Annotated in this window: 130 protein-coding genes and 2 pseudogenes (2 of these 132 cut by a window edge); 46 read left to right on the top strand and 86 right to left on the bottom strand. The window is 43.7% G+C overall.

Annotation, left to right across the window (positions count from 1 at the left end; all coding sequences use genetic code 11):
- The 3 genes from MSG34_RS14425 to MSG34_RS14415 form a co-directional block, all read right to left on the bottom strand.
- Positions 1 to 738: the 5' portion of a methyl-accepting chemotaxis protein gene (locus MSG34_RS14425; RefSeq protein WP_248338088.1), read on the bottom strand. Its footprint begins 882 nt before the window's first position; only the first 738 of its 1,620 coding nucleotides appear in the window; its start codon is at positions 736 to 738; the stop codon falls past the left edge of the window.
- Between the two features lie 272 nt (positions 739 to 1,010).
- Positions 1,011 to 3,038: a cache domain-containing protein gene (locus MSG34_RS14420; protein WP_248338086.1), complete on the bottom strand. Its 2,028-nt coding sequence runs from the start codon at positions 3,036 to 3,038 to the stop codon at positions 1,011 to 1,013.
- Entirely contained in the window at positions 3,028 to 4,491 is a 1,464-nt protein-coding gene (locus tag MSG34_RS14415) for a sigma-54 dependent transcriptional regulator (RefSeq protein ID WP_048612064.1), read from the bottom strand. The genes MSG34_RS14420 and MSG34_RS14415 overlap by 11 nt, the downstream gene beginning before the upstream one ends.
- A gap of 303 nt (positions 4,492 to 4,794) precedes the next feature.
- On the opposite strand from MSG34_RS14415, the gene MSG34_RS14410 reads away from it, so the two are divergent.
- From MSG34_RS14410 to MSG34_RS14385, 6 genes are all read left to right on the top strand, one after another.
- Positions 4,795 to 5,601, top strand: a complete 807-nt coding sequence (locus MSG34_RS14410) for a substrate-binding domain-containing protein (RefSeq protein WP_017059611.1) — start codon at positions 4,795 to 4,797, stop codon at positions 5,599 to 5,601.
- A 322-nt stretch (positions 5,602 to 5,923) separates the two neighbouring features.
- The gene (locus MSG34_RS14405) at positions 5,924 to 6,622 is read left to right on the top strand and encodes an ABC transporter permease (RefSeq protein WP_017067174.1); all 699 of its coding nucleotides are present in this window, start codon (positions 5,924 to 5,926) and stop codon (positions 6,620 to 6,622) included.
- Positions 6,623 to 6,632: 10 nt separating this feature from the next.
- On the top strand, positions 6,633 to 7,352 hold the full coding sequence (locus MSG34_RS14400) for an energy-coupling factor ABC transporter ATP-binding protein (protein WP_248338084.1): 720 nt from the start codon (positions 6,633 to 6,635) through the stop codon (positions 7,350 to 7,352).
- On the top strand, positions 7,330 to 7,914 hold the full coding sequence (mobA, locus tag MSG34_RS14395) for a molybdenum cofactor guanylyltransferase MobA (protein WP_004733776.1): 585 nt from the start codon (positions 7,330 to 7,332) through the stop codon (positions 7,912 to 7,914). Before MSG34_RS14400 ends, mobA begins: the two co-directional genes overlap by 23 nt.
- The gene (locus MSG34_RS14390) at positions 7,914 to 9,731 is read left to right on the top strand and encodes a bifunctional molybdopterin-guanine dinucleotide biosynthesis adaptor protein MobB/molybdopterin molybdotransferase MoeA (RefSeq protein ID WP_248338083.1); all 1,818 of its coding nucleotides are present in this window, start codon (positions 7,914 to 7,916) and stop codon (positions 9,729 to 9,731) included. Before mobA ends, MSG34_RS14390 begins: the two co-directional genes overlap by 1 nt.
- Positions 9,732 to 10,030: 299 nt before the next feature.
- On the top strand, positions 10,031 to 10,297 hold the full coding sequence (locus MSG34_RS14385; RefSeq protein WP_017063882.1) for a DUF2960 family protein: 267 nt from the start codon (positions 10,031 to 10,033) through the stop codon (positions 10,295 to 10,297).
- Between the two features lie 177 nt (positions 10,298 to 10,474).
- Here MSG34_RS14385 and nagK read toward each other — a convergent pair whose 3' ends face one another.
- Complete coding sequence (gene nagK, locus MSG34_RS14380) at positions 10,475 to 11,383, bottom strand: N-acetylglucosamine kinase (RefSeq protein ID WP_050621335.1); 909 nt, start codon at positions 11,381 to 11,383, stop codon at positions 10,475 to 10,477.
- 163 nt (positions 11,384 to 11,546) lie between these two features.
- Complete coding sequence (locus MSG34_RS14375) at positions 11,547 to 12,293, bottom strand: tRNA-uridine aminocarboxypropyltransferase (RefSeq protein WP_248338082.1); 747 nt, start codon at positions 12,291 to 12,293, stop codon at positions 11,547 to 11,549.
- Positions 12,294 to 12,361: 68 nt separating this feature from the next.
- Between MSG34_RS14375 and MSG34_RS14370 the strand changes: the two genes are divergently transcribed.
- Positions 12,362 to 13,165 (top strand): sterol desaturase family protein, encoded by an 804-nt coding sequence (locus MSG34_RS14370; protein ID WP_248338081.1) that lies wholly within the window; start codon positions 12,362 to 12,364, stop codon positions 13,163 to 13,165.
- A gap of 187 nt (positions 13,166 to 13,352) precedes the next feature.
- Here MSG34_RS14370 and MSG34_RS14365 read toward each other — a convergent pair whose 3' ends face one another.
- Positions 13,353 to 15,398, bottom strand: coding sequence for a methyl-accepting chemotaxis protein (locus MSG34_RS14365; RefSeq protein ID WP_248338079.1), 2,046 nt, complete (start codon positions 15,396 to 15,398; stop codon positions 13,353 to 13,355).
- A gap of 104 nt (positions 15,399 to 15,502) precedes the next feature.
- On the opposite strand from MSG34_RS14365, the gene MSG34_RS14360 reads away from it, so the two are divergent.
- Positions 15,503 to 15,988: an NlpC/P60 family protein gene (locus tag MSG34_RS14360; protein ID WP_017059602.1), complete on the top strand. Its 486-nt coding sequence runs from the start codon at positions 15,503 to 15,505 to the stop codon at positions 15,986 to 15,988.
- A 108-nt stretch (positions 15,989 to 16,096) separates the two neighbouring features.
- Here the strand turns inward: MSG34_RS14360 and MSG34_RS14355 are convergent, their stop codons facing one another.
- Positions 16,097 to 16,441 (bottom strand): DUF3802 family protein, encoded by a 345-nt coding sequence (locus tag MSG34_RS14355; RefSeq protein WP_010440912.1) that lies wholly within the window; start codon positions 16,439 to 16,441, stop codon positions 16,097 to 16,099.
- A 585-nt stretch (positions 16,442 to 17,026) separates the two neighbouring features.
- Between MSG34_RS14355 and MSG34_RS14350 the strand changes: the two genes are divergently transcribed.
- The gene (locus tag MSG34_RS14350) at positions 17,027 to 17,893 is read left to right on the top strand and encodes a fructosamine kinase family protein (protein WP_019823083.1); all 867 of its coding nucleotides are present in this window, start codon (positions 17,027 to 17,029) and stop codon (positions 17,891 to 17,893) included.
- 111 nt (positions 17,894 to 18,004) lie between these two features.
- Entirely contained in the window at positions 18,005 to 18,208 is a 204-nt protein-coding gene (locus MSG34_RS14345) for a CPXCG motif-containing cysteine-rich protein (protein WP_004733789.1), read from the top strand.
- A 184-nt stretch (positions 18,209 to 18,392) separates the two neighbouring features.
- Here the strand turns inward: MSG34_RS14345 and MSG34_RS14340 are convergent, their stop codons facing one another.
- Positions 18,393 to 19,001: a riboflavin synthase gene (locus MSG34_RS14340; protein WP_048612058.1), complete on the bottom strand. Its 609-nt coding sequence runs from the start codon at positions 18,999 to 19,001 to the stop codon at positions 18,393 to 18,395.
- A 453-nt stretch (positions 19,002 to 19,454) separates the two neighbouring features.
- Here MSG34_RS14340 and MSG34_RS14335 point away from each other — a divergent pair, with 453 nt between their 5' ends.
- Positions 19,455 to 20,825: an MATE family efflux transporter gene (locus MSG34_RS14335; protein ID WP_048611045.1), complete on the top strand. Its 1,371-nt coding sequence runs from the start codon at positions 19,455 to 19,457 to the stop codon at positions 20,823 to 20,825.
- Between the two features lie 100 nt (positions 20,826 to 20,925).
- Here the strand turns inward: MSG34_RS14335 and MSG34_RS14330 are convergent, their stop codons facing one another.
- Positions 20,926 to 21,768: a DNA ligase gene (locus MSG34_RS14330; protein WP_048611046.1), complete on the bottom strand. Its 843-nt coding sequence runs from the start codon at positions 21,766 to 21,768 to the stop codon at positions 20,926 to 20,928.
- A gap of 310 nt (positions 21,769 to 22,078) precedes the next feature.
- Here MSG34_RS14330 and MSG34_RS14325 point away from each other — a divergent pair, with 310 nt between their 5' ends.
- The 21 genes from MSG34_RS14325 (at position 22,079) to MSG34_RS14225 (ending at position 48,861) form a co-directional block, all read left to right on the top strand.
- A complete protein-coding gene (locus MSG34_RS14325; RefSeq protein WP_050621341.1) occupies positions 22,079 to 22,408 on the top strand; it encodes an STAS domain-containing protein in 330 nt (109 codons plus the stop codon).
- A gap of 62 nt (positions 22,409 to 22,470) precedes the next feature.
- Positions 22,471 to 23,307: an OmpA family protein gene (locus tag MSG34_RS14320; protein ID WP_248338077.1), complete on the top strand. Its 837-nt coding sequence runs from the start codon at positions 22,471 to 22,473 to the stop codon at positions 23,305 to 23,307.
- The gene (locus MSG34_RS14315) at positions 23,304 to 25,403 is read left to right on the top strand and encodes an SLBB domain-containing protein (protein WP_248338075.1); all 2,100 of its coding nucleotides are present in this window, start codon (positions 23,304 to 23,306) and stop codon (positions 25,401 to 25,403) included. Before MSG34_RS14320 ends, MSG34_RS14315 begins: the two co-directional genes overlap by 4 nt.
- Positions 25,403 to 26,092, top strand: coding sequence for a chromosome partitioning protein ParA (locus MSG34_RS14310; protein ID WP_248338074.1), 690 nt, complete (start codon positions 25,403 to 25,405; stop codon positions 26,090 to 26,092). The genes MSG34_RS14315 and MSG34_RS14310 overlap by 1 nt, the downstream gene beginning before the upstream one ends.
- A 554-nt stretch (positions 26,093 to 26,646) precedes the next feature.
- Positions 26,647 to 27,639, top strand: coding sequence for an ABC transporter substrate-binding protein (locus tag MSG34_RS14305; protein ID WP_017063893.1), 993 nt, complete (start codon positions 26,647 to 26,649; stop codon positions 27,637 to 27,639).
- 147 nt (positions 27,640 to 27,786) lie between these two features.
- Positions 27,787 to 28,686 carry a proline/glycine betaine ABC transporter permease gene (locus MSG34_RS14300; protein ID WP_019823103.1) on the top strand — a complete coding sequence of 300 codons (900 nt, stop codon included), beginning with the start codon at positions 27,787 to 27,789 and terminating at the stop codon, positions 28,684 to 28,686.
- On the top strand, positions 28,679 to 29,911 hold the full coding sequence (locus MSG34_RS14295; protein ID WP_017059590.1) for a glycine betaine/L-proline ABC transporter ATP-binding protein: 1,233 nt from the start codon (positions 28,679 to 28,681) through the stop codon (positions 29,909 to 29,911). Before MSG34_RS14300 ends, MSG34_RS14295 begins: the two co-directional genes overlap by 8 nt.
- A 394-nt stretch (positions 29,912 to 30,305) precedes the next feature.
- Positions 30,306 to 30,710: an Hpt domain-containing protein gene (locus MSG34_RS14290; protein WP_248338073.1), complete on the top strand. Its 405-nt coding sequence runs from the start codon at positions 30,306 to 30,308 to the stop codon at positions 30,708 to 30,710.
- A gap of 223 nt (positions 30,711 to 30,933) precedes the next feature.
- Complete coding sequence (locus MSG34_RS14285; protein ID WP_048611077.1) at positions 30,934 to 32,445, top strand: sigma-54 dependent transcriptional regulator; 1,512 nt, start codon at positions 30,934 to 30,936, stop codon at positions 32,443 to 32,445.
- Positions 32,426 to 33,532 (top strand): glycosyltransferase family 4 protein, encoded by a 1,107-nt coding sequence (locus MSG34_RS14280; RefSeq protein ID WP_048611079.1) that lies wholly within the window; start codon positions 32,426 to 32,428, stop codon positions 33,530 to 33,532. The genes MSG34_RS14285 and MSG34_RS14280 overlap by 20 nt, the downstream gene beginning before the upstream one ends.
- A gap of 251 nt (positions 33,533 to 33,783) precedes the next feature.
- A complete protein-coding gene (locus MSG34_RS14275; RefSeq protein WP_048611080.1) occupies positions 33,784 to 35,160 on the top strand; it encodes an O-antigen ligase family protein in 1,377 nt (458 codons plus the stop codon).
- A 92-nt stretch (positions 35,161 to 35,252) separates the two neighbouring features.
- On the top strand, positions 35,253 to 36,038 hold the full coding sequence (locus MSG34_RS14270) for an acyltransferase (RefSeq protein WP_122081546.1): 786 nt from the start codon (positions 35,253 to 35,255) through the stop codon (positions 36,036 to 36,038).
- Positions 36,031 to 37,149: a glycosyltransferase gene (locus tag MSG34_RS14265; protein WP_248338072.1), complete on the top strand. Its 1,119-nt coding sequence runs from the start codon at positions 36,031 to 36,033 to the stop codon at positions 37,147 to 37,149. The genes MSG34_RS14270 and MSG34_RS14265 overlap by 8 nt, the downstream gene beginning before the upstream one ends.
- Positions 37,146 to 38,570 carry a Wzz/FepE/Etk N-terminal domain-containing protein gene (locus MSG34_RS14260; RefSeq protein WP_248338069.1) on the top strand — a complete coding sequence of 475 codons (1,425 nt, stop codon included), beginning with the start codon at positions 37,146 to 37,148 and terminating at the stop codon, positions 38,568 to 38,570. Before MSG34_RS14265 ends, MSG34_RS14260 begins: the two co-directional genes overlap by 4 nt.
- 367 nt (positions 38,571 to 38,937) lie before the next feature.
- Positions 38,938 to 40,038 carry a glycosyltransferase gene (locus tag MSG34_RS14255; protein ID WP_248338067.1) on the top strand — a complete coding sequence of 367 codons (1,101 nt, stop codon included), beginning with the start codon at positions 38,938 to 38,940 and terminating at the stop codon, positions 40,036 to 40,038.
- Positions 40,035 to 41,222 carry a glycosyltransferase family 2 protein gene (locus MSG34_RS14250; RefSeq protein WP_248338065.1) on the top strand — a complete coding sequence of 396 codons (1,188 nt, stop codon included), beginning with the start codon at positions 40,035 to 40,037 and terminating at the stop codon, positions 41,220 to 41,222. Before MSG34_RS14255 ends, MSG34_RS14250 begins: the two co-directional genes overlap by 4 nt.
- 9 nt (positions 41,223 to 41,231) lie before the next feature.
- Entirely contained in the window at positions 41,232 to 41,891 is a 660-nt protein-coding gene (locus MSG34_RS14245; protein WP_248338063.1) for a sugar transferase, read from the top strand.
- Between the two features lie 217 nt (positions 41,892 to 42,108).
- Positions 42,109 to 42,987: a LysR family transcriptional regulator gene (locus tag MSG34_RS14240; protein WP_048611092.1), complete on the top strand. Its 879-nt coding sequence runs from the start codon at positions 42,109 to 42,111 to the stop codon at positions 42,985 to 42,987.
- Positions 42,988 to 43,086: 99 nt separating this feature from the next.
- Positions 43,087 to 44,220, top strand: coding sequence for an efflux RND transporter periplasmic adaptor subunit (locus tag MSG34_RS14235; RefSeq protein ID WP_248338061.1), 1,134 nt, complete (start codon positions 43,087 to 43,089; stop codon positions 44,218 to 44,220).
- A 10-nt stretch (positions 44,221 to 44,230) separates the two neighbouring features.
- Positions 44,231 to 47,350 carry an efflux RND transporter permease subunit gene (locus tag MSG34_RS14230; protein ID WP_248338196.1) on the top strand — a complete coding sequence of 1,040 codons (3,120 nt, stop codon included), beginning with the start codon at positions 44,231 to 44,233 and terminating at the stop codon, positions 47,348 to 47,350.
- Between the two features lie 2 nt (positions 47,351 to 47,352).
- The gene (locus MSG34_RS14225; protein ID WP_248338059.1) at positions 47,353 to 48,861 is read left to right on the top strand and encodes an efflux transporter outer membrane subunit; all 1,509 of its coding nucleotides are present in this window, start codon (positions 47,353 to 47,355) and stop codon (positions 48,859 to 48,861) included.
- Between the two features lie 124 nt (positions 48,862 to 48,985).
- Here the strand turns inward: MSG34_RS14225 and MSG34_RS14220 are convergent, their stop codons facing one another.
- Positions 48,986 to 49,201: a DUF6434 domain-containing protein gene (locus MSG34_RS14220; RefSeq protein WP_048612037.1), complete on the bottom strand. Its 216-nt coding sequence runs from the start codon at positions 49,199 to 49,201 to the stop codon at positions 48,986 to 48,988.
- Positions 49,202 to 49,235: 34 nt separating this feature from the next.
- Positions 49,236 to 49,568: a YnfA family protein gene (locus MSG34_RS14215; protein WP_004733816.1), complete on the bottom strand. Its 333-nt coding sequence runs from the start codon at positions 49,566 to 49,568 to the stop codon at positions 49,236 to 49,238.
- A gap of 220 nt (positions 49,569 to 49,788) precedes the next feature.
- Between MSG34_RS14215 and MSG34_RS14210 the strand changes: the two genes are divergently transcribed.
- The gene (locus MSG34_RS14210; RefSeq protein ID WP_248338057.1) at positions 49,789 to 50,112 is read left to right on the top strand and encodes a hypothetical protein; all 324 of its coding nucleotides are present in this window, start codon (positions 49,789 to 49,791) and stop codon (positions 50,110 to 50,112) included.
- A 33-nt stretch (positions 50,113 to 50,145) separates the two neighbouring features.
- Here the strand turns inward: MSG34_RS14210 and MSG34_RS14205 are convergent, their stop codons facing one another.
- From MSG34_RS14205 to MSG34_RS14155, 11 genes are all read right to left on the bottom strand, one after another.
- Entirely contained in the window at positions 50,146 to 50,595 is a 450-nt protein-coding gene (locus tag MSG34_RS14205) for a DUF3291 domain-containing protein (RefSeq protein WP_017080506.1), read from the bottom strand.
- Positions 50,596 to 50,639: 44 nt separating this feature from the next.
- Positions 50,640 to 51,098, bottom strand: coding sequence for a GNAT family N-acetyltransferase (locus tag MSG34_RS14200; RefSeq protein WP_050645146.1), 459 nt, complete (start codon positions 51,096 to 51,098; stop codon positions 50,640 to 50,642).
- Between the two features lie 191 nt (positions 51,099 to 51,289).
- Positions 51,290 to 51,805, bottom strand: coding sequence for a GNAT family N-acetyltransferase (locus MSG34_RS14195; RefSeq protein ID WP_248338055.1), 516 nt, complete (start codon positions 51,803 to 51,805; stop codon positions 51,290 to 51,292).
- 78 nt (positions 51,806 to 51,883) lie between these two features.
- Positions 51,884 to 52,165, bottom strand: coding sequence for a hypothetical protein (locus tag MSG34_RS14190; protein WP_061017995.1), 282 nt, complete (start codon positions 52,163 to 52,165; stop codon positions 51,884 to 51,886).
- Between the two features lie 194 nt (positions 52,166 to 52,359).
- Complete coding sequence (locus tag MSG34_RS14185; RefSeq protein ID WP_248338053.1) at positions 52,360 to 52,764, bottom strand: DUF1801 domain-containing protein; 405 nt, start codon at positions 52,762 to 52,764, stop codon at positions 52,360 to 52,362.
- Between the two features lie 103 nt (positions 52,765 to 52,867).
- Entirely contained in the window at positions 52,868 to 53,299 is a 432-nt protein-coding gene (locus MSG34_RS14180; protein WP_248338050.1) for a hypothetical protein, read from the bottom strand.
- Between the two features lie 47 nt (positions 53,300 to 53,346).
- On the bottom strand, positions 53,347 to 53,769 hold the full coding sequence (locus tag MSG34_RS14175; RefSeq protein WP_248338048.1) for a hypothetical protein: 423 nt from the start codon (positions 53,767 to 53,769) through the stop codon (positions 53,347 to 53,349).
- A 207-nt stretch (positions 53,770 to 53,976) separates the two neighbouring features.
- Positions 53,977 to 54,459, bottom strand: a complete 483-nt coding sequence (locus MSG34_RS14170; protein WP_248338045.1) for an ATP-binding protein — start codon at positions 54,457 to 54,459, stop codon at positions 53,977 to 53,979.
- Complete coding sequence (locus tag MSG34_RS14165; RefSeq protein ID WP_248338043.1) at positions 54,456 to 54,662, bottom strand: hypothetical protein; 207 nt, start codon at positions 54,660 to 54,662, stop codon at positions 54,456 to 54,458. Before MSG34_RS14165 ends, MSG34_RS14170 begins: the two co-directional genes overlap by 4 nt.
- A gap of 133 nt (positions 54,663 to 54,795) precedes the next feature.
- Positions 54,796 to 55,350, bottom strand: coding sequence for a GNAT family N-acetyltransferase (locus tag MSG34_RS14160; RefSeq protein ID WP_248338041.1), 555 nt, complete (start codon positions 55,348 to 55,350; stop codon positions 54,796 to 54,798).
- Positions 55,351 to 55,483: 133 nt separating this feature from the next.
- The gene (locus MSG34_RS14155) at positions 55,484 to 55,867 is read right to left on the bottom strand and encodes a nuclear transport factor 2 family protein (protein ID WP_059019760.1); all 384 of its coding nucleotides are present in this window, start codon (positions 55,865 to 55,867) and stop codon (positions 55,484 to 55,486) included.
- A 155-nt stretch (positions 55,868 to 56,022) separates the two neighbouring features.
- Here MSG34_RS14155 and MSG34_RS14150 point away from each other — a divergent pair.
- Both MSG34_RS14150 and MSG34_RS14145 read left to right on the top strand, forming a co-directional pair.
- Positions 56,023 to 56,163, top strand: a pseudogene (locus tag MSG34_RS14150) (IS110 family transposase); the annotation flags it as partial.
- A gap of 5 nt (positions 56,164 to 56,168) precedes the next feature.
- Positions 56,169 to 56,367, top strand: a pseudogene (locus MSG34_RS14145) (IS110 family transposase); the annotation flags it as partial.
- 22 nt (positions 56,368 to 56,389) lie between these two features.
- Here MSG34_RS14145 and MSG34_RS14140 read toward each other — a convergent pair.
- The 10 genes from MSG34_RS14140 to artP form a co-directional block, all read right to left on the bottom strand.
- Positions 56,390 to 56,887: a hypothetical protein gene (locus MSG34_RS14140; RefSeq protein WP_248338039.1), complete on the bottom strand. Its 498-nt coding sequence runs from the start codon at positions 56,885 to 56,887 to the stop codon at positions 56,390 to 56,392.
- A 175-nt stretch (positions 56,888 to 57,062) separates the two neighbouring features.
- Positions 57,063 to 57,452, bottom strand: a complete 390-nt coding sequence (locus MSG34_RS14135) for a hypothetical protein (protein ID WP_248338037.1) — start codon at positions 57,450 to 57,452, stop codon at positions 57,063 to 57,065.
- A gap of 189 nt (positions 57,453 to 57,641) precedes the next feature.
- Positions 57,642 to 58,169: a hypothetical protein gene (locus tag MSG34_RS14125; protein WP_248338035.1), complete on the bottom strand. Its 528-nt coding sequence runs from the start codon at positions 58,167 to 58,169 to the stop codon at positions 57,642 to 57,644.
- A 271-nt stretch (positions 58,170 to 58,440) separates the two neighbouring features.
- On the bottom strand, positions 58,441 to 58,824 hold the full coding sequence (locus MSG34_RS14115; RefSeq protein WP_248338033.1) for a hypothetical protein: 384 nt from the start codon (positions 58,822 to 58,824) through the stop codon (positions 58,441 to 58,443).
- On the bottom strand, positions 58,824 to 59,168 hold the full coding sequence (locus MSG34_RS14110) for an HU family DNA-binding protein (RefSeq protein WP_248338031.1): 345 nt from the start codon (positions 59,166 to 59,168) through the stop codon (positions 58,824 to 58,826). The genes MSG34_RS14115 and MSG34_RS14110 overlap by 1 nt, the downstream gene beginning before the upstream one ends.
- Before the next feature lie 136 nt (positions 59,169 to 59,304).
- The gene (locus MSG34_RS14105) at positions 59,305 to 60,360 is read right to left on the bottom strand and encodes a PIN domain-containing protein (protein WP_248338029.1); all 1,056 of its coding nucleotides are present in this window, start codon (positions 60,358 to 60,360) and stop codon (positions 59,305 to 59,307) included.
- 330 nt (positions 60,361 to 60,690) lie between these two features.
- Entirely contained in the window at positions 60,691 to 61,359 is a 669-nt protein-coding gene (gene artM / locus MSG34_RS14100) for an arginine ABC transporter permease ArtM (protein ID WP_102450899.1), read from the bottom strand.
- Positions 61,356 to 62,042 (bottom strand): arginine ABC transporter permease ArtQ, encoded by a 687-nt coding sequence (gene artQ / locus MSG34_RS14095; RefSeq protein WP_017061822.1) that lies wholly within the window; start codon positions 62,040 to 62,042, stop codon positions 61,356 to 61,358. Before artQ ends, artM begins: the two co-directional genes overlap by 4 nt.
- A 3-nt stretch (positions 62,043 to 62,045) precedes the next feature.
- On the bottom strand, positions 62,046 to 62,777 hold the full coding sequence (locus tag MSG34_RS14090; RefSeq protein ID WP_016795731.1) for a lysine/arginine/ornithine ABC transporter substrate-binding protein: 732 nt from the start codon (positions 62,775 to 62,777) through the stop codon (positions 62,046 to 62,048).
- Positions 62,778 to 62,893: 116 nt separating this feature from the next.
- A complete protein-coding gene (gene artP, locus MSG34_RS14085) occupies positions 62,894 to 63,622 on the bottom strand; it encodes an arginine ABC transporter ATP-binding protein ArtP (protein WP_282449707.1) in 729 nt (242 codons plus the stop codon).
- A 569-nt stretch (positions 63,623 to 64,191) separates the two neighbouring features.
- Here artP and MSG34_RS14080 point away from each other — a divergent pair.
- Positions 64,192 to 66,015, top strand: a complete 1,824-nt coding sequence (locus MSG34_RS14080; protein WP_048611124.1) for an ABC transporter ATP-binding protein/permease — start codon at positions 64,192 to 64,194, stop codon at positions 66,013 to 66,015.
- Between the two features lie 180 nt (positions 66,016 to 66,195).
- Positions 66,196 to 66,660 carry an acyl-CoA thioesterase gene (locus tag MSG34_RS14075; protein ID WP_048615837.1) on the top strand — a complete coding sequence of 155 codons (465 nt, stop codon included), beginning with the start codon at positions 66,196 to 66,198 and terminating at the stop codon, positions 66,658 to 66,660.
- A 139-nt stretch (positions 66,661 to 66,799) separates the two neighbouring features.
- On the opposite strand, the gene MSG34_RS14070 is transcribed toward MSG34_RS14075, so the two are convergent.
- A complete protein-coding gene (locus tag MSG34_RS14070; protein ID WP_248338025.1) occupies positions 66,800 to 69,055 on the bottom strand; it encodes a peptidase U32 family protein in 2,256 nt (751 codons plus the stop codon).
- Positions 69,056 to 69,228: 173 nt separating this feature from the next.
- Here MSG34_RS14070 and MSG34_RS14065 point away from each other — a divergent pair, with 173 nt between their 5' ends.
- Positions 69,229 to 69,819 (top strand): glutathione S-transferase, encoded by a 591-nt coding sequence (locus tag MSG34_RS14065; RefSeq protein ID WP_248338194.1) that lies wholly within the window; start codon positions 69,229 to 69,231, stop codon positions 69,817 to 69,819.
- 193 nt (positions 69,820 to 70,012) lie between these two features.
- Here MSG34_RS14065 and MSG34_RS14060 read toward each other — a convergent pair whose 3' ends face one another.
- From MSG34_RS14060 to MSG34_RS14050, 3 genes are read right to left on the bottom strand one after another with little or no spacing between them, the layout of a single operon-like run.
- Positions 70,013 to 70,462 carry a GyrI-like domain-containing protein gene (locus tag MSG34_RS14060; protein WP_248338023.1) on the bottom strand — a complete coding sequence of 150 codons (450 nt, stop codon included), beginning with the start codon at positions 70,460 to 70,462 and terminating at the stop codon, positions 70,013 to 70,015.
- A gap of 59 nt (positions 70,463 to 70,521) precedes the next feature.
- Positions 70,522 to 70,755: a hypothetical protein gene (locus MSG34_RS14055; RefSeq protein WP_050052510.1), complete on the bottom strand. Its 234-nt coding sequence runs from the start codon at positions 70,753 to 70,755 to the stop codon at positions 70,522 to 70,524.
- A gap of 8 nt (positions 70,756 to 70,763) precedes the next feature.
- On the bottom strand, positions 70,764 to 71,015 hold the full coding sequence (locus MSG34_RS14050) for a Rho-binding antiterminator (protein ID WP_048611134.1): 252 nt from the start codon (positions 71,013 to 71,015) through the stop codon (positions 70,764 to 70,766).
- A gap of 207 nt (positions 71,016 to 71,222) precedes the next feature.
- On the opposite strand from MSG34_RS14050, the gene MSG34_RS14045 reads away from it, so the two are divergent.
- Complete coding sequence (locus MSG34_RS14045) at positions 71,223 to 71,588, top strand: cytochrome c (RefSeq protein ID WP_248338021.1); 366 nt, start codon at positions 71,223 to 71,225, stop codon at positions 71,586 to 71,588.
- A gap of 118 nt (positions 71,589 to 71,706) precedes the next feature.
- Positions 71,707 to 72,885, top strand: coding sequence for a BamA/TamA family outer membrane protein (locus tag MSG34_RS14040; RefSeq protein ID WP_248338019.1), 1,179 nt, complete (start codon positions 71,707 to 71,709; stop codon positions 72,883 to 72,885).
- A 69-nt stretch (positions 72,886 to 72,954) separates the two neighbouring features.
- On the opposite strand, the gene catB is transcribed toward MSG34_RS14040, so the two are convergent.
- From catB to MSG34_RS14020, 4 genes are all read right to left on the bottom strand, one after another.
- A complete protein-coding gene (gene catB, locus MSG34_RS14035) occupies positions 72,955 to 73,581 on the bottom strand; it encodes a type B chloramphenicol O-acetyltransferase (protein ID WP_019823525.1) in 627 nt (208 codons plus the stop codon).
- 93 nt (positions 73,582 to 73,674) lie between these two features.
- The gene (locus tag MSG34_RS14030; RefSeq protein ID WP_050646665.1) at positions 73,675 to 74,406 is read right to left on the bottom strand and encodes a glucose 1-dehydrogenase; all 732 of its coding nucleotides are present in this window, start codon (positions 74,404 to 74,406) and stop codon (positions 73,675 to 73,677) included.
- 89 nt (positions 74,407 to 74,495) lie between these two features.
- Positions 74,496 to 74,879 (bottom strand): nuclear transport factor 2 family protein, encoded by a 384-nt coding sequence (locus MSG34_RS14025; protein ID WP_248338017.1) that lies wholly within the window; start codon positions 74,877 to 74,879, stop codon positions 74,496 to 74,498.
- A gap of 105 nt (positions 74,880 to 74,984) precedes the next feature.
- Positions 74,985 to 75,701 carry an HAD family hydrolase gene (locus tag MSG34_RS14020; RefSeq protein WP_248338015.1) on the bottom strand — a complete coding sequence of 239 codons (717 nt, stop codon included), beginning with the start codon at positions 75,699 to 75,701 and terminating at the stop codon, positions 74,985 to 74,987.
- A 255-nt stretch (positions 75,702 to 75,956) separates the two neighbouring features.
- Here MSG34_RS14020 and MSG34_RS14015 point away from each other — a divergent pair, with 255 nt between their 5' ends.
- Positions 75,957 to 76,289, top strand: a complete 333-nt coding sequence (locus MSG34_RS14015) for a PBPRA1643 family SWIM/SEC-C metal-binding motif protein (RefSeq protein ID WP_248338013.1) — start codon at positions 75,957 to 75,959, stop codon at positions 76,287 to 76,289.
- Positions 76,290 to 76,383: 94 nt separating this feature from the next.
- On the opposite strand, the gene MSG34_RS14010 is transcribed toward MSG34_RS14015, so the two are convergent.
- The 30 genes from MSG34_RS14010 to MSG34_RS13865 all read right to left on the bottom strand — a co-directional run bounded on the left by MSG34_RS14010 (position 76,384) and on the right by MSG34_RS13865 (position 95,431).
- Positions 76,384 to 76,935: a DUF1349 domain-containing protein gene (locus tag MSG34_RS14010; protein WP_248338011.1), complete on the bottom strand. Its 552-nt coding sequence runs from the start codon at positions 76,933 to 76,935 to the stop codon at positions 76,384 to 76,386.
- Between the two features lie 17 nt (positions 76,936 to 76,952).
- A complete protein-coding gene (locus MSG34_RS14005) occupies positions 76,953 to 77,981 on the bottom strand; it encodes a radical SAM protein (RefSeq protein ID WP_248338009.1) in 1,029 nt (342 codons plus the stop codon).
- Between the two features lie 138 nt (positions 77,982 to 78,119).
- Positions 78,120 to 78,344: a hypothetical protein gene (locus MSG34_RS14000; RefSeq protein ID WP_248338007.1), complete on the bottom strand. Its 225-nt coding sequence runs from the start codon at positions 78,342 to 78,344 to the stop codon at positions 78,120 to 78,122.
- Between the two features lie 131 nt (positions 78,345 to 78,475).
- Positions 78,476 to 78,991, bottom strand: a complete 516-nt coding sequence (locus MSG34_RS13995; protein WP_248338006.1) for an adenylate kinase — start codon at positions 78,989 to 78,991, stop codon at positions 78,476 to 78,478.
- Between the two features lie 259 nt (positions 78,992 to 79,250).
- Positions 79,251 to 79,715 (bottom strand): DUF302 domain-containing protein, encoded by a 465-nt coding sequence (locus MSG34_RS13990; RefSeq protein ID WP_017066540.1) that lies wholly within the window; start codon positions 79,713 to 79,715, stop codon positions 79,251 to 79,253.
- Positions 79,716 to 79,866: 151 nt separating this feature from the next.
- The gene (locus tag MSG34_RS13985; RefSeq protein ID WP_248338004.1) at positions 79,867 to 80,871 is read right to left on the bottom strand and encodes a S66 peptidase family protein; all 1,005 of its coding nucleotides are present in this window, start codon (positions 80,869 to 80,871) and stop codon (positions 79,867 to 79,869) included.
- Positions 80,872 to 81,011: 140 nt separating this feature from the next.
- Complete coding sequence (locus tag MSG34_RS13980) at positions 81,012 to 81,269, bottom strand: hypothetical protein (RefSeq protein ID WP_248338002.1); 258 nt, start codon at positions 81,267 to 81,269, stop codon at positions 81,012 to 81,014.
- Between the two features lie 175 nt (positions 81,270 to 81,444).
- Positions 81,445 to 81,837, bottom strand: coding sequence for a hypothetical protein (locus MSG34_RS13975; protein ID WP_248338001.1), 393 nt, complete (start codon positions 81,835 to 81,837; stop codon positions 81,445 to 81,447).
- A 121-nt stretch (positions 81,838 to 81,958) separates the two neighbouring features.
- Positions 81,959 to 82,540: an HD domain-containing protein gene (locus MSG34_RS13970; protein ID WP_017104340.1), complete on the bottom strand. Its 582-nt coding sequence runs from the start codon at positions 82,538 to 82,540 to the stop codon at positions 81,959 to 81,961.
- Between the two features lie 67 nt (positions 82,541 to 82,607).
- Complete coding sequence (locus MSG34_RS13965; protein WP_248337999.1) at positions 82,608 to 83,015, bottom strand: GNAT family N-acetyltransferase; 408 nt, start codon at positions 83,013 to 83,015, stop codon at positions 82,608 to 82,610.
- Positions 83,016 to 83,104: 89 nt separating this feature from the next.
- The gene (locus tag MSG34_RS13960; RefSeq protein WP_248337997.1) at positions 83,105 to 83,524 is read right to left on the bottom strand and encodes a GNAT family N-acetyltransferase; all 420 of its coding nucleotides are present in this window, start codon (positions 83,522 to 83,524) and stop codon (positions 83,105 to 83,107) included.
- A 52-nt stretch (positions 83,525 to 83,576) separates the two neighbouring features.
- Positions 83,577 to 83,993, bottom strand: coding sequence for a VOC family protein (locus MSG34_RS13955; protein WP_009846821.1), 417 nt, complete (start codon positions 83,991 to 83,993; stop codon positions 83,577 to 83,579).
- A 119-nt stretch (positions 83,994 to 84,112) separates the two neighbouring features.
- Positions 84,113 to 84,457 carry a hydroxylase gene (locus tag MSG34_RS13950; RefSeq protein WP_237290474.1) on the bottom strand — a complete coding sequence of 115 codons (345 nt, stop codon included), beginning with the start codon at positions 84,455 to 84,457 and terminating at the stop codon, positions 84,113 to 84,115.
- Positions 84,458 to 84,545: 88 nt separating this feature from the next.
- Entirely contained in the window at positions 84,546 to 85,016 is a 471-nt protein-coding gene (locus tag MSG34_RS13945) for a GNAT family N-acetyltransferase (RefSeq protein ID WP_248337995.1), read from the bottom strand.
- 36 nt (positions 85,017 to 85,052) lie between these two features.
- Positions 85,053 to 85,409 carry a hypothetical protein gene (locus tag MSG34_RS13940; protein WP_050649971.1) on the bottom strand — a complete coding sequence of 119 codons (357 nt, stop codon included), beginning with the start codon at positions 85,407 to 85,409 and terminating at the stop codon, positions 85,053 to 85,055.
- Between the two features lie 89 nt (positions 85,410 to 85,498).
- Positions 85,499 to 85,933, bottom strand: a complete 435-nt coding sequence (locus MSG34_RS13935; RefSeq protein WP_248337992.1) for a GNAT family N-acetyltransferase — start codon at positions 85,931 to 85,933, stop codon at positions 85,499 to 85,501.
- A 34-nt stretch (positions 85,934 to 85,967) separates the two neighbouring features.
- Positions 85,968 to 86,387, bottom strand: coding sequence for a GNAT family N-acetyltransferase (locus tag MSG34_RS13930; protein WP_248337989.1), 420 nt, complete (start codon positions 86,385 to 86,387; stop codon positions 85,968 to 85,970).
- A 101-nt stretch (positions 86,388 to 86,488) separates the two neighbouring features.
- Positions 86,489 to 87,409, bottom strand: coding sequence for an alpha/beta hydrolase (locus MSG34_RS13925; protein WP_248337987.1), 921 nt, complete (start codon positions 87,407 to 87,409; stop codon positions 86,489 to 86,491).
- Positions 87,410 to 87,497: 88 nt separating this feature from the next.
- Positions 87,498 to 87,929 carry a DUF2000 domain-containing protein gene (locus tag MSG34_RS13920; RefSeq protein WP_060981973.1) on the bottom strand — a complete coding sequence of 144 codons (432 nt, stop codon included), beginning with the start codon at positions 87,927 to 87,929 and terminating at the stop codon, positions 87,498 to 87,500.
- 151 nt (positions 87,930 to 88,080) lie between these two features.
- Positions 88,081 to 88,488 carry a VOC family protein gene (locus MSG34_RS13915; RefSeq protein WP_248337985.1) on the bottom strand — a complete coding sequence of 136 codons (408 nt, stop codon included), beginning with the start codon at positions 88,486 to 88,488 and terminating at the stop codon, positions 88,081 to 88,083.
- A 42-nt stretch (positions 88,489 to 88,530) separates the two neighbouring features.
- Positions 88,531 to 88,908, bottom strand: a complete 378-nt coding sequence (locus tag MSG34_RS13910) for a VOC family protein (protein WP_248337983.1) — start codon at positions 88,906 to 88,908, stop codon at positions 88,531 to 88,533.
- A 161-nt stretch (positions 88,909 to 89,069) separates the two neighbouring features.
- On the bottom strand, positions 89,070 to 89,945 hold the full coding sequence (locus MSG34_RS13905; protein WP_248337981.1) for a class I SAM-dependent methyltransferase: 876 nt from the start codon (positions 89,943 to 89,945) through the stop codon (positions 89,070 to 89,072).
- A 525-nt stretch (positions 89,946 to 90,470) separates the two neighbouring features.
- Positions 90,471 to 90,809: an aldehyde-activating protein gene (locus MSG34_RS13900; protein WP_122081503.1), complete on the bottom strand. Its 339-nt coding sequence runs from the start codon at positions 90,807 to 90,809 to the stop codon at positions 90,471 to 90,473.
- A 45-nt stretch (positions 90,810 to 90,854) separates the two neighbouring features.
- Positions 90,855 to 91,286, bottom strand: coding sequence for an NUDIX hydrolase (locus tag MSG34_RS13895; RefSeq protein WP_248337979.1), 432 nt, complete (start codon positions 91,284 to 91,286; stop codon positions 90,855 to 90,857).
- A 245-nt stretch (positions 91,287 to 91,531) separates the two neighbouring features.
- Complete coding sequence (locus tag MSG34_RS13890) at positions 91,532 to 92,119, bottom strand: cold shock and DUF1294 domain-containing protein (protein WP_048611194.1); 588 nt, start codon at positions 92,117 to 92,119, stop codon at positions 91,532 to 91,534.
- A gap of 112 nt (positions 92,120 to 92,231) precedes the next feature.
- Positions 92,232 to 92,573 (bottom strand): hypothetical protein, encoded by a 342-nt coding sequence (locus tag MSG34_RS13885; RefSeq protein ID WP_017078746.1) that lies wholly within the window; start codon positions 92,571 to 92,573, stop codon positions 92,232 to 92,234.
- Between the two features lie 123 nt (positions 92,574 to 92,696).
- Positions 92,697 to 93,542, bottom strand: a complete 846-nt coding sequence (locus MSG34_RS13880; RefSeq protein WP_193841373.1) for an MBL fold metallo-hydrolase — start codon at positions 93,540 to 93,542, stop codon at positions 92,697 to 92,699.
- A 126-nt stretch (positions 93,543 to 93,668) separates the two neighbouring features.
- Complete coding sequence (locus tag MSG34_RS13875; RefSeq protein ID WP_248337977.1) at positions 93,669 to 94,271, bottom strand: glutathione S-transferase family protein; 603 nt, start codon at positions 94,269 to 94,271, stop codon at positions 93,669 to 93,671.
- Positions 94,272 to 94,382: 111 nt separating this feature from the next.
- Entirely contained in the window at positions 94,383 to 95,015 is a 633-nt protein-coding gene (locus MSG34_RS13870; RefSeq protein ID WP_248337975.1) for an RraA family protein, read from the bottom strand.
- Positions 95,016 to 95,017: 2 nt separating this feature from the next.
- A complete protein-coding gene (locus tag MSG34_RS13865; RefSeq protein ID WP_248337973.1) occupies positions 95,018 to 95,431 on the bottom strand; it encodes a GFA family protein in 414 nt (137 codons plus the stop codon).
- 470 nt (positions 95,432 to 95,901) lie between these two features.
- On the opposite strand from MSG34_RS13865, the gene MSG34_RS13860 reads away from it, so the two are divergent.
- Positions 95,902 to 96,414: a hypothetical protein gene (locus MSG34_RS13860; protein WP_248337970.1), complete on the top strand. Its 513-nt coding sequence runs from the start codon at positions 95,902 to 95,904 to the stop codon at positions 96,412 to 96,414.
- A gap of 148 nt (positions 96,415 to 96,562) precedes the next feature.
- Here MSG34_RS13860 and MSG34_RS13855 read toward each other — a convergent pair whose 3' ends face one another.
- The 4 genes from MSG34_RS13855 to MSG34_RS13840 all read right to left on the bottom strand — a co-directional run bounded on the left by MSG34_RS13855 (position 96,563) and on the right by MSG34_RS13840 (position 98,593).
- Positions 96,563 to 97,171, bottom strand: coding sequence for a sugar O-acetyltransferase (locus MSG34_RS13855; protein WP_248337969.1), 609 nt, complete (start codon positions 97,169 to 97,171; stop codon positions 96,563 to 96,565).
- A gap of 96 nt (positions 97,172 to 97,267) precedes the next feature.
- The gene (locus MSG34_RS13850; protein WP_248337967.1) at positions 97,268 to 97,642 is read right to left on the bottom strand and encodes a VOC family protein; all 375 of its coding nucleotides are present in this window, start codon (positions 97,640 to 97,642) and stop codon (positions 97,268 to 97,270) included.
- A gap of 91 nt (positions 97,643 to 97,733) precedes the next feature.
- Positions 97,734 to 98,432, bottom strand: a complete 699-nt coding sequence (locus MSG34_RS13845) for a pseudouridine synthase (protein ID WP_248337965.1) — start codon at positions 98,430 to 98,432, stop codon at positions 97,734 to 97,736.
- Positions 98,432 to 98,593 carry a hypothetical protein gene (locus MSG34_RS13840; RefSeq protein ID WP_017059212.1) on the bottom strand — a complete coding sequence of 54 codons (162 nt, stop codon included), beginning with the start codon at positions 98,591 to 98,593 and terminating at the stop codon, positions 98,432 to 98,434. The genes MSG34_RS13845 and MSG34_RS13840 overlap by 1 nt, the downstream gene beginning before the upstream one ends.
- 209 nt (positions 98,594 to 98,802) lie before the next feature.
- On the opposite strand from MSG34_RS13840, the gene MSG34_RS13835 reads away from it, so the two are divergent.
- Positions 98,803 to 99,204, top strand: coding sequence for a YkgJ family cysteine cluster protein (locus MSG34_RS13835; RefSeq protein ID WP_017065706.1), 402 nt, complete (start codon positions 98,803 to 98,805; stop codon positions 99,202 to 99,204).
- Positions 99,205 to 99,257: 53 nt separating this feature from the next.
- Here the strand turns inward: MSG34_RS13835 and MSG34_RS13830 are convergent, their stop codons facing one another.
- The 12 genes from MSG34_RS13830 to MSG34_RS13780 all read right to left on the bottom strand — a co-directional run bounded on the left by MSG34_RS13830 (position 99,258) and on the right by MSG34_RS13780 (position 108,540).
- Positions 99,258 to 99,659: an NUDIX domain-containing protein gene (locus MSG34_RS13830; RefSeq protein WP_048611983.1), complete on the bottom strand. Its 402-nt coding sequence runs from the start codon at positions 99,657 to 99,659 to the stop codon at positions 99,258 to 99,260.
- A 227-nt stretch (positions 99,660 to 99,886) separates the two neighbouring features.
- A complete protein-coding gene (locus MSG34_RS13825; RefSeq protein ID WP_248337963.1) occupies positions 99,887 to 100,267 on the bottom strand; it encodes an STAS/SEC14 domain-containing protein in 381 nt (126 codons plus the stop codon).
- A gap of 112 nt (positions 100,268 to 100,379) precedes the next feature.
- On the bottom strand, positions 100,380 to 100,883 hold the full coding sequence (locus MSG34_RS13820; protein ID WP_248337961.1) for an HAD family hydrolase: 504 nt from the start codon (positions 100,881 to 100,883) through the stop codon (positions 100,380 to 100,382).
- Between the two features lie 43 nt (positions 100,884 to 100,926).
- On the bottom strand, positions 100,927 to 101,427 hold the full coding sequence (locus MSG34_RS13815; RefSeq protein WP_248337960.1) for a GNAT family N-acetyltransferase: 501 nt from the start codon (positions 101,425 to 101,427) through the stop codon (positions 100,927 to 100,929).
- A gap of 39 nt (positions 101,428 to 101,466) precedes the next feature.
- Positions 101,467 to 102,411 carry a D-2-hydroxyacid dehydrogenase family protein gene (locus tag MSG34_RS13810; RefSeq protein ID WP_248337958.1) on the bottom strand — a complete coding sequence of 315 codons (945 nt, stop codon included), beginning with the start codon at positions 102,409 to 102,411 and terminating at the stop codon, positions 101,467 to 101,469.
- 96 nt (positions 102,412 to 102,507) lie between these two features.
- Positions 102,508 to 102,972, bottom strand: a complete 465-nt coding sequence (locus tag MSG34_RS13805; protein ID WP_050653422.1) for an ASCH domain-containing protein — start codon at positions 102,970 to 102,972, stop codon at positions 102,508 to 102,510.
- 262 nt (positions 102,973 to 103,234) lie between these two features.
- Positions 103,235 to 104,290, bottom strand: coding sequence for a glycerophosphodiester phosphodiesterase (gene glpQ / locus MSG34_RS13800; protein ID WP_248337956.1), 1,056 nt, complete (start codon positions 104,288 to 104,290; stop codon positions 103,235 to 103,237).
- 77 nt (positions 104,291 to 104,367) lie between these two features.
- A complete protein-coding gene (gene glpT / locus MSG34_RS13795; RefSeq protein ID WP_029235174.1) occupies positions 104,368 to 105,741 on the bottom strand; it encodes a glycerol-3-phosphate transporter in 1,374 nt (457 codons plus the stop codon).
- 504 nt (positions 105,742 to 106,245) lie between these two features.
- Positions 106,246 to 106,500 carry a DUF3297 family protein gene (locus tag MSG34_RS13790; protein WP_248337954.1) on the bottom strand — a complete coding sequence of 85 codons (255 nt, stop codon included), beginning with the start codon at positions 106,498 to 106,500 and terminating at the stop codon, positions 106,246 to 106,248.
- Positions 106,501 to 106,734: 234 nt separating this feature from the next.
- Positions 106,735 to 107,169: a GNAT family N-acetyltransferase gene (locus MSG34_RS13785; protein ID WP_248337953.1), complete on the bottom strand. Its 435-nt coding sequence runs from the start codon at positions 107,167 to 107,169 to the stop codon at positions 106,735 to 106,737.
- Between the two features lie 66 nt (positions 107,170 to 107,235).
- Complete coding sequence (locus MSG34_RS24200) at positions 107,236 to 107,370, bottom strand: hypothetical protein (protein ID WP_017059202.1); 135 nt, start codon at positions 107,368 to 107,370, stop codon at positions 107,236 to 107,238.
- A 39-nt stretch (positions 107,371 to 107,409) separates the two neighbouring features.
- The gene (locus MSG34_RS13780; RefSeq protein ID WP_060981957.1) at positions 107,410 to 108,540 is read right to left on the bottom strand and encodes a PcfJ domain-containing protein; all 1,131 of its coding nucleotides are present in this window, start codon (positions 108,538 to 108,540) and stop codon (positions 107,410 to 107,412) included.
- A 235-nt stretch (positions 108,541 to 108,775) separates the two neighbouring features.
- Between MSG34_RS13780 and MSG34_RS13775 the strand changes: the two genes are divergently transcribed.
- The 3 genes from MSG34_RS13775 to MSG34_RS13765 all read left to right on the top strand — a co-directional run.
- The gene (locus MSG34_RS13775; RefSeq protein WP_248337951.1) at positions 108,776 to 109,198 is read left to right on the top strand and encodes a universal stress protein; all 423 of its coding nucleotides are present in this window, start codon (positions 108,776 to 108,778) and stop codon (positions 109,196 to 109,198) included.
- A 193-nt stretch (positions 109,199 to 109,391) separates the two neighbouring features.
- Complete coding sequence (locus MSG34_RS13770) at positions 109,392 to 110,768, top strand: DASH family cryptochrome (RefSeq protein WP_248337949.1); 1,377 nt, start codon at positions 109,392 to 109,394, stop codon at positions 110,766 to 110,768.
- Positions 110,765 to 111,927, top strand: partial view of a cryptochrome/photolyase family protein gene (locus MSG34_RS13765; protein WP_248337947.1) — the 5' portion only. It continues 409 nt past the right edge of the window; the window shows 1,163 of its 1,572 coding nt (coding positions 1-1,163); its start codon is at positions 110,765 to 110,767; the stop codon falls past the right edge of the window. The genes MSG34_RS13770 and MSG34_RS13765 overlap by 4 nt, the downstream gene beginning before the upstream one ends.

The following is a 111,927-nucleotide window of genomic DNA, read 5'->3' as shown; positions in this document are numbered from 1 at the left end:
CATATCGCCCAATTCATCTTTGCGTGTCATGTTCATGCGTACACGAAGATCGCCATCGGCAATTTTGTGGGTGTTGTCGATAAGCTTGTTAAGAGGCACGAGGATGTTATTGGAAATCGCGTAGCCCATCGCAAACAACAGGCCTGATAATACGACCGCGACCAATCCCTCTTTCAACGCCAATGCATAGAACGCGTCTTGAATGTCCGCAACCAGGATGCCCGAGCCAACAATCCAATTCCACTCAGGGAACAGTTGTACGTAGGAGATCTTGTCTTTGAGTTCACCTTGCGGGCTCATCCATTGGTAATCAAGAAAGCCTTTCTCTTCTGGAGTACGAGAAATGGTGACCATCTCACGCCAGTGGTGTTTCCCCCCACCATCTTTAAAGTTACCCGCGTTCTTGCCATTGAGTTCAGGCTTTAATGGATGGATAACAACGTTGAGTTGCTGGTTTAAGATCCAGAAGTAATTGGTGGTGTCATAACGAAGGGTTTCGATGACTTGAAGTGCTTGTTTCTTTGCGACCTCTTCACCGAGCACATTACGTTGGTTGTAATAGTAGCTCGCTAAGCTGACCGCAGTTTCGACTTGAGCACTGAGCTTATCTTGACGTTCTTGCATGGAACTCGCACGCTGCTGCATTAGATTAAAAGTGGATGCCATTACCAATAGAACAACCGATAAAATGACGATGGAGACGAGTTTTGATTTGATAGATAAGTTACTTAATTTCATAGCTGACTGACTTTATTATTTGTTTTGATTATGGATTTTCGGCCAAGGTATCAAAATTTCGTACAGTTCAGATGATATGCATCAAGATCAAAAGATATACACTGTGTTACATAGCCAAAAAGAGGTGCTCGTCAAACCGGCAGAGGTTGAGATTTGTTTGAGATAGATTAGTAGTGCGGGATTTTCGTGCTTGGGCTAAAACGTTCGTGTAATAGCCCAAGCGCGTTAGAAATATTATCAGATGATAATATTGGTGAATGAGTTCTTAGAACTTATAGGTTTGATACTAGCAATTGAGGTGTCGCTTTCTGTTGAAGATAGATACTAAAGCAACTTCCCTTACCTACCACCGATTCAACTCGGATCTCGCCGCCAGTTTGGCTCAAGATACTTTGAGAGACTGACAACCCTAACCCCGTACCATCACGTTTAGTGGTATAGAAAGGCGAGAAAATGCGTTTCAGTTGTTCTTCCTTAATACCGCAGCCTTCATCTTGAACATGAACGATAGCGCCATGGGACACACCATTTTCAACCCAGTCTTCACTCGAAATGGTTAACGTGCCCTGACCGTCCATTGCATGAATCGCGTTCATTTGTAGGTTAACCAGAATCTGCAGTAATTGGTTTCGGTTCACTTCGACTGAGGTTTTAGCGTTCAGCTGTGATACGTACACAATGCCTTTCTTCTTCGCGCCTGTTTTTACGAGCGTAATACTTTCATCCACTATTGGGTTGATATGTTGCCACGTAATTTCGTCTTGTACGCCACCGTGACGGCTGTATTGAAGCAGGCTTCGTGTAATATTTCGAATTCGGTCAATCTGCTCCATGATCGCGTGAACTTCCTCGTCTACACGGCTCACTTCATCGCCCAGTTCAAACTTCATCAATTCAACGTTGCCAAGAATCACGGCGGTTGGGTTATTGATCTCATGAGCAATACCCGCCGTTAATTCACCTAACGCGGCCAGTTTTTCATTGACCACCAGCTTGTCTCTGGCTTGATTGAGCAGTTTGATGTGCAGTTCGAGCTCTTCGGTTTTCTCTTTCAAACTCGCAGTACGAGAATGCACTTTGCACTCAAGTTCAGACGCCGCTTGTTGAATCTCTTGATTACGCTCGTGCAGTAGATCCAACATCTTGTCGAACTGTTTAGCGAGTAACGTTAGTTCGTGTTGATCATCCAAACCTAACGTACCAATTCGCTTGTCTTGGCCCATCTGTACTAGCTTGACGACCTTATGGATGCGTTCAATTGGGTTGAAAAGATCACGCGCGCCACGGTGAACGATCAAACCGGATGCCAACAGCAGCAACACAATGGTAATGCTGATTTCGCCAAGGTTGGTCAAGTAGGTTTCTATCAGCGGCCAAATCAAATAACCGGTGTAAAGCATGCCAATCACATTATTAAACTGGTCATGGATTGGCTGGTAAGCTGTGATATACCATGCATCGTAAACATAAGCTCGATCTAGCCACTCTTTACCTTCATTTAAGACTTTTGAGTGAACCTCATGAGAAACACGCGTACCAATGGCGCGCCCTACACTGTCTTCACTGCTCAAAGGCACGTTTGTGCTGACACGAAGATCATCAAGGAAAACCGTGACCGTCCCTATATGACGATTAAACCCTTCTCGTTGGGGATAGATAAGGTTGCTGATTTGGTCAACAAGTTGAGTACTGTTATTCAGTAAGATCCCACCATCCAGAAAACCAATCACATGATCATGTTCATCTTTGATGGATACAACGGTTCGGCTTACCAATCCGCGAGTCTCAACTTCTTGCCCATTGAGCATCGGAACTTCCGCTTTTTTAGCGAGGTCACGATCGAGATAATTGAGTTCATTACGGCTTAAGACACTGAAAAAAGAAGACTTGTGAGTTAAGTTTAGATACTCGAGTTTCTTCTCCATACTCTCGACACTGCGCCAACGCAGAAAATCGAGCTCATAGCGAGATTTGTTCTCAGACACCCAGCGAGTTAGCTCTTCGTGTGAAAGATCACTCGCGAGTTTGGTTCGAAAGTTATAAGACTCGGCAAACGCACGAACGTTGTATGCTTGCTGATTTTGGATCAGGTGAATACTGTTATCGGCAACATCCAAGCGTTCATCAACATCAATCAGAGCGCCCTGCCACGTGTAATGTATTGACCAATACAGTGTGATAGCCACAAGTGCACACAAGGTAAGAATGATCGGTGCAGATGTTAGAAATAATAGGCGGTAACGAACCATGGTTTTGAATCGGAACGCCCACTTTGACCACCAACGACGTCTAATCGGCATATTCAGAGCCTTCTGTGTTCCAATCTTTGTACTTACGCTCTAGCGTTTTACGTGCCACGCCAAGATCTCTCGCAGCTGCCGATTTATTACCATCATGGAAACTAACAAGCTGTTCTATGTGAGATTTTTCCACTTCTTTGAGTGTCCAAGTGTTTGGATAACCCTCGGCAGCGTCTGCATTATTCAAGTTTGGCATTTCTGCACCATGTGACACCGTCACTGAAATGCTAGCAGGAACAGGGTCGCCATTAATCTCGCGCCAATAGTGTGCTGGTGGCTTGTCTAAAAGAATGCATCGTTCGACTAAGTTTTTAAGCTCACGAATATTTCCCGGCCATTCGTATTCGTTCATCGCCAAGATATCTTCATGTGCCCAATTTGGAACAGGCATGCCAAGCTCGCTCGATAAAAGACGAGTAAAGTATGGAACAAGTTCAATCAGATCTGACGGGCGCTCTCTCAATGGCACCACATCAATCTTAAGTACATTGAGTCGGTAGAACAGATCACGGCGGAAGTGCCCTTTATCGACCTCTTCTTGAAGATTTCGGTTGGTCGCCGCCACTACTCGTACGTCAACGGAAATTTCCTTCTCGCTACCGACTGGACGAATGGTTCTTTGCTCTAACACGCGTAATAACGCAGCTTGCATTGGCAGTGGCATTTCACCGATCTCATCAAGGAACAAGGTGCCACCACTTGCGACTCGGAAAAGACCTTCACGGTTTTTCTTCGCACCAGTAAATGCGCCCGAGGTATGTCCAAACAGTTCACTTTCTAGAAGTTCTGGAGCAATCGCGCCACAGTTGATTGGCACAAATGGACCTGTGCGTTTACTGGCTTCATGTACACCACGAGCAACCAGCTCTTTACCTGTCCCCGACTCACCTTCTATCAGAACGGAAGCTCGAGACGGTGCAAATTGACTGATCAGCAATTTAAGCTGTTTGGTCTTGTCTGAATTCCCGATCAATTCGGTCTTGATATGACGACTAACATCACGCTTCAACGCGTACTGCATTCTTTGGTCGAGTCGCTTATCCATACAACGCAGAACCGCTTGTATCATCTGTTCGAGGTTGAACGGCTTAAGAATAAAATCTGAAGCACCAAGCTTAAGCGCAGATATGGTCATCTCTAGATCGGCATAACCCGTCATAAAAATCACATCGGCGCGTTTGTCGGTGTCGTTAAAGGCCTCTTCCCACTCAATACCAGAACGGCCTGGTAGGTTGATATCAAGGACAATCAGATCAAAATGTTCGCTCGAACGCAGCGTTTCTGCCTCTTCAACCGACCCTGCGCTCGACACCTTGCCAAAGAACTTACCCAGTGCTTTCTTTAAGATAGCCTGCATACCCAATTCATCATCGACCACCAAAACGGAAAACGCCTGATACTGAGTCAATGTGTTCGGGTTGAGATTGGATGCAGATGAACTAGGTAAAGACATAATGATTAGCCGGTGAGAAAAGTTGGGACAGAGTGTACCAATTAACCTTTTGTCCAACAGGGACAATGTGCGACATTTTGTCCTAGCTCATGTTTTGATTCATTTTAACGGGGTAAATGACGCAATTTTGTCCGAAATAACAGCAATTTAATGAAATCTGATGCATGATTTGTTGGCATTAAGATTGCTTATAAGGTGTAGATTTCTAATTACAACAATTAGCGTCTTATGCACATGCCCTTCTTTGAGCCCTTTAAAACTGAAGGCATGTCATTCATTTATAACAGAATGGACATAATAATAATGAAAGCAATTCCCCTAACTATTGCAGCTCTATCTATCGTCAGTTACACGGCTAGCAGCGCGGAAGACACCACTCATATTAAGTTGGCGACAACCACAAGTACTTATCACTCTGGTCTACTGGACTATTTATTGCCTGAGTTCGAAAAGGATTCTGGTATCAAGGTTGATGTTCTTGCCGCTGGTACAGGTAAATCACTTCGCATGGGTGAAAATGGTGACGTTGATTTGGTGATGACTCACGCACCAAAAGCTGAAGCGAATTTCGTAGAAAAAGGTTACGGCGTTTTACCTCGTAAGCTAATGTACAACGACTTTGTCATCGTTGGCCCACAAAGCGACCCTGCAAAAATTGAATCTCAAAAAGCAGTGGCAGATGTGTTCAAAGCGATCGCGACTAATAACGTGACATTTGTGTCTCGCGGCGACGACTCTGGTACTCATAAGAAAGAGATGGGTATTTGGGCGCAAACTAAAATTGAACCAAACTTTGGTGGCTACCGCAGTGTTGGTCAAGGCATGGGCCCTACTCTGAACATGGCGTCAGAGATGCAAGGCTACACCATGACAGACCGTGGTACTTGGTTGGCTTACCAAAACAAACTGGATCTAAAAATCCTTTTCCAAGGTGACAAGAACCTCTTCAACCCTTACCAAGTGATTCTGGTTAACCCTGAGCGCTACCCAAGCATTAACTACCAAGCTGCGAAAGTATTCAGTGATTGGTTGGTTAACCCTAAAGGTCAGAAACTGATTAACGACTTTAAACTGCATGGCAAACAACTGTTTGTTGCAAGCGCAGAATAGTTTGTTGTAAGTGAACCGTCGTTTTCTGTAAGTAAAAGTAGCGCTAAGGGTTCAACCCGAATCAATTAGCGCTACGCTTAACTAAGCAGTTAACGAAGCACCTAAGCGATATCGCTTTAAAAACTATCTTGTTTTTACAGCAACTCGCTATAAAGCTGTCTCACTTTAATAACGTTCACGCTTAACAACACATTCAAGCTTAGAAACACAATCATGCTTAAGAACAATAGCTGACCAATACACACTCAAATAGTTTGGGTCAGCTATGATTAACATCAGTCATTACCGATAAAACCTATTATCGATTTACACGAGATACTTCATGACCCTATGGCAAACAACGATTGATGCAATGAATCTACTTGTGAGTTTTGACCACGAATTGTGGAAAATCGTCGCGGTATCCTTCAGCGTATCTTTGTCCGCCATCTCATTGGTGATTGTTCCTGCAATCCTTATGGCTTTCTTATTGGCTTACACCGAGTTCCCCGGGAAATGGGCTCTGCTTTCAGTAATCAACACCCTGCAAGCGATCCCTACCGTGGTTATCGGTTTGTTGATGTACATGATGCTCTCTCGCTCTGGCCCGTTAGGTGATTGGCAATTGCTGTTCACCCAAAAGGCGATGATTCTAGGTCAGATGGTGATCTGTTTTCCTATCTTAGTTGCGATGATGCATGGCGCTCTGCAGGCCAGTGACCGCCGAGCGGTAGAAACAGCGCGCACACTTGGCGTATCAACAACACGCGTGGCGTGTACCTTGATTTGGGAAACACGTTTTCCTCTGTTGGCTGCAACCATTGCTGCCTTCTCTCGTATCGTGACAGAGGTAGGTTGTTCAATGATGGTTGGTGGCAACATTATGGGAATGACAAGAAACATCCCAACAGCTATCGCCATGGAAAGCCACAAGGGCGCATTCGCTCAAGGTGTCGCCCTCGGTATGGTGTTATTAGCATTGGCATTAGCCCTTAACTTTTTCCTTTCCAGTGTGAGAGGAAAAGGCTATTTAAGAACTTAGGAACGCTGTCATGAGTATAAAAATAACAACGCAGCAAATTTCAATGCGCTACAAAGAACGTGTTTTGTTCCACATTCCCGAATTGTCGATCGGCCCCAACGATGCCATTTATCTCAAAGGAGACAATGGTGTTGGTAAAACGACCCTACTTAAAATCTTGTCTGGATTAATTCAGCCGAGCTCTGGCCGCATTCAGTCTCCAACACAGAACTGGCAGCAGAAGTTATTCCCTCGACTCAAGTTCAAAGACATCATCTACCTGCATCAAACCCCCTACCTTTTTGATGGCTCGGTGTACCAAAATGTCGCTTATGGCATTCGCTTTAACAAAGAGAGCCAAAAAGATAAGCGAGCTCAAATAATTAATGCATTGAGAATGGTAGGTTTAGAAACCCTGGCAGATGAGCACATTTCTGTGTTGTCTGGCGGTGAGCGTCAACGCGTAGCAATGGCTCGAGCTTGGATTCTTAAGCCTTCAATCTTGCTTATGGATGAACCAAGTGCTTCTTTAGACAAAGAATCTATTGAAAGATTGGTGATTATGGCCGAAGATCTTCTTCAGAGAGGCGCGAGTTTAGTCATCACCAGTCACCAAACTAACGCGTTAACCGATTTATGTAAGAAGCAGTGGTGGATCAAAGACAATACTTTGACCGAATCCCCGCTTCTGCAAGTTATTCAGAAAGATAAAGCACAAGAGAATATTTATGCTGCTTCCAACGCAAACTAGTTGGGTTATTTTGGCTGGCGGACAGGCCAGCCGTATGGGCGGAAAAGATAAAGGACTCGTTGAGCTCAACGGTTCTCCGCTTATTCAATACGTTATAAACAAGCTGTCACAACAAGATGTCAGCATCACTATCAATGCTAATCGTAACTTAGACAGTTACCAAGCATTTGCTCCGGTTGTTTCCGATTCTTTCCCTGACTACCCAGGTCCGTTGGGTGGCATTCATGCTGGCCTTAAAAACGCGAGCACAGACTGGGTTGGTTTTGTCCCATGCGACAGCCCACAAATCAGTGACGACCTTGTTGAGCGTTTTTGTTCTGCAGTTAAAGAAGACAGCGACATTCTTGTCGCGCATGATGGCGAATTTAAGCAACCTGTATTCACCCTATTCCACAAACGTGTTCTGCCAAAGTTAGAAGCGTTTTTGGAACGTGGTGATCGTAAAATCATCTTGCTATACAAAGAGTGTGTTACCGAATACGTTGATTTCAGCGATTCTCCTAACTGCTTTGTTAATCTCAACACGCCAGAAGAACTCACCCAATTCGGAACGCTTCAATAATGAAAGATTCTAAACAACGCCCTAACCTTCCTTTATTGGGCTTTGCTGCTTATAGCGGTACAGGCAAAACGACCGTACTTGAAGCCCTACTTCCCCTGTTGACTGACGCGGGGTTAAAAGTTGGCGTGTTAAAACATGCTCACCACGATTTTGATGTCGATAAGCCGGGTAAAGACAGTTACCGCTTACGTAAAGCGGGCGCGAACCAAATGTTGATCGCTTCTCGTAATCGTCACGTGATGATGACAGAAACACCAGAAGCCGAAGCAGATTTTGATTACCTGCTAACTCGCTTTGATACCAACACGCTTGATCTAATTTTGGTGGAAGGCTGTAAGAACATCGCTTTCCCTAAAATTGAATTGCACAGAGATGAAGTGGGTAAACCTTGGTTATACCCGAACGATAACAACATTATTGCTATCGCGGCAGACAGCCAAGTTGAATCAGAGCTGCCACAAATGGCGATCAGCGACTTAGAAGCGATTCGTGATTTCATCATCGATTACGCGCAGTCCTTTGACCCTTCTTCGACAACAAGCAAAACAGCGTCGTGTTCATCTTCAAAAGACACTGCGCCCGCAGTATGTTGTGATTCGTTCTCTCCTGCAGGTTTAACCGTTACTCAAGGTCAGCAAAAGATTGTTGATAGCATTGACGCGCTTGATCTCACAGAAAGTGTTGAATTACTGCAAGGCTACGGCCGTGTGCTGGCTGAAGATGTCATTTCACCAATCAACGTTCCTCAGAATACCAACTCTGCAATGGACGGCTACGCCATTCGTAGTGAAGATTTAGATCTGGATAGCTACCATGTTGTTGCTGAAGTTATGGCAGGACACAGCTACGAGCAAATCGTTCAACAAGGTGAAGCGGTTAAGATCATGACCGGCGCACCAATGCCAGAAGGCGTTGATGTTGTCGTGATGCGTGAACAAGCCGTCCAAGATGGCGATAAAGTTAGCTTCCCTGATGCTAAAATCTCGGTTGGACAAAATGTCCGTATGGCAGGTGAAGATTTAGAAATCGGCCAACCTGTCTTTACACGTGGCACACGCATCGAAGCGCCAGAAATGGGCATGATGGCGTCGTTAGGTTTTGGTACCTGCCCTGTTCTGCGTAAAGTGAAAGTGGGTGTGTTCTCTACGGGTGATGAAGTTCAAGCACCGGGTAGCGAGCAAAAACCAAACTCTATCTATGACTCAAATCGTTTTACTATTATCGGCATGCTTCAAAAGCTTGGCTGTGACATCGTCGATTACGGCATCATAGAAGATGACGAACAAAAGATGATGGATGTGCTCCACTCTGCATCGCTTGAAACCGATATGGTGCTGACTTCTGGTGGTGTGTCTGTTGGTGATGCGGATTACATCAAGCTTGCGTTGGATAAGCTGGGTGAAATCAACTTCTGGCGTATCAACATGCGTCCAGGTCGCCCACTGGCTTACGGTAAAATTGAAAACAAACCGTTCTTTGGTTTGCCGGGTAACCCTGTTGCTGTAATGGTGTCGTTTATTAACTTTGTTGAGCCTGCTATCCGCAAGCTTCAAGGTCAAACGAACTGGACGCCAGTGAAAGCAAATGCTGTAGCGACGGAACAACTGCGCTCACGCCAAGGCCGTACTGAGTTCAGCCGTGGTGTGTTCTCGATGAATGAATCTGGCGTTCTTGAAGTGAAAACAACGGGCAAGCAAGGTTCAGGTATTCTGCGTTCAATGAGCGAAGCGAACTGCTTAATCGAGATCTCACCTGCGGTTGATACCGTGAAAGTTGGAGAGACAGTGACGATCATTCCTCTGCAAGGTCGCGTTTAACTCAAAGCAAACACTTAAATTGACTTGGCTGCTTTTTAATTGATTTAGAAGCTTTTAAGTGATTTGGAAGATCTTCGCCAAGACATAGACGAAGCCCCTTCTATCGAGCTTTCGATGTTAAGGGGCTTTTTGTTCTTTTCGTTTCGTGAAAAACAACCTGTTCGTTTCCTATAAGACAAATAGCTTAAATTACGCTAAACGTTTAGAACGATAATCTTAAGATTTCTTACCATTACCTTGAGCCACGTACGGTTTTTATGTAGAGTGCGCGCAAAGTAATAATTCTATTGGAGAGCACCATGGCTCGTACCATTCTGTACACTTACAAAGACGAAGACAAAGAGTTACTGTTTTCAAAACAAGAACACCGCACGATCCAAGAAGCTGTTGCTGCAGCTGAAGGCATCGACATCTCTGAGTATCTAAAAACTGAGCAACAGCTTGAGTTGATTTCTGATACTAAAGCGGTTCGCAACTACCAAGACAACTACTTCCGCAAGCTTGGCTTTACTAAGCTTACGTTGAAGCAAAAAGACAATCTTGGTGTTGGTAAAAAGAAGAAGTAAGCCCTCTGGCTCTTTTCTTGATATGTCGTTTCTAGCTTTTCGTTTGTAGTTAGAGCTAATAGCTAAAGAAACGAAAACACCGAACAATAAAAAATGCCGCAACCTCTTTCGAGATTGCGGCATTTTTATTTGTACTTTTTAACTATCTAGCCTTAGCTAGCTTAACTTAAGTCACAACTACTTAATGTTAAGGAATGCAGCGCCACGAACGCCGCCTGAATCACCGTGCTTCGCTTTGATGATCTTTGGACATTTCGCTACAGACAGTAGGTATTTAGGGATACGTTTTGGCATCTCTTCGTAGATAAGTTCGAAGTTTGAAAGACCGCCACCCAATGCAACTACGTGAGGATCAAGACCGGTAAACAGGTTCGCGAAACAGATAGCCAATAGTTCCATGAAACGATCAACGTGCTCAGCCGCTTTTGCTTCACCTTCATTGTACGCTTGGATGATTTCAATCGCTTTCTTCTTCTCACCGAAGTAGTGCTCGTAAATCAATTCAAAGCCACGACCTGATAGGTAGCTGTCTAGACAACCTTTCTTGCCACAACCACAACCCAGTAGCGGTGCGTTGTCGCCAAGGTGGAACCAAGCATCAATAGGAAGACGCATATGGCCCAGCTCACCAGCAACGTGGTTACGACCAGAGAACACTTTGCCTTCGTAAACTAAACCGCCACCAAAACCAGTACCTAGAATTAGGCCCGCTACTGATGGTTCGTCTTTAAGTTCGTCATCCCACGCTTCTGAAAGCGCAAAACAGTTCGCATCATTTTCAATTTTCACACTACGACCAATAAGCGCTTCTAGGTCTTTACGTAGTGGTTTCCCCGTTGAAGCTGGCACGTTAACAACCAGCATTGTGCCGTCGTCAGCATCTTCCATACCAGGAAGACCAAGACCAATTTTACCTTCGCAAGAAAATTCGTTGTCGTACTTCTTCACCAAACCGGCAATCGTATCAAGTAGCAGTTGATAATCTTCAGTAGGCGTTGGTACGCGTTCTGTTGCTACTCGCTCAAGTTTTTCATTGAATGCACCAAACTCTATTTTTGTGCCGCCAACATCGAAGCCGTAATACATGAAATCTCTCCAATTTTTCCCTAAATTCGGGCAAATAAATTTTTCAAATTAAACATCTAGGAAGCATTATCCATAACACTCCCCCTACAAACCGTGATAGATAACAAACTTATCTCGTGTTCGAATCTGTTTGAACAACAAGTCAGCACAAAGCGGTTAAAGGTTAGAGTGACGTCTCATTTTTAGTGTGCTCTATGAAAGCGTTCAGGCTTGGTTTGGTTGGATCGGACTTATAACGCGTCTTACTTAGCATGTAGCTTTCGCGAAATGTCTCAAACCACAGCTGTAAAGTCTGAGCGCCCTGCTCTTCACCTGCCTGTTTCAAAACCAAGCTCGCCACTTCTGCAGTCGAAAGATGTTGTTCGTTGTCTGACTTACGCATCATGTATTGCGAAACCGATTCTGGTTCAATCGACAACACGGGTAAATCTTGCAGATACTCTGAACGACGGAAGATACGTCGCGCTTCTCGCCAACTGCCATCAATAAAAATCAGCAGCAACGTCTTGTTCGAATCTCGCATCTCACCAAGGTCTGCAACCACTCGCGATTTGTCATCGGTATAATCTTCAGGAAAGACCACGACTGGCTGATATTTATCGTCTTTCAGCACATCAAGCATCTCTTGATTCGGTTCAGTGCGGTGCCAAAGGTAAGCATAGCTGTCTTTAACGGTATCAAGGATTAAACGGCCGGTATTACTTGGCTTAAGTATTTCATTGTCCGATAAGATCAACATGGTCGCGACGTTCGTATTTACGTCTGGTTGATGTTCACAGATACAGCTGTCTTGTTTGATTTTGCAGAACTCACATCGAACCACTTTACACCCGCGCGCGTTAAACGACTTGGTAGAAAGAGACAAACGATGTTGATATAAACGGTGAAAAGCGTGGATTCTCATGGACAATAACGATAACTCTAGAAAAGTGGCACGATTGTACTTACAGTGTCCTTAGAATGATAGAAGGAATTCTCATGCAAGACCCATCACTGCTTCGCCTTGTTTGTTTTATTGTCGTTTTTGGATTGTGTGCGCTTTGGGAATACCGTTTTCCGCGTAAAGCACTGACTCAAAACAAGTGGTTTCGTTGGGGAAACAACTTTGCGCTGGTCGCTTTGAACAGCTTTCTATTGGCCACTCTAATTCCTATTGCAGCATTCCAAGCGGCGGTTATCGCACAAAACAACCAATGGGGTTTGTTCAATACCCTGTCACTTCCGAAAGAACTCACCCTTCTGACCTGTGTATTGCTCTTGGATTGTGCCATTTACCTACAGCACTTGGTGTTTCACCGTGTTCCTTGGTTGTGGAAGCTACATCGAGTTCACCATGCGGACCTCGATATTGATGTCACAACCGGAACACGTTTTCACCCTATTGAGATGATTCTTTCAATGCTCATCAAGGTGAGTTTGGTGATCGCACTTGGTGTGCCTGTCATTGCTGTCGTGATCTTTGAAATTGTTCTTAATGCCAGCGCGATGTTTAGCCATAGCAATGCACGTCTTCCGATATGGTTCGATAAGCGATTGAGAAAAGTGATTGTGACACCAGACATGCACCGCGTTCATCACTCGGTCATTGTGAAAGAAACCCATTCAAACTTTGGTTTCTTTTTATCTGTGTGGGACATCTGGTTTAAGACTTATCGCGCCCAACCCAAGCTTGGCCATGATAAGGTGCATATTGGTGTTCCCGAGATTCAAGATGGTAAAGAGCAACGGCTAGATTTAATGTTGCGTCAGCCATTTGCACGATTCCCGACAACGAAAGACTAAGTTCGAATTCGGTTGAGTCTCAAGCTTGTATTGAGATGAACTTATCTTAATAACAAACTGATCTTAATCCGAAAACAAAACGCCCTTAGATTCTTGTGAGAATTTAAGGGCGTTTCTGTATCGATAGAATTATAAGAGCAGCTAGGCTTCAACTCTTGTGCTGTTTGGCTTAACTCAGCACGCTCGTTTATTTCAGCACGTACTTGTGAAGCATGGCTTGTTGGTGCCCTGCTATCTCTCCGACTTGCTCTGAACTCTCGATCATAGATTCAAGTTGCAGCTTAGTATTCTCGCCCTGCTCAGATACTCGGGTGATTGAATGGGTTACATCGACAGTCGCACGAGCTTGTTCTTCGGTAGCCACCATGATTTGCTCAACACGACCTTTGATCTGGCTCACCGCGAATTCGATTTTCTCGAAGGCCTGTCTTACATCGCCACTGGTTTGCAGTGCATTGGCCATCTCACTTCTTGATTCTGTTACAGAAGCACGTGAGCGATCTGCTGCCGCTACTAGCTCGTTCATCATGCTACGAATATTGGTGGTTTGCTGGGACGTGCCGCTCGCCAATTTACGCACTTCGTCTGCAACTACCGCAAAACCTCGACCTTGTTCACCTGCTCGCGCCGCTTCTATCGCAGCGTTCAGTGCCAATAAGTTGGTGTTTTCAGCGATACCACTGATCATGTCGACCATTTCACGAATCTGCTTAACTCGACCATCCAAGTCAGCCATCGACTCTTCACTCATGCTAAGAGATTGCTCAAGCGCTTGTAATCGTTGTTGGTTAAGGCCAACCACTTGGCTTCCATTCACTGACTCATCTTCTGCTATTTGCGCATCGTCGTTCGATGCGTTAGAGATACGAGCAATCTCACCAATCGATGCTTCTAGTTCAGTAATGGTGGTGATCATATTCTGAAGTGATTCGTTCTGCTCGTTCAAGCTCGAATTGGTTTGCTCTGCAGCGTCATGGCTTACTTCAGCCGTTTGATAAAGCGTCTCACAGTTGCGCGTTACCAAACGAACCGAGTCCGCAGTGGAATCAACGACCGTATTGAGTTTTGAAGTGATAACTTGCAGCTCTAGCGGCCCCATCAGTTCACACTGTTTAGAGAAGTCATGATCTGCAAGTGAACTCAATTGTTGAGTAATGTTTTTAAGCCCTTTGTTCATCCAACGACGTAACACGAACCATGAAATCACAATGATTACGGCAATCACTAGTCCGCTGATAAACAACACACGGTCAATATTGGTGATGGTTTGATTTACAACCAGTTCACTTTCATCAATCAGGTGGGAAGCGGTAGAAGACAGCTGATTCAATGTGCTGATGACGGTATTCGCTAAGGTGATGACTTGCGTTAAGTTCTGCTCTTGCTGCTGAACCAGTTCGAGTTTCAAGAGGATTTGTTTGATTACACCTTCTTCGGTAAAGCCTTCTTTCACCATCTGGTAAGGCGCCGTCAAGCTCGCGAACTCAGCGATGTCTGGGTGCCAATCGGCAAAATCGCTGTAAGCCAAGTTAAGGCCTGCGATTCGGTTTCTCAATTGACGGTATTCGTCTTGTGCTTTATCAATGTCAGATTGCATCATCAACATCAAGAAGGTGTTCGCCATAGCAGACGCACTGGATGTAAATCGGTTCGCTGCATCGCTCGCTTCTGGGTTGTCTTCAACCAAGAATGAGCTGATTCGATTCATTTCTGGTCCTATAGATCCAACGCCATAACGGAACTCGCCCATTTTACTGTCGATCAGATTTTGCTTACTTTGAATCTCAATCTGCGCCAGCAGTACCGTGTTGGTCATAGCTTGCAGTTGCGCCATGTCATCGACAAGGATTTGTTGCTGCTCTAAAGAGATCGCATCAGGAAAAGATTGGGAGATAAAAAGAAGTTCCTCTAGCGTGGTATTACTCTCTGTCGCGAGTTGGTCAATTGAGCCTCTTGTGGCATTCAGTGTATCTAAGTCGGTTGATTGGGTGCTGTAAGTGAGAAGTTTTACTTGTTCTAATACGCTTTGCGTTAATTCGGCGTTATTTAGAGCAAGGGGTAATGCTTGTTCCGAGAGTGCATCAAAATGTCCCCCGACACGTTCAACGCCCCGAATGCTAACCATTGATAAAAAACTAACAAGTAAAAGAATGGAAATAAATACAGCAGTGACGGTTTGAATGAGCGAGAATGTATAACGTGAGGGTTTTATTGATAAATTTGTGTCGGGCATGTGAAATCCAGTTTGACTACGAAAAGAGATATCCTTAAGTTAGGTCGTATACTAGAAGTCCTTGATGACGTTTTTATTTCAGTTTTTTGTCAGAAGAGTTACATATGAAAATCAGAAAAATGGCTGTAGTTACAATAACTTTAGCAACATTGGCTGCTTGTAGCTCGTCACCATCGCCTTCTCAGCTTAGTCAAACCGCACAGAAACCCCTATCAAAGTCAGAACAATTGACTACAAACGCTTATATGAGCGTGTATGAACAGTGGAAAGGCGTGCCATACCATTTCGGTGGGACCTCATTTAGAGGTATAGATTGCTCTGCTTTTGTACAGATAGCCGTTCAAAATGCGACTCAACAAGCCCTGCCAAGAACCACAAAAGACCAGAGTAAAAAGGGAAAAGAAATAGCGTATGGGCAGGCAACGAGTGGCGACTTGGTGTTTTTTAAGACATCGATGACAGTGCGACACGTTGGAGTTTACTTAGGAAATAATCAATTCCTACATGCTTCGACATCGAAAGGTGTCATTATTTCTAGGTTAGATAACCCTTACTGGGCATCCAAGTTTTGGCACTTTAGGCGTTTATAGCGGTTCGAAAGATAAACCGCTGAGCGAGGTAACTCTAGAAAGATACGACTTAAACGCCCGTTGTTATTTATGCTGAACAATTACGACGATAAATGAGCAAACAAACCGTTAATCGTATTTAGCAACAGCAGTATCAAACAGGTTCTTTACTAACGCGATGTACTCATCAAGGAATACAATTTGTTCGTTAGTCGCTTTCTTAGCCCACACACCCGCTAATACTTCACCAAGATCCGCTACTACGGCATCTGCTTCTTTCAAAAGTTGAAAACGAACGCTCGAATGCAACTCTGGGTTTTGCTCGAAAATAGCCATGATGTTCGTTGAAATCATGTCGGTAACAATGTCTTCGACACTTTCGTTTCCAGTATCACCATTACTATTGGTAAACACATCAAGGTTGAATGATAGGTGCTCGATTAAAGCCAAATAGCCATCGGTTTCTACAACCACAATAATTCTCCGTTTTAAGCTCTAGAGCAGATTAATACGTACTTGCCTAATACTATGTAAATGAAGCTATTTGTCATCACTTTATTGCCCAAAACCGCATTAAAATGATCCTAGTTAGTATTTCAGCTTAAAATTAAATCGATATAGCTTTATGTGGTATACCTGCCTACTCGAACCACAAGTCAATTCACGCCAACAAAGTGTAAGACAAACTTTGAAGCAAAGTATTGCGCCAGTTAACAATAGCCCTTTCAACTAACTCTAAAAGCTCATTTAATTTAGTCGCTAGACAATAACAAGCTCAAATCACTTTTCCAGTTTGTTGCGTTCAAAATCGTTTCGATTGTGAGACCAGTTCCAAACCATTTCATCACGTCAGGTTTTCAATTTATGTTTGTATTTCAAAGAGCTTGAATCAGTTCGAGTTCACAATTCGGCCAATTGATTCTGCGTAAGATGAAGAAGAGCTAAGAACATTGACGAGTGCGTCTATAAATTGTTCAGATTTATCCTAAACTATTGCTATTAAACAAACAGTATTTCTAACCTTCAATCTTTTTAACTTTCAGTCTTTGAGGATTTCCTATGTGGCAGGCCATTTCTCAACAACTTTCAGATACTCTTCTATTTAACTTTCAGATTACTGAACGTACCAAGGTTTCTGGTGGCGACATTAACGATTGCTATATGATCAGCGATGGTAATGAACGCTACTTTGTGAAAGTGAATCAGCGAGAATTTTTACCTAAGTTTGAAATTGAAGCTGAGAACTTACGCTTGTTAAGAGAAACCTCCACCGTTTACGTTCCTGAGTTGGTGCTTATTGGCAAAACCAAAGAGTGCTCGTTCATTATTCTCAATTACTTGCCGACCAAACCGCTCGAGACGGGCAACAACAGCTTCGATTTCGGCGTTCAGCTTGCGCAGCTTCATCAATGGGGCGAGCAAAAAGAGTTTGGTTGCGACCAAGACAACTATATCGGCAGCACACTTCAACCCAACCCTTGGCATAAGAAATGGGGTCGCTTTTTCTCCGAGCAACGCATTGGTTTCCAACTGCAACTGCTCAAAGAGAAAGGCATCGAGTTTGGTGATATTGATGACATCGTTGATGTGGTGAATATGCGTCTTGCTGGCCACAACCCTCGCCCTTCTTTGCTTCATGGGGATCTTTGGAATGGCAATGTAGCAAATTCAGCCTTTGGGCCAATCTGTTACGACCCGGCTTGTTACTGGGGTGATCACGAATGCGATTTGGCATTAACGGAATTGTTTGAAGGGTTTCCAAAAGAGTTTTATGAAGGTTACCAGAGCGTCAATCCACTCGACGTTGGCTATACTGATCGGAAAGACATTTACAACTTGTATCATCTTCTTAACCACTGCAATCAATTTGGCGGCGAATATTTAGCACAAACTGAAGCATGCATTCAGAAGATACAGGCCGTTTAATACCAATCACAGCGAGCTAAGTCGACCTATAAAGCTACTACGATCTATACAAGCTACAGCGATCTATAAACCGACTACGATTGGAACAAGTTACAGTGAGGAGAATTCGCGATGCATAAATACACAGAGAAACATGTCTCCTGCCCCCACTGTGGGCATGCCATCAGCATAACGCTTGATGCTTCTAATGGGAGCCAAGATTTTTATGACGATTGCCCAGCATGTTGCAATGCCATTCACCTCGACATGCAGGTAGATGAAGTAAGAGACAGGATTAATCTCTCGATTGATGCAGACGACGAACAAGTCTTCTAACACCTACTCTCTTGTCGAGTTTGACCTACACCTCGATTTAAAGCTACCTTCGATTTTGAGGCTAGCCTAGAAAAACACAAATACACAAAATAGAAAAAGAGCACTTAATGTGCTCTTTTTTAATGTCTTCGACTTTTACTTAGTCAGCGCTTTTTAGGCAAGTGCTATTGATAAACCGCTACTACTATTTTTGGTTTGCTAGTACGCGTTCAACAGTATCAACAATTGCTTGTGTTTGAGGGTCAAACTCAATGTTTACTTGGTCGCCTACTTCACGGCTGCCAAACAGAGTACGATTCAGCGTTTCTGGGATCAGGTGAACAGAGAAACGGTTCTCTTCCACTTCACCAATCGTCAATGAACAACCATCAACGCCGATGTAACCCTTGCTCAACACATACTTCATTGATTCTTGAGGCAGCTCAAACCAAAGCGTGCGGTTGTTTTCTGTCTTAATCACATCAACGAGATTAGCCATCAGAGTAATGTGGCCAGACATGCTATGCCCGCCAATTTCGTCACCAAACTTTGCTGCACGCTCAACATTTACTTTGTCACCAACATTCAGCTGGCCTAAGTTCGTCAATCGCAATGTCGCTTGCATTAAATCAAAAGCAATCTGGTTGCCAGAAATTTCCGTTACCGTTAAGCAACAACCGTTATGAGCTACTGAAGCGCCAATTGCTAACCCCTCAACCATTTCGTCACTTAACTCAATGGTATGAGTTTGAAACAACTCTTTTTTGTTTATCGCAACCAGTGTTGCCATGCCTTGAACGATACCTGTAAACATAAGATTCCTATTTAGCATTCTAGGGCGTGTTGACCTTTCGCGGTTAAATTTTGTTCGGATGGGGACGCCTAGTCAAAAGCGTTTTAATCGCGGCGAGGGGGAAGTAGCCTAGCATCCTAAGCAAATCTCCCTCAACAAAGAGTAAAACGCTTTTTGCGGGGGCGCCCAGCTCGAACCCTTCGGGCAGCGTTTGCTGGTCATTTTTACTACGTTATCGGCTTCTCATGTAGGCTAGCTACACATCGACGCCTCTGCCTTGCATAAATACCCAGCAACTCGCTGCAAAAATCAGCTCGAAAGATCAATACGCCCTAATAACAGTTTTTCATAGCAGTTATTGTGACATTTCTTTATGATTCGTCCAGTGGAAGCTTAAGATCATTGTCTCTGATTCCTTCAGAATGTCCTTTCCTACACTATTATTCTAATTTTCCCTCTTATTTGGAGTTGTTTGTGCATCGTTACAAAGAAGAATCCTCGAATCTAATCAAACTTGCGACCCCAGTATTGATCGCATCTGTTGCACAAACTGGAATGGGGTTTGTTGATACCGTAATGGCCGGTGGCGTAAGTGCTATCGATATGGCGGCGGTTTCTATTGCAGCAAGTATCTGGCTACCATCAATCTTATTTGGTGTCGGTCTATTGATGGCGTTGGTTCCTGTCGTTGCACAGCTGAATGGTTCTGGTCGACAAGTTAAAATTCCATTTGAGATTCAACAAGGTGCGTTTTTAGCGCTCGTTATCTCTCTTCCTATCATTGGCGTACTGTTCCAGACACAATTGATATTGGAGTGGATGGACATTGAACAACTCATGGCAGAAAAGACCATCGGCTATATGAATGCGGTGATGTTTGCTGTACCTGCGTTTTTGTTGTTCCAAACATTGCGAAGCTTTACGGATGGAATGTCTTTAACTAAGCCTGCAATGGTGATTGGTTTTATTGGCTTGCTATTAAACATCCCGCTTAACTGGATGTTCGTATACGGAAAACTTGGTGCTCCTGCTCTGGGTGGTGTTGGCTGTGGCGTGGCAACGGCTATTGTCTATTGGGTTATGTTTGCATTGCTGTTCGCTTACGTTTTAACATCAAAACGTTTGGCGAAAATCAACATCTTCGGTACGTTCCACAAGCCTCAACTTAAAGCTCAAATCCGTCTGTTTAGACTTGGTTTCCCAGTAGCTGCCGCTATCTTCTTCGAGGTAACTCTGTTTGCGGTGGTTTCTCTGTTAGTTGCACCATTAGGTTCATTGATTGTTGCCGCGCACCAAGTCGCGATCAACTTCTCTTCGCTAGTCTTCATGATTCCAATGAGTATCGGTGCAGCAGTGAGTATTCGTGTTGGGCATAAGTTGGGCGAAAACAACACCGAAGGCGCTAAGATCGCGACACACGTGGGTATCATTGTTGGTTTAGTTACAGCCTTAATGACAGCGGCGTTAACGGTTCTGTTTAGAGAGCAGGTTGCATTACTTTACACAGAGAACACTGCGGTAATTACCGTTGCAATGCAGTTGCTGTTGTTCGCGGCGGTTTATCAATGCACTGACGCCATCCAAGTTATCGCTGCAGGTGCTCTACGTGGCTACAAAGACATGCGTTCAATCTTCAATATTACGTTCGTTGCTTACTGGTTGCTTGGTCTTCCTATCGGCTACATCTTAGGAATGAAAGATTGGATTGTTGAACCTATGGGCGCGCACGGTTTCTGGATTGGTTTCATTGTCGGTCTAACATCAGCAGCGATTATGTTGGGTATGCGCCTACACTGGATGCATAAACAAGACGACGACGTACAGCTAGAGTTTAGTTCGCGCTAGATTCGCACTCACTAAGTCGGTCTATCTGATTTCGAATACAAAAAAGAGCTCTGATTTTCAGGGCTCTTTTCGTTTAATGGTCAGGTAGATCGTATCTGCCTTAATATTCACTCTTCTCTCGAACAAAGCGCGCAAACTTGGGTTTTCCGTTTTGAGTAAAACCATTGTAGCGAAAGGTAATACGGCTACCGATCTCTGGCGGTGCGAGTCTCATTTGGTCACTGAATCCGCTGCCGATATAAAATTCCACCCCCTCTTCTGTGTGAACCAAAATTGAACCCATCATCCCTTTATACTTCCCTGTCCCACCCTTATAGCCAATAACCGTGGCTTCGGCATCGTGGTGCCTTTTAAGCTTTAACAAATCATTACTTCGGCCTGCTTGATAACGACTGGTGATCTTTCTAAGCATCAAACCTTCGCCATTACGCTCATCGACATTATCAAGTTGATGAAATAAAGCCTCTTCACTGTGAATTGGTACATGTTCTATGTAGCCGACATGAGATTCTCCAATCACGCTTACCCAATGCAAAATGTTGTAATAGCGCTTTTGATAATCTCCTGCGGCGCCGGGCATATCAAACAGCATGAAATCTATTTGCCGCCATGCTGTGTCACTCGGCGTATGGTCGAGAACGGTAGATTGAACGAGATGGAACTTGCCTCTTCCTGCCCACAACTCTCCTTCGAGATGGACCTTAGGCAAGTTTTCAGTAAACCACTTGGGTGAGTAAATGCGATTGCCATTACGTGTATAAAGGTGTTGTCCATCCCATAGAGCGCGAATCCCATCAAGTTTTTCACTCTTCCAGTATTCAGAAACATCTATGCCTTGCTGGTAGGAGTTTGCTAGCACCAAATGGTCAGGAGGCAAATAGGATGAATGAGATGAAAGCGAACACGCCCATAGAGTGGCTAAAGCCAGTTTGGTTAATCTCATCATCTGCTCCATATTAATATCTGTAGTGGTCAACAAATGTCTTTAATCCTAAGCGCTCTAACACCCAGTTAGACAATCTTTGCCAGAAGATGCGATCCACTCATCAACCTTATCTAACTCTTGCATTAATTCGCTAAACTAATGATTCATAGCTCTCATATGTTCCGCCGTTTTTAGTTCTCAAATTGAGAAACGCCTTTTCTCAATTTGAGATGGGAATTCTCACTAAACATAAATCATTGAAAAATAACAACATAAAAGTTGGCACATTCAGTGCAATTGTCAATACATACTTAAAGGAGATATCGCTATGGAACTACGTAAGATTGATTTGAATACAACGACACTGACGCTTTCTATCTTCGGTGATTTGGATGCAGCAGGCAGTCGTGATGCACAAACAGACATTGATGATGTGATTTCTAACGATGGTCACCCTGAAATCGAAGTTGATTTTAGCCAGGTTGAGTTTTTAGATTCATCTGGGGTTGGCGCGATTGTTTATATGTTCAAACGTCTGACTGAACGCGAGCGCAACATGCGACTTGAAAATGTGACGGGTCAGCCTCTTGAAATTATGAACTTGCTGCGTATTGGCCACGCTATCCCAGTAAATTCAAAAAATCCTGCAAATTCATGAAGACCCACTAAGCTAGAAGTAACAAAAAATAATAAGAAAAATTAGAAACATAGGACGTTGGCATGAAAAAACTGAAAAACTACATAGCCCTTTCTCTGTCCGTTCTCGTTCTGGGTGGCTGTACTAGCTATCCTGAACAAGGCACAGGGGGTTTGGCTGAAAGTTACGATTCTATTAACTATCAAAACTCAGACTTCTCTCCTGTCATGCCAGACGAGCCTCTTGGTCCAGAACATGGATTACGCTTTGATTGGCAGCTCGCTAAATTGCACCTTGATGCCTTGATCCAAGAAGGCGCTCGTTGGTGTTTCCCCGCTGCTGTTGTTCAAGCAATCGAAAAGCAAAATCGTATTGCTCGTGAACTTCAAGGCGGTCTACTACTGGATGCAGCCAACGACTTAGTGATACAAAGAAAACGTCTAAATGAACTTGAAGTCCAACTGGATTACGTAACCTCTCAAGCCCGCTGTGAGCCACCAAAAAATGAAACCCAATTTAGAATGCAACTGTCAGTTATCGAACAGTTGTATGACCTGCTTAATGTTGATAACCAATTCGCGGAAGATTCGATTGAAGTAAACCCGAAGTACATGGGAAGACTTGCGGAAGCAACCAGCCTACTGAAAGAACACAAATCTCTAGACCTTGTTGTTACCGGCCATGCTGATGCGACAGGTACCGAAGAATACAACGATAAGTTAGCACTTGGACGAGCGAAACAAGTCGAACGCTACCTGACTATTTTTGGCTTAGGCGCTCAACGAATCAAAGCCGTCTCTGTTGGCGAAACCGTCCCTCTTTTTGAAGGTGAATCCGACGGCACGCGTTTAACGAACCGCCGAGTAAGTATCGAAGTTATCTCGCCTAAGAATGCCGAGAAAATGGGAGGTGGACTATGAAATCCTTGATCGCTTTTATCATCACCCTATCGTTATGCTTTGCGAATGTCGTCAATGCTAACGATGAGTTTTCAGACGCAGTTCAAGTCGGTGACCTTATCCAAGTTAACGTGCCCGGTGAAAGTACCTTAAACACGGGGTTCCAAGTGGATAAGCGTGGCCGTATTACCCTTCCTGAAGTAGGCGCTGTGTTTGTTGCAGGTTACGACAGTGAGCAGCTTAACAAAGTGGTTCTAGAGTCGCTGGCAACCGCTTATAAAGATCTTTCGAACGCTTCAGTGTATGTAAAAGAGCAGCAAATCATCATCTACGTGCAAGGTTATGTAGAACAGCCTGGCGAATACACGCTCGCATTAGGTTCTAGCATCCAAATGGCACTTTACGCTGCGGGTGGTTTACGCCCGGGCGCGCAATTGGATAAGCTGATTCTAAAGCGAGGCGCAGATAAGAAAGAGTTTAACTACAAACGATTCCTTGATTCAGGAGACGAGTCAACATTACCTACTCTGCAATCACTGGATTCATTGTTCGTTCCGGCTTCTCCATTAGTCGGTAACATAGAACAAGAGTTCGATGCAGCAAAGCTTGCTAACTCAGGCGACAGTGCAGATTCTCGTAACTCCATCAAAGTGTTTGGTGAGGTAAACGCGCCGGGTTCGTTCACTTACAAAGAGAACACCGACCTTGTCGACGTACTTATGCGTTCGGGCGGCGTAACTCGCTATGCCAGTGTTGAGCAAATCCGAGTGATTTCGAACAACACCCCAACGCTATTCAACCTAAAACGTTACTTAGATTCTGGTGACGAAAGTCTGCTTCCAATTTTACGCCCGGGTGCGACCATTTTCGTTCCCAAGCAAGAAGAAGAGATCAAATCCGGCGCCAACATGGTTTACGTAATGGGCGAAGTCGCAGCCCCTGGTGCTTTTGAAGGCAAAAGAGACGCGACCTTTATGGATATCTTGGCTAATGCGGGCGGCCCAACTCGATTTGCAGAGTCACGACAAATCCGTGTCATCAAAGCAAATGGCAGAGTGCTTAAATTCGATTTAGCGGCTTACACTGAAGGCTTACCTAACTCTAACCCTCCTAGCATCAAAGCTGGTGACGCGATTTTCGTTCCCGAGAAAACCGACATGAACGAGAAGTCTTGGCTGAAAATTACGCCAGACAGAGCAGTTAACGTGATTGGTGAGGTGAATCGACCTGGTCGTATTGAATGGTCAGATGAAATGAACTTCATGGGGCTATTGGCACACGTCGGCGGCCCTACGCTACGCGCTGACACATCGAAAATCGAGGTTGTTACTGGTAGAAAGCTAGTTGTGTTTAACCTTGATGATTTTATTCGAAATGGTGCGCCACGTGACCAAATGCCACAAATTCGAGCGGGCTCTATCGTGCGCGTTCACGACTTGCCACAAGATCCTTCAGACAATAAATCACAATGGGTTCGTCAAAGCTCTGATGCTTCGATCTACATCTTTGGACAAGTGAATGCGCCTGGTCGTTACCGCTTCACCAAAGACATGCACTTCCTTGATATCTTGTCTGCGGCTGACGGTCCAACAAAGGATGCTGACATCCACAACGTTCGAGTAACGCATCGTGACAAAACCTATTCGCAAGTAAGCAAACTTAACTTATCACTGTACTTCGAAACCGGTGACGAATCGTTACTGCCAAACGTAACCACTGGCGACACGATTTACATCCCAGAGAAAGGCAAAAACTGGCTAGATACACCGAAAGAAGAAACCGTTCGTGTGCTTGGTGCGATTAACAACCCAGGGCGTTATGTATTCAACGACAACATGACCATTCTAGATATTCTGGCAGAAGCGGCAGGCCCTACCGACAATGCTTACGTCGAGAAAATTACCATTGTGAATATGTCTTGCTGCCAAGGTCAGGCTCGTACTTTTGACCTTGTAGAGTTCAGTAAAACGGCGAACATTTACAACCTGCCGGTGCTACGCGCTGGTGACACGATTTACATTCCAGACCGTCGCGAAAGCTTTATTGAAAAAGCACGTGTCGGACTTGATGACATACTGCGTATTACGACCACCATCGTATTAATAGGAGCTTTATAATGACTATTTCAGCGACCCATGCCGAAGTCGAGCAACTGTATTTAGCTTCTGAACTTAACGGCCAAAAATCAATATGCGTCACCGCCTGTCATTCAGGTGACGGCGTAACATCTATTGCAACCGCACTAGCTGAGCGTTTTCTTCTTGCGGGTCATTCAACACTTTATGTTGATCTCAACTTATTCAACCCTGCTTTCAAAGATTTGAATATGCTAGAAGATAATCAGCAAGGTCAATTGATTGAACATGTTGAATCTCAGCGTACCTTTATCGGTGTACCTGCTCCACAAGTTGCTTCAACGCAATTGGCTTATAAAGATCCGACAACGTTACAAAAAGTGGTCAACAAATGGTTAGAGAAATACGACAGAGTCATCATTGATACCTCACCGCTTCTCAACATAAACAAAGGCAATATTCCGGCGCAGTCTGTGGCGAGTGCTTGTGAAAGCACACTGATGGTTGTCGCTTATGGTGAAACGTCGAGTCACCACCTAGAACAAGCGAAAAAGCTGCTTGATGCACAAGGTATCAATCTAATGGGCTGCGTGATGAACATGAAACAAAAACCTAGCTTTGCACAAGAGTTGGTCAGACAAATCAATCGAATGAAATTCATCCCCGCTAAGTTTCGCGATAGCTTGGCAAACAAGCTGTATCAAAATGAGTTTTTGAACCTTCCGATGTAACTTTCTTTTGCTACTTTCTGGCTGTCATTAAACCATGACAGCCACCTATCTTATTAGACTTCAAGCTCCAACTTCTCTGAATGATTCAAAACCAAATTGGGTGTTTTTGGCGAAATTATTGTTAAAAATAAGATTTTAAAAACCATTCAACGCATTTCACACACGTCAATCATGGTCTTACCACCTTTAAATCCCTTCAAAAATCAACAGCCCCACACCTAACTTTAGCGGTAATGTGACACAGACGGTTAAAGTGCCATGTAAATCGAATCAAAGATGGAATTCGTACGATTATTCCCTAAGATTATAAATAGAGGTGGTTTTTGACGAATTTGTAATAGTTTGACAAAGTTATCCGATGGCTGTTGAAACACAGTGGATGAATTGGCAAATCACACTTCACTGACTTTGCACGTTTATCTATTCAAACTTCACCCATCCCTCCTTCTGCTCAAATGGTTCAAATACACGGAAAGGATCACCATCGAGCAATTTAGATAATCAATTTACCTTGGTTACCTTAGTTGTATTATTAAAGAGAAAGGAAACTCAATATGAAATACAAGTTAAGCTCCGTATTTTTGTTAGTAGCAGCAGCCAGCGGTAATGCTAACGCTGGAGAATGTGGCAGCGTAACAATCGCAGATATGAACTGGAACTCTGCAACACTGATCGCCAATATCGACCAATTCATCCTTGAACATGGTTATGGGTGTGATGCTGAACTTATCCCTGGCGACACTATGCCAACAGGCACGTCTATGATCGAAAAAGGCCAGCCTGATGTTGCACCTGAACTTTGGAGCAACAGCTTAAAAGACGCATTAGATAAAGGTGTTGAAGAGAAACGTCTTCGCTACGCAGGTAAAGCACTTGTGAACGGCGGCGAAGAAGGCTTTTGGGTTCCAGCTTACCTAGTTAAACAGTACCCTGAAATGGCAACCATCGAAGGCGTACGCAAAAACGCAAGCTTATTCAAACACCCTGAAGACCCAGATACATCTGCATTCTACAGCTGCCCTGCAGGCTGGAACTGTCAGATCAGCGCCGGAAACTTGTTTAATGCTCTTGAGCTAGAAAACAGCGGTTTCACGATTGTTGATCCAGGCTCGAGTGCCGGCTTATCTGGCTCTATCGCAAAAGCTTATGAACGTGAAGAAGCTTGGTTTGGTTACTACTGGGCACCGACCGCTGTGCTAGGTAAATACGACATGGTTAAAGTCGACTTTGGCAGTGGCGTTAATGAGGAAGAGTTCCTTAACTGTACCACTAAAGAAGATTGTGAATCGCCAAAAGCGACCATGTACCCGCCTTCACCTGTTCACACGATTACCACTGAAAGTTTTGCGTCACGTGCTCCTGAAGCGTACGACTACTTTACTAAACGTGGTTTCACAAACGACAAAATGAACTCGCTACTTGCTTGGATGGAAGACAACCAAGCTGATGGCGAAGAAGCGAGTCTGCATTTCTTAAGTGAATTCCCAGAAGTATGGCACCCATGGGTTTCTGAAGAAGTGGCTAAGAAAGTTGAAGCAGAGCTGTAAGATCTTGATTTAATAACAAGTAATTACGCTTCAACAATAAAACAGAAATAACGTCGCTATACTTGATGTTATTCATGATTCGGAGCCCTTTTCATTAGCGATTTTCTTATCGCATGGACAAGTGGCTCCGAACTATAAGGATATAAAATGGCTGACAGCAATTGGTTATCAAGCTTTCCAGAGATGGAACGCGGTGATTTACGAACCATAAAAAAGACGCTAGATGGCGCATACCGTGAATTTTCCCGTGAATACGGCGAAATGATTGAATCTCTCTTTGACCCCCTTCTTTCATTCCTTGTTTGGTTTGAAAAACTCCTTATCTCAACACCTTGGATTATTGTCCTTGCCGTGTGTACCAGTCTTGTCTACGCGGCAAGTCGTTCTTGGAAACTGGCTTTAGGTTGTGTTGTTTCTCTACTTCTCATTGGTTACTTTGGAATGTGGGAAGACACCATGCGGACGCTCAGTATCATTACTGTGTGTACCTTGGTTTCAATATTCTTAGGCATTCCGATTGGCATTGCGATGGCTCGTTCAAATCGAGCGCAATCTATCGTTACGCCGATGCTCGATATCATGCAAACCATGCCTGCATTCGTTTACTTGATTCCAGTGGTAATGCTACTCGGCATCGGTAAGATTCCAGGGCTAATCGCCGTGGTTATCTACGCGATTCCACCTGTGATTCGTTTAACTAACCTAGGCATACGCCTAGTCGATAAAGAAGTCCTTGAAGCCGCTACCGCTTTTGGTGCGAGCAAAAAGCAACGCTTATGGGGTGTTCAACTTCCTTTAGCAATGCCAACGATCATGGCGGGTATCAACCAAACCATCATGATGGCACTGTCTATGGTTGTTATCGCATCCATGATTGGTGTTAAAGGCCTAGGACAACCGGTTCTTAAATCGATTACTAACCAGTACTTCACATTAGGTTTGATGAATGGTTTCGCCATCGTTGCCCTCGCAATCCTTTTTGACCGCGCTTCACAAGCGTACGCAAGAAGAACTAATGCGCATTTAGGAGGATTCAAGCATGACTAAACCATTGATTGAAATTAGTGGTCTGTACAAGGTGTTTGGACCTAAACCAATGTCTGTTATGAACCGAGTTCAAAACGGCGAACACAAAGATCAGATTCTTGCGGATACGGGTCATACCGTTGGTTTAAAAGAGATTAACCTTGAAATTAACCGTGGCGAAATCTTCGTAATCATGGGGCTTTCTGGCTCGGGTAAATCGACGCTGATTCGCCACTTCAACCGTTTGATTGACCCGACTCAAGGTAAAATCATGGTTGAAGGCATTGATGTGATGAGCCTCAACACTAAACAGCTAGAAGAGTTCCGTCGTCATAAAATGTCGATGGTATTCCAACGCTTTGGCTTAATGCCTCATCGCACTGTGGTTGAAAACGTTGCGTACGGGTTGGAAGTACAAGGCATCAAAAAAGAAGACCGTTTAGCGAAAGCCAACGAATGGTTAGAAACGGTGGGCTTAAAAGGTTATGGCAAGCAATACCCAGCGCAACTTTCAGGTGGTCAGCAACAACGTGTTGGCCTTTCTCGCGCTCTGTGTACTAACGCTGAAATCTTGTTAATGGATGAAGCCTTTTCGGCACTCGACCCTTTGATTCGAAGTGAAATGCAAGACCAGCTTATTGAACTTCAAGAGAAGCTTCATAAGACGATTGTTTTCATCACTCATGATCTGGACGAAGCACTCCGCCTAGGCGATAGAATCGCAATTTTGAAAGACGGCGAGTTAGTACAACAAGGCACACCACATGAGATTCTGCTAAATCCAGCCGATGATTACGTGGAAGCGTTCGTGAAAGACGTAAACCGCGCTCGTGCATTGACCGTTGAAACCGTTATGCAACCTCCTCTTTATCGAATCACATCAGAAACGATTGAAGGTGCTCTGGCACAAATGAAGATGCTTAAAAACGATTACGCTTATCACGTAACGGATGACGGCTATCAAGGCCTAGTCACACAAGAGAGCCTACAAGACGCTGTTGAAGATTCATCGGTACATGACTTTAGTGATGAGATATACGAAGAAGTCCCTGCCATCTTACCTGATGCGGTGATTGAAGAAGTGCTACCAGATACTATGTCTTGTGACTACTCTCTTCCAGTTGTTGATGAAGACGGTAATCTAAAAGGTGAACTAGAGAGAAGCGCTGTTGCTGATATCTTCTCAGAAAGTAGCGAGGAAGAAGTAGAAGCCGACCCAAAGCCAAAGATTGATAAAGCTTCGTAGTCCTACTTTTCGTAATTTAAAGTACGGCTGTTTGAATTATCATTGTTTGGGTTATCGTTATTTGAGTTATTGCTATTTAGATTAACCTAAACTACATAAACCGCTCTAAGACCACTGCTGTTAATTCACTGCAGTGGTCTTTTTTATTTGTATTGGCCTCGTTTTATCCTGAGCAATATCTCTACCTTAGGCCCTATAGGCACCTAAGTTTATATTTCATAAGAGAAAACAAAATTAAATCAGTCCGTTAGGTTTGTCACAAAGCCAGTAGCAAGATGAACGAGATGCCAAATAAATGCGCTATTTGTACGGCAACCAGTTGAAATTATTCTAGAAAATGACTAGAACTTAATAGTACTCACGGATATTAAGCTCAACAAAAGGACTTAGTTTGATGAATTCTACTTTAGCGGCAGACGCAGCTACCCATCAAAACTCACAACAAGTGAGCGAGCTTGTCGATGAAAGCGTTCTGGAGCAAATGATTCGCGATACCAGTGCGGACATTATCCCTATCTTGATCGACCATTATGTCGAAGAATCACAAACACGCTTGGTAGCCATAAAAGAGGCTGTCACTCAGAAAGACGCTCAAATGCTTGAGTTCGAGGTCCACACTCTCGGCAGCACAGCGCTTTCGTTAGGTAATCGCCCTTTGGGTGAATTAGCTCGCGCTTTAGAAAAACAATGCTTAGAACAGAGTCATGATGCTGCATTTCGACAAGTTGATGTATTACTAGAGCTCGCAGAGCGTTCAATAAAAGCCTTGCTTGAAAGGAAAGAGGCAGGCTTCAGCTAGCTTTGCATACTCATTATCGGTAGCAGATTAAAAACTCAAAACAGTCGTTATTAATATAGTCGCCATTAGATGTGCTCCATAATGAACAGCAATGTCAGAAGTTATACAGGCCGCATCTTAAAAGATTGCATGCGGTAGATAACAAATACACAAGACTCGTATTGATGGTTGCATATCACTATGTTATTGATTGGTTAGGATAAAGTTTCAAAAGGAATACACAATGCGCCCTAAGGTATTGTTAGTTGAAGACTCCACCTCACTCGCCGTACTCTACAAGCAGTACGTTAAAGACGAGCCCTACGACATATTTCATGTCGAGACAGGTGCGGAAGCTAAGACCTTCATTGAAAGGCACTCTCCACAGCTTGTTATTCTCGACCTTAAGCTGCCCGACATGCCAGGCGAAGAAGTCTTAGATTGGATTAGTGCGAATGAAATACCGACCGCAGTCATTATCGCGACAGCGCATGGTTCAGTAAACATCGCGGTAGACCTTATCCAGCGCGGTGCAGAAGACTTCTTAGAGAAACCCATTCAAGCCGATCGACTCAAGACTTCTGTTCGCTTACATCTAAAAAGAGCGAAACTCGAAAACCTTGTCGATAACATGCAAAGCAAGTTCGATCGTGACCGCTTTCATAATTTCATCGGCTCTTGCCTACCTATGCAGGCGGTTTACAAGATCATTGATTCGGTAGCACCAACCACTGCCAGCGTGTTTATTAACGGCGAAAGTGGTACCGGTAAAGAAGTATGTGCGGAAGCGATTCACCAAGAGAGCCAACGTAATGACAAACCCTTCGTGGCTATTAACTGTGGCGCTATCCCGCGAGACCTAATGGAGAGTGAAATCTTCGGCCACGTTAAAGGTGCGTTTACCGGTGCGACAACCGACCGTAAAGGTGCAGCGATGCAAGCGCATGGCGGCACCCTATTTCTCGATGAGCTTTGTGAAATGGAACTGGAGATGCAGAAGAAGCTCCTACGATTTTTGCAAACCGGTACATTTACCCCACTTGGTGGCAACCGCGAGATTAAAGTGGATGTCAGAATTATCTGTGCAACCAACCGCGATCCACTGGTTGAGGTAGAAGAAGGACGCTTCAGAGAAGACCTTTACTATCGTGTTCACGTTGTGCCTATCGAAATGCCACCGCTTCGTGAACGAGGAAGTGACATCGTCACCCTGTCTAATCACTTCTTGAAGCTGTACGCGAAGCAAGACAAGAAGAAGTTTAAATCAATAGACAAAGAAACGCAGAAACTACTTAAACGTTACGTTTGGCCAGGCAACGTGCGTCAGTTGCAAAACATCATCCGTAACATCGTGGTGTTGAACAATGAAACGAGCGTGACTAAAGACATGTTACCGCCTCCGATTAATAAAGTAGATGCAGCTCCATCATCTAAATCAGTGACACCAATTCGAGTAACTGCGCCCCAACCTGCTGTTGTTGAAGCACCAGAAGCTAAGTTGCCACCGATTACTCCGGAAGAGTTGGAGCAATCGTCAGTTGCTCAAACTCACAACGAGCCGATGACGCCTGCATTTACCACAAGCGAAGGTGCTATTCGTCCAATGTGGCAAATAGAACGTGAAGCCATTCAACATGCCATCAATCATTGCGATGGGAATGTGTTAAACGCTGCTGTGCTGTTAGAACTTAGCCCTTCTACTGTTTATCGTAAGAAACAGGCTTGGGAATCGGAAGATGAGTACAATCAAGCCTAACCAAGGTGTACTCGACGTAAACCTTCATGAGATTTGGCTGTTGATCGACAGCCAAACTTTTGGAGGTATAGAAACGCATGTTTTAGAATTAGCACAAGGCTTGATATCTGAAAGCGTTCAGTATGCAGAGGCTGTTCGAATCGTTCTTTTAACTAAGTTTAGTCCTGAAGCGATCATCGTAGAAAAGTTGAATGCGCTGAACATCCCTTTTAGTTACCTCTCCGATTTAGCCTCATGTTCTGCAGATTCAAGTGGCAATAGTGCGACACAGCTTAAACGTGCAGTTCAACATTATCAGCCAAGGCTTATCCATGCTCATGGTTACAAAGCCAGCTTGGTCAGCAAGTTAATCAAGCTCCCACCTCGTTTCAACAACACAAAGCAAATCACCACTTATCACGCTGGTGAAACCCCAACAGGTAAAGTGTGGCTTTATGACTGGCTCGACCGTTACAGCAGTTTTCTTTCTGATCAGTCGCTCGTGGTCAGTGAGAAGATTAAAGCGAAAGTGCCGAGTAAAACCTATCAATTGAATAACTTTGTTAAAGTCCCAACTGGGTTAACAAACTCCCGTTCATCAAGTCCATTCCATGTTGGTTTTGTGGGGCGATTGAGCCATGAGAAAGCGCCTGATCGATTTGTTGCATTAGCCAAACAGTTTCCTGATGTTCGGTTTGAGCTTTTTGGTGACGGACCAGAAATGGACGTCTTAGTTAAATCGCAGCCTGATAATGTGACCTTTCATGGGCATCAGACCAATATGGACTCCGTCTGGGGCCAAATCGATCTGTTAATCATCCCTTCTCGCTTCGAAGGCTTACCTATGGCGGCATTAGAAGCCATGATTCGCGGCATTCCCGTTCTCGCCACCTCAGTTGGTAACTTGCCTAAGCTCATTGAGCAGCAAGTTAATGGTTACCTCGCTAACACCGAAGCCGAGCTAGAACAGTTTTTATCTTTGTGGATGTCATTGACGAGCGAACAACGTGACTCTCTCAAGAGTAACGCGATAGAAACCGTGAAAAACCAATACTCGCCACAAGCCGTTGTCCCGCAGTTGTTGGAAATCTATCAACTCGACCGTTAATACTCGTCTTAGTAGTTAACTGGTCATTTGGGCTTGATGATTTAAGTACTTTAGTCAGTTTTATACTGATTCTCAAAATGACAAAACTCACCTCAAGACTAAGCCCTCACTTAATAATCCAACATTAAATCAGTCAGTTAAACAAAATGCATAACTGGCACTCACTTTGCAATCTTTAACATCAGGTGTAACTACGTCTAAAAAGGTAGCGAGCCGAGTCATAAAGAGTTTATTTGCCAATAGAGGTCACAATGGTCAACCCTGAAGCTAATAGATTGCCAGTCATCATCACGATCAGCACCTTGTGTGTTGGGCTTGGTGTTGTTTGGTACTTTGTGCCTCATCCCGCTGTCATTGTGGCGCTCGCTCTTGTGCCATTGGCCGGGTTATTCGTGTTAAACAAAACATTCTGGTTAGTTCTATTGTTCGTAGTCTTTTCATTTTTCCGAATTCACGAAGCCATACCTCAGCTCTATTCGTTAAAAATACCGTTGATGCTTTCATTAGGCGCTCTGTCGGCTCTTCTCTGGCATGCATTAATCAGTAAAGAACTTAAAATCTTCTGGCACCCTTGTTTAAATTGGCTCGCAATATTCTGGGTGTTGGTTTTCATTGGTATTATCTTCGCGTCTAACAGACCGATTGCTCTAGCGGAATTCAAAGGTGTTTACTGGAAAATCATCGTGATGACGCTTGCGATTACTTGGTTAGTAAACACCACGGAAAATCTCGCAAAAACCGCGATGACGATTATCTACGCTGGCGCTTTAGTCAGCTCTATTGCCGTGTACAACTCAGTAAATGGTATCGGGCTTGTTGAGGGCTCACGCGTGACTATTGGCCGCGACTTTGGCTCTATGTTAGGTGACCCGAACGACCTAGCTCTGGTACTGATGTTTCCACTTGCCTTTACGATAAGCCAAGCCACTACGTCTGGTATCTCAAGGTCTAAACGTTTAATCAGTGCCTTAGTTTGTCTGTTACTGCTCGCCGCCATTATTGCCACTCAAAGCCGTGGCGGATTGCTGGGTTGTATTGCGGTGATTGGTATTTTTGCGTGGAAACTAGTGCGCTCTAAAGTCCTGTTAATCTCGGTAGGAACTGTCGCGGCCGTGGTGCTCTACTTGGTTGCTGGGATCTCAGACAGGTCTTCTGGTGGTGCAGCTGAACAAGGTATCGATGAATCTGCAATGGGGCGAATCTATGCGTGGGAAGCAGCAGTAAAAATGGCAGTTGAGAATCCTCTGACTGGCGTAGGGTTGAACAACTTCTTCTCGAACTACTTCTTTTATAGTTCGCACTGGGACGGACTGAATCACGCCGTTCACAGTACTTGGTTTGGTGTGTTAGCAGAAACAGGCTTTATTGGTCTGATCATTTTTGTTTGTCTTATCGTTTCTTTGATCAAAACCTCTCGCTCTACGCTCGCGAGATTAAAAAACTCGACCACAGAAATCGCACCCGAACTCAATGCGGTCGCCTATGCGATCTATGCAGGTCTGATTGGAACAATCGTGTCGGGTACATTTTTGACTCAAGGCTTCAACTGGCCGATTTATATCCTCGCAGCACTCACAGTTTGCGTCTCAAACGTATCTCAAACTGCCTGTCAAAATGAGAAAACCTAAAAGCCACATTTTAACCTATTGAAAGTATTGTATTTATTAAATGGCACAATATATGAAAGTACTTCTATATAACAAAAAAGAGGATTTTCATTATGACGTCAGTATCTATACATCAATTCAAACATTGGCTTAAGTTTCATCCTAATTCTCGAATTAGAAATGTGTTTTTCATTTTGAAAGACATCAGAAGCGCAGAGCTACCTACCCCTCAAATACTTAATCGTTGCCTATATCAAGCGCACAAGTTAGTGGTGAGTTTGGTTTCCGGCTTTACTCGATTCTTCTACTGGACACCTGCTTTCAAAGGTCGTGTGGCTCAATGTGGCAAGCGCCTGTATTTGTATGGTGGACTGCCTTTCGTCAGTGGTCCGGTGCAAATTACGATTGGCGACAACTGCCGTATCTCTGGCCACACGACATTCTCTGGTTGTACTCAGCCACTTGAAGGCTTGGAGCACCCACTATTGTCGATTGGTAACAACGTCGACATCGGTTGGCAGTCTACTATCGCTGTTGGAGGTAAAGTGGTTATCTCTGACAACGTACGAATCGCAGGCGGCGCTTTCCTATTTGGATACTCCGGACACCCGCTTGATGCAAAACGTCGAGCACTAGGTGAAGGCGATGATCCTCAGCAAATCGGCGACATCATTCTTGAACCCGATGTTTGGCTGGGCACTAATGTGACGGTTAAAGGTGGCGTAACCATCGGCGAAGGTGCCGTTATAGCGGCAGGCAGCGTAGTAACAAAGAATATCCCGGCCTTTTCAATCGCAGGCGGCAACCCAGCTCGAGTTGTCGGTCACATTAAACCCGTTGAAGTGACAGAATCCGATATGTTCGATTCGTTAGAGACTCATGGAGGTGACCATGCGTGATTTAATCGTATTTGGTGAAGACTTTGGTGGCCTACCTTCATCGACTCAACATTTAGTTCGTCACCTTGCTAAGCAACACAAAGTCTTATGGGTCAACTCTATTGGCTTAAGACAACCGAAGCTGTCCGCCAAAGATGTAAGCCGAGCGTTCAACAAGTTGTTTGGTAAAACCAAAGCCGTTACTCAAAACATGCTCGACTCTGAGGGGCACGACAACATTACTATCGTTAACTTAAAGACAATCCCTGCGCCTGCTTCTAAATTTTCTAGAAAGTTGGCTCAGCAAATGATGTTGCACCAACTAAAACCAGTTATTGCAGAGCTTAATCTTAACGCGCCTATCCTATGGACTTCTCTTCCGACCGCTGTTGATTTGTGCGGACACTTAGGCGAGTCATCTGTGGTTTATTACTGCGGTGATGATTTTAGTGCGCTGGCTGGTGTTGATCATGACACCGTTGCACAGCACGAATCAGAGCTAATCGAAAAATCTACGCTTATATTCGCGGCTAGCAAAAAATTGATGGATAAATTTCCAAAGCATAAAGCGCACTTGCTACCACATGGTGTCGACGTAGACCTATTTTCAACACCCGCACCCAGAGCAAAAGATTTACCAAGCAACCACCGCCCTATTGCTGGTTTTTATGGCAGCCTTTCTAAATGGCTTGATTATGAAATTATTGATCATGTTGCGAATGCGATGCCGGAATGGGACTTTGTTTTCATTGGCCCAAACGAGCTTGATACGCTCATGCTGCCTAAGTTGAGTAACGTACATTATCTTGGCCCTCGTCCACACCACACGCTACCAAGCTATTCTCAACACTGGGATGTGAGCTTGTTGCCGTTTGTTGATAACGAGCAGATCCGAGCTTGTAGCCCACTCAAACTAATGGAATACCTTGCGGCTGGCACACCCATTATCACAACACCGTTCCCTGCTTTGGTTCCATATCAAGAGCACGTAACCACGGTTGGTAGTGCCAACCAAATGATTTGGGCGCTTGATCATGCACGCCAACTGAGCAATTCACCTATCTCTGTCGTCGAACAAGAGAGCTGGCAAAACCGTGGTAACTTCGTACATTGGATGTTGGAGCTATTATGAATAATCTGAAATTGCGGTTATTAGTTATCATCAATGCGATGTGGCGCCAACGCTACGTTATCGTTCTGCCAATGCTTATTTTGCCATTTGTAGGCTTTGGTGTGAGCAAGTTGGCTCCAACTAAATATGACGCGCATACCAGTATGTTGATTCAAGAAACGGCCAAGATGAATCCATTCTTGGAAGACATCGCCGTTTCTACCATGCTCAAAGACCGCCTTAACGCGTTGAGAACACTACTTCACAGTCGACATGTGCTTTACTCGGTCTCTGATGAACTGCAATTAACCACACCAGATATGCCTGAAATTGAGAAACAAGAGATCATTACTGACCTGTCTCAGCGTTTATCGGTAACTCAGCTTGGGAAAGACTTTCTAAAGATAAGCTTAACCTCCAACACACCAACAGGAATGGAAGCGACGCTGCGCTCGGTGAGTGAACATTTCATTGAACAGTTGCTCGCGCCGGAACGTTCATCGATTGAAGACTCAAGTAACTTCTTAAAAATTCATATCGACAAACGGAGTGTGGAACTAGAAGAAGCGGAAGAAGCTTTGGCCTTGTACATGAACGAAAACGTCCAGTCGACACCTGAGGTACAAAGCCAAAGTTTGAATCGCTTAGCTTCACTCAAACAAACACTGGCGGAAAAAGAGGCAGAGTTATCGGGTGTCGAAAAAAGTTTAGGGTCAATCGACCAACAACTTTCACGAACCAACCCTGTGATCGGTAAATTAGAAGACCAGATCATCGACATTCGAAGCGACCTAACCTTGTTACAAGCAAAATACACGGACAAACACAGTGCTGTGCAAGCTAAAGTGCGTGAGTTAGACAGACTAGAGAATGAACGTAAGAGTTTGCTCGAGGTAACCCAGCCAACGATGAACAGCGACCAGCTTTGGGACATCGCAAGTAGTACGACACTGAACAAACTTTCTGATACCCAACCTCTTTTGGTCACTCAATTACACAGCCTACAACTGGTCCGTGCTCGCTTTGAGTCTTTAACCGAAGAGACCAAAAGCCTTCGTACTATGATTTTCGAATTAGAACATAAGGCCAATAACTTCGGCGAAAATGCAAAAGAGATGTACCGCCTTAAACGTCAAGTTGAAATCAAACGTCAACTATATGATGAACTGACAGAACGTTATGAAATGGCTCAGCTAACGGGTTCGCTTGGTGTATTCGAGCAAAACAAACGTGTGAAGATTATTGATTTGCCTTTCACACCGAGTATCAAATCTAACATGCCGACTTTTGTCTTTATTCTGGCTGGATTCGTTGCAGGTATCGGATTGGGTGTTGGCTTAGCTGTGTTGTTTGAACTGTTTGACTCTTCAATCAAACGTAAAGACGAAATCGAAGAGATCTTAGGCGTCCCAGTGATTACGGTGATCCCTAAAATGAGCTAGTCAGCCTCAAAGCCATAATTTGACTTGCTAGCTTCTTAGCTTTTTAATTTCCTAGCTTCGTGCTTCCTAGAGCAAAACGCCAACACTCGCTTGGCGTTGTGTTTGTTTAAGGCCCCAATTATTAATCCCACTTTCGATTTACCCAAGCCCTATGTTTCAAACTGCATTCAATCGTATTTTGTTTTGACTCCCATTTTGAGAAATGAAAACCGCCCTAGAATTGAACAATCTAAACGCATGAAAAATATAGGTTATTTAATTGGCACAACTCCTGCAATCTCCTTGTGTAGTTAAACGTTTTAAAGAATTTACTTCACGAGAAACGTCAGAAAGGCGAAACAAGAATTATAAAGGCAGGGTCCAAACTATGAATACGCATTTAACGAAGCATGGCAAAAAGATCATACACGTTGTTCAGCACCTTGCACCGGGTGGATTAGAAACCCTAACTCTGGATTTGCTGCGCCTTGCTAAACCAACAGACCAAGTGTTGATTGTCAGTTTAGAGGGTACAAAACAAGAGTCTATAAACAACTGGCCGAAGCTAGAGCCATACAAAGAGCAAATCGTCTTTTTGGATAAAGCGCCAGGCGTACAATTCAATATCATTATTAAGCTAATTAAAGCCTTCAATGCGATTCGCCCTGATGTTGTTCATACCCATCATATAGGCCCACTGTTATACGCTGGTTATGCCGCTCGCGTAACAGGGGTTCCAACTCGAATTCATACCGAACATGACGCTTGGCATCTGAACAACAACAAACGTCGTCGATTACAAGCGCTTGCTTTAAAAGCTGCTCAGCCAACATTAGTTGCCGACGCAACACGTGTTTATAACCAACTACGCACCGCTTTTTCTTATGAGAACATCATTACCATCAAAAACGGCGTGGATTGCGAGAAGTTTAAGCCAATGTCGAAAGAACATGCGAGAGTAAGTCTAAACCTGCCGACAGACAAACACATCATCGGTTGTGCAGGTCGACTAGAACATGTGAAAGGCCAAGACCAACTTATTAAGGCACTGACTCTTTTACCTGAAAACATGGTTGTCGTATTGGCTGGCGGCGGTACTAAACGCAATCAATTAGAGCAACTGACTAGCCGCTTGAATCTGGGTGACCGAGTGATCTTTCTTGGCCTAGTTGAGGATATGACCACGTTTTACGGAGCGTTGGACACCTTCTGCCTACCTTCACGCCACGAAGGTCTGCCGCTTTCTACACTCGAAGCTCAAGCATGCAATATTCCAACCGTCGCTATGGACGTTGGTGCTGTCGATGAAACCTTGTGCCCTATAAGCGGAACACTCGTTAAAAAAGGCAGCATTACAGGGTTAGCCAATGCCTTGTTAGAGAATCAAAATGAACGCTTTTTATCACCTAGACACTACGTTCTTGAGAACTTCGACATCATCAAAATGGTTTCGTCTTACAATGATATCTCAGAAGGAGCTTACGCATGATCGATTGGCTACTTGCGGGACTTTGTTTGTTTTCAGGCGCGTTGATTGTCTATCATCACGCAGCCTACCCTTTGCTACTGCGCTGGTACGCGAAAAGCCACCCTGCACGTCAAGTTGAAGAGAGTCATCGTTGTTACAAAGAGGGACAGCAAGATTGTACGTTACCGACCATCACCGTTCTTGTTCCTGCATTTAACGAAGAACAGTGGATCGCAGACAAGATTCGTAACCTTGCTTCACTCGATTACCCAAAAAAGAAGCTACAAGTGATTATTGCTTGTGATGGTTGTACCGATAACACAGTCGCCATTGCACAAATGACTATACAAGAAGCGATGTGTAGTGATGTCTATTTTGAGATACATGACCATCAAGTAAACCGAGGTAAAGTCGCGGTTGTTAATGAAGAAGTGACACGTATAACTAGTGATATCACAGCGATGAGTGATGTTTCTGCCCTTATTTCATTGGATGCGTTGCTTATAGCCGCCGCTCATTTTGAAAGTGACAAGGTTGGAGTGGTAAACGCAACCTATCAACTTTGTCCAACAGGCAATGAAGGCGAAAACACGTATTGGCAGTACCAAACCGCGGTTAAAGAGTCAGAGGCTTCGTTAGGTTCTAGCTTGGGCTCTCATGGCGCTTTCTACTTGTTTAGAACAAACCTGTTTGAACTACTTCCACTCAACACGATTAATGATGATTTCATTTTACCAATGCAAATCGTTAAACAAGGTTACATCGCAGAATACGAAACCCAAATGGTGGCATTAGAGCTAGAAGAATCGAACCTAGAAACAGACTTCAAAAGAAGGCTTCGTATCTCAGCGGGCAACATGCAACAAGCGATTCGATTATTTGGCTTGTTCAGCCCGAAGTTCAAAGGCATCGCGTTTGCGTTCTTCTCAGGAAAAGGACTTCGCCTGATCACGCCCTATTTAATGATTGTGTGCTTAGTGTGCTCAATCTTACTTAGAAACTACTTGGTATTTGAAGCGCTGTTATGGGCTCAAGTTGCCGTTTATACCATTGGCGTCCTTGGCTGCATCTTGCCAAAGCGTCTAGTAAACAAACCTATTTCATTAATCTCTTATTTGATAGTTGGACACTATGCCAACTTCATTGGTGGCATTCGTTACCTAATCGGACTAGAAAACTCACCTTGGACACGAGCGAATCATTAAGGACTTATTATGATGAACATTGAACAGCTATCTACCCAAAACCTATACCAATACAAAATCTCACGTGCTAAACGTACTTTCGATTTCGTAAGCTCACTGATTGCTTTGATTTTGCTAGCGCCCGTATTTCCGTTGATTGCGATGGCGATTGCACTCACTTCTCGTGGCCCTATTTTCTACCGTCAACTGCGTGTTGGTAAATCGACACCAGAGAAAATGGAAATCTTTGAGATCATGAAATTCCGTAGCATGTACGAAGATGCAGAAACTCGCTCTGGTGCAGTTTGGGCTACCGAAAATGACCCACGAATCACACCCGTTGGCCGCTTTTTGAGAAAGACACGTCTTGATGAGCTCCCACAACTGATCAATGTATTGAAAGGTGAAATGTCTCTAATTGGCCCACGCCCTGAACGCCCTACTTTTTACACCAAACTAGAGAACGAAATCCCTTACTTTGCCGACCGTACATACGGTGTAATGCCGGGTATTACAGGGCTTGCTCAAGTGAATCAAGGTTACGACACCTGTATTGATGATGTACGTCGTAAAGTGGGTTTTGACCACAGTTACGCACTAAGCCTATGTTCTGTTAAGTCTTGGATTGCCGCTGATCTAAGCATCATTTCTAAAACCATCATCGTAATGGTAGATGGTCGAGGTCGCTAAACCAGTATGGTCTAAGGTGAAAGAACAAGCTGCTTAGTCCAAGGTGGTAAATAGAGCAGTCTTGTCCGATGTGAACACCAAGCCAGCTTTGATAATGATTTATCGGCTGGCTTTTTACTGCCTCAAAACAAGCCAACTTAAAGAACGCTTCGATTTTAAAATCCAATTGGTATACGATGCCAACATACTGTTCTAAAAACGATTAAATGCCGTTGTTATGAAAATCGAAGATCTTAAGCTGTTTACCACCGTTGTCGAACTGGGTAGTTTTACTGCTGCTGCCAATGCACTTGACCTTCCCCGCGCTAATGTTAGCCGCAGAATTAACGACCTTGAGAAATCTCTTGGCATCCAATTGTTCTTTAGAACCACACGCAGCCTTTCCTTAACGAAATCTGGCGAGCTTTATTATAAAGAGCTACTCAATGCGTTAAGTGCGCTCGACAAAGCGAACCATATCGCCTCCAACCTATCAGAAGTTGCACACGGGCAAGTTAAGATTGGGCTGCTGCCAGAAACCAGCGACATCATGCAATCGACGCTGTTTAAATTCCAAGATATGTACCCAAAGATCGAGCTTGATATTCGAACGATCAGCAATGGTTTTGTCGATATGTACCGACAAGGGTTAGATCTCGCAATGCACGGTGGTACGTTGAGTGATGCTAATGTAGTGGCGCGCAAGGTTATGATTTTACAGCGTGTTTTTGTCGCCAGCCCTGAATTTCTAGAGAAAGAAGGCACGCCTTCAAGCTTAAGAGAGCTCACCAACTACCCCTTTGTGTGTTTTCGATGGCCAAGTGGTGACATCGACAAGCAATGGGACATCAAAGACCACATCATCAAGGTCGAGCCTTCGGTGGTGAGTGACAGTATCGGCTTCGTGATCGGTGGTGCGACACGTCACAGAGGCATCGCATTACTGCCGGAACTCTTGGTACGACAACAACTCAAAGACGGAACCTTGATTAACCTGTTCCCTGACCAGAACCTTCAACAAGAAGAAGCATGGCTACTCTACCCGCAACGCAAAGCGCTGAGTCATTCTGCTCAACTTTTGATTGATTTTCTATTACAAGAACTTCCAAATCTTTAGTTATTGTAACGAATATCATGACAGTGTTTCGCGAATAGACTAGATTATCTAAACAAAACTGAAAGATAGAATTACTCCATAAATTGACAGGAGTAATCCATGAAGCCTATATCTCAACATTCATCTGTTTTGCAGCGTTCTTCTATCTTTCAGCAGACACCTATCTTCAAATACACAGTCATTGCGCTAAGCCTAACGGCTCTGTTTGGCTGTAATGACTCTGAGGCGACGATAGCTCAAAAACAAACGCGCCCGATTCAAGTTATCCAACTTAAGCCTCTCTCTCATCAGGTTGAAAAATCGTTCACAGGCAAATTGCAGTCATCAGAAACGGCTGGCGTCGCGTTTCGTGTACCCGGCACTATTCAAAACATGATGGTCTCTGTTGGCGATTCAGTTAAGAAAGGCCAACCATTGGCACAACTCGACCCGCACGATTACCAAGTGGCATTGGAAGAATTGCAAGCCCGTTCTCTTGAAGCAAAATCCGCACACAAGCTAGCTAAAACTGAACTTGCTCGAGTGAAACAAGCCATTGCTGACAACGCGATTGCTGATGTTAATCTGGACCGCGCAATCAGCGGCTACGAAAGAAGTGAAGCGGCGGTTAAAGTGGTTGAACAAAACATACGCCGCGCAAAAGATTCGATTCGTTACACCCAACTGCTTGCGCCATTTGACGGCGTGGTCGCGGCATCTAACTTCGATCAATTTGAACAAGTTCTGCCGGGCATTCCAGTTTTCACCATCCACAACCCTGATCAGCTTGAAGTTAAAATCCAAGTACCAGAAAACTTAATTCATGAATTCCAACCGAATCAAACCGCTGGTATCAACTGGTATGGCTCAGAGGAAAAACTGATTGGGTACGCCACTGAAATTGCCACGTCTCCCCACCCTATTAAGCAGACCTACGCGGTGACTTACCATGTAGAGTCAGCCGACAAATCTGTATTACCGGGCAAAGCCGTCACACTGACGACTCAACTTGGCGAACCAACCCATAATTTCTGCTTACCGTATTCAGCGATCGTCAACCAATCGGGTATCGAGCAAGTATTCACCGTTCAAAACGAACAAGCGCATGGCGTGACTGTGGACGTGGTTTCGATGTCCCAAAATACCGTGTGTGTTGAATCTACGCTTAGCGATGGCGACTTCGTTGTGGTAAGTGGTGCTCAGTACGTCATGGAAGGCCAACACTTCTCTGATATTCAAGTTAAGAGCCTGTAGGTAAATCATGATGAATCTAGCTGATTTTGCGATCAAACAACGCACCTTCATCCTGTTTTTCACTGCATTGAGTGTTATCGCAGGCCTGTTTTCTTACTTTGATCTTGGCAAGCTCGAAGATCCAAGTTTCACCATCAAGACGGCCGTTGTAGTGACACTCTACCCCGGCGCTTCTGCAGAAGAAGTGGAGCAACAAGTCACCGATACCGTCGAAACTAAACTGCAAGAGATGGGGTCATTGAACCGACTGCGTTCACTGTCTCGTCCGGGCATGTCGATGGTGTTTGTTGACCTTAAAGAGTCTCTAAATTCAAAAGCACTACCACAAGAGTGGGACTTGTTGCGCCGTAAAGTGTCTGACATGAAGCTGTTATTGCCTTCGACGGCGCAGATCAGTGTTGTACAAGACGAATTCTCTGAAGTCTACGGCATGCTTTTCTCTATCCACAGCAGAGATGCTTCGCCTGCTGAGGTAAGACGTTACGCAGAAGAACTCCAACGTAGAATTAAAACCGTCGATGGTATTAAGAAGATTGAGTTACACGGTGTTCAGCCACGTGTTGTTCATATCGATATTCCAGACGAAAGATTGGCGCAATACGGTTTATCCATCACACAAGTTTGGTCACAGCTTAATACTCAGAACATGACCTTTGATGCGGGCAAATTTTCAGCAGGAACGGAACGAATCCGAGTTCAACAGTCGAGTGAGTTTGGTTCATTAGAAGACATCAAAAACCTGATGCTCAAAGGCGGCGTGAGTGAATTAGGAACCAGCTTAATCCGCTTAGGCGATATTGCAGACGTCACAATGGGCTACCAAGAGCCAATGATAACGGAGAACCGCTACAACGGCGTACCTGCAGTCACATTAGCGATGAGCCCAGTCACCGGCGTAAACGTGGTATCACTTGGTGATGAAATCAATCAAATCGTCAGCGATTTTCAAGCAACCCTGCCGTTAGGCGTTGATATCTCGACGGTTGCAAACCAGCCTGAAGAAGTTCAGAAATCGATCGATAACTTCGTACAAAACTTACTTGAAAGTGTCGCGATTGTGTTCATCGTCCTATCGATATTCATGGGACTAAAAAGCGCTACCATCGTCGGCTCAAGCTTACTGCTGACTATCTTGTTGACGCTTATCTACATGAACATCGCGTCAATTGATTTACACCGAGTTTCGCTAGGTACGTTCATTCTTGCGCTCGGCATGTTGGTGGATAACGCGATTGTCATCACCGATATGATGATTGTGAAAATCAACAAAGGCGTCGACCGTACTAAAGCCGCAATTGATTCTGTTAAAGAGACAGCAACACCACTCTTTGGCGCAACAGTTATCGCTATCATGGGTGCAAGCCCTGTTATCTTTTCAAAAACCGATGCCGCTGAGTTCGCAAGCTCGGTATTCCTTATCATCGCCTCTTCGTTGTTATTGTCTTGGCTCGTCGCGATGACCTTCACGGCTTTAATGTGTTGGTTCTTTATCAAGCCAAGCAAACAAGCTGACAACACCAAAGTGAGCTTATACCGTAAGAGTGTAAACTGGACGGTAGATAACCCACTCAAAGCACTAACGGGGATTATTCCGCTGATATTAGTGACGGCATTAGCTGTGCCGAGCATCGCGGTTAACTTCATTCCACAAGCTGACAGGCCCATCCTATTCCTAGACTACTGGCTACCAAATGGCGCCAAGGTTGAACAAACCTCAGAGGACATGAAGCGCATCGAACAGTGGTTGTTAGAACAGCCAGAAGTCGAGAGTATTTCAACGTACGTTGGTGCTGGTGCTCCTCGCTTCTCAGTAACCATTGAGCCAGAACCGTTTGACCCTGCTTACGGTCAGATCTTGATTAACGCGACGGATTTCCCATCACTCAGCCCGCTGATTGCGCGTGGTGACAAATGGTTAATGGAAGAGTTTCCAAACGCCGATCCTCGTTTTAGAAGCTTAAAACTTGCGACTGCCGATAAGTTCAGTGTTGAAGCGCGTTTCTCCGGCCCAGATGTCGAGGTGCTGCACGGCTTATCAGAGCAAGCAAAAGCGATCTTTGCTCGTCATCCAGACACCAAATACGTTCGTGACGACTGGCGACAAAAGAGCAAGGTATTAGAACCCGTAATCAACCAAGACAAGATGCGCCTTGCGGGTATTAACCGTGCCGACATTGCATTCGCGATGAAACGTGCGTCAGAAGGCATGCCACTGGGTCGTATGAACTTGAACGACGAGTTAGTCACGATTCAACTGCGTGGTACAGAGAGCTCAATTCAATCGCTTGAAACGCTGCCGGTTCGCTCTCTGTTGGGCATCCACAGCGTTCCACTTGGTCAAGTCATTGATGGCTTTGAGTTGACCAGTGAAGAGACCATGATTTGGCGTCGTGACCGTGTAAAAACCATCACTGCACAAGCTGGCGTTGGTCGTTACACCACTCCTGCAGCGGTAAGAAACTCGGTTAAAGAGCAAATTGAATCCATCCACCTTCCAGATGGTTACCACTTGGAATGGGGCGGCGAATATTACGACGAGCACAAAGCCGTCAGCGATATTCTTAAGCAGCTACCTAAAGCAATGCTGTTGATGGTGATTATCTTAGTGGCGATGTTTAACGGCTTCAAACAGCCAGTGATCATCTTTACCACCCTACCGCTTGCGGCGACGGGTGCAACATTCAGCTTATTGCTGTTGGATAAACCATTCGGATTCATGGCATTGATTGGCGCTGTAACCTTGACCGGTATGATCATCAAGAACGGCATTGTATTGATGGACCAAATCGAGCTTGAACGTAAAAACGGTCGCTCACTGTCTGATGCAATCAAAGAAGCAACCGTGAACCGCACAATGGCGATCTCAATGGGCGCGCTCACCACAGCACTTGGCATGATCCCGCTGCTTAGTGACCTGCTATTTGACCAGATGGCGGCAACCATTATCGGTGGTTTGGCTGCAGCAACCGTGTTGTCTCTGTTTGTAATGCCTGCGCTGTACAAACTTTTCTATCGAACTGAAGAAAAAAAGACGGTAGCGGAAGCCATTAAAGACGCCGTGATCGTGCTTGATGCAACACCTCAGTCTACAAACAGCGGCACTACAACCTCATTCAACAAGGAGCAATAAACATGTATCCATTAACGAAGTTTAAAGTGGCTCCTATTGCTCTTGCCTTGTTGCTGACAGGTTGTGCGGTTGGCCCCGATGACGAAGAACCACAAACGACCATGGCTGAGACCTTCTTATATAGCCAAGGTGATGTGAACCAAGACGGCGTGAGCCAAAACGAACAGCACAATCATTGGTGGACACAGTTCAATGACCCTACGCTCAATCAGTTAGTGGCCGATGTTCAAAACCAGAACATCCCACTTAAACTGGCCGCCGAGCGAATCAACATGGCGACCTCATACAAAAGCGTTGTTGAATCATTCAAAGTCCCGACCATCAATGTCGGTGGCGGATATTACAACTACCAACTGAGTGAAAACGACTCCCTACTCGGCCCGGTATTTGGCGCCTCTGATGCGGTTGAATCAGCAACGGGGATGTCGTTGCTGGAAGCGCAACACGATGGCGGGTTCTTAGGTGCAAGCATCGCATGGGAAATGGACTTGTTTGGACGTATCGATAAGCAATCCAACGCGGCGACGATTCGAGTTGAACAAGCCGAGATATTCCAATCGGGTTTGAATACCTTGATCACCGCCGATGTCATTCACAACTACCTGCAATATCGTGGCGCTCAAGAGCGAAAAACGATCGCACTAGAGAACATTGCCGACCAAAAGCAGACTTTAGAATTGGTCACCAAAGTGGTTCGCAGCGGCTACGGCTCTGAGTTAGATCTTGCTCAAGCCAAAGCCATGCTTGCCGCGACTGAATCCATTGTTCCTCAACTTGAAATCGCAGAGCAAGTACACAAACAACGCATGGCAGTCTTATTAGGCGAGTCGCTTAAGAACGTAAACCAACGTTTAGCGGGTGAATTTACCTTGCCGCGAATGAACGATGTGATCCCGACAGGCTTACCTTCTGACTTGTTAGAACAACGCCCAGACATCCGAATTGCAGAGCGTGAAATGGCAGCCATTAACGAAGAACTCGGCGCAAGCATTGCCAATCGCTACCCAAAGTTCTTCCTAACAGGCTCACCAGGTGTGACTGCGGGAAGTTTTGATGACCTATTCAGTAGCGACTCGTTCGGTTGGGCGGCCTCTGCAGGCATCAGTTGGAATGTATTCGATGGTGGCCGAGGTGAAGCCTTGGTGGAAATGAACGAAGCAAGGTTCCGTTCTGCTGCGCTTAACTACCAACACTCGGTAGACAGCGCCTTTGCAGAAGTCGATTCAAGCTTGTTTGCCTATGGCCGCAGCCAAGAAAACCAAAAGCGCATCGATGAAGCCACCCTCGCCGTCGATAACGCAGTGAGCAAGGCAAAGTCACTCTATAAAGCGGGCCTAGTCGATTACTTATCGGTGTTAGATGCACAAAGACAACAAAAATCGATGCAAGATCGCCAAGTAGCCGCCAAGCTTCAAACCGCCAACACCACGATTGCCGTGTATAAAGCCTTAGGTGGCGATTGGAAAGTCGCGAATGAAACGCAGAGTGTTGAATTAGCTCACGCTAACTAGGCTCTCTGCTTTATGTTCTCAGCTGAATAATGCAATAAGCATAATAAAAAATACCGCCGTTGATTACGGCGGTATTTTTATGAACTGGTTAGCTGGTAGATGAGTTTACCAACGAGATAATCCGTTACTTTATATCGTTACGCTTCGCCCACTCTTGTAAGGCATCACCCATAGTCAATCCTGTCGCATTGTTCATCCACTGCATAAAATCACGGTCAAATTTAAACTCTTCGCCAAGCTTGGACTTAAAATATCGACGCACGTTCTGAGTCGTTTTGTAGCTTTCCGTTATGACGGTACTGTCATCAATCTGATTCTTGTGCCAATCAACCTTTTCCATGGTTTATTCTCTTCCTGTCATATCAATGCATGCACTACGCGTTTCGAGGGCCAAACATAATAATCGCCATACCGAGTAGTGCTACTGAACCACCGACCAGATCCCACGTTGTCGGCTTTTCGCCATCAACAAGCCACAGCCATATCAGGGCAACAGAAATATACACACCGCCATAGGCCGCATAAACACGCCCTGTCGCGGTAGGATGAAGCGTCAATAACCAAGCAAACAACGCGAGACTTATCGCAGCAGGAATCAATAACCAAATGCTCTTGTCTTCTCTCAACCAAAGATAAGGTAGATAACACCCTACAATCTCGGCGACCGCCGTCAGTACAAAAAGACCGACCGTTTTAAATTCAATCACAACTTACCTTTATCTGTTTAAATGAGAATACACTGTTAATACTTAAGCTTTGCTAATACCTTGGCTTTGTTAACCCCTAAGCTCTGTTAACGCTTAACCCCGTCACCACTTACGCCCAACAGACCAAGCCTTCACTAAACGCATGTTCAGTATTTTTTGATATTTCCGAAGCTTATCTGTTTGATAACCTTGTCTCATTCACTACAAGAGTGAGCGACAAATGATTCATATATCCCAAGTACTAACGTTAGTCGAAAAGCAGCTTAAGTGCTTACAACCTAAGGAAGCCGTGCACTTTAAAACGTACAAAAGAGACCGTGGCTTTCTGCTTTATTGCCTTGGTGACACACAGTTTCAGATCATTGAAACTGGTTATCACAACCATACATTTACTGGTGATGTAGCAAGCACTCGAAAACACGTTAAGAAAGTTTTGAAACGAGAGTTTCCTAGAAGCAATAAGGTTTGGGTTGAGTACTATCAAGCTGTCGATGATCCATCCAACATCAACAGCTCACACACACCACAGATGCCCCTATTTTAGTTTCAATGGAACATAACGTTGGTTAGACAAATGCTACTTTGGCGCTTCTGACTCTGTAAAATTGGTTTTAAAAGTGAAGGCATACGGCGTATCACCGATTTCTCTGAGGTGTTCAAGTCGCTCAATCGCTTCTTCGAGTGTGGGAATATGGTCTTCTTCGATCCACCAAAGAACATAAGTATCTTCAGGTAAACGATGAAACCAATCCCCCTTTCGGCGCATGAAATCACGGTGATGTGTGCGGAACATGAAGTTCTTTAACGAATCCACAGAGTCCCACACCGACATGTTCACGATCATATTAGGATCATCGAAAGCTTGGATGTTGGTGGCGTCACCAGATTCATCTTTCAGACGCCAAACGAACCCTTCACTGCTTTCTGCAATTCCATTAACCAACTCTAAGTTATCGACAAACTCTTTGATTTCTGGCGCATCTAACGGGTATTTTGCCAGAGCGATATTCAACTGAGCTAATTTCATAACGTTTCTTCCTTGATAAATCATGAGTAATAAGCGACGTTTTGTTAGGCGTTCTTACTCAAGTAAACCCTAACAAATCCAAACTCTTCGTCGGTTTCTTCCCTATCAATCGACCAACCATTTTTCAGATAAAACTGAATCGCTTGCTCATTTCCTTTGAATGTTTCAAGACGATAATGTTGATGGCCTAATGTGCTCATCTCGTTCTCAACATGCTTGAGAAGAGCCGCACCGAAGCCTGAACGTTGAATGTTCGGGGAAACCATTAAGATATGTACGAAGTCATTTTCAAACGCACAATAACCTTGAATCTGATTATTTGATTCAAGCACGACACAATTTGAGAGTTGTTTCTCAACTTCTTTATCAGACTCACCACTGTTGATGAACCAATCCACACCTTCGTCGCCCAAAAACGAACGGTAACAAGCGTTGATTGTGTCTCTCGCTAGCTCTTGGATTGACGCTAAATCAGATGCTTGGGCTTTTCTAATATTTTCCATATAAGCTTCTTGTTCTCACGAATAACGCTTCACTCAATAGTGAGCAACGCGACTACTTTACCTAAAATATGGTGCCGTAAACACTAAAGTTGAATCAAACTGGTGAGCTTAAGCATTGGGGATGAATGTAAACGCAGATATGGCTTGAGTTAGGGATTAGAAATTAAGCACTGAGAGCTCAGAGTTAATAATTAAGAGTTAAGACGAGAAAGCTTATATTTATAGAAAACCACGGGACTTTCATCAGAGGCTTGCTCAACAAAACCTAGCTTATTAAGTAAGTGTGTAGAGGCTATGTTTGAACGGTCGACACCGCCAATCAGTGTTAACCATGACTCCGTTTTTGCGACTTCTGTGATGAAACTCTGCAATAACTCACTTGCTAAACCTTTGCCCCAAAACTCTTCTGCAAGCAAGTAGCCAATATTAGCATCACTTTCCTCTTCCACATAAGCAAACAGAAAACCAATCAATTGATTATCGTGGGTTTTCACTTGAAGTAAGCGGCTCTCCGACAACATTCGGTCGAGCCAAATTTCAGCCAGTTCACCTGACACAATACCGTGAAAGTATGGTGGAAGGTTTTCAACTACTGATGGTGTTAGAATGTCAGGTACTCGCTCAAGCAGAGCCGAACGTTCAGGAACAGCAAGTTCACCTGCAACTTCTTCTACTTTTAGTCTTTGAGTTTCAAACGAGATCGCCATGTGTCCTGCCTAATTCGATAAAAATGTGGATTATACACCTGAGTTCTCGTATTGGCTTCGTTTCCAAACCAAAGCAAACTAAAGAACAGCCACGCCTTCAACTTCAATCACAGAGTTCACATTAGCGCGTTCGATTATCTTGAGTAACGTCGTTTGGATTAGTTCATTATCTCGGATTTCGGTTTCACAAGAAAAACGTTCTTCTTGGACACCATCGCCCTCACCCAGCATAAATTGAACTGCGACTTCCGTTGCGAGATCTTTGGTCGTTCCGTAGTACGCTAACGTGATTTTTGGGTATCCGTGGTCGCCTTTTTTAACCTGCTTTGCGATACGTTTCTTGGCTTTATCTAAATTCATACAACTTCCTTTTAAGTTTGAAATACAAGGTGACTAGAACACCTTTTTAAACGGTAAGCAATACAATCAGCGTTGGTTATAGAGATTCCCTAGCCTCTTGATACTAATCAAGATGGTACAGTCTTAGCACTTTAAAGAGTGCTAGCTAGAACACAGAAAACCTGTTTAAGAAATATAATGACAGCGCGTAAGAGTTACGCGCCAAGAAGCGGTAGATGTTTTCGTTGTTGATAAGTTAAGGCTAACTCTAAGCACTGCTTGATTGGTGCTTTGGGAAGTGGTTCTGTTAGGTTCAAGACGATTGCCCGATTACCTTGAAATACCAATGTGCCATCGTGCAATTCTCTGAATGTGTCGATTAGCTTCGTTTGACAGTTAAAGAACAAGAAATAGTTGTTTGGCGATTTTAATTTCCAATCGATTCGAATTGGACTGCCCGTCTTAACGTTGTAACTTGGTTCGCCCCATTTCAGAGACTCTTCGACTTCACCTAGTTCCAAATCAGAGCAAAGCTCAAAGATTAATGAACGCAACTCTTCAAGCCGAGTTCGAACATCATCAGGATACTCGTCAAAATGTGTTTTGATTGCTTTGTCCATTGAACCTCCGATTTACTTGTTGCGATATTAAAGTGTACTCACTTAAAGCATAGAACCTTAAACATTAGCCCAACTCAGAACAAAAAATGCCATGCCTAATAAATCATTTTTCGGTTATCTGTTCGTTAGCGGTTTTCAAGGCCAGCTTTAAACCGTCCGTATCCTTACAACCAATGTAAACATGCTTTCCATTGTTTAGGCTTAACTTCAGCGCTGAACCTATAGATGCATTATACAACCAGCCATCGCTCAGCATTCGGATACCAATACCTTGATACCACTTGCTTTGATAGAACGATGTCTCTGTAATGTCTGACACTTCTACATTCTTACGCCAAACACCAAAGCCGAAATACCAGCTTAGTACATTGTGTTTGACCTCAATGGTCATGGAGAAAAAGAGCAAAGCAATTAAACCATTGATGGCATGAGCAATTAATGTCCCGAAGTTATTATCAGAGGTAACGACAATGAAAGCACTTATCGCAACAAGGATGAGCAGCAATCCCTTGTTGAATTCCTTACTATAAAACACAGCGACAACTCCTATAGACAACGAACAACCCACTAACTAGCCAACAGTTATCTTACTGCAGCCTTTCTAAATAATCGTAGCAAGTAATGCAGGCATACTCCCACAACCAAACCAAGTAGCATCGCCTTGATACTACCAACCCAAAGTATCAAACCAGAATAACCTTGTCCCGGACCTAAGCCTTGTTTATTAATCACATCGACGAACATAAATCCGTTCCACAGCACATGCAGTGACGCGGTAAATCCATGCACACAAATTGCAACGGTTCCAAGTAACTTGTGCCTGTTAATGACAGGTGCGCCACAAAAGATGACAACAAGCGCAAAGGTCAAAATCAGAGGGCCAGACAGTACTAAAGTGAGTGTGATTACTTCAACGTGGCTCTCTGTTCCATAACTGTATGTACAAAATACCATTGTCATTGAAAACAAAAGCGAAATGAGTGCGAACCATAGCGTTCTATTCATTGGGGTTCCCTGCCTTAATAGTGGGTTTAGGACAAATTCGATAATCGACAGGAAGAACTAATTACCAAAAATACGGCATGAGAAATGCCCTTGCTACACTACTATTCGATGGACGACTCAGACTTTCATAAACCCAATGTAACGTAAGACTTAGAACACAAGCTAGATAACAAAAACACTTCTCACTTGCGCGCCTGACTGCATACCTTATTGAGCTTCCTGTTGAACCCAAATAACATTTTCGTTTGAAGTTGGAACCTCAAACCAAGACCAAAACAGATCTAACATTTCAGGTGTCATTTCATAAGACTTACCATTGAGTTCCGAGTTACGATTAAATGCTCTCTGCTTGCAAGTCTCAAAGGGAACATCAAGGTAGTGAACTTCGCTGTCCACACCTAGGTTTGATGCCCAGCTTGTAAAAGAATCCCGATCAGACTTACGCCAAAAACCAAAGTCAAAAATCACCGGAACACCCAAGGAAAAGAGCTGAATTGCAGACTCCTTGAATAAACCTTGTAACGTAGCCAGCCGGCGATCAAAAACTTCACGCTCCATATGCTCGCCATACAAAGGAATCATCCACTCATCAATCGAGAAACGAAAGGCCCCATGCTTTTCTGCAAGTGCTTTAGAGTAAGTCGTTTTACCCGAACCGATAAAGCCACACACGAAATAGATTTTAGTCATGATGCCCCATTAGTCTGCTTGTTACGCATGATTCTTTCTTTTAGAAGTGTACCAATACTGCTCACTACAAACGTAAAAGCAAACGCCACAAGTGGTCGATAGAAATCAAACGCACCATCCGTCATAAAAAAGTACTGATGAATGGCAACACCAAAGCCAACCCCTAATGCCAGCTTCAAGTTCTTGAAAAGTCGTTGTTTCATGTTCATTCCCTCGTAGAAAGCAACACTATGTATAGGTGTGAGTGACGTTATGGCCGAACCCTCTGTGACATAAACGCTTTAAAGCCAAGTAAGTCGAAACTGCAAAGCGTTGGGAATTCATCTTGAGCGGTTGTTAGGCAAATTTCGTTTCGCGCGCCATTTCCTGAAAAGTTTGCCCATTGAGATCGAAATCTTTTGTATATTTAAAGCCTGCTTTATTGGTATGAGCAGCAAAAGAACGAGCATTGTCTTTATGCACGTACGTGTAAACGTAAGAAAATTTAGAACTTCTTACTTCACAACTAAACCGAAACAACTTCTCAAACACACCTTGACCACGACAAGCCTTACCCACACAGACAGGTCCCCAAAAGTATGAATTAGAAGAGCTTAGTTGGGTACACCCAACTACCACTGAACCAAGCTTGTTCGCCACAGAAGTGAGTCCTTCTGAACATTCCCAGAACTTCCATGAAGCACAAGCAGCCATCGCTACTATCGTATTGTTGAGTTCAGCAACATATATAGCCTGCTCTTGCTCGATAACTTGAGTTAGAAGCACTTCGTCCATCACTGTATTTAAGAAACCATCGCATTTATCAGATTCATCCAAGTTAGATACATGACAAGATTTCTGTAGTTCTACGATTTGACTGATGTCCTCAAGTTTTGCAGCTCTTATTTCCATGACTTCCTCTGTTGAATATTTCTTCTTTTTGCCTAACGCGAAGTTAATCCGCCACAACGCTGATGGCACTACAATTCGCGAAGCGAGAGTGCCATGCGTTAGAGGTCGGCTTGAACGCCTTGTTATGTGACTATTAAAACATCGAGTTATTATTGGCTGACTCTTTCGGGACCACTTGAATTGAATCCCAATGCTCGACTATTTTTCCATTTGAATCGAAACGGAAAAAGTCCATCGTTACGTACTCTTCACCAGCAGGCCATGTTTGCCTTGTATGCAAAGCTACCTGATCACCTTCAGCAATAATTCTCAAAAACTCTATATCCTTTTTTGGATAGTCCCGAGACATTTCTTCAAAGTAATCTATAAAGCCCTGCTTACCATCAGCAACAACTGGGTTGTGCTGGATATAATCATCACCAACATACAACTCTACTGCTTTAGCTGGATCACCCATGTAAGCAGTTCTATAAAAAGCTATAGCATTGTCTTTGTTTTGTCTAAGTTGATTCGTCATAGCAGCCTCATGAAGGGAAGTTTCACACTAACAATATGAGATATCGAGTGCTTTCGCCAGCGATGGATTAACGCTTGTCACATAATGAATGACACGGATTCCCCCTACCGAGGATCTGCCACACTTATGTGGTACTTAAATGCATCGGAGGCACCATGTCTGATTATTCTTATTTCTGCGGTATCGATCTAGCTAAAAACCACTTCAGTCTTCATGCCGAAGACCCAAATGGTAAGGTCATACTCACTCACAAGTCGGTAACCCGTTCTAAACTACTGACTACAATAGCAAATATGAATTCATTGGTGTCGCTCTAATAACACGCGAAAGTGGGCGCCACAAAGGTAAGCGCGTAATCCAAAGCGACTTATGCTCGACTTTGCGTTGCAGGGGAGCCTAAGAAAGTCGCAACAATCGCGTGGGTACGAAAGATAGTTGTGGCACTTAATTCTATGCTGAGAGATGGCGCCATGTGGGATGAAAACACAACCAAAAATTAATCAATGACGCCATAGTCGTTTGTTATATGCAAATATCACCGGTGTCTTCTTCGACATATGGAAACATACCCGGTAATACAATAACAGCGTAATCATATAAGTTCCTATGAACAGGTCGCCCTTTAAGTTCATCAAGATCAAACAAGTTATCGACATACAATTGATGCAACATTTCATTTGTAAATTCAAAGTCAAAGCTATGTGCCAGCTTATTTCGAAAGTTGTTTAGCTTTTTCAGCGACCCTCGAATATCCGGCATTAGAACAGGCACGTCTTTCTCAAGTTCAAAAGCTGATACTAACTCTAATTTCTTGGCGTAATTCAGCCTCATTTTCAAGATGGCGTCCGCTTTCTCCTCAAATATTAACCGAATCAGCTCATCAAGCATATTTTCAGATAGTAGATGAATACTTAAGACTAAACTCAATGGATCCGATAACTGAGATAGCTTTTGAATTGCAGGACGAAAATGTTTGTACCTTAGCTGAACAATCTCTTTTTCTTTGAAGTTTTGTAGCATTATTACCCCTTGCATATAACGCCAAGCTAAGCTGTGAGCGAAAGTGTGCCAAAATTAGAGCGAAGCGAAAATGGCACGCGTTCGCGAATCAGACTTAAGCGCCTTGTTATGTGTGTTTTATTATATGCTTAAATTACGGACTTTGATTCGTTTACGTGACTAGTCAGGCTTGAAATTATCGCTTGCTCATTTGGTGAGCAAAATCGGCTAATATTTCATCATCAAACCCTTCATCATACAGGGATTCCATACCAGATCTGACTTCAGGCTCAAGCGCTTGAGTCATACCTTCCAATACAGAGTCTTCATTTCCCATAACTGCACTTTCTAACCAAGCATCAAAATAGGTTTCTATAACTTCTTCTTTGACCCTTTCCCACCACTTGTCACCTGAGGCAGGGTGAATACCCTTAAATAAATAACCAACTCGATCACCGTTGTCATAGGTAATTAAGTGTATGTTCCCTACAATTGGGTTTGGGTAGTTTTGCTCCATAAAAGACTTCCAAGCTTCTAAGTCACCTTTTATTCCTAAAGGAGCACTAATCCATTTTATTTTACTCATATGTATCCATATTTAAATGCTACACGTAATTCAACCGAGTAGTTTAAGTTTTACCTAAGCACATAACGCCCTGTTAAGGTGTGAGCAACGCAATACAAGAGCCTCCGCAAGACCAAAATCAACGCACAACAAAAATGCCACGCGTTGCGAATCACTCTTAAAAAGTTTGTTAGGCGAAGTTTTCTACAATTACATATGGTCTGGCAATTGATATTTTCCCCTCAAACTGTCGACTATAAAACGAGCGTTGTACGAGAAACCATCTGGCTTTTGGAGAAAACAGGCAATTGTTTTCGATACTCTCGGCTTAGATGTTTTAATCGTATCTCCTCCTGTTACTGTAGATGAAGTAGTACCGAATGTATTGGCATTAAACTCGCCATAATTCCCATAGTCGTATAAAGAGCCTTGGGTTGTAGAAAAAGTATTAGTCGTAACATAAGTTGGCGTAGTAAAACTACCGGTTTGTGAATATTGCTGGCCATCTAAAATTACAAAGTATTTACAACCATTTTCTAAACTAATTTCTGCACTACGAAGTAAAGCAAAGTCATTAGCTGTCTCCCTACTCGTGAAGGCGTTCCCTTTAAATGTTATCGCAAAAACATTGTTATCTAGCTGTGTAGAAGAGAAGCCACCGCTTAATCCTTGGGGCTGGTATGCTGTTGCACACCCACTAAGCGCGACAACAATGGCAAGAGCTATTATTTTTTTCACATGAACTCCTTGAAAAGACAAAATAACTGCAAGTGTAGTTGGGAGTATGCAGATACTTGCACTTGATAAGTTTAATAAAGATAATTAACTCTTGAATACTAAGGCAAACGTTACAAAAAACTCTACGTAGCAATTTAATATTGCATATTTCGCCTAACGCCCTGTTAAGGTGTGAGCGATGCAATACCGATGCTTCCGCATGACACCTTAAACACAGAACGCAACGCATATCAAAAATGCCAAGCATTGCGAATCACTCTTAAACAGATTGTTATGCAACTAGAGTTAAGATCATCGCTGTACCAACAACGATAACGCCTGCTATCACAACAATTTGTTTAGCAACAAAAAATGGCTTAATCATTCTGTAAGACCACCACTTTCTACTATATTGAAAGTCGCTCTCTGCCAGCGCTTTTTGAGCAGCAAAATAGCCTGCAACATATTGGAGATAGTGAAGAAGTATCGAAACCACACCGCAAATTGACGCAATAAGAAATAGTGACTTATGTTCCAATAACAACTTTGCGAAATCGGACTTAGAACTAAACAATGTGTAAGTTAAAGCTACTAAGCCAAATGCGACATACAGTGTAAGTTCGCTGATTTTCTCCGAACGCTTTACTTTGTCCTCGATCCTTTTTTCTTCAGTCATTATTTACGTATGCCTTTAATAAACTCGCCAGGATCATTTGTTTTATCTGGATCAGATGAGTCTTTCCCAACACGCCGAACATTCGATCTTAGCTTTTCACTAGCTTTAAAGGTTGGTCTAGCTCCGAAATATCCCTTTGCAGAAGCCTGAGTATGTCTGTGAACTTTACCCGCTTGTGCCGTTCCTTTCGCAGAAAAATGACCGAAACCTTTTAGTTTTACATCATCACCAGATTTAAGTTGGTCTGAGATTACGCCAAGCGTAATTTCAACTATTCTTCTTGCTTCTGCTTGAGAAATCCCCGCTTTTCTCGCAACTTCTCTTATTACTTCGTTTTTATTCACGGACTTACCTTTTCCTTAGTTGCATAACGCCCAATGAAGGGGTGAACAACGCCTCCACCCAACCTAAAGCATTGTGCTATAAACACTATATTTGAAGTAGAAGCAAAAATGCCAAGCGTTGTGAATCCCTCTTAAATTACTTGTACGGGAACTCATCAGCTTCATATAGAGTTAAATCACTACCGTCTTCAATACTGACTTCGGTGAATTCAATAATAGCCTTCTTAGTTTGATCGTAAGAAAACGCAATGGAAGTATTATAAGTTTCATCAAAAGTCATTTCTGCTGTGAAGGCAGGAATATAAGCATACTCTTTATCTACACCATCCCAAATTGCATGCTCATAGTCTTCTCCTGATATATCTGCCGAGATATTGAACGATACTTGGAGAGAAACATATGCATTATGATCATCCACTTCTATTACGTGAATATCATCGATGTTGATTCGATTTATCCCAACCCTTGTAACTTCAGCATAATTTCTTCCCTCAAAGACAAAGCCAGAGTTCATGAACTCTTCAGATACAACCTCCTCTATCCACGATAGGTCTTTGTCGATACACTCATGAACTACAGAGGTTAGTAGCTGTTCCGCTTGGTTGTATATTTCGAGAAACTCAGAGATAGTTTTAAGGCTATGGCACTGCTCTGATATCTCGCAGTAACCGATCAAATCACCATCACCGCTGATGACGTAAACCTGCTGCTCATTGGCATCAAGCCAAGCTTGTAGGCTCAATAACGATATTGCATCAGGAAACTCATCTTTTTTCTTCCCTTCACTAAATGGGAACTTAGCGCCAAAGTACCTTGAAACTAGCTCTTTTACACTGCATTGGTCTGCATCCAATACCGTTACGTTACTTTGAAACAAAAACAAGTTCCAACCAGCGTGGACTTGATCCTGTATTAACTTGTCATTGAAATCTTTCAGGGCTTCAGCAAGTTCATTAGGTACACCGCTTTCAATAAATGCCAGATCCTTAGTAAATCGATTTTTCGAAATGATGATCTGGTCACTTTTGTCATTCAGCTTACTTTCAACTTCACCTTTAACTATCTCGGAGATATAGATATTGATTAAGGAGTACTCTCCTAGCTTCGATAGTTTTTTCAGCACACCCGAATCAAAGCGAAAGCCCTGCTGCATGAATGACTGTGTGTCTATGAATACGTTCCTAGTTTGCATAATATCCTTACTTATTCGTAGGAGCCTGAAAGTAATTTAACAGCTATTAGACCGAAAATTCTGCATTTAAATACAGAATCATTCTATCTAGTTTCATATGGGCGGAACTCTACCACGATTAATCACAGCATTTCAGTGACTTAAAACATAGATAAACTCATTGAATGATAAATGCAGAATATTTCCATATAGTATGAATTTTGTAAAAACCCCGACTGACTGGATATAAACACAGCGTTCCACAGATACCCCAAAACACAAAAAAGCCTGCCATTTATGCGAACATAAATGGCAGGCTTTATACGTTAGTTAAGCTTGTGAATGGCTAGCTTATGCGGCTTCGAATGCCAGGGCTTTCTTCTCTACCTGACGGAAGATCAGCGTTAATACGCCGTTTACTGCTAGGTAGAATGCACCTGCAATACCGAACACGGTGAGCGTGTCGTAGGTTTGGCCGTTAATACGCTGTGCGTAGCCCATCAAGTCCATAATGGTGATGGTGCTTGCCAATGACGTGCCTTTGAAGACTAGAATCACTTCGTTCGAGTAAGCTGGAACGGCGCGACGTAGTGCGTATGGCAGTAACACTTTAAGCGTTGCTACTTTGTCCATGCCAAGTGCGCGACACGCTTCCCACTGCCCTGCTGGAATCGCGTTGAATGCGCCTCTGAACAGTAGCGTGCTGTATGCGGCGGTGTTCAAAGCTAATGCTAACATTGCACAGAACCAAGGTTGGCTTAACCAAGTCCACATGAAGCTTTCACGAATCCAATCGAACTGACCCGGGCCGTAATACACCAAGAAGATTTGCACCAATAATGGTGTGCCAGTGAACAACGTGATGATGCCACGTGTTAACCAGTGAATCGCCGGTATTCTTAGGATTAGCGTTACCGTCATCAGCAGTGACAAGATACAACCAACCAGCAATGAAGCGCCTGTAAGTTGAAGACTGGTCACTAAGCCTTCAAGCATTTGAGAGAGGTATTGTTGATTCATGCCATTGCCCCTTTGTTACCCAAACCTTGAATAGAGAACTTACCATCAATCACTTTTACCAATCTTTGTGTGATTAAAGTGATGACCAAGTAGATTGCTGCTGCTGTCGCGTACCAAGTAAATGCTTCGTGCGTTGCCGCTGATGTTAGTTGTGCTTGTTTCAGCAAATCTGTTACGCCAATCAGCGATACTAATGCAGTGTCTTTCAGTAACACTAACCATTGGTTGGTTAGCCCTGGTAGTGCGTGTCTTACCGCTTGAGGTAACACGATACGAAAGAATGCACGAGACTGAGAAATACCAAGCGCGCTTGCTGCTTCTCTCTGCCCTTTGCTTACTGCTTTTAATGCACCACGCAAGGTTTGCGAAGCGTAAGAAGCAAAGATAAGTGACAGTGCAACAACACCAGATAAGAACGGGCTCACTTCTATGAAGTCGCCAGTGATCATAAACAGAACTTGTGTCGAACCAAAGTAGATAAACAGTACGACCAGAATTTCTGGTAAACCACGAACAATCGTCACAAATGCAGTCGTTGGCCATTTGATTGCAATACGACGAGACATCTCACCACTTGCAAACAAAACTGCTAGAACCAATCCAACCAATAGGCTTACGAACGCAAGCTGAACAGTCATCCAGCTTGCTTCGACGAGCCCTAAAGAGTAACCCGTTAATTCCATAAATTACTTACCGAAGTACTTGTTGAAGATCTTGTCGTATTCGCCGTTTGCTTTTACTGCTGCAAGTGCAACGTTAAGCTGGTCTACAAGTTCTTGGTTGCTCTTGTTTACTGCGATGCCAAAGCCGTTACCGAAGTACTCTTGGTTTGTTACTTGGTCGCCAACGTACGTTAGGTTGTCTTCTTTCTTGAACCATTCTGCTACAACGGCTGTGTCACCGAATACAGAATCAATACGACCGTTTTTCATGTCGATGAATGCATCTTGGTAGCTTGAGTAAGGTACCGCTGTTACGCCAGTCATTTGCTCAAGCAGGAAGCTCTGGTGAGTAGAACCGTTTTGAACACCAACACGCTTACCTTCTAGTGCTGCTTGGTCTGCTACTTTGCCTTCGAAAGAGATGAATGCTGCAGAGTTATCGTAGTAAGCGTTAGAGAAGTTCACTTGTTGAAGACGCGCTTCAGTGATGTCCATTGCCGAGATAGCGGCATCGTAACGTTTGAATTTAAGTGCAGGGATCAAGCTATCGAATGCTTGGTTGTGGAAAGTACATGTCGCTTTCATCTCTTCACAAAGTGCGTTTGCTAGGTCTACATCAAAACCTTGAATTTGGTTGTTCTCATCCATGTATTCGAATGGTGCGTAAGTTGCTTCCATTGCGAATTTGATTTCTTCTTGAGCTGCTGCGTTGAAAGAAGCAAGGCCGATAAGTGAAGCTAGTAGAATCTTTTTCATTTTGTTACTCCGAATACGTGTAATAGTGGCCTGCGGCCATTCTTATAATTTGATTGTTTTAATTGATGTTGTGTTTAGCTAAATCCAGTGAGTTAACTTTTTAATCAGTAACTTACTTAATGAGTCAAATACTCGGCAAACTCAGGTGTCTGCGGATTAACGAATGAATCGCTGGTGCCGTGTTCAACGATGTACCCTTTCTCTAGGTACAGAACGTGGCTAGCAATCTTCTTCGCGAAATCGACTTCGTGCGTCACGACCACTTGGGTAATGCCCGTTCCGCTCAATTCTTTAATAATGCTCACGACTTGGTTGGTGATCTCAGGATCAAGCGCCGCTGTTGGTTCATCAAACAACAACACATCCGGTTTCATCATCAGCGCACGTGCAATCGCAACACGCTGTTGTTGACCGCCAGACAGTTGAAGTGGCCAAGCGTCTGCTTTGTCGGCAAGTTGAAGTGTCTTTAGGACTTCTTGAGCTTGCTTAATCGCTTCTTGCTTATCCAAACCCGCAACTTTGGTTGGCGCTTCAATCAAGTTGTCCATCACCGTCATGTGTGGCCATAAGTTGTATTGCTGGAACACCATGCCGACTTTACGACGAAGTTTAAGCCCCTGCTTCTCTTGGATTTGGCTTGAGAAATCGAATTGCTCGTTCGCAATGTCTAATTCGCCGTTGTCCGCAATTTCTAGCAGGTTCAATACACGCAGTAATGAACTCTTGCCCGCGCCGCTTGGGCCAAGCAATACCAAGGTTTCGCCGCTCTCACAGTCGAAACTGATGTCGTGAAGAACTTGGGTATCACCGTATGATTTGTTGATGCTCTTTACTTGAATACTCATGCCACAATACTGCATTAATTGTCATTTGTTGGTTATTCTATTCAATCCGAGGTTTTATGCAAGAAAAATGTATAAAAAACTACTTTGTTGAATTTTTGTAACAAATATTGCGCAAAAAACAGTCGCTATAACTGGTCTTACAACCAAAATCCGCAAGTCATTGATAAAGCTAATATCGAGACAAAAAGCAATCGTTTTGCTATCAATTTATAAATCATCGCTCGATTACTAACTTATGAGCACACTCTCCTGTTAACACCAATTTACTTGCATAAAAATTAGGGTTAAACACCCTGCTTTCCTATCACACTGGCTGGATCAAAATGCTTAGTTTTCCTTTAAGGTTGTTTCGAATTATTCACTTAGTGATGAGGAATTATTGGAAATTGAGTTTCCTGGGGAGCGTCACAGCGCAATAAATGCTTTAATGGGTTCTATTCTCAACAACAATGACTTCCCAGCGAACAACGCGCAGTACAGGCAATAAGTCATAAACCATAAGCAATTAGCCATAAGCAACAAGCAACAAGCCATCTATTTTTAAAGCGACAACACATTAAGGCAGTCATATGCAAAACGATGTCTCTTCTACGCTCGACTCAAACCAGCGACAGACTCAAAAGAATCCCGATGCCAAACCTGAGAAAAAAAGCCTCAGTATTTTGTTTGAACTGAGTAAATTCATTCAGCCTTACAAAGGTCGTGTTATTGCCGCGTTGATCGCGTTGATCTTCACAGCGAGCTTAACCCTCTCAGTCGGACACGGTATTCGCCTTCTTATCGACCAAGGTTTTAGCCAACAATCACTCTCAGATTTGGGCAGCGCAATTCAGTTCATCATGGTCGTGGTCGTGTTGATCTCGATTGGTACGTTCTTCCGCTTCTATTTGGTTTCTTCTGTTGGGGAACGTGTGAGTGCGGACATTCGCTTATCGGTTTTCAATCATGTCGTAACGCTGCACCCGAGTTACTTCGAAACCAATGGCAGTGGCGACATCATGTCGCGCATCACAACGGACACCACTCTGCTTCAAAGCATCATAGGTTCGTCATTCTCTATGGCGATGCGCAGCGCGTTGATGTGTATTGGTGCGATCATCATGTTGTTTGCGACCAATATTAAGCTGACGTTGATTGTATTGGCCTCGGTGCCATTTATCTTGATTCCGATTCTTGTGTACGGGCGTCGTGTAAGAGCCCTATCTCGTCAAAGCCAAGATTCGATGTCTGATGTGGGTTCTTACGCAGGTGAAGCGATTGAGCACATTAAAACCGTGCAAAGCTATAGCCGCGAAGAGCAAGAGAAAGCATCATTCGCGGTTGAAGTTGAAAAGGCGTATGAGATTGGTCGCCAGCGTGTAAAACAGCGTGCGATTCTGATCTCTGGCGTTATCGTGATTGTATTCAGTGCTATCGCAGGCATGCTTTGGGTTGGTGGTAGTGATGTCATCAACGGCACCATGTCAGCAGGTGATTTAGCGGCGTTTGTGTTCTACGCAATCATGGTTGCTTCGTCATTAGGTACGATTTCAGAAGTGATGGGCGAACTGCAACGTGCGGCAGGTGCGACCGAGCGCTTAATCGAGATTCTGCAAGTTGAAAGCCATATCGTTGCGCCAGTTGCGAATCCAACTTCGCTTGCTAACGTAACGCCAGAAGTTGCGTTTGATGATGTGACCTTCTGTTACCCATCAAGACCGGACCAGCCCGCAACAAGCAACCTCACGCTCACTGCCCATGAAGGCAAAGTGTTGGCACTGGTTGGCCCATCTGGCGCAGGTAAAACCACCCTGTTCGAACTGCTGCAACGTTTCTACGACCCGCAAGTGGGTAAAGTCACCTTAGGCGGTGTTGAACTGAATCAGTTTGACCCGAACGAACTGAGAAAGCAGATGGCATTGGTGCCGCAGCAACCTGCTCTGTTCAGCAACGATGTGTTCCATAACATTCGTTACGGCAACCCGCAGGCAACAGACGAACAAGTTATCGAAGCGGCGAAGAAAGCACACGCGCATGAGTTTATTCAAAACCTACCTGATGGCTACAACAGCTTTCTTGGTGAGCGTGGTGTAAGGCTTTCTGGTGGACAGAGACAACGTATTGCGATTGCACGTGCCATCTTGAAAGATCCAAATATTCTATTGTTGGATGAAGCAACCAGCGCACTAGACAGCGAAAGTGAGCATCACGTACAACAAGCGTTAGAAGAGTTAATGCGTGGCAGAACGACGATCATTATCGCCCATCGATTATCAACAATTAAACACGCCGACCAAATTGCGGTGCTCGATAAAGGACAGCTAGTAGACATCGGCGACCACCAGTCTCTCATCAATAGCTGCGAATTGTACCAACGCTTAGTTGAGCTGCAATTCAAACACCTTAGTGCGTAATCATTGAGTGGATGTGCAACTAAGCCACTAACATTGTGTGGTTTCAAGCTTCAAAAACTTAAATCACACGTGTTGCAGTTTTGTTAATTTAGCGGTAGGGTTTTTATTCCAATAACAACTTATTCCGATGAAGGATAAGTAAATAACGTTAATTACACAGATAAGAATAAGAGAGTTCGCATGGAAGCACTATTATCTGACTACCCGGTAGTAACAGAAATCCCTGTCGCTTGGGGAGAAATGGACGCACTCAATCACGTTAACAACGCTGTATATTTTCGCTATTTCGAAACCGCTCGCTTAGATTTTTTCAAGCACGTTGAGTTGATGGAAGAGATGGCGATTACCAAAGTTGGCCCTGTTCTTGGTGACACTTACTGTAAGTATTTCCGCCCAGTCACGTATCCAGATACCTTGATGGTTGGCTCACGTGTGACCGATATTCAAGATGATCGGTTCACAATGGAATACGCGATTGTCAGTAAGGCTCAGCAGAAAGTGACGACCGTTGGCACTGCGACTATCGTGATGTTTGATTTTGCTTCGAACCAAAAAGCCCTGCTCTCGCTGCGCTTAACTAATGAAATCGAAAAGATGAACACGTTGAAGAGCCCATGCTTCAAACAAGAAGCCGTGACGGAATAACGTATTCGCTGATTGATAAAGACTCAGAAAATCTCAGACATTAAAAAGGCCACTCGATTGAGTGGCCTTTTGTTTATTGGTTTAGAGTGCTTATAAGTGGTTAAGCGTTATAAATCTTGCACGCTCTCGACCTTGAACCCTATAAACCTTGCACGTATTGAGCATTAGTTCGAACTTCAACCATCTGCTCTAGGTTCTGTTGTGAACCTTCCACGCCGTTCAGTAGCGCTTCGAAATGCTTGATAAGCTCGACTTTATCTTTCACTTCTTTAGAGCCCGCACCGATGTTGGTTAGGTCAATGAAGAACTCGTCGAACAGACCAGAGAAGTCAGTTACTGCATCATGGTTTAAGAACTGCTCGTGGTTGTAAATGCTTGGGTAGCCACCCTTCTGTTTATCAACCGCAAAAGAGATGCCTTTCACGTTGGTGATCGTGGTCGCTTTCTCACACTTCAACATACAACCCGCTTCAATGCTTGGCTTGTTACAACCCACGGTTCTTTGGAAGAAACACTGGCGGCTGGTCATCATCAAGATTGGGTGGTAAATGCTGTAGAACAGCTTGAAGTTCTCTGGGCGACGAATATGACGAATCTGACCTTTGTTGATCTCGTTCGAAATGAATGCGCCAGCACAGTTAAGCTCTTCTTTCAGAGTAACCAGTACATGAGAGTTGGTTGTGTTCATGAACGGGCCGGCAACCCACTCAATTCCCATCTCGTAAGCTTTGTAAGCAATACCCGTGTTGTTAGTCACGATGCGAGCTGGCTTGATCTCTTCAAGAATGCGAACCGCTTCGTCGTAATCTTTACCGATCAATACCGCTGGGAACCAAGGAATCAAACGTGGGTTTGCTGCCAAGATGTCGATGTACTTGTTACAACGCTTCTTAAAGCTTTCTGGAAGTTTGAAGTAAACATCCGCGTCAGTCACGTCACACAGGTGTAGGTCTTCCACATCCGCGATAAGCATCGACATAGTCGGCTTCTCGTTCACTTTAGGGTGCTGAGGCAGTGCTGGCACTTCAACGTGCTTAATCACTTCCACAGAGCCGTTCAGAATGAAGTCGATCTCGTCTTTCAGGTCTGAAACTTCTTTTAGAGGAATCAACAAACCTGCATCCACTTCACTGAAGTCGTAGCTTTCTAGCGTGTGAACTGCACTCTTCACGTTTTTGAACCGCTTCTCAAGTAGCTCTTGAGTGATCGCCTTCTCTTCAACCGCTTTCAATAGCGATTTAGATTGAAGGGTAAAGTTCTCTTTTGGCGTGTTCACTGTCACCGTAAATGGTTGCCCCACTTTTGCGCTGAACGACAGGGCTACTGGTGTCTTGCGAATATCAAGGAACTCGATCTTGTCACGCATTTCGTTACCAAGAACGTCTTTCGCTTGGTGAAGTTCGTTGGTCACTTCTTGAATCTGTACGACTGAGATTTCGTTGTTCTGCTCCGTCGCTTTCTCAACAGCGTAGTTCATGCTGTTGTCGCGCGGGTTATCGATGAACATATCTTTCGTTAGGTTGCCCTTTAGGAAAGAGTTGGTGAAATCACGGTTGAATACTTTGTGCAGGTTCGAATCGTCTTCGATCAACAAACCACTTTCTACAAAGCTATCAATCTGTTTACGCCATGTGTCGACCACAGTGTAAACATAGTGTGCGCCTTTAATACGGCCTTCTACTTTCAGTGAGTCGACTTTCGCATCAACCAATTCAGGTAGGTCGTAGTAAGCTGAGTTATCTTTCAGGTTAAGTGGGAACTTGTTGCCCGCATTGGTGATTTCGTATTCATCACGACACGCTTGGCTACAACGACCACGGTTACCTGAGTTACCCACACTTACTGAGCTTGAGTAACATTGACCTGAGAATGCGATACACAGAGCGCCATGTACGAACACTTCGGTTAGTACATCGTGATCGTGTGCCACTTCCGTCAGCATCTTGATTTCAGGCAGGTTCAACTCACGAGACAAGTTAACGCGTGTCGCGCCAATCTTAGACAAAAACTTAATCTGGCCTTCGTTGTGCGTAGTTAACTGAGTCGACGCGTGAACGTCTAATGATGGGAAATGCTTCTTAACCAGGTTGAATAAACCCAAGTCTTGAACAATGATGCCATCCACTTTGGTGTTTACAAGCTGGTTCAGCAGTTTAGTGATACTCTTAGTCTCATGCTCCAGTAGCACAACGTTAAGAGTCAGGAACACTTCACAGCCGTATTCATGAGCAAGGCGAATCACACCATTCAATTCGTCTAACGATAGGTTAGAGGCTCTGTTACGAGCGTTGAATGTGTCTAAACCACAATAAACTGCATTAGCACCCGCTACGATGGCGGCTTTTATCGCTTCTACATCGCCACCTGGGGCTAATAACTCAATTTTTCTGCTCATTTTTGAAGTCGCTCACTTACTTATAATTTTTAAGCCGCGTATTCTACCCACATCACGATCTCTTTACCACCGTACAACACTTTTCAAACTAAATGACCTCAATAATGCCGAACGAATCCGATCTACCTATCCTTTATTCTTTGCGCCGTTGCCCTTATGCAATGCGCGGACGAATGGGCATCGCACTATCACAACAAAAAGTGTTACTTCGAGAAATCGTTACCAAAGACAAGCCTAGCGAACTATTGGCCAGTTCGCCAAAAGGAACAGTCCCTGTATTGGTGTTACCCAATGGACAAGTCATTGAACAGAGCCTGGATGTGATGAACTGGGCACTTCAACAAAACGATCCTCAAGATCTTCTGTGTTCAAGCAATCCAACGCTTAGCGAACAAGTTCAGCAGCTCATTAAAACCAACGACGAAGAATTTATTGGTCACTTAGAAAAGTATCGTGCATCGGTTCGTTACCGAAACATCGATGTTGAACAACGCCGACAAGCCTGCGAAACCTTCATTAGTCAGTTAGAAGCGCGACTTACCGATCAGCCCTACTTTTTTGGAGAAAGCCCAAGCTTGGCCGATTTTGCGGTGATGCCTTTTGTCAGCCAGTTTGTACGAGTCGAAAAGAAGTGGTTTGTGAAATCTGAATATCAAAACGTAGGACGTTGGTTAAGAGCGCACCTTGAAAGTAAGCTCTACACCCAAGTCATGAAGCAATACCCTTTGTGGAATGAAACCAAGCAAGAATCTGTTTTTGGGTGACTTAAGGGTATCTGGGGGTGATTTAGGGGAATTCAGAGTTAGATAAGGCGTGGGTATTAAGGTGATTACGTGACACTGTATCTTCTTTGTAATGAGCAGACATTCAAAGGCTTAGCTTCCTCTTAACTGGATATCGCAGTCCTTTAACCGGATACAAGAGTCTAAGTTAAGCCTTTTGTTCATTTCAAACTGATCACTGAATCGCAATCGAAATCTCGACTTCAGTTTCACCTTTGTAGAGTTCAAAATCTGTTGTGTAAGTTCTCACATGTGGGCAGTCTGCAGCGTTGAAATACGCCCATACTTCACCCCATAGATCGATCACAGCTTGTGGTAATTCACCTTCAACAGAAAACGTTAAGTATTTGCCTGCTTGTATTTCGGTTTCGACAAGCGCATCTAAATTCTGATCCGTCAGTGCATTCGTACACGCAATAACATCAAACTCGCCCGTAAAGTCAGACTCGTAGTTAGTGTAAACGCCATACACTTTTGAATCCGGAGTTAATTTTGGAAACGCTTGGTCAAAAAAGCCCTGCCACAATTGCCCTATCTTGGCTTTGGCTGGGTCAATCTCATCGGTATTGGTGGTTCTTACTGAAAAACCATACGCCTTGACGGCTTCAATCATTTCTACTTTCATTCGTTTTATTCCTAAGCCAATCGACGCTGTAACTCTACTAAATTTTTAAATAATCTTAACTAATCTTGTATCTCTTTATGACCACACTTTTCACAGACAAGGTGGCGAGAAAACTCATCCATTGACGCGATAAACGGGCCAAGGAACCAACCTTTTATCACGCCAGCCCAAAACTCACTTCGCTTTTGATTGGGCTTATCTGCAAACGCACTCTTCTTTCGAACCAATATAACGACATGCTGTGTCTCTTCTCGGCACGCCGTGCAATAGCGTTGCTCTATCGTGTTATTCATTTGACAACCTATGACGCTTTAAATGAAACATGCTGAAAGTGAGGGTTGTCGACACAGACATCTAGTGTCGCTATTTGAGTTAATACGACAAGTTGTTGTTCGCCTTGAATACTGACTTTAATGCACTCTTCACGGCTGTCATTGCGCTGGGTATCTAACCCAACACATTCAATCTGCTCGCCAGACTTCAGCGTTAACTTGATTGGGTATCGGTGCATACACACAATCTCAATATAATCGTAATCGTTGCAACTAATCATAATCCCCCTCCAATTCATCCACCACGCTAATGCGACATGCCATACTATGCAATATGCATATAATCAATCGTTTACCTAAATCACATTGATGGTCGTCCGTAACTAAACCTACTTTCGAATTCGGTTTAATCAAGCTTTCTCATTCACGTTTCTTTTACTCACACCTGATTATTCTTTCATTGTTAAATAATAATCGAGAACAAAACAATGAAAAACATCAACCATTTACACGTGTTAGCTTTCTTAGGTTTAGTCGCTTCAATGATGGCATTTAATGCGAGTGCTGTCTCAGAAGTCGATGCGAGCCAATTCGCCAATGGCAAAACCAAATATCGACAGCTTTGTCAGGTGTGTCATGGCGACAAAGGTCACGGAGACGGGCCTACTGCCGCTTCATTACCACACAAGCCCGCTAACATTGCGAATAAACTGAGCGGCTTTTTTGCCAGTCCAAGTTCTTTAGCAGATGACATTTTAGAAGGCGATGTAGAGCAAGGCATGCCTGCGTGGCAAGGTGTGATCACCAAGCAAGATGCTCTGGATATTCTGACGTACGTAGATCTAATCCAATAGTAAACGCTGTTCCAATCGCGTTTTGAACAGATATTTCGGTTAATACTCCCCGTTCTATTGCGCTATCTATTTGATTGATTACACTCAATTTAATGGATAGTGAATAATACGGAATGTTATGACCTTTAAACCCCTAGCACTAAGTAGCCTGATACTTATTTCTACGACGACACACGCCGTCAGCTTTATCGATGAAATTGATGGCCAACTCGATATGGGAGAATACCTCGCAGAAAATGCCTACGGTTTTCTTCCTGTTCCCATTCTCATTACTGAGCCTGCGGTAGGATACGGTGGTGGCTTCACTGGCATCTTCATGCACGAATCTGAAGAGCAAAAAAACACGCGTAAACAACTCGCCGAAAAATCCATCGATGGCGGCGCGCAACTTCTTACTCCTGCAATCACTGCGGTTGGCGGCTTTGCGACAGAGAATGGCACTTGGATGGCGTTTGTTGGTCACAAGCGCAGCTGGAAGGAAGATTCCATACGCTACCTTGGTGGCTTGGGTTATGGCGATATCAACATGACCTTTTATCGCCAAAGCTCTCCGAACGCCTTATCGCCACTTGATCCAAACGAAGGTGTTGAGCTAGGGCTAAAAGGCATGGGCGGGATACAGAAACTCCAATTTAGAGTGCCCGACACCCAGTGGTTACTTGGGTTTTCTCAACAGTTCTTCGCGCCCACTCTTTCACTCAATAATCACCCTAAAGCGCAAGAGATCTTAAACAACATTGGTAACACGTCACCGACCTCTTCCGGTTTGGGTTTGATTGCAGAATACGACAGCAAGAACAGCTTCTTGAATCCGACGCAAGGCTACAACTATGTCGCAGAATACCTTTGGTTTGGTGATGCGATTGGCAGTGATTACACCTATCAAACGTTCAATTTAGAAGGGTTGAATTATTGGGAGTTAAACAAGGAGTGGAATTTAGCATTGCGAGGACAGTACAAATCATTGTCGACCAATGAACGCGTGCTTTCTCCTCAATATTACCCAGACATTGAACTCAGAGGTATCGCCCGTAATCGCTATCAAGGTGAACATACCGTCGCGGCAGAAGTTCAAGTAAGCAAACAGTGGACACCACGTTGGTCAACTGCCGTGTTTACGGGGATTGGCTATGCGGGTGACAGCAATAAAGACATGTTTGATCAAAGCTCACACGCGGCTTACGGCGTCGGCTTCCGTTACCTGATCGCAAGACGCTATGGTCTGATTTCAGGGATTGATATTGCGTTCAGTGAAGAAGATACCGCCCTTTACTTCCAAGTCGGTGCGGGTATCTAATTCATTACGCTGTGCTTACCCGATAAACTAAAGCGGCAACGATGAGACAAAGCGCTCAGGGAACAGTAATTACTTGAGCGCTTTCCAGTATTGGTAAAGCCCATCGATATCTGAAGAACACATCAACGACATTGCGCCTTTGATCTGTTCTTCGCTCCATTCCCACCATTTCATTTCTAGCAACTGAGCGATTTCAGTCTCATTGAAACGATAACGGATGTGACGCGCAGGGTTTGAACCAACAATCGAGTATGGTGCGACGTCTTTAGTCACAACCGCTCGACTTGCGATGATGGCTCCGTCACCGACCTTAACACCACTCATGATCATGGCTTCTGTACCAATCCACACATCGTTACCAATCACGGTATCACCAGAGCGTTCAAAGCCGTCTATCGCGCCTTCAAACTTCTCATCGTCTTGATAGAAGAACGGGAAGGTACTCACCCACTGATTTTGGTGGCCTTGGTTGCCCGCCATCATAAACACAGCGCCAGATCCAATCGAGCAATAGCTACCGATGATCAGCTTATCGATGTCGGTTCTATCCGGTAATAAGTAACGCGCACAGTCATCAAAGCTGTGGTTATGGTAGTAACCCGAGTAATAGCTGTGCTCGCCCACGATGATATTTGGGTTGGTCACTTGTTCTTTGAGTGACTTTCCAACAAACGGGCTCTCAAAATAGTTTTTCATTTTTGTACTCTTAGTTTCGTTCTTTTAGTTAGGTACTTTTGTTGCGTGTTTATGGTTTTAACTGGTTTATCTTAGTGTAAAGGGCAACGCGCCCTATCGACCGCCCGCAATATCAATAAACGAGCCGGTGACATACGACGCTTCGTCTGACAATAACCATGCGATAGAGTTAGCGACTTCTTCTGGTGTACCACCTCGTTGTAATGGTAGCTGCGAAGCGAGTCTGTCTACGCGATCAGGCTCTCCGCCGTCTGCGTGCATCTCAGTATAAATACAACCCGGCCTTACGCCATTTACTCGGATATTGCGTGAAGCCAATTCAAGCGATAAGCCTTTGGTCAGTGAATCCATCGCACCTTTCGATGCAGCATAATCCACATACTCAAACGGTGCGCCTGTGCGAGAAGCGGCAGACGATACATTGACGATCGAACCCGCGCCATCAGCTTGTTTGATAAAGGCTTTACTGCACAGAAAGCAGCTTGATACGTTGGACTTCATCACCTTTTCAAAGCGATCCAGTTCAATATCAACCAATGGTGACTGAGTAAACAAGATCCCGGCATTATTGACCAAGTGCGTCACTGGGCCCAGCTTGTTACGAGCAATCTCAAATAAAGATTTCACGTCCGATTCAACAGACACATCCGCACGCACGCTAATCGCGGTTCCGCCTTGTTCACGAATCTCGTTCACTAGCTCTTCAGCTCGCGACTCATTGTGTATGAAGTTAACGCATACAGCATAGCCTTTACTGGCCAATAGTTTAGACGTCGCTGCGCCAATGCCTCGGCTTCCGCCGGTTACAATCACTACCTTGTTCAATGAAACCTCCTAATGTTTACTTATTCTGTGCAACCTGATTATTCGATACGACCTAGTTGTTCGTGACAAACTGATCGTGTCGATACAAATTAATTGCTCGACACAACCTGAACCCACTGCGACCGCCACGCCGGCGCTTCGAATGGGTCTGGCCAAAACTCAGTTTGCTTTTGAATAAAACCATCAACCACCGTGTGAAAGGTAATCACTCGGCCTTTCAACACACTGTCAGTGACCGAAACGTCCGTTACTACAGTATCACCTTCACAGACAATTGAATTGAGCGCGAACTCCCAAACACCATTAGCTGGGTATTCAGCATTGACTGCCGTGAAGTTGTCGCGCCCTACCGTCAATTCAGACGACTGAGGCCAATAGCCTTCAAAATCTGCGGCTAGCCATTCACTCGCCTTTTCAAAATCATTACTGCGCATTGCATCCCAAAATCCTAATACCACTTGTTTTGGTGTCATTATTCTTCCTTAAATTCATTTACGTGTGGTGATTTTTAAACGTCTGCTTCGTTATGTGTACTTAGATTTCTATGCGAACTTAACTTTCTATGCGTACTTAGTTTTCTATGCGTACTTGCTAATGATCGTTAAAAGATCATCGACACAGTTAGCAATGTAGTCCGGCTTGGTTTGCCAATTTTCAGGCTCAGATCGGCTATAACCTGCGGCTACGGCAATCACTTTTGCATTGTTACCCAGCGCGGCTTCAATATTGCGAGCAAACTGTGTGTCCGCTTCATGGTCACCGATGTACATCAAACAAAGCTCGTTGGTATGATCAACGCCAAATATGTTCTCGACACATTTCACACCACCAAATGGATGGGGTTTTTGGTTGCCGTTCGAGACATCGTCATAACCCACGACCGATTTAAACAAATCGCCGATGCCATAACTGTCGAGTACACCACGAATATTCAATTGAGAGTTTTGAGAGCAGATCCCATGTGGAAGATGAGCGAACTGATTAACCACAGTTTCCATTCCTTCAAACAAGGCAACGGCTGTTTGGTTTTTCTCTTGATGCTCTGCCCACATTCCACCAGCGATCAACATTTCATCGTGTGATAAACCGTAATAGTCGACATATAAGGCTTGCCAGTTTTTTGCCCCGTGGTTGGCTTCATGATAAAGCGCTTCGCTAAGCAAATATTTAGGTAAGTTGTCACCTGACAAGTGTGGCGCGACTAAAGAGATAATGTCTTTTGTGATTGCGATATTCTTTGGAACGGAATTAACTAAGGTTCCATCGTAATCCCACAGGATGGCATCTAACTTCATACACTATCTCTTTGTTTCGATTAATAATTTGAATTTATCATTCATAAGCCTATTGAGGGAAATCTTATTGTCTTGAATTTCGAAATTTGTCGAATAGGAGCAAAGCTAGAGAACAAACCGTGACTAGCAAACAAAAACCAAACTGCCTTTGCTAACATCACTGCTTTATCAATTGCAATATATGCGTATAATCCCCGCTCCATTGCGCTATCGCCGTTAAAAATAGCGCCATTCAACATTTTTAATGAGTACCCAATGTCGAAACTATTTTTCAAAGGCCGTATCGAAACAAGACAGAACCACGTTCTTGCTGGCTACAACGTAAACCGCGATGTAAAAGCGGGTACTGAAGAATCTCCAATCGCTGTAATAGTTCAAACTGAAGCGCGCAAAGCAGAAGTTGAAGCACTAGCTGCTGAAAATACTATCTTCGTTACTGTTACAGTCGACGCAGACAAAGAAGAGAACACCATCGAGCTTGATACTCTACTGAACAAGCCAAAAACGATGACGTTTGAAAAGACCCCTAACCGTAACGACCCATGTTCTTGCGGTAGCGGTAAGAAATACAAGAAGTGTTGCGCATAAGCGCTTTGACTTGAAGAATTAAAAAACGGACCGGTAGCAATATCGGTCCGTTTTTTTATACGCTAAGGAAGCTTATTCAGCGTAAGACAAATTATTAAACGTCAGACAAACTGAAGCCACTAAACTTGGCGAAATTAGGCGTCGCCTTACTGCCACTGAACGTATAAAGCATCACACCCTGGTCACTGCCTACTAACGAATCAAACGTGATCACTTCCTGCCATTGTTGTTTTTCTAACGGACGGAAATGAGCGCTGACTTTTCCGCCTTGCTTTACGAGCTTAACCGACACACTAGATTCACTAAACAACAGACGTTCCTTGATCTGTGGCTGACCATTTTGTTCTACAACGAACACCAATGAACGCTCGCCCATGAACATCTCTTTGCTCACTTTAATGTAGTTGTCGTTATCCCAATAAATACCTAAGCCAGCTTGTTCAAATGCACGGTTTGGATCTAATTGAACCGTCACTTCTGTGCTGTAATCCGCGCTAGATACTGGATGAACGAAGATATTATCAACATCAGCTGAACCCGCACCAAAGATATTGCCCTCTTGCACTTGCAACGTCAGCACGCCGTTTTCCAAAGACCAATGCTCAGGGTTTTCATTTCTGATTTGCCAGTTAACGAGGTTATTCATGTTATTAGTCCTTGCTGCTAGATCATGCGTTGACGGAGTTGATAAAACACATTGTCGAGTTCATCGGCGTTTTGCTTTTGAATGCGATTAAGCTCTCTTTGTACAGAATCGTACATAAGTTGGTTATCCATGTCTTTCAATGCAGCGTAGTAATGAATGCGACGTCCCAAGATAAAGTTATTCTGGTCATTTTCACTCATCATATTGAAACGGTCTATTGTCGCTAAGAACTTCGCTTTATCCTCTGGCAACTGTCCGTTCAGTTCCATCAACAAATTAATACCGTGATAGTTACCATAGTTGCCCGTCACGCTGTTTAGTTTGCTGATCAGTTGATATTGTTCTTCAAGCATTTCACGTTCGCTAAGTGGTGTGAACTCTCCATCCTGCACCAGTTCATCCAATTCGGTTCCAGGCTTCACAGCAAGCGACAGAATGCGTATTTCATCTGGGTTGATTTGGTTAAGTAAGGCCGCCGTTTCTTCAACATGCTGCGCCGAATATTCTTTACCACCCAAGCCAAGGATAATGAACGTCATCATCTTCATACCCGCTTGCTTCGCGAACTCGGTCGATTTCAAAATAGACTTCGGCGTAATGCCTTTTTTCATCAGTTTCAGAACATCGATAGAACCCGACTCCATACCGCAATAAAGCATGTTGAGTCCTGCATCACAGATGGCTTTCATCTCTTCAGGCGACTTCTTAGTCATGGTTTGCGCTCGTCCATAAGAGCTGATCTGCTTTAACTCTGGGAAGGCTTGTTTGAGTGTATTCAACACATCCAGCAAGTCTTCGGTATCCATAGTGAATGAATCACCGTCTTGCAGAAAACACGTCTCAAACTTACGGTTCTTATAGAATGCTTTCGCAGCCCAAATGTCTTTCTTAATCTCTTCAACGGGACGAATTGCAAACTCCATCCCCTCAAACAGCGTACAGAATTTACATTTGTTCCAAGGACAACCTTGGGTGGTGCGAATCAATAAGCTATCCGCTTCTGAAGGTGGACGAATAGGCCCTTGTTGGAACTGATACTGTGTCATTTGAATGCCCAATAATTAACTATGCACATAGGCTACTGGAAGTTCATTCAATGAAAAACACGGTACAATTTGAATTATTATCAAATAAAAACGGATAATTGAAACAGAAGAATGTTGAAGTATTAAGTAGATTAAAGGCTAATCAAGGTTGTCCGGTGTACGTAAATTGGTTCCACACTTTGTACATTTATAGTCACCGTTTCCGCCACTTGAAGCTAGCGACGATAAAATCATTCCAAGCAACCCTGGCTTCTTTTCATGTTGTGGCGCTTTTTCGACTTGGTTACTGAACATAGTGTACTTGTGCAGTGTCAGTTCCTTACAGTTACTGCAGAACGCTCTCGTCTTCTCACTTCCATACATAATATCTATCGCCTTGACTCAAAGCACAAACTAAACATATGGCAAATATGCCACACGTAGAGTTAAATCTAAATATTTTCATGAAGTTATGAGTAAGTAAGAGCGTTTAAAGAAAAGTAAACTCTCGACTGTTAAGTGACGTGTTGGTGAACAAAGTTATTCAATTCAGTCACGCTTCTGATGATGTAAACCTCTTTCTCTTTAGCCCGCAACTCTAACTGCGCTCTAAAGTCGTCATTCCAAAATTTAGGACACAGTTTTAGTGTCTTATAACTTTGTATCGTCCCTTTTATAACTGAACTTCCATCAGGCCAGCCTTCAGGTTTAACAAATAAACCTTTGAGCATTCTCTTGGTCACAAACCAGTAGCTAATTGAATAAGGAAGGTCGATATAAACCAAGGTATCAGCTGCATCTAAACGTGTGTTGAACGAGCCTAGAGGGCCAAAACCATCGATGATCCAGCTTTCTGACTTAAGTATGCTCTCATGAGCCTCCTCAAATACTTCACGTTCAACAAACTCTCCGTTGGCCTTGTAAACAATAGAGTCCAATTGGTGAAGCTCTATACCTGTAGCTAGTGCTAACGCCTTGCTGACTGTGGACTTTCCACTCCCAGGCTTACCAAAAACCGCGATCTTTTTCATATGACTTCCTCTATTCAGATAAAACCCATAAGACAGCGACAAAAAACCCACCTTACGGGTGGGTTCGATAAACAAAGCGCATCAACAATCCCACCATTCCTATGGAATGATGATAATTCGTTGGTTAGATGGCGCTAAATTCAGTTTCATAAAACTACTTTTATATACTGTTGCTTAATTGTCAACACAATGACTAATGGGCGATATCATCGTCATATCGCACTCACTAATAGTCTTAATGAGTGCTTATTGGTCTTGGTTATTTCGCTTTCTTTTTCGCCACTGTCGCTTCTGATAGCTTGCTTAGTACACCCGATACTTTCTTAACGACCTCGTCACAGCCATTGATCGCGTGACGCTCTACCAAGTAATTAGGATCGTTGTAAGACAACCATACTTTCTTATTTGAATCTTCAGTGACTAACACCTTCTGCGGTAAATCTATCGCGACTTCTTGAGCACATTGCATTAATGGTGTCCCTACTTTCGGGTTACCAAAGATGATGACTTCCGTTGGCCTCAATTCAAGATCGACCTTACTCGCGTTTTTCTGATGGTCGATTCGCGCAAACAAGGTCAAACCTTTGCTCTTGGCGATTTCTTCAAAGCGGTCAGCGGTCTCTTTCACTGAGTAATTACTTTGGTATTTAATCAAACCATCAGAAGCCGCAGCTGAAAATGATGCCGAGAGTAAAATGGCGCATAGTGGTAGTAATTTTTTCATCGTCACCTCAGAGATTTAACCTAATCAAACTTACATTCATAGCGCCACTTCCAAAATCAGCGACGTAACCCATGTCAGTATAGACGCGTTTCCATTCTCAGTTTGCAGAGAGGATCACTTTTCCAATGCGTCTTATTATCATCAGTTTAGGTTAACTCAACGCTAACCATTGGCTTTGTAACTTGAATGTCTCGTCATCAAAATCGATGGTACCTTGCACACCTAGTGGCGTGACTAGCATAGGATGAGTGTGGCAACTGTCGAAGCCATACAGGATCGGGACATTTTTACCGTTCAGCACTTCAAAAAGTACATCGAGTGGGGTCCGCCCTGTCCCTTTGTCATCAAACAGCTCATGTTTGCCGAGTACAATAGCGCCTACTTTATCGAATACTCCACAAGCCAATAAGTGCGCGAATGAACGCTCGACCGCTTCAATGCCTTTTAGTGAATCTTCAATAAGCAGAATATCGCCAGGCTGAATTTCTGGCATGTATTCGCTGCCCCAAATCCCGGCCATCGTACTCAGGTTGCCGCCAATCACGCGACCGCTTACTTGACCTCTTCCCATGAAGTGCCATTCGTTATTGTAAACTGGCTTTGAAGAGTCTTGAGTTTCCCAATCGTGTTTAATGTCCGTCCAACTCTCAGGCATCGTGTACTGATGTTGGCTTGAATCCGAACATAAGATGTCAGTAAATGATTGGAAGGTTTCGTCGACTAACGGCGGGAACTCACCAAATGACGCGACGAGTGCCGGACCATAGAAAGTCACCAATCCAGTTTTGGCGTAGATGCCTAACAGTAATGCTGTGGCATCTGAATAGCCGATGATGATCTTAGGGTCGTTTCTAAGGGCGTCATAATCGATGTATGGCAACAGTGAGTTGCTGTTGTTACCACCAATGGTAGACATAATGCAGCGCACGTTAGGATCTCGAATGAGCTGATTGAGTTCTTCAGCTCGTGCTTGAATGGAACCAGAACGATACCCTTCTGACTCTCCAGTTAACGAACCTTCAACTAGAATGAAGCCCTGCTTTTCCAAATAACATTTGGCACGAGAAAATCGATTAGGTGCAAAGACCGTTGCGGGCGATGACGGTGAGAAAAATCCGATTTTGTCACCGATATTTAAAGCTTTTGGGTATATCACTCGTTTGTCCCCCATAACAAAATAGGAATAATACGCCTGATTGAAACTCACTAATTCGTAAAACAAACGAGTTCTTTAAGCGAGTTGATTTCGGGATTAGAGCTCAAAAAATTAAGGTTGAATCTAATTTTCATCCCCAATCAATGCCACGATTTAGTTCCACATTTCTCACACTGGTATTCGTAATCACTGTCGACATAAAAACCGGGAACATTATGGTCACCTCTAAACAATAACGTCATCAGGTACTCCATCAACACGCCTAACTTCCATTGTTTCTTTTCAGATTCAGCGTCCGCTTTAGATTCAGTATCGGAAGCGTTAACAGCAAGGTGCGGGGTAAGTGCGTTGCACTGCTCACAGTGATAAGGGTGTCTAATATACGCATTATCAAGCATTTACATAAGCCAACTAACATTTATAAAGTTGATACATACTAACAACTTATCACTCGGTTCTCTAACTTATTGTTGTCCACTAGAGTTTTATTAGAAAGAAATGAGACACAAGGTAAGTGCCATGTATCTTGAATCTACTTTAATTGGCATTGCGGGTGTTCGATAGCAGAAAAATTTAGTTAAGCGCTTTAATTAGAACCGTGTATTTCCACAGGTTTACGCCATCTTCTTCAAACTCGATACTTGCTTCTCCCCCCTCTTTATCAAGAGTAAAAAACGGCATATCACCGCTAGACTCACCATCTTCATAATCGCATGACATTTTGGCCTCTAATAGAATAGCGTTAGCTTCATGCTTAGAAAGAACACCCGAATAAATGCATTCTTCAGTTTGAGATGAGACTTCCTGACCGAAAGAGTGGAACTTAAAGGTTGGAAAGTTGAGTTTTGATTCAGAATCCTCGACAGTGACCGACACTTGGTAATCGATAGCTTCAATATTGTTATCGGTTGCAAATACACAACCGGAAACGCCAAGTAACAATACAGCTAAAGCAGTGGTTTTCATGTGGTTTTTATTCCTTCAACAATGGGCTTGCTACTCTGAAGTAACACTATGAATTCCCGGGGTTAATTTAAACGTTGTTAGGTGAAACTTGTTTGCCATTCCTTGGCAAGATGGTTAACTTTTACTTTAATAGCCCTTTGTCCGCAGCACCTTCAAGTTGCACTTCTAGTTCTTTCCATAGAGCACGACTGCCTTTAGAAATACGCTCGCCATTGAAGGTCAGGACTTTGTCTTTGGATATGTTGTGCTTCTTCCAGCTGTGACCACCACCATGAATGTTATGAAGCAAAGGCGGCACTCTATCGATCGCCTTACCAAATCTGGCTTCCGGCGACTCACCCGCTTCGAACTCAAGCCATAGATCCAAGTACTCGGTGCTTAAATGGCTCGGCAATGATTTGAGCAAGCGCTCGACGCAGTTTCTCTCTTTGAGCTTGTTTTCTTCGGTTTCACTGGCATAGATGATAGTGTCTCCTGCATCGATTTCCCCAAGGTCATGAATCAGCAACATCTTCATTACTCGGGTAATATCGATTTCTTCATTGGCATAGTCTTTCAACATGAGCGCGCTCAAACAGACGTGCCAACTGTGCTCGGCCGAGTTTTCATATCGGTCCAATCCAACTGGTTTTGTCTGTCGATGAACATCCTTTAATTGTTCAATTTCGACCATGAATTGCAGAATGCCTTTGATTTCTTCCACGATGAGCTTCCTTAACTTAAGTTGATGATTTATCCGAGCTGAGGGTTAAAAGAGCGACAAAGGGTCGTTACTCCCAATAAACCGACATTTTGTAATACGCAACGCACGATTTTTCAAATTCAGAGCCTTCGACAGCCATCCCAAATTTTTGATAAAAACCTAAAGCCGTTGTACGCGCATCGCACCAAAAATATTGGATGTTTAAATCTTTGAGGTTCGAGATTGCATGTTCAATCACGTTTGAACCGATTCCCTGCCCTTGGAATTCAGGCAGCGTCGCAAACTTTCTCAGCCTCGCTTCATTGCCTTGGATATAGATAGACGCGACACAAACCAACTGCTCACCAATAAACGCACCGTAATGCGTTGCGTGTTCGTCATCTGGCACCATACAAAACGACATCGGTTTATCAGGCCAAAGCACTTGATGCCTAACCGGAAGTACCTCCGTCGCTGAAAGCTGTTTTATTTCCATATTCTCGGTTTAAACTCCCGACTTGATGACCCTTGTTGTAATTGCATCGCTTGTGATTGCCATGGTTGTTATTACTTAGCTTATTATTACTAAACTTGGTAAGTCATTAAGTGATAACGCTCTAGTCCCTCTCCTTTTGTGGATGAGATAACAAAGCCTTGCGACTGATAAAAGCCAATGGCGTTTTCATTAGCAGTCAAACACTTCAATGTCAGATCAGGGTAATGTTGTTTGCAAGTCTTGAGTAAAGCAGAACCAGCCCCAGAACGTAGCGTTCGCGGGCAAACATAGAGGTGATGGATGAAACTTTCAGGTTCCCAAACAGAGGCAAAACCTAAAACCTTGTCGCCAGAAACAGCCACCCATATTTCTTCACCTTCTGTATCTAAATCGAAATCGGATAACTTGAAAGCGTCGGCATCAGCCCAATGAAAGGTGTCCTGTCTTGATTCTAGATAGAGCGCCTGTAAAGCGGTTAAATACTTGGGTTGATACCTTGTGACTTCCATGTCGCTCCTGCCAATCCGTATGACTAGAATTAGGGTTGTTGACTAAGCTTATCTACCTGTTAGCCATAGGGTGTTCAGGGTTTAACTGAAGCAGATCCCACAAGTTACCGTAAAGATCTTCAAACACAGCAACGGTACCGTAACCTTGCTCTTTAGGCTCTCGGACAAAGTTAATGCCCAAAGACGTCATGCGTTCGTAATCACGCCAGAAGTCATCGGTGTTTAAGAATAGGAATACGCGTCCACCAGCTTGGTTGCCGATGAAATCGTGTTGCTCAGGCTTGGAAGCTCTAGCAAGTAATAGGCTCACACCGGTTGAATTTGGTGGAGCAACAACAACCCAGCGCTTATCTTCTTCTGGTAGATACGTGTCTTCGATGAGATCAAACTTAAGCTTGTTTACATAGAAATCAAGCGCTTCATCGTAGTCTTTTACCACGAGTGCAATGTGGACAATATTCTGTTTCATAACATACCTTGTTGGGGTTTTAGCTGCGTGGAATAATGCCATGAAGCAGGTAAAGACACTAGGTGTCGCATCATAAATCGTAGTATCTCGTCCTTCACAATCTAAAAGCTACGCATCACCTATAACTCCCAGAATCCGAGTTCGACGCCACCTTGAATAACAATGGCACACATGCCGTGACGTGGTAACTCCATTGGTGGTACTGCGACTTCGGCGCCTAGTTTCTCGGCTGCGTTGACTGCAGACTGAATATCCTCAACCAGCGTATAATGACGAACAGTTGGTTCTTCAGTTTCACGAAGCGGTGCTCGAATGCCAATTACCCCGCCATTAGATAGCTTTGCAGTGCGCGCCCCACCAAGGTTCACATCTGCACCACTGAATTTCACGTTGTAGAGCTGAGCGTATGTTGCACAAACAACATCGACTTCTGGGGTAACCACTTCAAGATATTGAACTTTCATCAAATTTCCTTCTCGAGTTCTTTAAGACTCTCAATCTGCATACAACTGTGCAGGAGTGCTTCATAAAAAATTAATCGGTTTCATATTACTAAGCGATTTGACCGCGCATGATAAATTGCGGGCCTGCTGCGCCACCTAAATACTGCTCACTGGTATCTTCGAAGCCGCCTTTCTTATAACAGTTGAATGCTGCCGGATTTTTGCAATTCACAGTTAAGTAAATCGACTCATACGCTGAGTAATTCGCTTTTAAATATGGAAACAAAGCTTTGACCGTGCCAGTTCCTAAACCTTTACCTTGCTGGTTTTTATCAAGCACAAAAGCTCTTAAGCCAATGCTTCCTTCTGGGCAGAATTCGTAGTGCTCTGAGTAAGCGATATCCAGCTTAAAGAAACCAACAACTTCGTTATCAGACTTAATCACGTGCAAGTACGTCGTTTCACTGCCGTCTAATAGAAACTCCGCAGCTGTGCCAGCGAACTTAACCTGTTCATCGGCGAGTTGGATGGCCTGAACTAACGCCACATGTGATTCTTCAAGCCTTTCGATAGTTATCATTGTTGTTCCTTCTGTATAACACGCACGAAAAACCGACTAGAGCTCATCGCTAGTGTCTCGAGAACCGTAGTTTGGGAAGTTGATATTAAGAACGTTATCGTCCTCAAGCGTGAATAGAACACTTCCATTCTCTACACCAGTTTCGTTCCTATCTGAACAACCTAGAAACAGCTCCCAATCAAACGAATATTGAAGTCGATATTGATTCGCATTGATGTGTAGAACGTCTTTGATTTTGATACCGTTCACCACATGTGCCATATCATCGATGTATGACAGATCAGGGATTAACTTTTCTTCGAAATCACTCTTATGCTCAGTTAAGAAATTGAGCAGTTCAGAACATAACTCGGAGCCATGAACCGATGGTTTAGACAGACTAGAAAACAACATTTCTAAATACTCCAAGGATTGTTTTGATATTGGGAAGATGCGCGCGAGTCTGTTACAAATTCAAGCTCAGCCAGCGCGAACCGTTAAGGCTAAACGTTACTATTATCCGAGCTATTAAACGAGTACATTCGAACTTCATCTCGAGGAAACCAGCCCAACTTTTCGTAAAACTGTTGAGCGTTGATATTGTCGTTATAGACAAACAAGTGAGTTTTAGGGATACCTAACCCTGCAAGTGCGTTGACCGCCTCTGCGACAAGCTTACAACCTAATTTTTGCCCTCTGAAGTTGGCCGAGACAGCTAAGTGTTGTAAATACCCTCGACGCCCATCCGTTCCGACTAACACAGCGCCAATGATCTCGTTGTTATTTTCAGCCACAAAACTCAGACCTGCGTTACGGTTTAAATAGCTCCCAATACTTTCTTTCGAATCGGCATCGCGAATACTCATGCCTTCTGTCTGGGACCACAATGCGATCACTGAGTCGTAGTCTGAAATTGCCATTTCCCGAATGTTGACCACTCTACTCTCCTTGTATATACGGGCGCTTAATACGCTACTTTTTGACGAGCGACTTTGTGAGAAACGATAGCGAGGAATCTACAGGGTGATTTTCTAACACCATCTGGCATTCATACCCTCGTTTCTCATAGAAAGGCTTCGCTTGGAAACTTAATGTATCGACCAATGACGACGTACAACCTTGAGACTTCGCATACTCTTCAATACGCTCAAGTAGCTCACTACCTACTTGCTTTCCTCTCACCGAATCGTCGACCCAGAGAAACTTAATCAGTAACCAGTTCCCCCAAAGGTCAGCGATAATGCCACCGACTTTGTTGCCTTCCTCCATCGCGTAGTACGCAACTTGAGACTTGGGGATCCCTTCCAGAAACGGTGTGTTGTGTTTGATTAACCCGCCTCTGACTTCATTAATGTCTTCATCGGAGGGCTCGATATCGATTTTATATTCCATGCTATTCCTTGAGGTCTTGTTACTAAATGGATCATTCATATCGAATCTACTTCATGAAAACCAACAATGCTCAGTAGCGCTATTTCTGATTCAAACAGCTGTTAGTTTGAATGTTTTATATGGCTTGAAATAGATTCAATACAACGCTTTGCTGACTCACTTACACCAGAGAGTTGAAAGAACCCATGGATTACACCCAAATAAGGCTCATATCGCGCTTCAACACCTTGTTCAGCCATCGATCTGTAGAGTCGCTCCCCTTCATCACGCAGTGGATCAAACTCTGCAGTAATGATCGTTGTAGTTGGAAGGCCGTCAAAGCTTGCATTTAGAAGGTTAAGTTCCGGTTCGTGCAATAAATTGGACTCGCTACCTGCGTATAATTCGAAGCCAGAAAGCAACATGTTCGCGGTGATAATATAGTCTGACCCGTTTTCCACGTAACTGTTTGAGCGGCCATTAGGGTCTAACATTGGATAGATTAGAATCTGCTGGCGCGGTAGCCACGAATCAAATTTCTTAAGTCTCAATGTCGTAGCCAAAGCTAGTTGGCCACCAGCACTGTCACCAACAAACACCAAGTGGCCTGTGTTGCCACCATACTTCAGCCCGCATTCTTTAATGCCGAGTACAGCTTGGTATACGTCGTCGTGTGCCGCTGGGTAAGCGTGTTCTGGCGCGAGTCGATACTTAATGCAGATAACAATAGAGTTCGATTGAAGAGCAATTTGTCTCAATTGAATATCATGAGTTTTAAAGCCACCACTGATAAAACAGCCACCGTGAAAGTATACAGTGATCGGTAAATTTGGCTCGCTCGTTGGTTTATAAACTTTTACCTCAACGCCATTTATTATATCTAGAAACTCGCGCTCGACTTGAGGGCTATCACCCGCCAAAACGGTACTGCCCATATAGCCCGCTCGTCTGTCTTCGAGAGATTGTTGTGAAGGACAAGGTTTACCATTTAACTGAAAATCTTCGACTAGCTCTTTGATGCCAGACTCTAAATACTTGGTCATTTTTATATTCTATGCTGAAAAATCAGCGGAATAATACACCCACACAAACACATGTATATCCATACAGATACAATCTGTGAGCTAAGACTTACTTGTAGAGGCTAAACTTCTTTGTAAACTCACGTAGAATTTCCGTGTCACCAAACAGGCATACACCAAGATACTCAAGGTCTTCTTCTTTGGTTTCTTTGGTTCGTTTCTGCTGCTCAACAGAACCACCTTCGATCATTGAGCTCGTAAAATCTGTAAATTTAATCCCTCGGATGAAGGCTTCTTCGCGCACTTTTCTAAGCTTATTTGAGTTGTCTGCTTTCAGCACGATGAAAGGATAGTGAGATAAATTAGGGTGAACATTACCATCCAAATCTTCATAGTCAACGTAGCAAGCCTCTTCACTTTCTAATCGATTAGATAGGCCAACGCTCAAGTGCCCTAGCACGTTCAATGTTCTTCCTAAATCCATCTTTTTGCTCAAAATCGCTATGAATCGTTTTTGGCTTTCGTCTGGTAAATTGCTCACTACATATCCTCATTCATTCTTAATCGCACTATTTGTATAACGCATTACTGGGGCGTGAGCAATGCAACCTTAGTACTCAGTTAATACGTTTAGTCCATCCAATAGTGCCGAGCAAAGACCAGTATATGGTATCCAACCACAAGGTCATGACTTAATGAATATCTTGGCAGAACCTAAACAGATAACCGTCTGGAGTTTGAACGATGAACTGCTTCTGAGTCGCATTCGAATCACCACATTGATAAGACTTCGACTCTAACGCTAAGTAAATAGATTCAGCGGCACTTTCGTTAACTCTCTGATATAGAAGTTCGATATCGATAACATCCCATTGGAAGTTTACGCCACGCCCTAAAGGTAACGCCAGATCACCTGAAAGCAATTTTCGACTTTTGCCCGCAATCCCTTCAAGCATCACATCAACACCATCAAGCGTTAGATAAGCAAACTCCTCATCTGGGCGCTCGTATTTCACTTCAAACCCTAACACATCGACAAAGAAGGATTTGCTCACATTAATATCGAAACAATAAAGCTCCGGAACTACTCGTAACGTCATGATTTATCCTTTGCACGTGCACTTAGAAATATGGAAAACTGTTCAGGATATCCACTTATCAAAAACAGCTTCAATATTATGTCCGTCTGGGTCATGAATAAAACATGCGTAATAATTTTCGGTGTAATGTGGACGGGGCCCTGGAGCACCATTGTCTTTAGCTCCGGCCAACAGCGCAGCATCATAAAACTCATGGACTTGTTGTTGGTTGGCGACCCGAAAGGCAATGTGGAAACTCGTTAAAGGCCCCTCTACGTTCGAACTGCACATCTCAAATAAAAAGCCTTTTCCTAAATCAAACGCCCAGAACTTTCCCTTTTCTCCAAAGGCGACTTTATACCCCAGTGGGCGAAACGCCTCTTCATAGAATGTGCGGCTTTTTTCTAAGTCACTTACGGAGACGGTCACGTGGTCAATCATATTCTTACCTTAAGATTCGATGAGCAGAAAGATTATCTCAACGCCCTTATTCTTTGAAGCAAAACCAAACATATCAACCCACTAAAACGTAAAGCCATAGGCTCAACGTGTAGCACAAAGAAAGTAACCAACCGTTGTCAGGCTTCAATCGGCTCTCCAATTTAGGTCGCTGTTGTATTCGATTCTGCCACGACAAAGTGTTCTAGCTTGAAGATGTGATGCTCAGGAATTCTTCTACCGACAGGGGTAAAGTACTCATCATTCAGATCAGCCAATGTCTTGTTTTGTGTTAATGCAAAACCATTTTCAGACAACAAAGTTTCGATCTCTTCAGCGTTGAAGAACGATACCCAAGGTTCACCGACCTTTGCGGATAAGTTTTTAATGGTTTCCGCTCGCTTCGTCGCCTTGGGATACCCTTTACCAAAACAAGCTTCAGGATCATTTTTTAGCGATTCATCGACATACGATATAAAGAAAGTAGAACCCGAATGTTTTGTAAGCTCAGACAGCTCTTTAATGGTCGAGGCTGTCGCGTCTTTGCTTATGTATTGCGAAACACCTTCTAGGGTAATGATCGTGCGCTTCGATTGATCGAACCCCGCCGCTAAGAGCTGTTCGGTGAGTGACTGGCGATTAAAATCTACGCCGACATAGCTAACATTGCTCGCGTTAGGCAAATTTTTAGGCAACTTAGAGCGCTTTCTAACTTGAACTTCGGGCTGGTCCACTTCAAAAACCTTCAACGAAAAAGGCTGTTCAAGGCGATGAGCTCTCAAGTCATACCCAGCCCCTAATATGATGTATTGCTCTGAGCCACTCGCCGCATTCTTTTCGACAAGATCATCAATGAAGCGGGTGCGAGAGATTAAGTGCTCATGAAAACCTGGGGCAAACTTTTGAGTTATCCAAACGCTAAGCTTATGCCCCATGAGTTTGATCAGACTTGCACTTAAAACAAACAGTTTTGCATAAGGGTCGTTAATCACGCGCTGATTAGGTTTAGCCAAGGTTTCGATATATCGCTGCTTTGCCACACCCTAGGCAGTGCCGTCTTTTCTAAAAATCGAATCACTCATAAAGCCCCCTTCTATAAAAACTTACGCTGTATTATGTCATGGGAAACAAGACAGCAACCTAAAACCATAAATCTTGATGCATAAACTCAGACTTAGCTCCAAAGTACCAAAGGTTAAGCATCTTATTTTTATTCTAGAGGCCTATTACGAGACTTTCTTTATTGGCTGACATACTAACAACACGTAAACCAATACGAAACTAAGCACAATGGCACCTAAAGTGCTAAACCCAGCATAATCCATTGATATCGAAAACGAGAAAGGGGCAACAAAGAAGAGTGAGTAGTAATAAATAGTAAAAGGCTTCAATACTTGAGCGCATTGTTTACATGGCATGTGCTTGGAAGGATGCAACTTTGATTTCTCTTTGATAGAAACCGCCGCCCCACAATTAGGACACTTGAACATCGAACATCTCCTTAATACGACCAAACCTACTGTTTCAATACTGCAAGGCGTTGTGAAAGAGCCTTGTTAGTTGACTTAGTACGCTGCACCATTGATCTTACGAACTGGGATACTTGCAAGCACTTCATTTTCGGCCATTCTCATATTCACGGCCAAAATATCTGCGGAGCATTTCTCGGTCGTTACATAGTGCGTTAAACATCCACATGACTTACAACGATGAAATTCGACTTCTTTATCGCCCCAGCAATAAAACTCAGTTTTCTCGCTCAAGTTGATCTGAACTTGCTCTGGAGAAAAATACGCCCAAGCGGCAGCATAACGTCGGCAGATAGAACAATTACACTCCCCGACTTCATCTGGAAGCGAACTCAGTTCTAAACTCACGCTTCCACAGTGACACTTTAATTCCATTTGATTACTCCCTGTATTCACATAGCAACGAACTAACAATTTGCATTACTGCGCTAGCTTCGCAAGGATGACTGGATCGCTCAACAGATTCGTCAGAGGAAGAAACAACGGCTCAGGTAACTCATCTAGCTTAAACCATTTCCATTGCTTACATTTATCCGGCTCTGTCACCTGTGGTTCGCCGCTAACGTCAGAAGCAACAACAAACAGCGTTATATAGTGCTTGTTCTCTTTCTCAAAAATATCATTGGTAAAAGAGAGCTTCTCAAATGCATTAACAACCAAGCCAGTCTCTTCGAGTGTTTCGCGTTTGAGTGTTTCGCGTTTGGCACACTCTTCAATGCTCTCACCCCATTCAAGATGTCCGCCCGGCGTTGCCCATGTATGAGCCCCGTGAGAACCAATTCGTTCTCCAAGTAACACTCGCCCTTCACGTAGAATAACCGCAGCGACACCTACTCTTACTTCCTGACTCACTTAAAACTCCTTGTTTCACGGAACGTGTGTTGCGTCGGGAAAAATATAATTAGACAAACATGAAACCGATTCACACTAGAGCGTCTAAGCTCAAGCTCTATAGGATAAAAAAAGATAGACATAGCGCGAGTTTCAGATAGTAGCCCTTTTAAAGTATCGCGGCTCTAAAGCTGGAAGGTCCGAGAATATGTATAAAGTAAGATGACTCAATTAACCTTGGTCCGTTAGCTAACTCCAAATTATGACTAAAAGAGGTTAAGCACTCCCAGCGCTAAATTCCTACCTTGTTCCGTAAACAACCAAAGAAATCCGCAGACATTTAACAAAATCGCAACCCAAAGGATGAATTTGAAAGGCTGCTTTCTTGATTTATGTCGTAGCTGGAATTGAGCCAATAACGCTCCTGGCCAACCACCTAAAAGAGAAAGCATATAAAGTGTTTTCTCTGGCGTTCTCCAATCCCCGCTCAGTGCAGCTTGCTTATCCCAAGCGAACATAAAATACGTAAAGATGCTCAATACAATATATAAAGGGATCAGCAGTTTCTCACCATTGAACACTATGACCGATGCGGTCGCTGCTACCAAAAAACTAAACCCGAACAAGACCGTGAAAGGAAAGCCATTAGCACCTTGAACTATCACACTTTCAGCTTTTAGACGCCCTTCATTATCTTCCGTTACTTCAAAGGTAACACTGTCTTGTACTTTAGGGCGGTAACCGCGATTTGTGACAGATGAAATATGGAAAAACACCTTCAATTCACCACCAACAGAAGAAATGAAACCGTAACCCTTAGAGTCATTCCACTCTATTACCTGACCTTTGATCATAAAACGTCCTAATCTCTGACTTATAAGGGTTAACGTAGCATCACTCGATGCCTCTTAACATATAGCGGTCTAATAGACCAAAAACACCGAGTGTTTAAATACTTTGCGACGACTATACTTTAAAGCGCTTCATTAACTCTCTTTTAGAGCCCATAAGCTCTTGGTAAGATGATATGTCTATTTTGAAACACATGTGATTCTTATCATGCCGTATGTAGAAACCAGACTTATGCTGACGTAAGTAATCAGTCGGAATATCGAGCAAATGTAGATTCACACCATCTTCAAGTAAAAAATAGATTTGCTTAACCCTATTATCATCAATTTTGTCCAATGAAACCTCTAACCACCAAACAGGTAGAGCCTTGTTAATCTTGGAAAAATGAGTATTACGATTTTGAAAGTCAATACCATAGATACTTCTCGCTCGCTGCATTGCTTCTGACTTTTTCATGATTCATGTCCTAGCCTCGGATACAAATCAATTATAGCAACGAATAACATATCAAATATGCCAAGGAGATGTATAAACACTCAAACTACTGATTGATAGTATTGGAGAAGAAAACAAGTTACGCTACACATTAATACGCCTACCTGTCGGCATTGCTTCCAAACGCTCGCCTAATACTTCTTTCAACAGGCCATAAGCTTTCTTGCCTGTGCAGTGCCCTGTATAAAGTTTATCGATGGGATATTGAGACAACGTCAATCCAAGCTCTCTAATGTCTTGCTTTGTGCCACCAATACTATTAAACAATGGTAACCCTACTAGATGGAATCCCCCGACAACGGCTTTTATTCTCTCTCCTGGGAACAAAGTAACGGCTGTATCAACCATATTGAGAACGCCACTATGCGCACAACCGGTAAATATAACTAAACCGTCCGGCTCTTTAATCACTAACAGTAATTCATGATCAAATAAGTCACGCTCTCGTTGATTCTTCGACTGTGTATATAGGTATTTATTGCCCTTAGGTTGTTCGTGTTTCGCGCTAATATCAGTAATAACAAAGACATTGGGAGCGATCTCGGTCGTACGATTGACGAAGACTAACCGCTCATTGCTGTTTTCTAATAAATCCTTATTGATCCCGACATCACTTTTGAAACCAAAAGCCCGGAAGTGATAGCTTTTCTGTTCGCAATTTTTCAGAAACACTTTGGCTTTAGAGTTATGAGCAACAAAATCAGCGGTGCCATTACAATGATCATGATGTCTGTGTGATATAACGGCGAGGTCTACATCTTTGATATCAATACCCAGTAACGGTGCGTTTTGACAAAACGTATCGCCACTTCCCATATCGAACAAGATCTTTAGCTTCTCGGTTTCAATATGCAGTGATAGCCCGCGCTCAACAGCTAAGTCTGTCCTGTTATCCAGTCGAGAGTTATCAACCAGCGTCGTTATTTTCATAGTTCTCTTTTGATTTATTTACGTCAAGTGCTGTTAAGGTCTATCCCTCACAAACAATGCCGAAAACCGACTAACTTAAACATAGGCGTACACATTCTTGGAAATACCACATGCCATGATTCACATCTAAGCTGTTTGTGGTTCTGACACCGCTACACTTTCATTTAACCTTATATACATCAAGTGTTTGTCGTAGAAATTATTTCTCGCACAACCATGTTGTAACGCCTTTTTATAGATTGAAGCCACAAATATATCAGCAACGTTAAAGTCACTGCCTACTGCAAACTCTGATTCACGACAGATTGACGTACTTAACTTTTCTAGACAGCACATAATCCATTCCCCACGAAGCTCCCGCTTTGAACGCTCATGTAGCTCTGGACGCATGAACCTTAATACTGTTCTGTTTTGAGGGGAATGAATACTAGAGTTTACGTATTCGCAAACTCTACGAATGTGCGTTTTTTCAACAAGGTCTTGTCCAAATAAGTTGGGGTTAGGGAATCGCTCTTCAAGATACTCAATAATCGCCATTGATTCAGAAAACACCGAACCATCGACCGAGAGTGATGGAACATAACCAAAAGGATTTATATCTAGGTATGTGGTCGTTAGTTCATCAGAGCTAACCTCGATTCTATCGTAAGGTATCCGCTTGAAATTAAGCACCCACTCGACCCTTTCGGAACTGTTCGATCCTTGTGCGCTATACAATAAGGCTTGCATACATCCTCCCCAAAGCATGCTGATGCGTTAAGTTGTAAACTGCGTAACCGCACTTCCAGCATTTATCGATAAGCCAAACTGGTTTGAACTAAAAATGCCGCGCATTGCGAATCAGCTTAAAGTACTCTCAAATTTTCGTTTCGCAGACGTTATTGCTTGAGCTATTTTGGCCCGATGGTTTATTTCCCACTCAGCGAGTGTTAATGACGCCTCTTTACTCGCTTTCTGTGAAGCCATTAAATACACTTCGTCTTTTCTGGATTTAGGAATAACGACGATACCTTCTGCATCAGCAACAATGATATCTCCCGTAGAGACCTTTGCTCCCCCGCAAGTGATTGGAGCGCCCAATTCAGAATAAACCTCTTTCTTTCCCGGTACTGGATGAACACCTTTCGCAAAAACTGGAAACTTCATGTCTGAAATTTCAGTCAAATCTCGAATGACACCATCAATAATAAAGCCTTTGATACCTCGACTCTTCGCGACTGCGCATACATTACCGCCGGCTACGGCATATTCGCAATCAACTCCATCCACTACAATGATAGAGCCTTCTGGTGCTTCGTATATGGCTGAATGAAGCATTAAATTATCACCAGAAGTTAACTGGACAGTAAACGCTTCTCCACAAATTCGCGGTATTCCCTGCCAAAGAGGACCAATACTAAAATTAGTAAAGTGGTCGTTACTTAGTATGTTTCCGTAATCGGTTGTCGCTAATTTAGAAAAATCTCGCTTCATATTTACTCTCCACTTTCAAAGTGGGCAAATACTTCTGCGCCAGTCATATTGTGCGTTTCATTTTTAATTTCGTAGTATTCGGGCTTTTCATCGATGAATATCTGATGAGTTAACTTGTAGTCATCCCCAGACATCAATAAACCAACAGGAAGGTGGTACTGATTATTTGGCACCAAAAAGTAAAACAAGTGAGTACCACATTTACCGCAGAAACCTCTCTCTGCCCAATCTGATGATTTATATCTCACTACATTTGATTCACCTGATATTTTGACGGAATCAGAGCAATCAATGACTAACATCGGGCCGCCAGACCAATTCCTACACATACTACAATGACAAGCCCCCAATTCATTACTGGCGTACTCTACTTCCAACTCAACTGAGCCACATAGGCACTTTCCTTTACCTTTCATGAATCCTCCAATCTTTGCAGTGTGTGAAATGAATAGCAGATAACGCTTTTTATACCGATGACTTAATAAGAAAGGTCATTTTTTGTTTCCCTTCTCCGACAGATACACGGCATACTTTTTAGAGACCCATTTATGCATATGAAGCCCTGTTTTACGAAAAAGATACCAATCTATAGCAGCTAGAATCACCAAACCGATTACAGTACCCATTGTAAAACCTCCATGCTCATTGAAATGTTACTCTAACAAATGGTTAAGAAAAGCACTGTGAACCTAAACAAACTATTAAGACTAGATATGGATAGTTACTTTTATTCAGGAAGAATTGCAGGGGTATGATGGCCGCTTAAGTGTTGAACGTGATACCACCTTCAACGCGTAGTGAAAATGCCAAGTATTGTGAATCTCTCTTGAACAACTTATTAAACATATTTATCATCTAACAACTAAACTTTTTGGATTACTTTCATATGTTTACATCGGATGAACTATCAGCTTACGCAACAAGCGTGGCTGCCATTGCCGCCATACTATCAGCTGTTGCAGCGTTTAAAGCAAACAGTACTGCCAAAAGTGCAGTCAAACTACAGCAACAACTTGAAAACAGTAAGTTGAGCTTTATAAAGCACCAAGAAAGCCTAAGACTCCTTCAGTCCATCATTTCTTCTTTCGCTCAAATAGAAGCTCTCGCTAAATCAGATAGATGTGACAATAACAACGAAAAAATTGACACTGTAATATCTCAGTTCCAGACCGATATTGAAATTCTGAAAGCCATAGACTCTGAAATTGGAACTCTCATAGCTAAATGGGAAATTGATCGTGAAGTGAAAAACGATTCTATTCCTCGAGTGATCTACTACATCATAGGTAACATGCATGCAATTATTGGCAATAAATACGATGAGTTCTTTAACACTAAAAAACTTGAGCTAATAACTATTCAAGAACAGCTTTTTAGGTCCATCGCTAAATTTGAATAGTGTGTTTAACAGCTATTAAACCAAAAAATTCCGCACTTAAATCCAGAATATTTCTGTGTAGTTTCTAAGATAGGCAAGCAATATGCAACCAAGCCATTGCATAACAATGGCTTATGTCACAGCTAATTTTAGGCATGTGAAAAATCGATTATTTCAATTCATCTGGAATGCGGCGATCTTTGTGATAATACTCTCGGTCGCGTTCGTTGATTTCGCGAACTACACGGCATGGGTTACCAACTGCGACGACATTGGCTGGGATGTCTTTGGTGACGATGCTGCCTGCGCCGATTACTGAGTTTTCACCAATGGTGACACCGGGAAGTACGACGGTGTGTGCGCCAAGCCATACGTTGTTGCCAATACGAACGGGGATATTGAACTGCGCTGCTTTTAGCCTGAGTTCTGGGCTGATGGGATGTGTGCCAGTGGCGATGGTCACGTTAGGCGCAATCATCACGTTGTTGCCAATGAATACGTCTGTGTCGTCGACCAGAGTTAGATTGAAGTTAACGTATACGTTGTTACCTAGGTGCGTGTGACGCCCCCAGTTCGCATGTAATGGTGGTTCAATGTAGCAGCCCTCACCGACTTCGGCGAACAACTGCTTCATGATCTGCTGTCGTTTATCCCCTTCGCTCGGGCGAGTATGGTTGAAATCGTATAGCACTTCTAAGCATTGAGTTTGCTCAGCAACCAAATCAACGTCGTCACAGTAGTAAACGTCTTGGCTGTGCATTTTAGCCTTTATATCCATGTTTGAACCTATTTGATCATTGCCTTATGTCGGCATAAATAAAGAAACAGATGGATAATTTGAAGTTTTCACTGGCCTTAATGCAAGTTGGATGAATTAACGCGGCCTGATGTTTTCAGCCACACGCCACACCACACCACTTGGGTCAGTGATACAAAACTCAAGCATTCCCCAAGGCTGTTCAACAACCTCGGAAACGGTAACTTCAAATTCCGACACTACATTAGAGTTTTGGATGTGTTGATACCAACTTTTTACGTCTTCAACCAGCAAGTGCATCATGTAATTGTGACAGTGCGCAGGTTCATAAAAGTTTTGCAGAAGGAAGGCACAACTGCCGTGTCGTAGATAGGCGATATCGTGAAATTCAGACATCAGATCGAAGCCGATTGACTGGTAAAAACGCTTGGATAAATCGAAGTCTTTCGCGGGTACGAAAGACTTAATTTCTGAGACTTTGAGGTTTTCCATCCTACATCCTTATAGTGTTGATATCCTTGTGCTGACACGCTTAACGCTTTAAGTGGTTACAGCGTTTATTCAGAGCTATTATTCAGAGCTATTATTCAGAGTTTTGCTGAAATGAGTCGACTTCGGCTTTGGTTAGATAACGCCACTGGCCTGCTTCAACATCTAAACGCACATCTCCAATCTGTTCACGGTGTAGGCCAACAACTCGATTCCCTACTGCAGCAAACATTCGTTTCACTTGATGAAACTTACCTTCTGTAATGGTCAACAGCACTTCTTTACTGGTAATCACTTCGAGCTCTGCCGGACGCGTCGGTTTTTGCTCGCCTTGCAATTGAATGCCCGCTTTAAACTTATCAGCGACATCGTCTTTGATATCTCGTGACAATGCCACGCGGTACACTTTCTTACATGACTTGGTTGGCAGCGTGATGTTGAATGACCATCGCCCATCATCGGTAATCAAAACTAAGCCTGTGGTGTCGGCATCTAAGCGCCCTGCAATGTGCAGTTCTGATGCTTTGTCTATCTCGATGTATTTAAACAGTGATGGATAAACTTCGTCGATATTGGAGCAGATAGTACCCGCAGGCTTGTGCATTAAAAGGTAACGAAATTCACGCAACTTAAGCGGCGTGCCATTTAACAAGATGGTGTTGTTTTCATGAACCTGAGTCGATTCATCGGTGACTGTTTCACTGTTTACGTTCACCTCGCCATTATGGATGCGTTCAATTGCTTCAGGCTTGGTTAGTTCAGTGCTTTTACATAGGTATTTATCAATGCGCATTAATCGTCGGCACCACATTTTGCGCATGGCTTGTAAGTTCGTTCACCTTGCTCGATAACCACATAGTCACCAACGCACTTGTCACATAAAGCGAGCTTTGGGTAAGCCTCTTTTTGTTTCTTTGCGTTGATGTTGCCTTCGGTGGTGTATACGGTTCTCATTTTGATGCCTTTGTTTGAATAACGTGAGAGGCGCAAATTGTATCACTGTTTACAGCTTTGATTGGAGTGGTGGTGCATAGATAAGTTGATTTTAAGTGCCGCTATTCCATGTTCCCTCCCCGTAACGGCTTAACCATGAACAACAAAGTCAACGTGCCACGCCTATCAGTGGTAAAATGATAAAAGCTCACCAACCAATGAAGTCGATAATGAAAGATTGTAATCAATGCGGAAAATGCTGTATCAAATACGGAGATGGCGACCTTGCCGCGACTCAAGAAGAGATCGATTTGTGGGAGCTGTTCAACCCAGACATCTTTGAATATGTTCGAGGAAGCGAGATATGGTTTGATCCTGAATCTGGCGAACGTTTAACTCGATGCCCTTTTCTGGAGCTGGTTCCGACGAAAGACACCAAGGCTCAAGCCAAGTACACATGTAGTATTTACTTAGACCGACCAGAAGATTGCCGACACTACCCAAGCCTAATTAATGAGATGGTACGAGATGAGTGTGAAATGATTGAGGTGGTGGATTTACAAGACACGAAGAAAGCTCAAAGGAAACTCGACCTATTGATGAAAGACAGCCGCCCTTCAAGCTATTCGTAAGCGATGATCTTTTGAAGATCAATCTTCAGCATTCGCTAATAGCCGCTAAAACCTTAAGCCAAATACTGGTTCGCTTCTAACCAATCAAGCGCAACCAGTGCTGCCAATGAACATACTGCTCTGTCGTTGCCGTTAACAAACTTAAGTTCTTCGATTTCGGCATCTGGAGACAGTACGCCAGTATAATCAGCAAGGTAACAAGTCAATTGCACTGATACGCCTTCCGCTTTGCCATCAGCTTGTCCTGTAAACGTCTCGACGTATTTGATGGAATCAGGCACTAAATCAACTGAGATCTCTTCTTTGATTTCGCGAACCAGTGCTTGCTCATCACTTTCGCCAGCTTCACGCTTACCACCCGGTAGGTAGAACAGTTCTTTGCCTTTTGATCTCACCATCAACAGCTTGCCGTCTTTGATGAATATCCAAGCCAGCTTATCAATTATCTTATGCATGTCGTTAGACCTTATTTCTGTTTTAGTTCTCGTTATTACTGAATCTAGCCACACCATTAGTCGCGACCAAACAAAGCCTGGGTATGTTACACGCTGGAATGAATATACTCTATTGAATCGAATGGGAAATATCATAACCAAAACGAAAAATGACAGCGTTCGAGACAATGCTCGTCAACTGTCATTGCAATGTTTACTGATTGTTCGTTAGCTGTTCGCGAATATTATCAATCGACTAGCCACTTAAGCGCAGAGTCGTGGTCTTCGAATGACTTAATCTCACCAGACACAAACCAACTCCCTACTTTTGAAGCAAATTCTTGCCAGCTTTTATCACCATAAATCGCGATTTTGTCTATCTTCGAATTGAGCTCTAATCCCAGTTTGAAATCATCCCAAGCAGCACGTAACTCCCAACCCGTTAAGGTAGAGATGTCGACCAGCATCTTGAGTTTAGATGAATCGAGTTCTTCTAGCGTGGTATTTAGAATTGGCATCATTGCTTGATAGTCATGGTGTGTGAGTTTGCCTTTCGCTTTAAACACAACGATGGTTTCACCGCTAACACGTTCAATTCCAACCGATATTCCGTGACGTTCGATACTCATAACCTAGCCCTCATAGTGGAAACTATAGTTAGCTTAGAGGATTAAACAACAAAGAGATGAGAGGTTGACGTCAAAACGGACAAGCACTTTATCTGGGCTTAATATCAGAGAGTTAATCGCACTTCCCCAACAGTTCGCTTAGGCTTTGAACTTGCGCGAAACGTGGGTGCTGTGACTTAAGCTCAACTCCTTCCGTGTTCAACCACACCGTATTCAAACCCGCTTCAAGTGCTGGGTAAATGTCTTTCTCTAAGGTGTCGCCAACCATGGTGATGTCTTGTGGTGCAACACCGAGTTTGGAAATGATGGCAGGATAGAACCCCGACTCGAACTTAGAAAAGCCAATGCTCGCCTTACAAAAGTAACCCAAGATATATTGAGACAGGCCAACACGCTCGAAGGCACGAATGATGTCGTCTTTACTGGAATCACCAGCATTGGTGGCAACATAAACTTGGTGATTGTTGGAGAGTTCAGCCAGTAATGCACGAACACCACTCACTTCTTGTACGGTTTCCCAGTCACACATCTTCCCTTGTGCGTTTGGGAAATCGACCATCAACGTATTGCCCCAGTCGAATAAGACTATTTCTGTTAATTCGATTAGCTTTGTCATCTTGCCTCCTGCATACGATGAATTATCTAATGTTTAAGCGAGCCTATAAAAACTTCTCGATAAGGATCTCGTCAAAGTACTGATCGCCAATCTTACCGTGTTTTTTAGCCGTACCGACGATTTCAAAACCTTGCTTAAGGTATACCACTAACGCGCGCTCGTTGTCTGCTCTTACATAGGCGAACAGCTTTTCATAACCTTTGGCTTTGGCTGATTTGAATGTGTAATCGAACAATTGCTTGGCAACGCCCTGCCCACGGCTATTTGCATCAACATAAGTGCCAATAATACCAACATGGTCAAAGGCCTTAGTGTAAGTAGCAAATGGTTCGACATTCTGAAAACCAAGTAACTGGTTGGTCGTCTCGGTGACTGCAACGCTAAATACACCACGCTCAGGGAACGACTCAATGAATGCCTTTTCTTCATCAACAGTAAAAGTCTGATCCAAGATCGTATAACGCGCTTCGATAATGATTGGACTTAATACATCAATAATGCCTTGTGCATCTTCTACCGCGACTTCTCTGATTGTTAAGCTCATACTTCTCTGCCTTTTTATTGCTTTGGGCAGATTCTATCGCTATATGCCATCCCTTTGATAGGACACAATGTTGTCGAAGGCGATATCAAAGTAGAGTTCGTAGCTATTTTGTTCAACATAGCCCAAATGTGGAGTCGCAGTGACGTTTGGTAAGGACAATAGCGGTTCGGTGTCTGTTGTTACTGGCTCACAATCGAACACATCAATAGCGGCAGTTTTGGTCGGTACCTCGCGTAGTTCATGATACAGAGCCATCGGTTCGACTAACTCGGCACGGCTGATGTTCACAAACAGTGAGTCCGCCTTCATCAAGCTAAGGTCGTGTGCCGTAACACATCCTCTGGTGACATCATTCAAACGCAAATGCAAAGAAAGCACATCTACTTCTCGAAAGAAATCTTGTTTGGTTGTTGCTGCTTCAAAGCCATCTGCTTGTGCTTGATCGCGTGAAGCTTGGCTGCCCCACACTATGACAGACATCCCAAATGCTTGGGCATATTGTGCAATGCATTTTCCGATTTTTCCGTAGCCCCAAATACCTAGCTTCAAGCCCTTCAAAGTTCGACCTAACCCTAGCGAGCCAGAATCTTGCCACTGGTTTTGCTTAAGGTTTGAAGCGTAAGTCGGAATGTGGCGCGATGCAGCCATAATCAACGCCCAGCATAATTCAGAGGGTGCGACTGGCGAGCCTTGGCCTTCTAACACGGTGATGCCAAATCGTTCGCACATTTTCGGGTCGATATGGTTACTCACTTTGCCCGTCTGGCTAATAAGATTGAGGTTTGGGAGCTGCGATAACAAAGTTTCGGTGATCTCGGTTCTTTCACGAATGAGCACAATGACTTCAAACGAGACCAATTTAGCGACGAGATCTTGCTCTGAGTAAGTCTCGGTAAATACCGTGACATCGTATTGTTCGAGTTTGTTGAAGCAATCGAGGTCTTTAACAACGTTCTGGTAGTCATCCAATATCGCTATCTTCACATCACTCTCCTTGTGATTGTTGATTATCTGTCGTTGGTCAATGAAGGTTAAAGTGCCAAGCTTTCCGATTCAACACGGACACTCACTGGGACTTCACTATTGATAAACCACTTTGAAACGCTCCAATATAAGTAACATGTCTTCACTTGGCGAGATCTTGAGCTCTTCACATTCACGAGAGAAGAAGCTCCAGTGAGCTTCTCTCCACCATTCAAGTGTTTTATCACCCTCACCTTCGGCGGCAGCAAACTCAGCAGTGACTTCGTTGTATTTGCACGACGACACCGACGTGATCTCAACGATACAGATGGGCTCACCATCCCAATCGGTGACGACTTGCAAGTGACCAACTACTGGTCTCGTCTCTCCTTCATGGCTGTACCAATATTCAAGGCTGCAAGACGCCTGTTTTTCGCCCTTAAGAATCAACTGCGCACAAAGGTTGGCGTTGTACTCGTCGGCGCAGTAATAATCAGCACTAAAGGAGGTGTATTGCGAGGCAACGTCTGCTGGCAATGTGTTGAGGTAGCTATCAAGATAAGCTTTGCTTCTTTCTTCCATGATCTTTCCAAATTCAATATTAGGTTGAGCCGATAAATACTTATAGATTAAGCATCTGGCTGCATTGGGAGTAACCTATCAAGCCAGGTTATTGCTGTAAACCGAGTGAATATCAAAATGTGGGCTGAGAAAGCAGAATCTCGGTAGGATTTCGAGGCCAATACAAAAAGATCCAAAAAGTGAAAGAAGAGCCAAAAGCACCTTTAGTCTGTGCTTTTAGCTATTCGTATCTCGTTACTAATAGCTCGTAACTGACGGGGTATTAACGGTTTAAGAAGTCGACCGCTTTGTCTGGGAAGTCAGTAAACACACCATCGACTTTGACTTGGTTGTAGAAGACATTCAACATGCCATCAAAGTTATCAGCATAAGCTGGGATTCTTCCCGGGTCAGCACGGAACGTGTACGGGTGAACATCTAAGCCTGCGTCTTTTGCTGATTTCATTAACGGCTTAATAATGATGTTTTCTTTGGTCGATACATCGTCCACCAACATTGGCTTCCAAGGGCCTATTCCTTCCGCGTAAGTCGCGACTTTTTCCATGCCACCAGCTTCAAACATCCAGTCGTAACTGTACGGCGTTGCTTTGTCGCCCTTGTAAGTCATGGTTTCATTCCAATCTGTATAGGCCATCAACTGAACGAGCTTAAGATCCATTTCCATCGCTGGCATGAGTTCATCATTAATGCGTTGAAGTTCATTGGCGTCAAAACACTGCAAATACACTTTGTCGTCTTTCGATAGGTAACCATATTGATGCAAGGTCGCAAGCACAGCTTTTGAGATATCTTTGCCTTCGTGACGATGGAACCAAGGCGCTTTAATTTCAGGATAGATGCCCACGTCATAACCTAAGGTCTTATTTAAGCCTTGGATCAGCTCAATCTCTTCTGCAAAGGTAGCGACACGGAAATCAGACCGCCACATTGGGAAGCGTGCTGGGAACCCAGCCACTCGATTACCTTGGTCATCTAGGTTAAAGCCTTCAGTCACCTTTAATGATTTGATCTCAGCGAGCGTAAAATCAATCGCGTAGAAACGGCCATCTGCTCGTGCACGGTCTGGAAAGCGGTCCGCGACATCGGTGACTCGGTCTAGATAGTGATCATGCAAAACCACCAATTGGTCGTCTTTGGTCATCACGACATCTTGTTCGATGTAGTCGGGTTTCATCGCATAAGCGAGCGCTTTAGCGGGTAATGTGTGTTCAGGTAAATAACCAGAAGCGCCGCGATGTGCAATCACTAAAGGATCGGCGAACGCATTTGCAGATAAACTTAGTGCTAATAAGGTCAGAGACAGTGACGTTGTTTTCATTATTGTTTCCCTTGATAAAACAGAAGCAGGATATACCTGCCTCTGTTGTTATTTATAGATGTGATTCAGTAAATACACTACTGAGCTAGCGCTTCTCTCTCTCGTTCGAGATCTTTTTGTTTGTGGTGCGCACGTTCACCTAAGAAGGCGTAAAGCAGACAGATTATTGAAGCCACACAAGCGCCGACCAAGATAATGAAGCCGCCATCCCAGCCGTAATGGTCAACCATAAAGCCGAGTATTGCGTTCGCAGCAACCGCGCCACCTAAGTAACCAAACAAACCTGTTAGACCAGCCGCTGTACCTGCTGCTTTCTTAGGTGCAAGTTCCAGTGCATACAAACCGATCAGCATTACAGGGCCATAGATAAGGAAACCAATCGCAACCAGTGCCAACATATCAACCGTTGGGTTACCTGCTGGGTTCAGCCAATATACCAACACAGCGACTGTCACTAGAACCATGAACAAGATACCTGCAGGTGCGCGTCGGCCTTTGAATAACTTATCTGAAATCCAACCACACAATAAAGTGCCAGGGATACCAGCCCACTCATACAGGAAGTAAGCCCAAGATGATTTATCTACTGAGAAGTCTTTTGCTTCTTTTAAGTAAACCGGAGCCCAATCGAGTACGCCATAACGAATAAGGTAAACAAACGCGTTAGCAATCGCGATTGACCACAACAGCTTGTTAGAGAAAACGTACTTAAAGAAGATCTCTTTCGCCGTCATTTCTTTCTCATGAGACGTATCGTAGTCGTCTGGGTAATCGTCTTTGTGTTCTTCAATCGGTGGTAAGCCGCAAGATTGAGGCGTATCTCTTACCGTAAACCAAACAAAGACAGCAACGAGAGTGGCAAAAAATGCAGGAACATAAAAAGCGGTTCGCCAATCGTCGTTAAAAGCCCACAGCCCCAACAAGAACATCGGACCAATCAAACCGCCACCCACGTTGTGAGCAACGTTCCATACCGATACGATCTCACCACGTTCTTTTCGTGACCACCAGTGAACCATGGTTCGTCCACAAGCTGGCCAACCCATACCTTGGAACCAACCATTCAAGAACAGCAGAATAAACATCGCAGTGATGCTGCCTGTTGCCCAAGGCATAAAGCCAAAGCAGAACATCACCAGCGCCGACATTAACAAGCCACCGCTGAGGAAGTATCGAGGATTAGAACGGTCAGAAACACTGCCCATTAAGAACTTAGATAAGCCGTAAGCGATAGATACCGCCGCTAATGCAACCCCTAGTTCTCCACGGCTAAAACCTTGTTCAATGAGATAAGGCATCGCCAAACTAAAGTTTTTACGGACTAAGTAGTAACCCGCATAGCCAACGAAGATACCGAGAAACAGCTGCCATCGTAGTCGTGTGTAGGTGCTATCGATTTTGTCTGATGACAAGCGATCGATATGCGCCATAGGTTTGAATATTCCAAACATAGGAACCTCATAATTATTGGGCGAAGGAAGAATTAAAATGCTCGAACGAAAAAATTTAGCGCTCATTCGAAATCAAGGGAATTGTATGTGCTTCAGGATTAATTTCTGTGATAGAGGTAGTCATTAACAAAAAATAACTTTAAATACAGCACATTAGTTTCATTTAATTAGACTGCGATTCATGTTTTTGTTTGTATCTGTTTAATTAAACATCAGAACTTTCGAGGGTGAATAAATCCAAAAAGAGCGAGCGAACACAAATCAACCAACAACAAGTTTGTTATTACTGCGAATGCATAGTGAATACCGACAATTTTGGTTGAATCTGTGGAGTTATGAAGGTGGTTTGGGCTATTGGTTAAAGAAGTTCGCCAAAATTAATACAAACAAAAAGGGTCTAGATTTCTCTAGACCCTTTTAGGTAATAACGCTTAGTGGCTTTATATTGACTAATTAGACAAACATAGCTAATTACTCGAAGTATTAGCTAGCCACACGACGTGGTTATGCGTCGATGTAAAAAGCTTCTACAGTGCCTTTTAGAGTAATAAGCATTGGCTGACCAAAACGATCTAGCGCTTTTGGAGAAGGGATCTTAACCCAACCTTCGCTGATGCAGTATTCTTCAACATCAGTACGCTCTTTACCATTTAGACGAATGCCGATTGGGTATTCGAAACACTCAGCAATGTGGTGTGGGCTGCGTGGGTTACCTGCAAGATGATCTGGTAAAGCTGGTCTTGAATTAGTATCGCTCATGTTCATTACCTGTATGTACGTAAATAAAAAAAGTGCGTCATTCTAGTCAATATAGGCTTTGTGCTCAACAACTGCCGCAATAAATCGTCTTGATCGTTTTAATCAACAGCTAGTTGTTTGATTTAAAGGCGATATCGGCATAAGTTTCAACGATAATTTAACAGAGTTATGCGTTATTGATGAAAGAGAGAACTCGAACGTTAGATAACCTAATATCAGGCTTTTATTCCGAGCTTATCGATTAAGCTCAATACTCATCACTTTATGGTTCGGTTCTGATTCGATATCGACAACTGACCAACCTAGCCCTTGGTAGAGTCCCATGATATTGGTGTACGCGTAGAGTTGAGTTTGCACTGCAGAAGAAACCTGTCTGACACCACGATTAATCAGTTCACTCGCAATACCTTGACCGCGCCATTTTGGATCGACAAACACAGCGTTGATCCACACCACATCCCGAACTTGATGAGGTTCCTGAAAATGGGAATATGCCAAGCCACCAATGACCACATTATCGCGAAGCACTACTATTACTGGAGGGAGTTGTACGCAGTCTTTATAGGTATCTTTAAACTTAAAATCCGACCATTCACTTTGAAATAAGCCCTCTAACTCGCTCCAATAAGGTGAGTTTTCATCGCAATTTCTAAAGATTACTTTCTGCATTTGTCCGTCCTTTGAAAGGGAGTAATTCAGCTATCCTAGCCTTGTTTAATCTTAGTGTAGGTAAAGCTACTCTTCTTCGTCGTAATCGTCTGCTGGGTCTTGATTAATTTCTTCGCCGCATCCTAGGCATTCACCTTGTAGATCCGTAGGCATCACAATAATCAAACCACAATGCGGGCATAAATCGCCTTGTTGAAACATCCTGTATTCCTTCTACTTCATGGCTATTGCTTGGGATGGTTATTGCTTAGGATACTTCTGCTTACTCGCTTCTAACCAGTCGTGAATCACTTGGCGAGCGGATTCTGATGGCGGTGCATTTCGTTTTCCGCAGATTTGGTCTATCTCAAAAGGAAATGCTTTGCTCGGAACGCGGCGTAAACCTATGGTTAAACGCTGAGGTTTGAGCATGCGGAACACCACATAACGATCGCTCATGATTCGGTTATGATACACACCAATACAGTGCTTCTGCTCTATGCCTTCGTGTTCAAGGTCGTAATAATCAGTGAGCGGATGAATGTTGTCATTACCGAGCAAAGGAACGGGATAAGGGATGTCTTTATCCATTGGGCGATTACCCTCCAAACGACGTAATTGGCGTTGCTCCGTCCAGCGGTCATGCAGTTGTTCAAACATCGCAAAAGAGTTCTGACTGGTAATAGCGCGCAGTGGATCATCCATCTCCAAATCTTGCCCTAGCAATATCGCATCTTGGAACATCGCCATCTTCGACGGTGCATTAAGTCTGCCCTCTTCCACCATTGCAATCCCTAATCGGCTGCCGGTTAAAAATGGATGAACTTGGTCCAAACGCAGGGCTGTGTATCCAACTTTTGAGTAGTGCTTAAACTTAAGAACTCGTCTTTGCAATGGTTCGAGAATGCGAACAATGTGGTCGAGTTCATCACCAACGTTGTAATGAAGCTCTAGCTTGTCGATGAATTTGAGTGTCGCCTTGCTACTGTCTAAACCCAACTTAGCAAGGATCTTCTTCTGCCCTAAGCGACTCAGTGCCAGTGCTTTCTTGTTGTCGACACTGTATTTCATGCAGATGAGAGCCAAAATAACAGGCCTTAATTCAAGCAATTGCGCGGCTTCATAAGTATTCGCAGCAAGCCACAACATCTGGTATTGGTATTCTGGAAAGTCGTCGGTGATTTCACGATAGCGCGCAGGCAATGAGTCTAACCAACGACCATTCACGTCAAACTGTTCAACAAGGTTGAGGCTCAGCCCAATGCCCCCATCAAGCGGTCGTCTACCATCTTCAAACACATGAAAGCCGACCAGCTTTTGAGACCAGTCTCGGATCTCAATATCGTAGTCGAAACCTAATGTTCGAGTGGGAATGGTTAGTAGTGCTGTCATTGATGCCTCTTCGTTATTGGCGCATTGAACTATCAAGCCTATCTAACAGAATAAGCTAGCGCTTCAACCACTATATCAACCTTTTGTAAATTTCTTATCAATCAAAGCGATATAAATAAGATAGTGCTTAGAAGAACATTGAATGATGATTTTACGGAATATGAGATCTCTTCGATATCATTTGTGCCAACAGAAACTATGCTTGTTACATAACTCACAACAAGAGGCTTTAATTATGGATTACCGACATATTCTGGTCGCACTTGAACTGTCTGACGACACCAAGATTCTCATTGATAGAGCGACCTTCTTCGCTGATAAACTGGAGGCTGGCATTTCATTTGTTTATATCGATGGTACGCATGGAGAAATTTACCCAGAACTCGTTGATATTCAGGGAAATGACGGTGATTTACCCATCAATGAAGATGCCGTGAAGCATTTGAAAGAGTTTGAGGAGTACGCCAAGCACCCAATCAAGCACATTTTCGTGGGAACGGGTGATTTGAACGATAAGCTCAAAAATGCCATCGAAGCAAACGGTGTTGACCTATTGCTGTGTGGCCATCACCATGATTTTTGGCATAAGCTCATCTCCCATTCTAAACAGATCATCGATACTTCCCCTATCGATATTCTCGTTGTTCCTATGGAATAAATGCTGCAGTTCGACACTCAAAAATAGCCTATATTGCCAACCTCTATCGGTATTATTGGTTGGCTTAATACCCTCTTCAACACCCTCATCCTGACCAAAATCTCCTATTTCCAACTTAGAGTAGTCATTTGTGATCTTGTCAGCCTATCAACTCGTAAGCGTCTAATAATTAACAAATCGCCGAGTGAAAGTAATGAAAAAGATTGGCCTGTATCTTTTTACAAACGACTTAAGAATCAACGACAATGCGCTACTTTACCAAGCAAGCCAAATCGTCGATCAGCTCGTTTGTGTCTTCGTCGAACCGAATCTGTCTCACTACTCTTCACAGTTCGCCCAAGAACAACAATATGGCGCTCACCGCACAGCTTTCATTTCACAATCGATAAGCGATCTTAAAGCTAACCTGAGCGACCTAGAACAAACACTCATCGTCCTTAAACAAGACCAATCCCAAAGTGATAACGTTAAAGACTCGCTCAACGACATTATCTTTGATCTAAACGTCAACCACCTCTTTGCGAATGCTCATTGTGGTTACGACGAGCAACAACTGGTGCAATCAACGTTGGCTGACTGCCCGAACTTAACTGCGATTCAATCTCATAACTCGACTCTGTTTGAGTTCGATGACTGCCCTTTTACGTTAGACAAATTACCCCGCTCGTTTACCAAATTCAGAAAACTCATCGAACACTTGTCTGTCGATACACAAAGTTTGACCATAACTACGTTACCACCAGCACCAGACCTAACAAAAACGTCACACTGTCACTCAACAGCCTCCCTTTTTATGACGGATGATTTGGCGAGCGAGCTGAGCTTCAAAGGCGGTGAAACATCGGGGTTAGTACATCTCGACCACTACTTCTCACACGATTACGCGAGCCGCTATAAACAGACAAGAAATGCATTGGACGGCATCGAGAACTCGACTAAGTTTTCACCGTGGCTCGCATCAGGTTGTGTCTCACCAAAAACAATCTGCAGACACCTCACGCGATTTGAGTCGCATCATGGTTCCAATGATTCAACCTACTGGATCTATTTCGAGCTGTTATGGCGAGAGTATTTTTATTGGAAGAGCATGTCGTTGACGTCATCTCTCTTTACGGGCTTATCTATAAACCCCGTTATAGCAGAGAATAGCAATCAATCGGCAAGCCTTAATTTTGCCAAGTGGAAGAGCGGTAACACCAACTACCCGATTGTCGATGCATGCATGCGCCAGCTTAATGCGACTGGCTACATGTCCAATCGTGGAAGGCAGTTAGCCGCAAGTTGTTTGATTTACGAGCTGGGCGTCGACTGGCGACACGGTGCAGCCTATTTCGAAAGCCAGCTTGTCGACTATGACGTGGCATCTAACTGGGGGAATTGGGCGTATATCGCTGGGGCTCTCAATCAACCAGCCCGCAACAATCAAACTAAAAACCAATCACAACCTAAATCACGCCATTTTGATTTAACTAAGCAGACTGAAATGTACGACCCAGACCATGCCTTCATCAATCAATGGACAGGCGGTAACGCAGTCTCAACAAACCTCACGAACCAGGACGCATTATGAAATTTAAAACGGTACGACTTGTATTAGGAGACCAGCTAAACATAGAGCACTCATGGTTTCAACAAGTTGACGATGACGTTATTTACATCATTGCTGAGCTCAAACAAGAAACGGATTATGTTGCATCTCACGTTCAAAAAGTGGCCGCGTTTTTCTGTGCGATGGGTTGCTTCGCTAACGAACTCAAAGAACAAGGTCATCAAGTACTGCACCTTACTCTTGACGACACAACGCAATTTGAAAACCTAGACACACTTCTAAAGCACTATGTACACGAATTCGGCGCAGAGAAATTCGAATATCAAAGGCCAGATGAATATCGCCTTTTAGAGCAGATGAACAAGCTCAAGCTCACCAATGCGACCAAAGGTTGTTGTGATACAGAACACTTCCTCTTTCCATTCGAGGAGATCGAACAACAGTTTCCGAAAGACAAACACATCATGATGGAACACTTCTATCGCCGAATGAGAAAGCGTTTCGACATTTTGCTAGAAGACGGAAAGCCCGTTGGCGGCAAATGGAATTACGACGCGAACAATCGAAAGAAACTCAAGAAACAAGACATCGAAAACCTGCCTCAGCCTTTGATGTTTACCAATGACATAACCGACATTTTGCAGCGTATCGAGCGCCACCAAGTGCAAACCATTGGTCAAGTCGGTAGCCAGTTATTATGGCCGGTGAACCGCGCACAAAGTTTGTCTCTGCTCGCTCATTTCTGCCAAGTTTGCTTACCGTTATTTGGGCAGTTTCAAGATGCGATGACTACAGAGCACGACTCTAAATGGAGCTTGTACCATAGCCGTATCTCGTTCTCCCTGAACAGTAAACTGCTGAGCCCTAAAGAAGTGATTGATGCAGCACTGTCGGCCTACCAAGCATCCAGTCATCGAGACTGTTCACCAGATAAAGCAAGCATCGACATTGCACAGGTCGAAGGGTTTGTACGCCAAATACTGGGCTGGCGAGAATACATACGCGCCGTCTATTGGGCGAATATGCCTGCTTACGCCAATAAAAATCATTACTCCGCAAACAATAACCTGCCCCATTACTTTTGGGACGGACAGACCAATATGAACTGCATGAAGCATGCGATTGACCAGTCTCTTGAGTTTGCTTACGCGCACCACATCCAAAGGTTAATGATCACTGG

Origin of the sequence: Vibrio sp. 1CM2L (genome assembly GCF_023161695.1) — a bacterium.
Lineage (GTDB): Bacteria > Pseudomonadota > Gammaproteobacteria > Enterobacterales > Vibrionaceae > Vibrio > Vibrio coralliirubri.
Note: the sequence above shows the minus strand (reverse complement) of the source record. Positions and strands in the feature narration are given on the sequence as shown.

Excerpts from the sequence above, each read along its gene's own strand:
- MSG34_RS14165 (WP_248338043.1), bottom strand. The coding sequence starts at position 54,662 with ATGAAACAACGACTTTTCAAGAACTTGAAGCTGGCATTAGGGGTTGGC.
- MSG34_RS14005 (WP_248338009.1), bottom strand. The coding sequence starts at position 77,981 with ATGACACAGTATCAGTTCCAACAAGGGCCTATTCGTCCACCTTCAGAA.
- MSG34_RS13990 (WP_017066540.1), bottom strand. The coding sequence starts at position 79,715 with ATGAAAAAATTACTACCACTATGCGCCATTTTACTCTCGGCATCATTT.
- MSG34_RS14050 (WP_048611134.1), bottom strand. The coding sequence starts at position 71,015 with ATGATTAGTTGCAACGATTACGATTATATTGAGATTGTGTGTATGCAC.
- MSG34_RS14080 (WP_048611124.1), top strand. The coding sequence starts at position 64,192 with ATGCAAAACGATGTCTCTTCTACGCTCGACTCAAACCAGCGACAGACT.
- MSG34_RS14240 (WP_048611092.1), top strand. The coding sequence starts at position 42,109 with ATGAAAATCGAAGATCTTAAGCTGTTTACCACCGTTGTCGAACTGGGT.
- MSG34_RS14205 (WP_017080506.1), bottom strand. The coding sequence starts at position 50,595 with ATGAAATTAGCTCAGTTGAATATCGCTCTGGCAAAATACCCGTTAGAT.
- MSG34_RS13995 (WP_248338006.1), bottom strand. The coding sequence starts at position 78,991 with ATGAAAAAGATCGCGGTTTTTGGTAAGCCTGGGAGTGGAAAGTCCACA.
- MSG34_RS14160 (WP_248338041.1), bottom strand. The coding sequence starts at position 55,350 with ATGGAAATAAGAGCTGCAAAACTTGAGGACATCAGTCAAATCGTAGAA.
- MSG34_RS14140 (WP_248338039.1), bottom strand. The coding sequence starts at position 56,887 with ATGCTACAAAACTTCAAAGAAAAAGAGATTGTTCAGCTAAGGTACAAA.
- MSG34_RS14370 (WP_248338081.1), top strand. The coding sequence starts at position 12,362 with ATGCAAGACCCATCACTGCTTCGCCTTGTTTGTTTTATTGTCGTTTTT.
- mobA (WP_004733776.1), top strand. The coding sequence starts at position 7,330 with ATGCTGCTTCCAACGCAAACTAGTTGGGTTATTTTGGCTGGCGGACAG.
- MSG34_RS14225 (WP_248338059.1), top strand. The coding sequence starts at position 47,353 with ATGTATCCATTAACGAAGTTTAAAGTGGCTCCTATTGCTCTTGCCTTG.
- MSG34_RS14350 (WP_019823083.1), top strand. The coding sequence starts at position 17,027 with ATGTGGCAGGCCATTTCTCAACAACTTTCAGATACTCTTCTATTTAAC.
- MSG34_RS14010 (WP_248338011.1), bottom strand. The coding sequence starts at position 76,935 with ATGAATAACCTCGTTAACTGGCAAATCAGAAATGAAAACCCTGAGCAT.
- MSG34_RS13820 (WP_248337961.1), bottom strand. The coding sequence starts at position 100,883 with ATGACAAAGCTAATCGAATTAACAGAAATAGTCTTATTCGACTGGGGC.
- MSG34_RS14155 (WP_059019760.1), bottom strand. The coding sequence starts at position 55,867 with ATGACGAATCAACTTAGACAAAACAAAGACAATGCTATAGCTTTTTAT.
- MSG34_RS14365 (WP_248338079.1), bottom strand. The coding sequence starts at position 15,398 with ATGCCCGACACAAATTTATCAATAAAACCCTCACGTTATACATTCTCG.
- MSG34_RS14315 (WP_248338075.1), top strand. The coding sequence starts at position 23,304 with ATGAAATCCTTGATCGCTTTTATCATCACCCTATCGTTATGCTTTGCG.
- MSG34_RS13830 (WP_048611983.1), bottom strand. The coding sequence starts at position 99,659 with ATGCATAAGATAATTGATAAGCTGGCTTGGATATTCATCAAAGACGGC.
- glpT (WP_029235174.1), bottom strand. The coding sequence starts at position 105,741 with ATGTTTGGAATATTCAAACCTATGGCGCATATCGATCGCTTGTCATCA.
- MSG34_RS14065 (WP_248338194.1), top strand. The coding sequence starts at position 69,229 with ATGGGCATCGCACTATCACAACAAAAAGTGTTACTTCGAGAAATCGTT.
- MSG34_RS14015 (WP_248338013.1), top strand. The coding sequence starts at position 75,957 with ATGTCGAAACTATTTTTCAAAGGCCGTATCGAAACAAGACAGAACCAC.
- MSG34_RS14290 (WP_248338073.1), top strand. The coding sequence starts at position 30,306 with ATGAATTCTACTTTAGCGGCAGACGCAGCTACCCATCAAAACTCACAA.
- MSG34_RS14400 (WP_248338084.1), top strand. The coding sequence starts at position 6,633 with ATGAGTATAAAAATAACAACGCAGCAAATTTCAATGCGCTACAAAGAA.
- MSG34_RS13805 (WP_050653422.1), bottom strand. The coding sequence starts at position 102,972 with ATGGAAGAAAGAAGCAAAGCTTATCTTGATAGCTACCTCAACACATTG.
- MSG34_RS14255 (WP_248338067.1), top strand. The coding sequence starts at position 38,938 with ATGAATACGCATTTAACGAAGCATGGCAAAAAGATCATACACGTTGTT.
- MSG34_RS14265 (WP_248338072.1), top strand. The coding sequence starts at position 36,031 with ATGCGTGATTTAATCGTATTTGGTGAAGACTTTGGTGGCCTACCTTCA.
- MSG34_RS13870 (WP_248337975.1), bottom strand. The coding sequence starts at position 95,015 with ATGAAGCGAGATTTTTCTAAATTAGCGACAACCGATTACGGAAACATA.
- MSG34_RS14070 (WP_248338025.1), bottom strand. The coding sequence starts at position 69,055 with ATGAGCAGAAAAATTGAGTTATTAGCCCCAGGTGGCGATGTAGAAGCG.
- MSG34_RS13815 (WP_248337960.1), bottom strand. The coding sequence starts at position 101,427 with ATGAGCTTAACAATCAGAGAAGTCGCGGTAGAAGATGCACAAGGCATT.
- MSG34_RS13965 (WP_248337999.1), bottom strand. The coding sequence starts at position 83,015 with ATGGAAATAAAACAGCTTTCAGCGACGGAGGTACTTCCGGTTAGGCAT.
- MSG34_RS13940 (WP_050649971.1), bottom strand. The coding sequence starts at position 85,409 with ATGTTGTTTTCTAGTCTGTCTAAACCATCGGTTCATGGCTCCGAGTTA.
- MSG34_RS13785 (WP_248337953.1), bottom strand. The coding sequence starts at position 107,169 with ATGCAGAAAGTAATCTTTAGAAATTGCGATGAAAACTCACCTTATTGG.
- MSG34_RS13910 (WP_248337983.1), bottom strand. The coding sequence starts at position 88,908 with ATGATTGACCACGTGACCGTCTCCGTAAGTGACTTAGAAAAAAGCCGC.
- MSG34_RS14045 (WP_248338021.1), top strand. The coding sequence starts at position 71,223 with ATGAAAAACATCAACCATTTACACGTGTTAGCTTTCTTAGGTTTAGTC.
- MSG34_RS14390 (WP_248338083.1), top strand. The coding sequence starts at position 7,914 with ATGAAAGATTCTAAACAACGCCCTAACCTTCCTTTATTGGGCTTTGCT.
- MSG34_RS14360 (WP_017059602.1), top strand. The coding sequence starts at position 15,503 with ATGAAAATCAGAAAAATGGCTGTAGTTACAATAACTTTAGCAACATTG.
- MSG34_RS14280 (WP_048611079.1), top strand. The coding sequence starts at position 32,426 with ATGAGTACAATCAAGCCTAACCAAGGTGTACTCGACGTAAACCTTCAT.
- MSG34_RS14405 (WP_017067174.1), top strand. The coding sequence starts at position 5,924 with ATGACCCTATGGCAAACAACGATTGATGCAATGAATCTACTTGTGAGT.
- MSG34_RS14320 (WP_248338077.1), top strand. The coding sequence starts at position 22,471 with ATGAAAAAACTGAAAAACTACATAGCCCTTTCTCTGTCCGTTCTCGTT.
- MSG34_RS13885 (WP_017078746.1), bottom strand. The coding sequence starts at position 92,573 with ATGAAAAAGTCAGAAGCAATGCAGCGAGCGAGAAGTATCTATGGTATT.
- MSG34_RS13875 (WP_248337977.1), bottom strand. The coding sequence starts at position 94,271 with ATGCAAGCCTTATTGTATAGCGCACAAGGATCGAACAGTTCCGAAAGG.
- MSG34_RS14075 (WP_048615837.1), top strand. The coding sequence starts at position 66,196 with ATGGAAGCACTATTATCTGACTACCCGGTAGTAACAGAAATCCCTGTC.
- MSG34_RS14270 (WP_122081546.1), top strand. The coding sequence starts at position 35,253 with ATGACGTCAGTATCTATACATCAATTCAAACATTGGCTTAAGTTTCAT.
- MSG34_RS14385 (WP_017063882.1), top strand. The coding sequence starts at position 10,031 with ATGGCTCGTACCATTCTGTACACTTACAAAGACGAAGACAAAGAGTTA.
- MSG34_RS13975 (WP_248338001.1), bottom strand. The coding sequence starts at position 81,837 with ATGAAAACCACTGCTTTAGCTGTATTGTTACTTGGCGTTTCCGGTTGT.
- MSG34_RS13980 (WP_248338002.1), bottom strand. The coding sequence starts at position 81,269 with ATGCTTGATAATGCGTATATTAGACACCCTTATCACTGTGAGCAGTGC.
- MSG34_RS14170 (WP_248338045.1), bottom strand. The coding sequence starts at position 54,459 with ATGACTAAAATCTATTTCGTGTGTGGCTTTATCGGTTCGGGTAAAACG.
- MSG34_RS14220 (WP_048612037.1), bottom strand. The coding sequence starts at position 49,201 with ATGGAAAAGGTTGATTGGCACAAGAATCAGATTGATGACAGTACCGTC.
- MSG34_RS14415 (WP_048612064.1), bottom strand. The coding sequence starts at position 4,491 with ATGTCTTTACCTAGTTCATCTGCATCCAATCTCAACCCGAACACATTG.
- MSG34_RS13955 (WP_009846821.1), bottom strand. The coding sequence starts at position 83,993 with ATGAAACAGAATATTGTCCACATTGCACTCGTGGTAAAAGACTACGAT.
- MSG34_RS14345 (WP_004733789.1), top strand. The coding sequence starts at position 18,005 with ATGCATAAATACACAGAGAAACATGTCTCCTGCCCCCACTGTGGGCAT.
- MSG34_RS13840 (WP_017059212.1), bottom strand. The coding sequence starts at position 98,593 with ATGAGAACCGTATACACCACCGAAGGCAACATCAACGCAAAGAAACAA.
- MSG34_RS14325 (WP_050621341.1), top strand. The coding sequence starts at position 22,079 with ATGGAACTACGTAAGATTGATTTGAATACAACGACACTGACGCTTTCT.
- MSG34_RS13855 (WP_248337969.1), bottom strand. The coding sequence starts at position 97,171 with ATGGATATAAAGGCTAAAATGCACAGCCAAGACGTTTACTACTGTGAC.
- MSG34_RS14250 (WP_248338065.1), top strand. The coding sequence starts at position 40,035 with ATGATCGATTGGCTACTTGCGGGACTTTGTTTGTTTTCAGGCGCGTTG.
- MSG34_RS14340 (WP_048612058.1), bottom strand. The coding sequence starts at position 19,001 with ATGTTTACAGGTATCGTTCAAGGCATGGCAACACTGGTTGCGATAAAC.
- MSG34_RS13945 (WP_248337995.1), bottom strand. The coding sequence starts at position 85,016 with ATGATAACTATCGAAAGGCTTGAAGAATCACATGTGGCGTTAGTTCAG.
- MSG34_RS14090 (WP_016795731.1), bottom strand. The coding sequence starts at position 62,777 with ATGAAAAAGATTCTACTAGCTTCACTTATCGGCCTTGCTTCTTTCAAC.
- MSG34_RS13900 (WP_122081503.1), bottom strand. The coding sequence starts at position 90,809 with ATGGAATTAAAGTGTCACTGTGGAAGCGTGAGTTTAGAACTGAGTTCG.
- MSG34_RS14285 (WP_048611077.1), top strand. The coding sequence starts at position 30,934 with ATGCGCCCTAAGGTATTGTTAGTTGAAGACTCCACCTCACTCGCCGTA.
- MSG34_RS14055 (WP_050052510.1), bottom strand. The coding sequence starts at position 70,755 with ATGAATAACACGATAGAGCAACGCTATTGCACGGCGTGCCGAGAAGAG.
- glpQ (WP_248337956.1), bottom strand. The coding sequence starts at position 104,290 with ATGAAAACAACGTCACTGTCTCTGACCTTATTAGCACTAAGTTTATCT.
- MSG34_RS14310 (WP_248338074.1), top strand. The coding sequence starts at position 25,403 with ATGACTATTTCAGCGACCCATGCCGAAGTCGAGCAACTGTATTTAGCT.
- MSG34_RS14230 (WP_248338196.1), top strand. The coding sequence starts at position 44,231 with ATGAATCTAGCTGATTTTGCGATCAAACAACGCACCTTCATCCTGTTT.
- MSG34_RS13890 (WP_048611194.1), bottom strand. The coding sequence starts at position 92,119 with ATGATCAAAGGTCAGGTAATAGAGTGGAATGACTCTAAGGGTTACGGT.
- MSG34_RS13865 (WP_248337973.1), bottom strand. The coding sequence starts at position 95,431 with ATGAAAGGTAAAGGAAAGTGCCTATGTGGCTCAGTTGAGTTGGAAGTA.
- MSG34_RS14330 (WP_048611046.1), bottom strand. The coding sequence starts at position 21,768 with ATGAGATTAACCAAACTGGCTTTAGCCACTCTATGGGCGTGTTCGCTT.
- MSG34_RS14175 (WP_248338048.1), bottom strand. The coding sequence starts at position 53,769 with ATGAATAGAACGCTATGGTTCGCACTCATTTCGCTTTTGTTTTCAATG.
- MSG34_RS13825 (WP_248337963.1), bottom strand. The coding sequence starts at position 100,267 with ATGAGTATCGAACGTCACGGAATATCGGTTGGAATTGAACGTGTTAGC.
- MSG34_RS13915 (WP_248337985.1), bottom strand. The coding sequence starts at position 88,488 with ATGACGTTACGAGTAGTTCCGGAGCTTTATTGTTTCGATATTAATGTG.
- artM (WP_102450899.1), bottom strand. The coding sequence starts at position 61,359 with ATGAATCAACAATACCTCTCTCAAATGCTTGAAGGCTTAGTGACCAGT.
- MSG34_RS14300 (WP_019823103.1), top strand. The coding sequence starts at position 27,787 with ATGGCTGACAGCAATTGGTTATCAAGCTTTCCAGAGATGGAACGCGGT.
- MSG34_RS14305 (WP_017063893.1), top strand. The coding sequence starts at position 26,647 with ATGAAATACAAGTTAAGCTCCGTATTTTTGTTAGTAGCAGCAGCCAGC.
- MSG34_RS13845 (WP_248337965.1), bottom strand. The coding sequence starts at position 98,432 with ATGCGCATTGATAAATACCTATGTAAAAGCACTGAACTAACCAAGCCT.
- MSG34_RS14200 (WP_050645146.1), bottom strand. The coding sequence starts at position 51,098 with ATGGAAAATATTAGAAAAGCCCAAGCATCTGATTTAGCGTCAATCCAA.
- MSG34_RS14020 (WP_248338015.1), bottom strand. The coding sequence starts at position 75,701 with ATGAAGTTAGATGCCATCCTGTGGGATTACGATGGAACCTTAGTTAAT.
- MSG34_RS14210 (WP_248338057.1), top strand. The coding sequence starts at position 49,789 with ATGATTCATATATCCCAAGTACTAACGTTAGTCGAAAAGCAGCTTAAG.
- MSG34_RS13960 (WP_248337997.1), bottom strand. The coding sequence starts at position 83,524 with ATGGAAGTCACAAGGTATCAACCCAAGTATTTAACCGCTTTACAGGCG.
- MSG34_RS13950 (WP_237290474.1), bottom strand. The coding sequence starts at position 84,457 with ATGAAAGTTCAATATCTTGAAGTGGTTACCCCAGAAGTCGATGTTGTT.
- MSG34_RS13850 (WP_248337967.1), bottom strand. The coding sequence starts at position 97,642 with ATGGAAAACCTCAAAGTCTCAGAAATTAAGTCTTTCGTACCCGCGAAA.
- MSG34_RS14025 (WP_248338017.1), bottom strand. The coding sequence starts at position 74,879 with ATGACACCAAAACAAGTGGTATTAGGATTTTGGGATGCAATGCGCAGT.
- artP (WP_282449707.1), bottom strand. The coding sequence starts at position 63,622 with ATGAGTATTCAAGTAAAGAGCATCAACAAATCATACGGTGATACCCAA.
- MSG34_RS14115 (WP_248338033.1), bottom strand. The coding sequence starts at position 58,824 with ATGACTGAAGAAAAAAGGATCGAGGACAAAGTAAAGCGTTCGGAGAAA.
- MSG34_RS13775 (WP_248337951.1), top strand. The coding sequence starts at position 108,776 with ATGGATTACCGACATATTCTGGTCGCACTTGAACTGTCTGACGACACC.
- MSG34_RS13835 (WP_017065706.1), top strand. The coding sequence starts at position 98,803 with ATGAAAGATTGTAATCAATGCGGAAAATGCTGTATCAAATACGGAGAT.
- MSG34_RS24200 (WP_017059202.1), bottom strand. The coding sequence starts at position 107,370 with ATGTTTCAACAAGGCGATTTATGCCCGCATTGTGGTTTGATTATTGTG.
- nagK (WP_050621335.1), bottom strand. The coding sequence starts at position 11,383 with ATGTATTACGGCTTCGATGTTGGCGGCACAAAAATAGAGTTTGGTGCA.
- MSG34_RS13860 (WP_248337970.1), top strand. The coding sequence starts at position 95,902 with ATGTTTACATCGGATGAACTATCAGCTTACGCAACAAGCGTGGCTGCC.
- MSG34_RS14410 (WP_017059611.1), top strand. The coding sequence starts at position 4,795 with ATGAAAGCAATTCCCCTAACTATTGCAGCTCTATCTATCGTCAGTTAC.
- MSG34_RS14060 (WP_248338023.1), bottom strand. The coding sequence starts at position 70,462 with ATGAAAGTAGAAATGATTGAAGCCGTCAAGGCGTATGGTTTTTCAGTA.
- MSG34_RS14420 (WP_248338086.1), bottom strand. The coding sequence starts at position 3,038 with ATGCCGATTAGACGTCGTTGGTGGTCAAAGTGGGCGTTCCGATTCAAA.
- MSG34_RS14195 (WP_248338055.1), bottom strand. The coding sequence starts at position 51,805 with ATGGCGATCTCGTTTGAAACTCAAAGACTAAAAGTAGAAGAAGTTGCA.
- MSG34_RS14040 (WP_248338019.1), top strand. The coding sequence starts at position 71,707 with ATGACCTTTAAACCCCTAGCACTAAGTAGCCTGATACTTATTTCTACG.
- MSG34_RS14135 (WP_248338037.1), bottom strand. The coding sequence starts at position 57,452 with ATGAGTAAAATAAAATGGATTAGTGCTCCTTTAGGAATAAAAGGTGAC.
- MSG34_RS14000 (WP_248338007.1), bottom strand. The coding sequence starts at position 78,344 with ATGTATGGAAGTGAGAAGACGAGAGCGTTCTGCAGTAACTGTAAGGAA.
- MSG34_RS13790 (WP_248337954.1), bottom strand. The coding sequence starts at position 106,500 with ATGAGCGATACTAATTCAAGACCAGCTTTACCAGATCATCTTGCAGGT.
- MSG34_RS14260 (WP_248338069.1), top strand. The coding sequence starts at position 37,146 with ATGAATAATCTGAAATTGCGGTTATTAGTTATCATCAATGCGATGTGG.
- MSG34_RS14185 (WP_248338053.1), bottom strand. The coding sequence starts at position 52,764 with ATGGACAAAGCAATCAAAACACATTTTGACGAGTATCCTGATGATGTT.
- catB (WP_019823525.1), bottom strand. The coding sequence starts at position 73,581 with ATGAAAAACTATTTTGAGAGCCCGTTTGTTGGAAAGTCACTCAAAGAA.
- MSG34_RS14235 (WP_248338061.1), top strand. The coding sequence starts at position 43,087 with ATGAAGCCTATATCTCAACATTCATCTGTTTTGCAGCGTTCTTCTATC.
- MSG34_RS14190 (WP_061017995.1), bottom strand. The coding sequence starts at position 52,165 with ATGAATTTAGATAAAGCCAAGAAACGTATCGCAAAGCAGGTTAAAAAA.
- MSG34_RS14295 (WP_017059590.1), top strand. The coding sequence starts at position 28,679 with ATGACTAAACCATTGATTGAAATTAGTGGTCTGTACAAGGTGTTTGGA.
- MSG34_RS13780 (WP_060981957.1), bottom strand. The coding sequence starts at position 108,540 with ATGACAGCACTACTAACCATTCCCACTCGAACATTAGGTTTCGACTAC.
- MSG34_RS13925 (WP_248337987.1), bottom strand. The coding sequence starts at position 87,409 with ATGACCAAGTATTTAGAGTCTGGCATCAAAGAGCTAGTCGAAGATTTT.
- MSG34_RS14105 (WP_248338029.1), bottom strand. The coding sequence starts at position 60,360 with ATGCAAACTAGGAACGTATTCATAGACACACAGTCATTCATGCAGCAG.
- artQ (WP_017061822.1), bottom strand. The coding sequence starts at position 62,042 with ATGGAATTAACGGGTTACTCTTTAGGGCTCGTCGAAGCAAGCTGGATG.
- MSG34_RS14245 (WP_248338063.1), top strand. The coding sequence starts at position 41,232 with ATGATGAACATTGAACAGCTATCTACCCAAAACCTATACCAATACAAA.
- MSG34_RS13930 (WP_248337989.1), bottom strand. The coding sequence starts at position 86,387 with ATGGAATATAAAATCGATATCGAGCCCTCCGATGAAGACATTAATGAA.
- MSG34_RS14275 (WP_048611080.1), top strand. The coding sequence starts at position 33,784 with ATGGTCAACCCTGAAGCTAATAGATTGCCAGTCATCATCACGATCAGC.
- MSG34_RS13880 (WP_193841373.1), bottom strand. The coding sequence starts at position 93,542 with ATGAAAATAACGACGCTGGTTGATAACTCTCGACTGGATAACAGGACA.
- MSG34_RS13770 (WP_248337949.1), top strand. The coding sequence starts at position 109,392 with ATGAAAAAGATTGGCCTGTATCTTTTTACAAACGACTTAAGAATCAAC.